Origin of the sequence: Streptomyces sp. NPDC006309 (assembly GCF_040613095.1) — a bacterium.
GTDB lineage: Bacteria > Actinomycetota > Actinomycetes > Streptomycetales > Streptomycetaceae > Streptomyces.
The window spans coordinates 1-114689 of the sequence record NZ_JBEXRO010000009.1 but is presented as its reverse complement, the minus strand read 5'-3'; the positions used below and the strand labels follow the sequence as shown (position 1 = coordinate 114689).

Here is a 114689-nt window from a genome sequence, read left to right as displayed (position 1 = left end):
CCCAATTCTCTCAGACCGGCGTCGGGAGTCGTCCGCGCGTATCAATGGCTGATACAGAACGCGGGCCAATGGCGGGCCAATGGCTGGTACATAGGCTGGCCGGAACCCGGAAGATCCCGTTCACCTGCTGTGTTCCGAGGGTCACTCACCGGGCATGAACGGCTGTACGAAACCACTGGACCGGACTGGACCGGGACTGGACCGGGAGAGGACAACGGTGACCGAGGGGACCGGCATCCGCGCCGGGGACCTGCCGGACGACCTGACGGCGGCCGAGGCCGGCATGTGGCAGGCCTTCCGCAACGGCAGCGTCTACGACCTGAGCAGCGGAGACGCCAGCGTGGACGATCCGCACGGCGGTCATCCGTGGGGTCCCGAGCGCACCGTGCGGGCCCGCATCGTGTGCTGGCTGCTGCTGGACGGCCCGCCGGCGCTCGCGGGCCGGGTGTCCGCGCTGAAGCTCGCCGGCGTGCGGATCACCGGCACGCTGGACCTGGCGGGCGGCCAGGTCACGCCGTACCTGGAACTGAAAGGCTGCCGGTTCGACGAGGAGGTCCGGCTGCCGGAGGCCCGGTTCACGACCGTGCGCCTGGTGGACTGCTCGGTGCCGCGGCTGGAGGCGGCCCGCGTGCACACCGAGGGCGACCTGCACCTGCCGCGCTGCCGCTTCCAGAACGGGGTCCGGCTGACCGACGCCCACATCGGCACCGACCTGATGCTCAACCAGGCGATCGTGTACCGGGACCGCAGCGGCCGCTCGATCGCGGCGGACGGCATGACCGTCGGCCAGGATCTCCAGGCCGAGCTGCTGGAGTCGCACGGCGAGCTGAGCCTGCGCGGCGCCAAGGTCGGCGTGTCGCTCAGCCTGCGCGGCGCGAAACTGGCCAATCCGTACGCGCGGCTGGCCCTGAACGCTCCCCAGCTGACGGTCGAGCGCACCCTGTACCTGACCCCGGCCGGCGTCGGCAGCCCGCTGCTGAGCGGCACGACCCCCGCGCGCGGGACGCGCATCCAGCGGTTCGAGTGCCGGGGCGGGGTGCGGCTGGACGACGGACGGTTCGGGGACGCCGTCGACCTGGAGCGGGCCCGGTTCACCTTCACCGACGACCAGGAGCTGTCGCTGCGCCGGGTGCAGACGCCGGAGCTGCGCTTCCTCGGGGACCGGCCCGAGCGCGGCAAGGTGGTGCTGTCCGGCGCGCGGATCGTGAACCTGGTGGACCGGGCGAGCAGCTGGCCGGACGAGGGGAACCTGCACATGGGCGGGTTCGCCTACGAGAACCTGGTGCCGCAGGGCCCGTTCCCGCTGACCCGGCGCCTGGACTGGGTGTCGGCGGCCACCGCCGAGTACGCCCCGGAGCCGTACGAGCGGCTGGCCGCGGTGCTGCGCGCGGCCGGGGAGGACGAGGACGCGCGCGAGGTGCTGCTCGCCAAGCAGCGCCGGCGGCGCGAGACGCTGCCGCTGGCGGGCAAGCTGTGGGGCCACGTCCAGGACTGGACGGTCGCCTACGGCTACCGGCCCGGCCGGGCGGCGGTGTGGATGACGGTGCTGTGGGCGGCGGGCACACTGGCGTTCGCGCACGCGGCCCATCCGCCGGTGAACCCCGGCGGCCATCCGGCCTGGAGCCCGGCGCTGTTCACGCTGGACCTGCTGCTGCCGGTGATCGACCTCGGGCAGGCCGGCCAGTGGCAGCTGCGCGGCGGCTGGCAGTGGCTGGCGGCGGTGATGATCCTGCTCGGCTGGATCCTGGCGACGACGGTGGCGGCGGGCGCGACCCGGCTGCTGCGGCGCGGCTGAGGCCGCGACGCGACACGCCGGGCACCCGGGGCATCGGCACCCGTCCTTCACCTCCGGACCCGGACGCACACAATTTGAACATTCATCTTTTACGGGTCCTTGACCCGCTGACGTACAACTTTCGCCGACTTGCCCGGACCCCCTGGCGCCGCCGGGACCTGCGGACTTTCAATGGTCGGCACCATGGCTCTGCTGCCCTCGTTCATCCGCCCCACCCGGATGGCCAAACGCTTCGCGCGCCCGTCCGGCCGGCCGCCGGCCGGGGACGAGACGGTGCTCGACGCGCCCGACGACCGTCTCTCGCCCGCGCTGGTCGCCGCCGGGCGGGGCGAGTACGCCGTCGCGGCCGGCCTGCTGGCCGCCACCCGCGCCGCCGCCGAGTGGGAGAACCGGGACCGGTACGCGCGCCGCCTCGCCGCCTTCGCCCGCTCACGCCCCGAGTGGTACGAGGAGTGGCGCGCCGCCGCCCCCGAGGACCCCGGCGCGCTGCTGGTCGGCGCCCAGCTGGCGGTGGACCGCGCCTGGCCCTCGCCGGCCCGCGCCGAACTGCTGCGCGAGGTCAGCCCGCACATCACCGCCGCCGCCCGCGCCGACGACCGCGACCCGGTGCCCTGGCGGATCGCGCTGGACCACGCGCGCGGCTCACGGGCCGGGCACCGCTACTTCGAGGAGCTGTGGGAGGCCGCGGTCCGCCGCGCCCCGCACCACTACGGCTGTCACGTGGCCGCCCTGCGCTACCTCGCCGCCTCCTGGCACGGCTCGCACCACGCGTGCTTCGACTTCGCCGACCGGGCCGCGCAGGACGCCCCCGCCGGCTCGCTCGTGCAGGCCCTGCCCGCCCGCGCGGCCTTCGGCTACCTGACCGACGGCTGCGGTCCCGAGGTCCCGCGTGCCCGGCTGGACGCGGCGGCCGACCGGGCGATCGGACTCTCCGGGCACTTCCCCGAGGCCGATCCGTGGCCCGCCGAGGTCCGCAACAAGCTGCTGTACGTCCTGCTGCGCCTGGACCGCCGGGAGGACGCCCGCACCCAGCTGCGGCTGATCGGCCCGTACGCCACGTCCTTCCCCTGGGACCGGTTCTCCGACGACCCGCTCGGCCACTTCCTGCGCCTGCGCGAGCACCTGCTGACGCAGGGGCCGCGGCCCCTGCCGGCCGGGCTGATCACCGCACCCGAGGACCCCCTCGGCGAACACGGCGGACACGACCGCGCCGACGACCACTAGGCTGGGGCGCCGTGACCACCGCCCGTCTCCCGCTCTTTCCGCTGAACTCGGTGCTGTTCCCCGGGCTCGTGCTGCCGCTGAACGTTTTCGAGGAGCGGTATCGCGCCATGATGCGCGAGCTGCTGAAGACTCCCGAGGACGAAGCGCGCCGGTTCGCCGTCGTGGCCGTCCGTGACGGCCACGAGGTCGCGCCCAGCGCCCCCGGCATGCCCGATCCCACGGCCGAGCCCGAACGCGGCCCGTCCGCCGGCTTCGGTCCCGACCTGGTCCGGGCCTTCCACAGCGTCGGCTGCATCGCGGACGCGGCGACCGTCCGGGAGCGGTCCGACGGCACGTTCGAGGTGCTGGCGACGGGCACGACCCGCGTCCGCCTGCTGTCCGTGGACGCCTCGGGCCCGTTCCTCGTCGCGGAGCTCCAGGAGCTGCCGGAGGAGCCGGGTGACGAGGCCGGGGCGCTGGCGGAGGGCGTCCTGCGGTCCTTCCGCCAGTACCAGAAGCGCCTGGCGGGCGCCCGCGAGCGCTCCCTGTCCTCGGGGGCGGAGCTGCCGGACGACCCGAGCGTGGTGTCGTACCTGGTGGCGGCGGCGATGGTGCACGACACGCCGACCAAGCAGCGACTGCTCCAGGCGCCGGACACCGCGTCCCGGCTCCGGGACGAGCTGAAACTCCTTCGCGCGGAGACGGCCATCATCCGTAGCCTGCCGTCGTTGCCGGCGTTCGAGCTGACGCGGGCACCGACCAGTCTGAACTGAGGAGGACCGGCACTCCCGATGGCGAAGAAGCAGAAGCAGCAGTCCGGGGGCACGCCCGCGACGGTGGCCCTGACGGCGGCGGGCGTGGACTTCACGGTCCATGCCTACGCGCACGACCCGTCCCACCCCTCCTACGGCGAGGAGGCGGCCGAGGCGATGGGCATCTCCCCCGACCGGGTCTTCAAGACCCTCGTCGCCGACGTGGACGGCTCCCTGGTGGTCGGCGTGGTCCCGGTGGCGGGCTCCCTGGACCTGAAGGCCCTCGCGGCGGCGGTCGGCGGCAAACGCGCCACGATGGCCGACCCCGCCCTCGCCGAACGCACCACCGGCTACGTCCGCGGCGGCATCTCCCCCCTCGGCCAGCGCAAGAGGCTCCGGACGGTCCTCGACGACTCGGCCGGGTCCCATCCCACGATCTGCGTCTCGGCGGGCCGCCGCGGCCTGGAGGTGGAACTGGCCCCGCAGGACCTGGCCCACCTGACGGACGCGGTCCTGGCTCCCATCGGCAGGGGCTGAGGTCCCGGCCCGGCCACGGCGGCCGGGGCGCGGGGGCGTACCGGGCGGAGCGTCGCGGTCAGGCGTGCGGGTGCGGCGGTTCGGGGTCCTGCGGGCCGAAGAGTTCCGGCTCGGGGTCCCGAGGCCCGAAGAGCGCCGTGAGCCCGAGATGCACCAGCGCTCCGCCCAGCGGCCAGGCCAGCAGCGCGCCCTTCGCCCCGAGCTTCAGCGGCGCCGGGAACGTCACCCCCTTGCCCACGGCCTGCGCGCGGGCGAGCACGTCGGACCCGGGGCCCAGCCACACGCCCAGCCGCCAGGCCAGCAGTGAGCCGAGCAGGCCGCCCACGCCCAGCGCCACCACGACCGGCACGCCTCCGCGCCGCCGCAGCAGGAAGACGACCACCGCGCTGACCAGCCCGAAGGCCAGTCCCAGCAGCGCGAACGTGCCGTCCACACCGATGGCCTGCTCGCCCTCGGTGTCCTTGAGGTAGACGACCCAGTTCTTGTCGATCACATCCCCGACCAGCGGCACGCGCGGCGCCAGCCACCACCACAGCAGCCCCAGCAGCACCCCGCCGAGCGCCACCGCCACCGTGATCACGGCGGCCTCCCGCACTTCCGTCCTCATCCCGGGGCCGTCCTGTTCGTACGGACCCACACCCGGCGCCCCGGCGGACGGCGGGGCCTGCCGTACCTGGTGCGGGGAGTCGTCGTGCGGGGGCGGAGGCGGAGTCAGCGGTGCGGTCACCCTGACATCGTGCCAGGTCGCCCCGCGCGGCGCGTCACCGGACGGCGGCCCTGCGGTACGCCCGGGCCGCCACGGCCAGCGAGATCACTCCGACACCCGCGCACACCCCCAGGTCAGCGAGGACGACCGCCCAGTCCGGGTGCGCCCCGAACGTCCGGGCGTACGCCTCCACGCCGTAGGTCGAGGGCAGCAGATCACGGGCCAGCCGTACGATCTGGGGCATCCGGTCGGCCGGCAGCACGCCCAGCAGCAGCGCCGCCGACATGCCCAGCTGGCCCAGCAGCGTGGCCAGTTCCGGCCGGGGCGCGAGGAGTCCGCAGGCGGCGCCGAGCCCGGACAGCGCGGCCCCGGCGAGCGGGATGACGGCCAGCAGGATCCACAGGTTGGACAGCGGCAGCCCGAACAGCACGCACCCGAAGACGGCGGTCACCACCGTGCCCGGCACGGTGAAGGAGGCGTACGCCGCCGCGACGCCCAGCACCACGGCGGCCGGCGGCACCGGCAGCGTGGCGTAGTGGTCGAGTCCGCCGCTGGCCCGCAGCTGCCCGAAGTACTGGGACAGCAGGTTCAGCGCGACGAACGCGACGACCAGCACCGACGACCCGGCCACCACGGACTGGGCCTCGCTGCCGCTGTCGACGACCCCCCGCATCATCACGGCGATCCCGACGGACTGGAAGGTGGCCACGAACAGCAGAGGCATCCGCGCCACCCGGGCCCGGGACAGCTGCGCCCGGTAGACGGCCGCCAGCGACGGCCACAGCCGCGCGGGCGGCCCCAGCTCGGCCGGGCCGGGCGCCGTCTCGGGCACGACCCGGGCGTCACCCGGCGCCACCTCGGCGGATACGACACTCACGGCGAGCTGCTCCCCTTCCCCACGGCGGTCGTGCAGGCCCGTACGCACGGCGCGGCCGGTGCCGCTCATGCCCTCACCAGCCCCTGCCGGGCCGCGCCGCCCAGCGCCAGGTAGACGTCCTCCAGGCTGGGCGTGGCGAGCGTGAAGTCGTCCAGGGCGGCGAAGGCGGCTCCGCCGGTCACCGTGGCGACGACGGCGCGGGCCTCCTCGGGCACGAGCCGGAGCGTCCAGCGCCGGCCGGCCTCCACGGCCCGCTCGCGCAGGACGGCGACCTCGGGCACCTCCAGCGGCGCCCGCTCCCGCCACACCAGCTCGACCCGGACCTCACCGGCGACCCGTGCCTTGAGTCCGGCGGGGCTGTCGCAGGCGATGACCCGTCCCTGGTCGAGCACGGCGACCCGGTCGAGCACGGTCTCGGCCTCGATGACGTTGTGGGTGACCAGCAGCACGGTCGTGCCGCGCTCGGCCCGGCGCCGGTCCACGGCCGCCCACACCGCGCGCCGGGCCACCGGGTCCATGCCGGTGGTCGGCTCGTCCAGCACGAGCAGCGGCCGTTCCCCGACGAGGGCGGCGGCGAGGCAGGCGAGCCGCCGCTGGCCGCCGGACAGCTTCTTCAGCGCCCGCCCGGCGATGGGGGCGAGCCCGAGTTCGTCCAGTACCGCGTCCCGTTCGGCCCGCGCCCGCCGGACGTCCAGACCGCGCAGGCGTCCGGTGGTCTCGGCGGCGAGGGAGACGGTCAGCTCGTCCAGGGCGGACGACTCCTGGCCCAGGTACGCGAGGAGCCGCGCGGCCCGCTCGGGATGGCGCACGATGTCGTGCCCGAGGATCTCCACGCTCCCGCTGTCCGGCCGCAGCAGCCCGGTCAGCTGCCGTACGAGGGTGGACTTGCCGGCGCCGTTCGGTCCGAGCAGCCCGAAGATCTCCCCGCCCCGCACGTCCAGCTCGACCCCGTCGGTGGCGCGCAGCTCGGGTGTGCCGGGTGCGCCCCGCCGCCCCTTCACGGCCGGATAGGTCTTGCTGAGCCCGCGCACGCGTACGACCTCGTCGTACCGAAGTGCCTGTGCCGCGCGCGTACTCACAAGGGACGAGGGTACGGGGTCGGGGGCCTTTACTCGCCTTTGGGGCCGCTTCTCCCGGTCACCGCGGCACGACCGCGCCGCCTTCGGCGGGACGGCCGCGGTCCTCGGCGGGGCGCGTCGTGTCAGTCGGCCGCGGGCGTGCTCTCCGTCGCCGCCGGAACGCCGGCCTCCCGCCAGAAACCTGCCCGGATGGCGTAACGGTCGTGCTCGTCGATCTGGTCGTCCTTGTGGGCCAGCAGCCCGAACCGCGCCGCGTAGCGCAGCAGCTCCCCGTCGATCCGGTGCGGGATCCGCGGGTACATCTGCGACAGCCGCTGAACATGGCTCTGCTCGCCGCCGAGCCGGGACATCCAGCGGCGGGCGAAGACCTGCCCCACCTCGTACGGGTCGCCCCCGACGGTGGTGATGTCCTCCTCCCGGTCGGCCCAGCGCTGCTCGGCCGTGGTGAGCTGGGCGAGCGTCGGCATGGCGGCGGCCTCGGGCGGCTCCGTGACCGCGCCGGGCCGGTCGACCCACCCCTTGTCGGAGGACCAGCGCAGGGTCGCGGTCGGCGGCTGCTGCGCGGGCTGGGCGCCGGGCGCGCGCAGCGCGGCGAGGTCCTTGGGGGTCGGTACGGTCCTGGCGGCGGACGTGCGCTCCTGGGCGCCGTTCTCCGTCCCGCCGGTGGCCGGCGGGCGGTCGGCCCGCTCGGCGGAGCGCTCGCCGGCCGCGGACGGCGCCGACTCGGGCAGCGGCGCCGAGAGGATCGCGGCGATCTCCGGGCGGGGCACGGGCGGCGGCGCGCAGACCCCGGTCAGCTCCTTGGCGCGGACGGCCTGGGTGATCCAGGCGCGGTCCAGCACGCGCCGCTCGTCGGCCTCGGCGACCAGGTCCTCGGACTGGTTGTAGTCGCCGTCGGCGGCCTGGACGGCCCACAGGTGGACGGCGACGCCGTGCTCCTTGGCGGCCATCATGCCGGGCAGCAGATCGCCGTCGCCGGTGACGAGGACGACGTCGGAGCAGGCGCGGTTCCGGGCCAGCTCGGTCAGCTCGGCGTGCATCGCCGCGTCGACGCCCTTCTGCGCCCAGCGTCCGTCGCTGCGGGTGAGGGCGCCCAGCCGGACGGTGACCCGGGGCATCACGCGCAGCCGGCGGTGCTCCGGCTGGGGTACGCGGTCGGGGGCGCCGTCGAACCAGTAGATCCGCAGCAGCGGACGTTCGGTGTCGAACTCCGCGCGGTCGCGCAGCGCCTGGATCAGGGCGGCGTGGTCGACGGTGATCCGGGACCGCGAGGGCTCACCGGCGAGGAGGCTGGCGGCGGCGCCCAGCAGATACCCGGCGTCCACCAGGACGATGCAGCGGTCCACGCGACTCACCCTCTTCCCGGGAGGTTTTGCTCCGGACTTCCCTCGAGTCTGCCCGACCGCGCGGGGGTTAACGGCCGGAACTCGATCTTCGGCGTGGCGTTTGCGGATCCCGCGCGCCCACCCACCCTGTCACACACGGTAATTATCCGACATGCGCCTGATGTCAGCGTATGTGAATCTGGTCCCGTCCCTGGCCCCCAGACCCCTCGCAGGAGGCAGATCAGCATGGCCAAGAACAAGAACCGCAAGCAGTCCGGCCCGCAGAACCGCGGCCCGCAGACCGAGCAGACCCCCGAGCGCACGCACCGTCCGCCGGCGGAGGAGCCCGAGTCCTCGATGGCGGGCATACCGGGCAGCCCGGCGGACGTCGCCCGTAAGCAGCAGAAGCGCTTCGGCCACAACTGACGGGCAGTTGAAGCCCGGGTAGACGAAAGGGGCGCACCCGTCACGGGTGCGCCCCTTGACGCTGGGGGACCTCAGCCGGCCAGGCAGGACGGGCCGAGGAGCACCTTCAGATCGCCGAAGAGCGCCGGGTCGGGCTTGACCCGGTGGCGGTCCAGACGCAGGACGGTGGTCTTGCGCGGGCCCTGGAGCTTGATGCGGACCTCGCTGTCGCCCTTGTGGTGGCTGAGGATCTCGCCGAGCCGGCTGACCATCGGCGGGGTCACCTTCACCGAGGGGATGGTGAGGATCACGGGCGCGTTGGTGCCGGCATTGGACAGGTCCGGGACCATCAGCTCCATGGCGACGAGGCGGGGCACGTCCTCGCGCTTGTCGAGCCGGCCCTTGACGAACACGACCGCGTCCTCGACGAGTTGGGTCGACACCAGCTGGTAGGAGGCGGGGAAGAACATGCACTCGATGGAGCCGGCGAGGTCCTCCACGGTGGCGATGGCCCAGGCGTTGCCCTGCTTGGTCATCTTGCGCTGGAGGCCGGAGATGATCCCGCCGATCGTCACGACCGCGCCGTCCGCGTGCTCACCGCCGGTGAGCTGGGCGATCCCGGCGTCGGCCTTGTCGGCCAGCACGTGCTCCAGGCCGAACAGCGGGTGGTCGGAGACGTACAGACCGAGCATCTCCCGCTCCTGGGCGAGCAGATAGGTCTTGTCCCACTCGTCGGTGGAGAACTCCACGTCCAGCCCGAAGCCGGGCTCGCTGCTGCTCTCCTCCCCCATGCCGCCGAAGAGGTCGAACTGTCCCTCGGCCTCCTTGCGCTTGACCGCGACCACGTTGTCGATCATCGGTTCGTACTGCGCCGTGAGGCCCTTGCGGGTGTGCCCCATGGAGTCGAAGGCGCCGGCCTTGATCAGCGACTCCGTGGTCCGCTTGTTGCAGACCACCGCGTCCACCTTGTCCAGGTAGTCCGGGAAGGAGGAGTACTTCCCCTTCGCCTTGCGGGACTTGATGATCGACTCGACGACGTTGGTGCCGACGTTGCGGACGGCGGAGAGGCCGAAGAGGATCACGTCGTCGCCCTGGGCGGCGAAGTTGGACTCGGACTCGTTGACGTTCGGCGGGAGCACCTTGATGCCCATGCGGCGGCACTCGTTGAGGTAGACCGCCGACTTGTCCTTGTCGTCCTTGACGGAGGTCAGCAGGGCGGCCATGTACTCGGCGGGGTAGTTGGCCTTGAGGTAGGCGGTCCAGTACGAGACCAGGCCGTACGCGGCGGAGTGCGCCTTGTTGAACGCGTAGCCGGCGAAGGGGACCAGCACGTCCCACAGGGCCTGGATGGCCTCGTCGCTGTAGCCGTTCCGCTTCGCGCCGGCCTGGAAGATGGTGAAGTTCTTCGCCAGCTCGTCGGGCTTCTTCTTGCCCATCACGCGGCGCAGGATGTCGGCCTCGCCGAGCGAGTAGCCGGCGATGATCTGGGCGGCCTTCTGGACCTGCTCCTGGTAGACGATCAGGCCGTAGGTGACGGCCAGGACCTCTTCGAGGGGCTCCTCCAGCTCCTTGTGGATCGGGGTGATCTCCTGGAGCTTGTTCTTGCGCAGCGCGTAGTTGGTGTGCGAGTCCATGCCCATCGGGCCGGGACGGTAGAGCGCCGAGACGGCGGAGATGTCTTCGAAGTTGTCGGGCTTCATCAGGCGCAGCAGCGAGCGCATGGGGCCGCCGTCGAACTGGAAGACGCCGAGGGTGTCGCCGCGCTGGAGCAGTTCGAAGGTCGTCGGATCGTCGAGCGGGAGGCTCAGGAGATCGATGTCGATCCCCTTGTTGGCCTTCACCATCTTGACGGCGTCGTCCATGATCGTGAGGTTGCGCAGGCCGAGGAAGTCCATCTTCAGCAGGCCGAGCGACTCACAGCTCGGGTAGTCCCACTGCGTGATGGTGACGTTGTCGGTGTGCCGCACCCAGACCGGGACGTGCTCGGTGATGGTCTCGCTGGACATGATCACGCCGGCGGCGTGCACGCCCATCTGCCGGACCAGTCCCTCGACGCCCTTGGCGGTGTCGATGACCTTCTTCACGTCCGGCTCGTTCTCGTACATCGCGCGGACCTCGCCCGCCTCCGAGTACCGGGGGTGGCTGGGGTCCGTGATGCCGTTCAGGTCGATGCCCTTGCCGAGCACGTCGGCGGGCATGGCCTTGGTGATCCGGTCGCCCATCGCGTACGGGTAGCCCAGCACGCGCGCGGAGTCCTTGATCGCGTTCTTGGCCTTGATCTTGCCGTACGTGCCGATCATGGCGACCTTGTCGGCGCCGTACTTCTCCGTCACGTACCTGATCACCTCGACGCGCCTGCGCTCGTCGAAGTCGATGTCGACGTCGGGCATGGAGACGCGCTCGGGGTTGAGGAACCGCTCGAAGATCAGGCCGTGCGGGATCGGGTCGAGGTCGGTGATGCCCATGGCGTACGCGACGATCGAGCCGGCCGCGGAGCCTCGGCCGGGGCCGACCGCGATGCCGTTGTTCTTCGCCCACATGATGAAGTCGGCGACGACGAGGAAGTAGCCCGGGAACCCCATCTGGATGATGACGTCCATCTCGTACTCGACCTGCTTCTGGCGGTCCTCGGGGATGCCGCCGGGGAAGCGGCGCTCCATGCCGCGGCGGACCTCCTCCTTGAACCAGGTGACCTCGGTGTAGCCCTCCGGGATGTCGAACTTCGGCATCAGGTCGCGCTTCTCGAACATGCCGGCGGTGTCGACCATCTCGGCGACGAGGAGCGTGTTGGCGCAGCCCTCCTGCCAGGCGTCCGAGGAGTCGATGGCGTACATCTCGTCCGTGGACTTCAGGTAGTAGCCGGTGCCGTCGAACTTGAAGCGGTCGGGGTCGGAGAGGTTCTTGCCGGTCTGGATGCACAGCAGGGCGTCGTGGGCGCCCGCCTCGTGCGCGTACGTGTAGTGCGAGTCGTTCGTCACCAGCGGCGGGATGCCGAGCTTCCGGCCGATCTCCAGCAGGCCGTCGCGGACCCGGCGCTCGATCTCGATGCCGTGGTCCATCAGCTCCAGGAAGTACCGGTCCTTGCCGAAGATGTCCTGGTAGTCGGCGGCGGCCTTGAGGGCCTCGTCGAAGTGGCCGAGGCGCAGCCGGGTCTGCACCTCGCCGGAGGGGCAGCCGGTGGAGGCGACGATGCCCTCGGACCACCGGGCGATGGTCTCCTTGTCCATCCGGGGCCACTTCGTCAGCCAGCCCTCGGCGTACGCGTCGGAGGACAGGCGGAAGAGGTTGTGCAGACCGGTCCGGTTCACCGCCCACATCGTCTTGTGGGTGTAACCGCCGGAGCCGGAGACGTCGTCCCGCTTCTGGTGCGGCTGGCCCCACTGGATCTTGCGCTTGTTGCGCCGGGACTCGGGGGCGACATACGCCTCGATCCCGATGATCGGGGTGATTCCGGCCTTCTTCGCGGAGTGGAAGAAGTCGTACGCCCCGTGCAAGTTGCCGTGGTCCGACATGGCGATATGGGTCATGCCCATCTCGTTGCAGGCCTGGAACATGTCCTTGAGCCGCGCGGCACCGTCCAGCAGCGAGTACTGGGTGTGGACGTGCAGGTGCGTGAAGGGCGGCTTTGACACGGTTCGAGCCTCCAGGGCAAACGTGCGTCGACGGGTGTCCCACGGGCTGTGGACAGTCAGGGGGACAGCGTCGAAGTCTATGCCCCCGCACTGACACGCGCGGGCCCCGTCCGCGTACCTTCGTGCGGGAACCGGGCACTCCCGCGTGGCGTCGCCCGTTGAAGACGGCGGAAGCGCCGTCGTACGCGTTCCCTTCCCTACACGCACCACCCGTCCCGCACCAGGAGGCACCCCGCGATGTCGGTCCCCCAGCTCAACGACGAGCAGCGCGGCGAGGAGATCCTCGCCGTCTTCGACACCGCCTTCGGCCGGCTCCTGGCCGCCGACCCGGCCGCGTTCCGGGTGAAGTTCCGCAAGATGGCCGCCTCGGCCTTCGCCTTCTACCGCGGCACGGCGGCCCTCTTCTACCATGACCTCGACGCCGAGAAGCGCGGCGGTCCGTACCTGGACGACCGCACCTCGCGCGTGTGGATCCACGGCGACCTGCACGCGGAGAACTTCGGCACGTACATGGACTCCAACGGCCGCCTGGTCTTCAACGTCAACGACTTCGACGAGGCCTACGTCGGCCCCTTCACCTGGGACCTGAAGCGCTTCTCGGCCTCCATCGCGCTCATCGGGTACGCGAAGGCGCTCGGCGACGAGCAGATCACCGAGCTGGTGACGGTCTACGCCGACGCCTACCGCGAGCGCGTCCACGCCCTGGCCACGGGCGCCAAGCGGGACGAGGTGCCGCCGTTCACGCTGGACACCGCGCAGGGCCCGCTCCTCGACGCGCTGCGTGTCGCCCGCTCGCTGACCCGGTTCGGCCTGCTGGACTCGATGACCGAGATCCGGGACTTCGAGCGCCGCTTCACCCCGGGCGGCGGCTCCATCGAGCTGGACGCGGCCACCCGCTACAAGGTCCTGGCGGCCTTCGACGGCTATCTGGAGACGCTGCCGGACTCCTCCCTGGCGCGCCCGGACTCCTACCGGGTGAAGGATGTCGTGGGCCGGCGCGGCATCGGCATCGGCTCGGCCGGTCTGCCGTCGTACAACATCCTCCTGGAGGGCCACAGCGACGCCCTGGAGAACGATGTGGTGATCTACATCAAGCAGGCGCAGACCCCGGCCGTCTCCCGGCACATCACGGATCCGGCCATCGCGGAGTACTTCCAGCACGAGGGCCACCGCACGGTGATCTCCCAGCGGGCCCTCCAGGCGCACGCCGACCCGTGGCTGGGCTGGACCGAGCTGGACGGCGCGGGCCAGCTGGTCGCCGAGGTCTCGCCGTACGCGGTGGACCTGGACTGGGGCGACATCGACGACTTCGAGGAGATCGCGGCCGTCGTCGCCGACCTGGGCCGGGCCACCGCCACCATGCACGCGGCGGCGGACGACCAGTCCGGCGAATCCCTGGTGCCGTTCTCCACCGAGCGGGCCATCGACGCGGCGCTCGCGGCCGACGAGGAGGGCTTCGCGCCCCTGCTGGTGGACTTCGCGCACAGCTACGGCGCACGCGCGCGTGCCGATCACCAGATCTTCGTGGACCTGTTCCGCAACGGCCGGATCCCGGGGCTGTGACCCCGCGGATTCACAGGCATCCTTTAGGGGTCTCTTACCCGCGTACGTGACAGACTCTGCTCTCGCTATGGACATATCCGGGACCCAGCTCAGAGCCGTGCGCGCGGCGCTGTTCACGGCCTTCGTCGTGACGCTCGGCACCGCGTCGCACGTGCTGCTGTCCCGTGCCCCGCTGCCGTCGGCCGCCGTGGCCGCCGTCGCCGCGGGGGTGTTCGGCACCGCCTACGCGCTGGCGGGCCGTGAGCGCGGCTTCGGCCGGATCGCGGCCCTGCTGGTCCCGCTGGAGCTTGCCGCCGACACGGTGTTCACCACCGGCCAGCACGCCTGCTACGGCCGGGCGGGCGGCCCGGTCGCCGGCCCGCTGCGCGCGGTCGGCCTGGACGTGCTGTGCGAGGGCCGGATGGGCACCCCGCTGGTCCGGGTGACCGGCGGTGACCGTGCCGGCGCCCTGCTCGCCCATGTCGGCCCGGCCGCCGCCTGGCTGCTGCTCGCCGCGCACGTCGGCGTGGGCCTGCTGGCCGCCGCCTGGCTGCGCCGGGGCGAGCGGGCCCTGGCCCAGCTGCTGTACGCGGTGGCCGGCACCACGTTCCGGCCGCTGCTGCTGGCGGTGGCCGCGGTCACCGTACGGGCGCTGCCGGTGCGGCGGGCGCCCCGCCCGGCGCCGCGCCGCAGCGCGGCCCGTGACCGGCTCCTCACGCACTCCCTGGGACGGCGTGGACCGCCGTGCTCCCCCGCCGCGGCCCTCGCCTGAGCCACCCCGGCTCCCGCGCGGCCGACGGCGTCCGGACACCGACCGGTCCCCCACCCGCGTCCCGCGTACGACGGGTGCGCGTCCCCCATGGAGATCACCAGCATGAGCAAGCGGAACAGCCAGACGGCGAAGACGGCGGCCCGGGAGCGGCTGCGCCAGGAGCGCGAGCGGCAGGCCAAGCGTGACAAGGCCAGGCGGCAGACCATCGTGGCCGCCTCGGTCGTGGCCGTCCTGGCCGCGGCCGGCGGCATCGGCTACGCCGTCGTCCAGAACAACAAGCCCGGGTACTGGGAGGGCATGAAGGATGCCAGCGTCACCGCCCCGGCCAACACCACGGGAACGGACGGCACCACGGTCGTCATGGGCAAGGACAGCGCCAAGAAGACCCTGAAGATCTACGAGGACCCGCGCTGCCCCGTCTGCGCCCAGTTCGAGCAGACCGTCGGCACGACCGTGAGGAAGGGTCTCGATGTCGGGAAGTACAGGATCCAGTTCATCGGTGGCACGTTCCTCGACGGCGACGCGCTGGGCAAGGGCAAGATCGGCAGCAACGGCGAGGGTTCCAAGAACGCGATGAGCGCCATGGGCGCCGCACTCAACGTGAGCTCTGAGGCATTCCTGGACTACAAGTCCGCGCTCTACTCCGCCAAGTACCACCCGCAGGAGACAGAAGACAAGTTCAAGAGCGACGACTATCTCATCAAGGTGGCCGACACCGTACCGGCTCTCAAGAACAACGCCAAGTTCCGGAGCGCGGTGAAGAAGGGCACCTACGACGCCTGGGCGCTGGCCATGTCGAAGACCTTTGACACAAACAAGGACGGGGTGACCGGCACCCCCAGTTTTGTCATGGATGGCAAGAAGCTCACCTCCGGCAACCAGGGCAACCCGCCTATGACGGTGGCCGACTTCAATCGTGTGGTGGGGGCAGCGCTCAAGGCGTGAACCAGCCCCGCCGGGGTCGGAGTCACGGAACCGCTGGTCGATGAGAGGGCTGTCACCTACCCCCTCTCATCGACCCGACTGGCCTTTCGGTGCAACAGCCCCTCCTTCCGCAGATTGCATGTGCCGGCCGTCTCGGCCGCCAGGGCGTACTACCCGACCCCCTCGACTGCAATACCGATTAAGGCCTTCATGCCTCCTCCGACGGGAGCGCCGTCAGATATAACTCCCTTGCCGGCGCAAGCATCTCGAAATTAAGATCTTCACATCGCAACGGAAAGCCGCCACTGCCTTCGTTGCGTACATCAGATCAGACACGAGGGGCAAGCATGAATTTCGACACAGGCGTGAAGCGTGCGTTAACGGGGACGGCCGTAATCGCGGCGGCTCTTGCCTTCAGCGCAGCTCCAGCCTTCGCCGGCAGCAACGCGCACGGTTACTCCTACTTCGAGGACTGCTCATCGCTCAGCTGCTCGGAGGTCCGCTTGGCCGAAGGGTGGTTCATCGCAGACGGAGACAACTGGAAGGTCTGCGACCTAGAACCAGACGGCGACCGCGCCATGATCTCGATCTACTGGGAAGACTCGGGCGGGAATCACTACCACCGCCTTGCCGCCGCACGCGGCGCGGGCACCTGCGAGTCGGGCGGACAGGGCGTGGACATACCGGAGAACAAGAAGGTAACTCTCACCGTCTGGCACCAAAAGGGAGCGGATGGCTCGCCGAAGGACGAAAAGAGGTACTTCGGTACCGCGTGACAGGGTCCTCCGGGCGAACGGGGTAACGCCGCGACGGATGTAACGACCCGTGGGACAGTGGGCGAACTTTCGCGAGTTCGCCCACTCTCGCGCGTACTGATCAGTAGCCTGATCATCCGTGACCAGTCGATACAGATCATCCGAGGCCGCTCAGAGCCTCGGCACGCCGTTCCCCCGCCGCCGTACGGTCGTCAAGGCCGCGGCGGCGACCGCTGTCCTGGCCGGACCGCTCGCCGCCGCCCTCCCGGCCCGCGCCGCCACGGACGCCCCCGCCTTCCTGCACGGCGTCGCCTCCGGTGACCCGCTGCCCGACGGCGTACTGCTGTGGACCCGCATCACCCCGGTCCCGGAGGCGATACCGGGCTCCGGGACCGGCCCGGACACCGAGGTCGGCTGGGTCGTCGCCAGGGACAGGGCGCTGACGGACATCGTCGCCAAGGGCTCCGTCACCGCGACCGCCGGTTCCGACCACACCGTGAAGGCCGACATCCGCGGCCTGGCACCGGCCACCGACTACTGGTTCCGGTTCTCGGCCGGCGGCACCGACTCCCCGGTGGCGCGCACCCGTACCGCGCCGGCGGCCGACGCCGACGTGCCCGGGCTGCGCTTCGGCGTGGTCTCCTGCGCCAACTGGGAGGCGGGCTACTTCGCCGCCTACCGCCATCTCGCCGCCCGCAACGACCTGGACGCCTGGCTGCACCTCGGCGACTACATCTACGAGTACAAGTCCGGCGAGTACGCCGCCCGCGGCAAAGTGGTCCGCCCCCACGCCCCGGCCGACGAGATCCTCACCCTCGCCGACTACCGCACCCGGCACGCCAGGTACAAGACCGACCCCGACCTCCAGGCCCTGCACCTGAAGGCGCCCGTCATCGCGATCTGGGACGACCACGAGTTCGCCGACAACGCCTGGTCGGGCGGCGCGGTCAACCACACCGAGGGCGCCGAGGGCACCTGGGTGGCCCGTCAGGCCGCCGCCAAGCAGGCCTACTTCGAGTGGATGCCGGTCCGCCCGGCCGTCGCCGGCACCACCTACCGGCGGCTGCGCTTCGGCAGGCTCGCCGACCTGTCCCTGCTGGACCTGCGCTCCTTCCGCTCCCAGCAGGCGTCCACGGCCAGCGGCTCGGTGGACGACCCGGACCGCACGCTCACCGGACGCGCCCAGCTCGACTGGCTGAAGGCCGGACTGAAGGCCTCCGACACCCGGTGGCGGCTGGTCGGCAACTCGGTGATGATCTCGCCGTTCTCCTTCGGCTCCCTCAGCGCCGACCTGCTCAAGCCGCTCGCCAAGCTGCTCGGGCTGCCGCAGGAGGGCATCGCCGCCAACACCGACCAGTGGGACGGCTACACCGACGACCGCCGCGAACTCCTGGCCCACCTGCGCTCCAACGCCATCGGCAACACCGTCTTCCTGACCGGTGACATCCACATGGCCTGGGCCAACGACGTGCCGGTGGACGCGGGCACCTATCCGCTGTCGGCGTCGGCGGCCACCGAGTTCGTGGTGACCTCGGTGACCTCCGACAACCTGGACGACATCGTGAAGGTGCCCGAGGGCACGGTCTCCGCGGTCGCCTCACCGCTCATCAAGGCCGCCAACCGGCACGTCCACTGGGTGGACACCGACCGCCACGGCTACGGCGTGCTGGACATCACCGCCGACCGCGCGCAGATGGACTACTACGTCCTGTCCGACCGCACCGACGCGGGGGCGACGTCGGGCTGGGCGCGTTCCTACCGCACCCGCAGCGGCACGCAGAGGATCGAGCGGACCTACGACCCGGTGTGACCCCTCGCTCAGCGAAGCGTCTCCAGGAAGCCGAGCGCCACCCGCCAGGTGGCCTCGGCGGCCTGCGCGTCGTGGTCCGGCAGGCCGGGGTCGGTGTAGAGGTGCCCGGCCCCGGCGTACCGGTACACCTCCACGTCGGCACCCGCCCGGCCCATCTGGAGATACCAGGCGCTCAGCCAGTCGTCCGTCTCGAACGGGTCCGGCTCCGCCACGTGCAGCTGCACCGGCAACTCGTCCACCTGCGCGTTCGGCGCGATGTCGGAGGTGCCGTGCAGGAGCAGCAGCCCGCGCGCCTTGCCGTCGCCCAGGGCGAGGGTCTGCGCGATGGACGCGCCCAGCGAGAACCCGGCGTACACCAGCCCCCGGTCCGAGTACGGCGCCGCCGCCAGCACGGCCCGCTTCAGCAGCTCCTCCTTGCCGGTGCGCTCCTGGAACTCCATGCCGTCCTCGACGGTGTCGAACGTGTGTCCCTCGAAGAGGTCCGGCGTCCACACCTCGTGTCCCGCCGCGCGCAGCCGGTCCGCGGCCTCGCGCACCGCGGGCCGGAGTCCGTAGGCCGAGTGAAAGAGCATGATGTCCATGAGGCCATGGTGCCAGCCGCCGTCCTCGCGGCCGTATCAGGCGGCCCTACCCGCACACGCTCGGAACACACATGTTCATCACCCGCCGAGCCCGGTTACGTTCGGAGGCATGGAGAACGTGCTCCGCCCCCTGATCGTGGTGGGCAGCTCGGTGCTGCTCACCCTTGCCCTCGGCTGGGTCACCGACCGGCTGCTGCGCAAGGCCGACGAACGCAACCCGGACTCGCCGCTGTGGGAACTGCTGCGGCGCGGCCGCATCCCGTACCAGCTGGTGCTGTGCGCCGCCCTGCTCAGAGGCTCCTACGACCAGGCGCAACTGTCCGCGCAGCACCACACCGGCATCGGCCGCGCGCTGACGCTGGTGCTGATCGGATCCGCCGCCTGGCTGGTGATCCGGATAGCCGCGGCCGTCGTCGAGACCAGCTACAGCCGCTACGCGCGCGTCCACCGGGACGCGGCCCGGGTGCGCCGGGTCCGCACCCAGGTCGAACTGATCATGCGGGTGGTGTCCGCGATCGTCATCGTGATGGCGATCGCCTCGATGCTGCTGACGTTCCCCGCGATGCGCGCGGCCGGCGCCTCGCTGCTGGCCTCCGCCGGCATCCTCGGCATCGTCGCCGGTGTCGCCGCCCAGTCCACCCTGGCCAACCTGTTCGCCGGGCTCCAGATCGCCTTCGGCGACATGGTCCGCATAGGCGACACGGTCGTCGTGGACGGCGAGTGGGGCACGGTCGACGAGATCACCCTGACCTTCCTGACCGTACGGACCTGGGACGAGCGCCGGATCACCATGCCGGTGTCGTACTTCACCTCCAAGCCCTTCGAGAACTGGTCCCGCGGCACCCCGCAGATGACCGGGACCGTCTACTGGCACCTCGACCACAGCGCGCCCATCGAGGCGATGCGCGAGAAGCTGCGGGACATCCTGCGCGCGTGCCCGGCCTGGGACGGCCGCGCCTACAGCCTCCAGGTGACCGACACCACACCGAACACCGTCCAGGTGCGCGCCCTGGTGACGGCGAAGGACGCGGACGACATCTGGACGGTGCGGGTCGCGGTCCGCGAACAGATGATCACCTGGCTGTCCGAGAAGCACGCCTACGCGCTGCCCCGGGTGAACACCTCCGAGGCCGTGCTCCCGCCCTACCGCGTCCCGTCCCCCGACGGCGCCTCGCTGCGCCGGGCCTACGAGTTCCCGCGCACCGGCCGGGGCTGACCGGCCGGTGCGGCTACGGCGCCGGTCCTCCGGCGGCTACGGCGGCGCGGCCACGGGAACAGATCACCGCAGGCTGCGCACGTCGAGGTGGCGCAGCACCCGGTCCACGATCTCCGGATCCGCCCCGGGCTCGCTGCGCGCCGCCAGCACCTCGTGCCGCGCCGCGCTGAGCATCTCGCCCTGGATGCGCCGCACCCGCTTGAGCCGCCTGACCCGCTGGTGCTGCGCCTCCCGGCGCTCCTCCTCCCCCATGTCCGGACTGATCCGGATGCCGATCTCGAAGGCCCGCCGCAGCATCTGCTCGGAGAGGTCGTCGGGCAGGTCCTCCACCTGCTCGATCTCCCGGAGCCTGCGCTTCGCCGCCTTCGCGGCCCGCACCGCGAGTTCCTTCTCGAACTCCTTCTCCCGCTCGGAGTCGGCCCGCACATCCAGCCGCCGCACCAGCCACGGCAGCGTCATCCCCTGCACCACCAGCGTCGCGATGATCACCCCGAAGGCGATGAACACGAGCACGTCCCGCTGCGGGAAGGGCGAGCCGTCGTCGGTCTTCAGCGGGATCGCGAGGACCAGCGCCACGGAGGCCACCCCGCGCATCCCGGACCACCACATGACGACGGTCTCCCGCCAGCTGACCGGGATGTCCTCGTCGTAGTCCCGGCGGGCGTGCAGCCGCTTGGTCAGCCAGGTGGCCGGCAGCAGCCACAGCAGCCGTACGACGACCACCACGCCCACCACCGCGGCCGACCAGCCCAGCAGCTCGCCCCAGCGCCCGCGGCCCGTGTGGATGGCGTTGTGCAGCTCCAGGCCGATCAGCCCGAAGGCGACGCCCGTGACGAGGGTGTCGATGATGTCCCAGAACGTGTGCCCGGCCAGCCGGGTCATCACGTCGTCGGCGTCGGTGGCGTACTCGGCGAGGAACAGTGCCGTGGTGAGCACGGCGAGCACCCCGGAGCCGTGCAGCTTCTCCGCGAGCACGTAGGAGGCGTACGGCACCAGCAGGGTCATGCCGATCTGGAGGGTCGGCTCGTCCAGCAGGTCCATCAGCCTGTTCGCGCCCCAGCCCAGCACCAGCCCCACGGCCACCGCGACGACGGCGGACAGCACGAGGTCGAGCCCGGCCCGCCAGGGCGAGAAGGAGCCGCTCAGGGCGGCGGCGATCGCCACGTGGTACAGCACGATGGCCGTGACGTCGTTGAAGAGGCCCTCGCCCTCCAGGATGGACACCAGGCGCCGCGGCAGGCCCAGCTGTCCGGCGACACTGGTCGCGGCGACCGGGTCGGGCGGTGCGATCAGGGCGCCCAGCGCGACGGCGGCGGCGATCGGCAGCCCGGGCACGATCGCGTTGGCGACCAGCGCCACGCACACCGTGGTCACGAACACCAGGGCGACGGCCAGCAGGAAGATCGGACGGACGTTGGCCGCGAACTGCCGCCAGGAGGTCCGGCGCACGGCGGCGTAGAGCAGCGGCGGGAGCAGCGCGGGCAGGATCAGGTCGGGCGGGATGTTCACGTCGGGCACGAAGTCGGCGACCGCCAGGACCCCGCCGAACAGGGTCATCAGCACGGGCGCCGGCATCCCGAGCCGGTCCCCGAGCGGGACGCTCACCAGGGCCCCGAGCAGCAGGGCGAACAACAGGGCCAACTGATCCACGGACGGCGCTCCGGGCTCGACGATCACACGGCAGACCTCTAGCCTGCCACGACGCCCGCGCCCCGGCCGTACCGACGTCTCCCGGACGAAGCCGCGGGCGGGAGCCACCGAGCGCGGCAGGCTGGAGCCGGAGGGCGCTGCGGGCCGGGGTCGGAGGGCGGTGCGGGCGGGGGCCGGCGGGCGCTGCGGGCCGGGGCCGGCGGGCGGTGCGGGCCGGGGTCGGAGGGCGGTGCGGGCGGGAGCAGAAACGGGCGGCGGGCGGCAGCCCGAAGGCTGCGGGCCGGAGCCCGACGGCGCTCCGCAGGGGAGCCGGAAGGTGCGGCGGGCCGGAGGGCGCGGCGGGCCGGAGCAGAAACGGGCGGCGGGCGGCAGCCCGAAGGCTGCGGGCCGGAGCCCGACGGCGCTCCGCAGGGGAGCCGGAAGGTGCGGCGGGCGGGAGCTACCGAGCGCGGCAGACGGGGGCCGGAGGGCGCGGCGGGCCGGAGGGCGCGGCGGGCCGGGGGGCGCGGCGGGCCGGAGGGCGCGGCGGGCCGGGGGGCGCGGCGGGCCGGAGCAGAGACGGGCGGCGGGCCGGAGCCCGAAGGCTGCGGGCCGGAGCCCGAAGGCGCTGCGGGCCGGAGCTAGAGGGTGCGGCGCATCGCCCGGTGCGGTATGCCGGCGTCCGGGAACTCCGGGCCGTACGCCACGTAGCCGAGCCGTTCGTAGAAGCCCTGGGCGTGGGTCTGCGCGTGCAGGTCGAGCGCGGTGAGGCCCGCCGCGCGGGCGGTGTCCTCGATGGCGCGCACCAGGGCCGCGCCGACGCCGAGCCCGCGTGCCTCCCGGGAGACGGCGAGCCGCCCCAGGGAGCCGACCGCGGGGTCGCCGGTCCTCGCCGCCGCCGCCTCGCCGTGCAGCAGCCGCCCGGTGCCCAGCGGCACACCGTCCTCGCGGACCGCCAGGACATGCACGGCCACGGCGTCCCAGGCGTCGTACTCGATGTCCTCGGCGACGCCCTGCTCGGCGACGAAGACCTCTTTGCGGACCGCGAAGCAGGCCTCGCGGTCGGTGAGGTCCGTCGCGACCCGGACGGTGTGACGCGGGCTCACGCCCACGTCTCCTCGCGGACCTGGTCGAGGGCCTGCCGCAGGTCCTCGGGGTAGTCGCTCCCGAACTCCACCCACTGTCCGTCGCCGGGGTGCTCGAAGCCGAGCCGGACCGCGTGCAGCCACTGGCGGGTCAGGCCCAGCCGCTTGGCGAGGGTCGGGTCGGCGCCGTAGGTGAGGTCGCCGACGCACGGGTGGCGGTGCGCGGCCATGTGGACGCGGATCTGATGGGTGCGGCCGGTCTCCAGCTTCACGTCGAGCAGGGAGGCGGCGCGGAAGGCCTCGACGAGGTCGTAGTGCGTCACCGACGGCTTGCCTTCCGCGGTGACCGCCCACTTGTAGTCGTGGTTGGGGTGACGGCCGATCGGGGCGTCGATCGTGCCGCTCGTGGGGTCCGGGTGGCCCTGGACCAGGGTGTGGTAGCGCTTGTCGACCGTGCGCTCCTTGAACTGGCGCTTGAGCGACGTGTAGGCGCGCTCCGACTTCGCGACCACCATCAGGCCGGAGGTGCCGACGTCCAGGCGGTGCACGATGCCCTGGCGCTCGGCGGCGCCGGAGGTGGAGATCCGGTACCCGGCGGCGGCGAGACCGCCGATGACGGTCGGCCCGGACCAGCCCGGCGACGGATGCGCGGCCACGCCGACCGGCTTGACGATCACGATCACGTCATCGTCGTCGTGCACGATCTCCATGCCCTCGACCGGCTCGGCGAGCACCTGCACCGGCGCCGCGGCCTGCGGCATCTCGACCTCGAGCCAGGCGCCGCCGTGCACCCGCTCGGACTTGCCGACCACCGACCCGTCGACCTGGACCTTGCCGGCCGCGGCCAGCTCCGCCGCCTTCGTGCGGGAGAAGCCGAACATGCGGGAGATGGCGGCGTCGACGCGCTCGCCCTCCAGACCGTCTGGCACGGGCAGGGTACGAATTTCGGGAACGGTGCTCACCCGTCGAGTATGCCGGACGGGTGCCCGGCCACCGAACGGCCCTGTGGAAAACCGCCCGGCCGCGGGCCCCGCGGGCGGGCCGGACCGGCAGGACCGGCGGAACCGGCCTCAGTCCTCAGTCCTTGTGGACCGTGCCGTCCGGGTCCAGGCCGCGGAAGGACAGCAGCACGATCAGGATGCCGCCGCACACGATCGCCGAGTCGGCGAGGTTGAACACCGCGAAGCCCTGGGGCGCGATGAAGTCCACGACCTCGCCCTCGAAGATCCCCGGTGCCCGGAAGATGCGGTCGGTGAGGTTGCCGAGCGCGCCGCCCAGCAGCAGGCCGAGCGCGATCGCCCAGGGGAAGCTGTAGAGCTTGCGGGCGAGACGGATGATCACCAGGATCACGGCGGCGGCGATGAGGGTGAAGATGATCGTGAAGGCCGCGCCGAACCCGAAGGCCGCGCCCGGGTTGCGGATGGCGTGCAGCTCCAGCCAGTCCCCGACGACCCGGATCGGCGCGTGGCCCTCCAGGCGGGCGACGACAAGCATCTTGCTGATCAGGTCGAGGGCGTACGCGAACGCGGCCACCGCGAACAGCACGGCGATCCGGCGTCCGCGGCCGGTCCGCCGTCCCACCGGGGCGGACACCTCGCCGGCACCGGCCGGGCCGGACGCTCCCGGGCCGGCGGGCGCTCCGGCCGCCGCAGTCCGCTCGCCGCCGTCGTCCGGGGTGTCCGGCGTACCGATGATGCGCTCCGCCTCTGCCACGTGAGTCCCTCAACCTAGGTGCCTGACTGAGGAACGAGACTACGGCACGCCCCCACGGCCCCCGGCGTTCAGGAGCGGCGTTCCTGCTTCTGCTTGCACTCCACGCACAGCGTGGCCCGCGGGAAGGCCTGCATGCGCGCTTTGCCGATGGGATTGCCGCAGTTCTCGCACAGGCCGTAGGTGCCCGCGTCGAGCCGTTCCAGGGCGCGCTCGGTCTGGTCCAGCATCTCGCGCGCGTTGGCGGCCAGCGCCATCTCGTGCTCGCGGGTGATGTTCTTGGTGCCGGTGTCGGCCTCGTCGTCGCCCGCGCCGTCCCCGGAGTCCCGCATCAGACCGGCGACGGACGCCTCCGAGGAGCTGATCTCCGCCCGCAGCCGCCCCGCCTCGGAGTCCAGCTCCGCGCGGGCCTCCGCGACCTCCTCCGGGGTCCAGGGGTCCTCCCCGGTGCGCACCGCCAGCTCGCCGGGCTCCGCCGCGGCGGCCCGCGCCTTGGGAAGCGGGGTCTGTTCCGCCGTGACCGTGCCTGGAGTCTTCTTCGCAACCACTGTCGTGGCTCCCGTCTGCTTCGCGGCCCGCGCCGCACCCGCCTTCTTGGCCGTGCTCTTGTGAGCCGTCTCCGTGGAGCCGGCCTCGTGGACCGCCCGCCTGCCGCCGGCCTTCCTCGCCGCCGGCTCCCGGGGGGCCGCCTTGTCCGCAGCCGCCTTGCCGGTGGCCGCCTTGTCCGTAGCCGCCTTGCCGGTGGCCGTCCTCGTAGCCGGCTTCTCCGTCACCGCGACCTCCCCGGCCGCCGCGTCCTGCACCGAGCCGTCGGCCCCCGCACGGCCGTGCGCCGCCGTCCCGGCCGCCGCCTTCCTCGCCACCACCTTCCTCGCCGGGGCCTTCCCGGCGGCCGTCTTCCGCACCGGCGCCCGCTTGACCGCCGCCCGCTGCGCCGTCGTCTCCGCCCCCCGCTCCGTCGGGCCCGCGTCCTTGACGGCCGCGTCCGTCACAGCCGCCTTCTTCACGACCGCCTCCCCCGGGACCGCCTCCCGCGCGACCGCCTGCTTCACGGGCGTCTTCCGCACGGCCGCCTTCTTCGTGACCGTCTTCCGCACGGCGGCGCTCCTCGCCACCCGTTCCTCCGCCTTCGCCCCCTCTTCCTGCTCCTGGCGCACGGCCGCGTGGCCGGCTGCCGGCTTCCCCGCGGCCGTCCTCCTGGTGGCAGGTCCTGCGCCCGTCTTCCCGGTCGCCGGCTGCTGTACGGCGGTCTTCTTCGCCACCATGGCCGCGGCCCCTTCACATATTGTGATCTTGCTCGCGAATCGTGCTGGGACGATAAATCGACTCGAGTCCCGCGGCAACGGGGCACACCGCCCGATTCGCCCGCCCGCACCCCCCGAGCCACGGGCCTGCATCCGTTGTGCCCAGCTCCCCGCCGGGTAATCCGTCCGGTCCGGCCCGCGCGGACACGTACGCCCGCCCCCTCGCCATTCGGGTCACGCGGCCCGGCTCCGGGCCTGCCTCCGCGCCTGCCTCCGCACCGCGCGAAAACCGGTCCGCCGTTGTCCGCGGGGCGCCGTACACTGGGCGGAGCGAAAAGCGTGGATGGGGACGAGTAGCGGCGTACGCAGCCCAGAGCGACCCGGGGACGGTGTGAGCCCGGGGGCGAGCGCGACGTGAAGATCACCCCGGAGCCGCCGGAAGAAAGCCGCAGCCGCAGGGCGACGGCGAGTAGACCCGGCCTCGCGACCCCAATGAGGGGGCTCACCGGCGTGTACGGCACGGCGGAGGGCCAAGGAGGGTGGTACCGCGGGAGCGCGCCGCACACGGCGTGGATCAGGATCTGAGGCTCTCGTCCCTCCGACGGAAGGCAGCAAGTCCGTTGGAGGATGCTCGCAGATGACAGCGCCGACGTACCGCCAGGTGCCCGCACAGGTCGACCTGCCCGCTCTTGAACACGCCGTGCTCGACTTCTGGCACGAGCAGAAGATCTTCGCCAAGAGCCTGGAGCAGTCCGAGGGCCGTCCCGAATGGGTGTTCTACGAGGGCCCGCCCACCGCCAACGGCATGCCCGGCGCCCACCACATCGAGGCCCGCGTCTTCAAGGACGTCTTCCCCCGCTTCCGCACCATGCGCGGCTACCACGTGGGCCGCAAGGCCGGCTGGGACTGCCACGGCCTGCCGGTCGAGCTGGCCGTCGAGAAGGAGCTGGGCTTCGCCGGCAAGCAGGACATCGAGGCGTACGGCATCGCCGAGTTCAACGCCAGGTGCCGCGAGTCGGTGACCCGGCACACCGACGCCTTCGCCGAGCTGACGACCCGCATGGGCTACTGGGTCGACCTGGACGACGCCTACCGGACCATGGACCCCGAGTACGTGGAATCCGTGTGGTGGTCGCTGAAGGAGATCTTCGGCAAGGGACTGCTGGTCCAGGACCACCGTGTCGCCCCCTGGTGCCCGCGCTGCGGCACCGGCCTGTCCGACCACGAGCTGGCGCAGGGCTACGAGACGGTCGTCGACCCCTCCGTGTACGTCCGCTTCCCGCTCACCTCCGGCCCGCTCGCCGGCGAGGCCGCCCTGCTGGTGTGGACGACGACCCCCTGGACCCTGGTGTCCAACACGGCGGTCGCCGCGCACCCGGAGGTCACCTACGTCGTCGCGACGGACGGCGAGGAGAAGCTCGTCGTCGCCGAGCCACTGCTCGCCAAGGCGCTCGGCGAGGGCTGGGAGACCACCGGGCAGACCTTCACCGGTGCCGAGATGGAACGCTGGACGTACCAGCGCCCCTTCGAGCTGGTGGAGTTCCCCGAACCTGCGCACTACGTGGTCAACGCCGAGTACGTGACGACCGAGGACGGCACGGGCCTGGTGCACCAGTCCCCCGCCTTCGGTGAGGACGACCTCAAGGTCTGCCGCGCCTACGGCCTGCCGGTCGTGAACCCCGTCCGCCCCGACGGCACCTTCGAGGAGGACGTCCCGCTCGTCGGCGGCGTCTTCTTCAAGAAGGCGGACGAGAAGCTCACCGAGGACCTGGCGCAGCGCGGCCTCCTCTTCCGGCACCTGCCGTACGAGCACAGCTACCCGCACTGCTGGCGCTGCCACACCGCGCTCCTGTACTACGCGCAGCCCTCCTGGTACATCCGCACGACGGCGATCAAGGACCGCCTCATCCAGGAGAACGAGAAGACCAACTGGTTCCCGGACACGGTCAAGCACGGCCGCTTCGGCGACTGGCTGAACAACAACATCGACTGGGCGCTGTCCCGCAACCGCTACTGGGGCACGCCGCTGCCGATCTGGCGCTGCGAGGACGACCACCTCACCTGCGTCGGCTCCCGCGCGGAGCTGACCGAGCTGACCGGCACCGACCAGTCGGGCCTGGACCCGCACCGGCCGTACATCGACGACGTCACCTTCGCCTGCCGTCACGACGGCTGCGGGAAGACGGCCACGCGCGTGCCGGAGGTCATCGACGCCTGGTACGACTCGGGTTCCATGCCGTTCGCGCAGTGGGGCTACCCGTACAAGAACAAGGAGCTGTTCGAGAGCCGGTATCCGGCGCAGTTCATCTCCGAGGCGATCGACCAGACCCGCGGCTGGTTCTACACGCTGATGGCCGTCGGCACCCTCGTCTTCGACAGGTCGTCGTACGAGAACGTCGTCTGCCTGGGCCACATCCTCGCCGAGGACGGCCGCAAGATGTCCAAGCACCTGGGCAACATCCTCCAGCCGATCCCGCTCATGGACCAGCACGGCGCGGACGCGGTGCGCTGGTTCATGGCGGCCGGCGGTTCCCCGTGGGCGGCCCGCCGGGTCGGCCACAACACCATCCAGGAAGTCGTCCGCAAGACCCTGCTGACGTACTGGAACACGGTCGCCTTCCAGGCGCTGTACGCCCGCACGTCCGGCTGGGCGCCCTCCGCGGCGGACCCGGCGCCGGCCGGGCGCCCGGTGCTGGACCGCTGGCTGCTGTCCGAACTCCACGCCCTGACCGACCAGGTGACCCAGGCGCTGGAGGCGTACGACACCCAGCGCGCCGGCAAGCTGCTGTCCGCGTTCGTGGACGACCTGTCCAACTGGTACGTCCGCCGTTCGCGCCGCCGCTTCTGGCAGGGCGACAAGGCCGCGCTGCGCACCCTGCACGAGGTGCTGGAGACGGTCACGAAACTGATGGCGCCGATCACGCCGTTCATCACCGAACGGGTGTGGCAGGACCTGGTCGCGCCGGTCACGCCGGACGCGCCCGAATCGGTGCACCTGGCCGCGTGGCCCGAGGCGGACCTGTCCGCGATCGACCCGGAGCTGTCGCGTCAGATGGTCCTGGTCCGCCGGCTGGTGGAACTGGGCCGCGCCACGCGCGCGGAGTCGGGCGTCAAGACGCGTCAGCCGCTGTCCCGTGCGCTGATCGCGGCCACCGGCTTCGAGTCCCTCGACCCGGAGCTGCACGCGCAGATCACGGAGGAGCTGAACGTCGAGGCGCTGGCATCGCTCAGCGAGGTCGGCGGCAGCCTGGTCGACACGACCGCCAAGGCCAACTTCCGGGCGCTGGGCAAGCGGTTCGGCAAGCGGGTGCAGGACGTGGCCCGGGCGGTCGCCGGTGCCGACGCCGCCGCGCTGTCCCTCGCGCTGCGGGAGGGCACCGCGTCCGTGGAGGTCGACGGGGAGACGGTCACCCTCGCGCCCGACGAGGTCATCATCACGGAGACCCCGCGCGAAGGCTGGTCGGTGGCCGCCGACTCCGGCGCCACGGTCGCCCTCGACCTGGAGATCACCGAGGAGCTGCGGCAGGCCGGTCTGGCCCGTGACGCGATCCGCATGATCCAGGAGGCCCGCAAGAACAGCGGCCTGGACGTGGCCGACCGCATCGCCCTGCGGTGGACCTCGACCGATCCCGCGGTCATCGCCGCGCTGTCCGAGCACAGCGCCCTGATCGCCGAGGAGGTCCTCGCGACGGACTTCGCCCAGGGCGAGGCGGACGGCACCTATGGCGACACCTTCACCGACGAGGGCCTGTCCCTCACGTTCCGGCTGCGCCGGGCGTAACCGCAGGCGTGCGCAGGGGCCCGGTCTCCGGCAAGGAGACCGGGCCCCTGCGCGTGGATCACCGGCCCAGACGTTCCCGCCCGCACGCCGGACCGGGAGTTCCACCGGGTACCGGGCCGCAGGCTCCCGCCCGGACGCCGAACCATAAGCTCCGCCGCGTACCGGGCCGCGGGCTCCCACCCCGACGCCCGACCGTAGGCTCGCCGGAAACCGGACCGCAGGCTCCCACCCCGACGCCGAACCATAAGCTCCGCCGCGTACCGGGCCGCGGGCTCCCACCCCGACGCCCGACCGTAGGCTCCACCGGAAACCGGGCCGCAGGCTCCCACCCCGACGCCGAACCGCAGGCTCCACCGAAACCGGGCCGCGGCCTCCCGCCCGGATGCCGGCCGGTCCCGTCACCGTCGCGCGGTGTCCCGCGCCCCGACGGCGGGCGCGCGCAACCCGCGTAAAAGGGGCGGGCCCCCGGACCGAAGTCCGGGGGCCCGCCCCTTGGGCGCTGCCGACGCCGTTGTCGTACTAGTACCCGGTGCTCAGTTGTCGTCCTCGTCGATCAGGAACCCGCGCATCGGCGAGGGCGCCTGGCCCATCGAGGACGGACCCTGCGGGCGGACCGGGGCCATGGGCTGGGTCATGGCCGGGGTCATCTGCTGCTGGCCGCCGTAGGACGGGCCGGGGTTGCCGGAGTTGCCGCCCATCCCCTGGTTGCCGCCGTAGGACGGGGCGCTCGCGCCGGCCGGGGCCATGGAGGGCGCCGGGGACGGCGGCAGGGACGCGGTGGCCGGAGTGCGCGGCGGGGCCAGGGAGTCGTCGGCCTGGGTCTCCAGCTGACGCAGCTGCGACTCCAGGTACGACTTCAGCCGCGTGCGGTACTCGCGTTCGAAGCCGCGCAGGTCCTCGACCTTGCGCTCCAGCGTGGCGCGCGCGGACTCCAGGGAGCCCATGGCGACGCGGTGCTTCTCCTGCGCGTCCCGCTCCAGGGCGTCGGCCTTGGCACGGGCGTCACGCTCCAGACCCTCGGCGCGGCTGCGGGCCTCGCCGACGATCTTGTTGGCCTCGGAACGGGCCTCGGCGATCGCCTGGTCGGCGGTCTGCTGGGCCAGCGAGAGGACACGGGCGGCACTGTCGCCACCGGGGCCCTGGCCGTGGCCGCCCATGGGACCGCCCATCGGGCCGCCCATCTGCTGCTGCATGGGCGGCTGACCGCCCATGTGGCCCTGCCCCATCTGGCCCTGGCCCATCTGGCCCTGGCCCATGGAGCCCTGCCCCATCTGGCCCTGCCCCATCTGACCCTGGCCCATGGAGCCCTGCCCCATCTGGCCCTGCCCCATCTGACCCTGGCCCATCTGGCCCTGGCCCATGGGGCCGGGACCCTGCGGGCCACCCTGACCGCCGGGGCCGGCGGGCAGCTGCGGGGCACCGCTCGGCAGCTGGGGCGGACCACCCATGGGGCCGCCCATCTGCTGCTGCGGCGGGCCCGATATGCCGGCGGGCACCGGTGCGCCGGGACCTCGCATCCCCTGCTGGGGCATGCCCTGCTGAGGCATTCCCTGCTGGGGCATCCCCTGCTGCTGGTCCTGCTCCGGGGGCTTGCGCATGTTCTGCTGGTTCTGGGCGGCCGCGCGCGTGGCCGCGGCCAGTTTGGCGCGCAGGTCCTCGTTCTCGCGGAGCAGCCGGGTCAGTTCGGCTTCGACCTCGTCGAGGAAGGCATCGACCTCGTCCTCGTCATAGCCTTCTCGGAGGCGGACGGTCGTGAACTGCTTGTTCCGCACGTCCTCGGGGGTCAACGGCATCTCTTCACCTCAACGTAGTCATCGGCAGTCGGCAAGACCGTATCGTCCACCCTCATCTCACGAAGTGCTGCGCAATGGAGATGAGGACGTAAACGATGATCATCAGTACGAAGAAGGACAGGTCGAGCGCCACGCCCCCGAGACGCAGCGGCGGGATGAACCGCCGCAGAAGCTTCAACGGTGGATCGGTGACAGTGTAGGTGGCCTCCAGTACGACCACCATCGCCTTGCCGGGTTGCCACGAGCGGGCGAACTGGAACACGTAATCCATGACCAGCCGGAAGATGAGCACGACGAGGAACACCATCAGCGCGATGTAGATCACCTGCGCGAACACGCTCATGGCCTGCGGTTCCCTCTCCCCTGCTCCGTGCTTTCCGTACTGCGGTCCGGTCGTGCGTCTCAGCTCTGGTTGAAGAACCCGCCCTCTGCGATGCGGGCCTTGTCCTCCGCCGTGACATCGACGTTAGCAGGAGACAACAGGAACACCTTCTGCGTCACCCGCTCGATGCTGCCGTGAAGACCAAACACCAAACCGGCCGCAAAGTCGACAAGTCGCTTGGCGTCTGTGTCATCCATCTCAGTCAGATTCATGATCACCGGGGTGCCCTCACGGAAGTGTTCCCCGATGGTACGGGCCTCGTTGTAGGTCCGCGGGTGAAGGGTGGTGATCCGGTAAGGCTCTCGTTCCGACACGACCTTGGGCATGATCACCGGTGCGTTCTTCTCCAGGGACTGACGTTCTTGTGTGATGGATGCCACGGGCGCGATCCGCGCCGGACGTCCCGATTCCGCGGCGAGCGAAGTCGAACGGGCCACCGGCTCGCGCGGCGCGGGCGGTTGCACGATTCGCACCTCTTCGTCCCTTTGGGACTGGTGTGCACCATGCGACTGATGTGACGGTTCGTGCCGTCGGTGGTCCCGCTCGGGCTCCGGGTCCAGCTCGGGCTCGAAGTCGTCGTCGGGGTCGAATCCGCGGCCGTCGTACCCATCGTCCTCCACGAGGCCGAGGTAGACCGCCATCTTGCGCATCGCGCCGGCCATGCTCTGAGTCCTCCGCTCTGTGGTGGATCGACTGACGACTGCCAAATGCCCGCGATCCACGTGGTCGTTGTGCCCGCCTTGGCGGGCACTGACCATATTTTCTGCTGTGGTCCGACTTCCTGGCGACGTTACCCGAGCCTGGGGCGGACTCCGAGTACCGCACTGCCGACGCGTACATGTGTCGCCCCGGCGGCCACGGCCTGTTCGAGGTCCGCACTCATCCCTGCCGACACCATGGTTGCAGCCGGATGGGTCCGGCGCAGGTCGGTCGACAAATCCATGAGCCGTCCGAACGCCGCCTGTTCGCGTCCCGCGTATTCCCCGGTGAGCGGAGCGACGGTCATCAGGCCGTCGAGCCGCAGCCCGGGCGCCGCGGCCACGAGGTCGGCCAACTCTTCGATTCCGTCCGGCGCCACGCCACCGCGTTCGCCCCGGCCGCTCGCCCCCGCGTCGAGCGCGACCTGGAGCAGGCAGCCCACCTCGCGCTCCACCCGTACCGCTTCCTTCGACAGCGCGGCGACGAGCCGGGCACGGTCGACGGACTGCACGACATCGGCATAACCGACCACGGAACGGACTTTGTTGGTCTGCAACTGACCGACGAAGTGCCATGTCAGAGGCAGATCGGTGCACGCGGCGGCCTTCGGGGCCGCGTCCTGGTCGCGGTTCTCGGCGACTTGGCGCACGCCGAGCCCGGACAGGATCCGCACATCGCTCGCCGGGTAGGTCTTGGTGACCACGATGAGGGTCACCTCCTCCCGCCCGCGCCCGGCCGCCGCACACGCGGTCGCGATGCGCTCCTCCACCTTCGCCAGTTTCGCGGCGAGTTCCGTCTTACGGTCCGTCATGCCCCATCAATCCAGCCACACATAGCCGGCGAGCCGCCCCGTGGCGCGGTCGCGGCGGTACGAGAAGTGGTCCCCCGACTCCAGTGTGCACACCGGCGACTGCGCCCGGTCGCGCACCCCGAGCCGGTCGAGCTGCGCGTGCACGCCGGCGGCCACGTCGACCGCGGGCGTGCCCCAGCTCGTCTCGGCGTGCGCCGCCGGTTCGACGGCGGCCACCTCGGCGCGCATCGCCTCCGGCACCTCGTAGCACCGGCCGCAGACGGCCGGTCCGGTGCGGGCGACGATCCGGTCCGGTACGGCGCCGAGTTCGACCATGGCCCGTACGGCGGCGGGGACGACCCCCCGGACCATGCCGGGCCGGCCCGCGTGGGCCGCGGCGGCGATCCCGGCGACGGGGTCGGCCAGCAGGACCGGCACGCAGTCGGCGGTGAGGACGGCGAGGGCGAGCCCGCGCCGGGCGGTGACGACCGCGTCGGCCTCGGGTACCGGACGCCCGCCCCAAGGCGCGTCCACCACGACGACGTCGGCGCCGTGCACCTGCCGCATCCAGACCACCGAGACGGGGTCCAGACCGAGCGACTCGGCCGCCAGCTTGCGGTTGGTCCCCACGGACTCCGGGGCGTCGCCGACCGCGCCGCCGAGGTTCAGCTCCTCATACGGAGCGGCGCTCACCCCGCCCCACCGGTCGGTGAAGGCGAAGTGCGCGCCGCTCACGCTCTCGCGCCGTCCTATCACTTGAGGAAGTCCGGGACGTCCAGTTCCTCGGCGGTGCTGTCCACATAGGCGGGCCGCGGCGCCGGCGTGACCGGCGGCGGGACCGGGATGTCGGCCACCGGCTCGGGCGCCGGCTCCGGCTCCTCCTTCGGCTTCACGCTGCCCAGCGAACCGAAGGACGGACGGCTGGGCTCGCTCGACCGCGCGGGCGCGGGCTCCTCGCGGCGCGCGGGCGCGGATGCGGAGGTCGAGCCGAGCACGTTGTCCCGGCGGGCGGGCGGCTGGCCGCCGTCGAAGCCGGCCGCGATGACGGTGACCCGGACCTCGTCGCCCAGGGCGTCGTCGATGACCGCGCCGAAGATGATGTTGGCCTCGGGGTGCGCGGCCTCGCTGACCAGCTGGGCGGCCTCGTTGATCTCGAACAGGCCGAGGTCGGAGCCGCCGGAGATGGAGAGCAGCACGCCGCGGGCGCCGTCGATGGACGCCTCCAGCAGCGGGGAGGAGATCGCCATCTCGGCCGCGGCCACCGCGCGGTCGTCGCCGCGGGCCGAGCCGATGCCCATGAGGGCCGAACCGGCCTCGGACATGACCGACTTGACATCGGCGAAGTCCAGGTTGATCAGGCCGGGGGTGGTGATGAGGTCGGTGATGCCCTGCACACCGGAGAGCAGGACCTGGTCCGCGGACTTGAAGGCGTCCAGGACCGAGACCTGGCGGTCCGAGATGGACAGCAGCCGGTCGTTGGGGATGACGATGAGGGTGTCGACCTCTTCGCGGAGTTCCGCGATGCCGTCCTCGGCCTGGTTCGCACGGCGCCGTCCCTCGAAGGTGAACGGGCGCGTGACCACGCCGATGGTCAGGGCGCCCAGATTGCGCGCGATGTTGGCCACGACGGGTGCGCCGCCGGTGCCGGTGCCGCCGCCCTCGCCGGCCGTCACGAAGACCATGTCGGCCCCCTTGAGGACCTCCTCGATCTCCTCGCGGTGATCCTCGGCGGCCTTGCGGCCGACGGCCGGGTTGGCTCCGGCGCCGAGTCCGCGGGTGAGTTCGCGGCCGACGTCGAGCTTGACGTCGGCGTCGCTCATCAACAGCGCCTGTGCGTCGGTGTTGATGGCGATGAACTCGACGCCCTTGAGACCGACCTCGATCATCCGGTTGATGGCATTGACACCACCGCCGCCGACACCGATGACCTTGATGACTGCGAGGTAGTTCTGCGGTGCTGCCACGTCGAAGGCCTCTCGCCTCGAATTACGTTGTCGCCGCCGTGCGGTTGCCCCGCGCCGGGACGACGGATGCCGAATGGGACGGTCCGTAGCGCCGACCCGAACCCTAACCTTGAAGTTTAGGGTTACCAGTGTGTCTGTTCCCTGGAGTCTTCTGAACAGGACACTAAGTCGACAAGTGGCGCCCGTTCAACGAACACGCCGAACCTCCCGTTTTTCTTTTCACCCTATGTGATCAGGCATAGCAGTGCCCAACCAGGGTGCTGGCCTGCGCTGATGTGCGTCAACTCCCCGATGACGCAGGGGCGGTGGGAACGGTGACATCAAAGTGCCGTGCGCCGGGAACTGCTTTCATGAGAGCCGTGAGGGCCCGTGCCTTGGCGCTGCCGTTCTCGCCGCTGCCCCATGCCACCGTGCGCCCGTCGCCCCACTCCAGCGAGATCGCGTCGTAGGAGCGGACTTGGACGGCGCGGGTGACCCTCAGCACGGGCTCCGGCAGGTCACCGGCGACCCGGACGGCCTCGCGCACCAGCCGGTCCACACCGAAGCGCCGGAAGCTCGCGGCGCCGGGCCCCTTGCGGGAGGCGGACACCTCCAGTGCGGGAACACCTTTCGGCGCCTGCGGAACCGTGGCGAACCGGACACCTTCGTCATCGATTTCGACGAAGTTCCCGTTCTTTCGGGCCAGCAGAACCGGAGTGCGCTCAATCACTTTCAGGCCGATTCCATGCGGCCAGGAACGAACCACGTCTACGGTGTCAATTCGGGGCAATTTCCGGCGAAGCCGGGCTTCGACGGCATCCGTGTCGGCGGAAATCATCGGCTCCCCGACGGGTACGGCCGCCGCCTCGCGCACCTGGGCGGGGGTCAGCACCCGCGTCCCGGACACCGAGACGTGGTCCACCCGCAGCCAGGCGGAGCCGTACAACACCCAGACGGCACCGGCCCCGAGCAGCACCAGGAGGGCCGCGGCGGCGGCGAGCACCAGGAGGCGCCGCCTCCTGGTCCGGGAAGCGGACGGCGGGCCGGACGACTCCTGCTGGCGTTCACCGCGCTCGGCGGTCGTCGGTCCGGCCACGCTCACTCCTTTTCCTGGCCCGGTTCGTCTCCGGGGCGCCCCGTCCGGTGCGCGCCCCTTCGGCTCACCCGCCCATGCCTTACTGCGGACGGCGCGAGGCGATCGCCTCGTACACCAGGCCGACGAGCAGGTCGTCGGCGTCCCGGCGGCCGAACTCGCTTGCCGAGCGGGACATCTCGTACAGCCGGTGGGGGTCGGCGAGCACGGGCAGGACGTTGTGCTGCACCCACTCCGGCGTCAGTTCCGCGTCGTCGACGAGGAGTCCGCCACCGGCCTTGACCACCGGCTGGGCGTTCAGCCGCTGTTCGCCGTTGCCGATGGGCAGCGGGACGTAGGCGGCCGGCAGTCCGACGGCGGAGAGTTCGGCGACGGTCATCGCGCCCGCGCGGCAGAGCATCATGTCGGCCGCCGCGTACGCGAGGTCCATCCGGTCCAGGTAACTTACCGGGATATAGGGGGGCATCCCCGGCATCTGGTGCACTTGCGGCAGTTCGTTCTTCGGGCCGACCGCGTGCAGGATCTGGATGCCGGCCTGCTGGAGCCAGGGAGCGACCTGCTGGACCACCTCGTTGAGGCGCCGGGCGCCCTGGGAACCGCCGGAGACGAGCAGCGTGGGCAGGTTCGGGTCGAGCCCGAAGCGGGCGCGCGCCTCCGGGCGGACGGCGGCGCGGTCCAGGGTGGCGATGGAGCGGCGCAGCGGGATGCCGATGTAGTGGGCGTCACGCAGCTTGCTGTCCGGGGTCGAGACGGCGACCCGGGCCGCGTACCGCGAGCCGATCTTGTTGGCCAGGCCCGGGCGGGCGTTGGCCTCATGGATCACGATGGGCACACCGAGGCGCTTGGCGGCCAGGTAGGCGGGCAGGGCGACGTAGCCGCCGAAACCGACCACGGCGTCCGCCTTGGTGCGCTCCAGGATCTGCTCGGCCGCCTTGATCGTGCCGCGCAGCCGGCCCGGGACGGTGATCAGCTCCGGCGTGGGCTTGCGGGGCAGCGGCACCGCCGGGATCAGCGCCAGCTCGTAGCCGCGCTCCGGAACGAGCCGGGTCTCCAGGCCGCGCTCCGTGCCCAGGGCCGTGATCCCCACGGTCGGGTCCTGCCTGCGCAGGGCGTCCGCGAGGGCGAGCGCGGGCTCGATGTGGCCGGCGGTCCCCCCACCGGCGAGTACGACATGCACCGAAATTCACCGCTCTCCGGACGTACGCGCCGCCGAGGCACGCCGTCGCATCGTGTTCCATCTCCGTGGTCCCCGGCCGGATACCCGCCCGGCACCGGAGCCTCCCGCCCGCTTTCTACCAAAGCGAGGTTGCCGCGTCGCGAGCGCCGCCCGCGCAGCGGGCTCGTCGCGCGCGAAGGCGATCAGCAGCCCGATGGCGAACATGGTCGGCAGCAGGGCGGACCCTCCGTAGGAGAACAGCGGGAGCGGGACACCGGCGATCGGCAGCAGACCGAGCACCGCACCGATGTTGATCACCGCTTGGGCGGTGATCCAGGTGGTCACGCCTCCCGCGGCATACCTCACGAAGGGGTCCTCCGTGCGTCCGGCCACGCGGATACCCGCATAGCCTAGAGCCGCGAACAGGGCGAGCACCGACAGCGTCCCCGCGAGACCCAGTTCCTCGCCGGTCACGGCGAAGATGAAGTCCGTGTGGGCTTCCGGGAGTTGGCCCCATTTTTCCACACTCGCGCCGAGTCCGGAGCCGAAGAAACCGCCGGAGGCGAGGGCGTAGATGCCGTGCACGGCCTGCCAGCAGTCGGCGACCCCGGTCTTCGGCTCGGTGGCGCCGATGCAGGCGAGGCGGGCCATCCGGTTGGGGCTGGTCTTGATGAGGACCACACCGATCAGCGCGGCGACCGACAGCACGCCCGCGAACAGCCGGGTCGGCGCGCCCGCGAGCCACAGCAGGCCGAACAGGATCGCCGTGAGAATGATCGCGGTTCCCATGTCGCCGCCCAGCATGATCAGCCCGAGCAGCAGGAACGTGACCGGGACCAGCGGCACCAGCATGTGCTTCCACTGGGTCAGCAGCCTGCGCTCCTGCTTGCGGGCGATCAGGTCCGCGCCCCACAGCACCAGGGCCAGCTTGCCGAACTCACTGGGCTGGATCTGGAAGGAGCCGCCGAGCGAGATCCAGTTCTGGTTGCCGTTGACCGCCATCCCTATCCCGGGCACCTGCACCAGGGCCATCAGGAAGACGGCGCCGGCGAGGATCGGGTAGGCCAGCGCCCGGTGCAGTTTCACCGGCATGCGGGAAGCGGCGAACAGCAGTGCGCCGCCGATGAGTGCGGCGAGGAACTGCTTGCGGAAGAAGTACGACCCCGGCAGCGACAGCTGCAACGCGGTGATCTGGGAGGCCGAGTACACCATCACCAGACCGAGCACGGTGATCAGCACGCTGCCGCCGGCGATCAGGTAGTAGGCGGTCAGCGGCCGGTCCCAGGCCCTGCGCGCGCGGGTGCAGAACCGCTGGACGGGGTTCTCGCGCGGGGGCCTGGGAACGGCGGGGCGCGGGCGCCGGGGCGCCCGCTGCACGGGCGGCCGGCCGGTTCGGCTACTGGGCATCGGCGCCTCCACTGAACGTCGACCGTCCCACGCGTCCCTCCCAAGATCCGCCCGGCAGGCGGCCGGGGTCAGGCGCCGAGTTCGCGGACCGCCGCCGCGAACGCGTCGCCGCGCTGGTTGTAGTTGGTGAACATGTCCATGGAGGCGCAGGCCGGGGCCAGCAGCACCGTGTCGCCGGGCCGTGCCAGCCGCTTCGCCTGAGTCACCGCCTGGAGCATCGCCCCAGTGTCGGTCCGGTCGAGGTCGACGACGGGTACTTCCGGGGCGTGTCGCGCGAGGGCCTCACGGATCAGTGCCCGGTCGGCGCCGATCAGGACGGCTCCGCGCAGTCGCTTCGCCGACCTGGCGACCAGTTCGTCGAACGTCGCGCCCTTCGCCAGACCTCCCGCGATCCATACGATCGGTTCATATGCCGCCAACGAGGCTTCCGCGGCGTGGGTATTGGTCGCCTTGGAGTCGTCGACGTACGCCACTCCGTCGATGTCGGCCACGTGCGCGATGCGGTGGGCGTCGGGCCGGAAGGCCCGCAGGCCGTCGCGTACGGCCGTGGCGGGCACGCCGAAGGCGCGCGCGAGGGCCGCCGCGGCAAGGGCGTTGGCGATGTTGTGCGGGGCCGGCGGGTTCACGTCGGAGACCTGGGCCAGCTCCTGCGCGTTCTTCTGCCGGTTCTCGACGAAGGCCCGGTCGACCAGGATGCCGTCCACCACGCCGAGTTGGGAGGGGCCGGGCGTGCCCAGGGTGAACCCCACGGCCCGGCAGCCCTCTTCGACGTCGGCCTCGCGCACGAGGTCCTCGGTGGCCCGGTCGGCGGCGTTGTAGACGCAGGCGACCCGGTTCCCCTCGTAGATACGGCCCTTGTCGCGCGCGTACGCCTCCATGGAGCCGTGCCAGTCCAGGTGGTCCGGCGCGAGGTTGAGGACCACCGCCGAGTGGGCGCGCACGGAGGGCGCCCAGTGCAGCTGGTAGCTGGAGAGTTCCACGGCGAGGACGTCGTGGCGCTCCTCGCCGAGGACCGCGTCCAGCAAGGAGACGCCGATGTTGCCGACGGCGGCCGTGCGCAGACCGGCCGCCGTCAGGATGGAGGCGAGCATCTGGACGGTCGTGGTCTTGCCGTTGGTGCCCGTCACGGCCAGCCAGGGGGCCGCGTCGGGGCCTCGCAGACGCCAGGCCAGCTCCACGTCGCCCCAGACGGGCACGCCCGCCTCACCGGCCGCCAGGAACAGCGGCTTGTCCGGCTTCCAGCCGGGCGCGGTGACGATCAGCTCGGTGCCCTCGGGCAGGGTGGCCCCGTCGCCGAGGCGCACGGTGATGCCGAGCGCCTCCAGCTGAGCGGCCTGTTCGCGCGCGCGCGCGTCGTCGCCGTCGTTGACGACCGTGACGAGCGCCCCGCGCGCGTGCAGCGCCTTCGCCGCCGGGATCCCGGAGACGCCGAGCCCGGCGACGGTGACGTGCCTGCCCTGGAATGCGAAGGACTCTGAAGGCGCCGAGGAGGTCACTTGTCCGCTGCCCATCCCGCGTAGAAGAGGCCCAGTCCGACGATCACACAGATGCCCTGGATGATCCAGAAGCGGACCACCACAAGTACCTCGGACCAGCCCTTGAGTTCGAAGTGGTGCTGGAGCGGCGCCATCCGGAAGACGCGCTTGCCGGTGAGCCGGAAGGAGCCGACCTGGATGACGACCGACATGGTGATGAGGACGAACAGGCCGCCCATGATGGCCACCAGCAGCTCCGTGCGGGAGAGGATGGCCAGGCCGGTGAGGACACCGCCGAGCGCGAGCGAACCGGTGTCGCCCATGAAGATCTTCGCCGGCGAGGTGTTCCACCACAGGAAGCCCAGGCAGGCGCCCATCAGCGCGGAGGCGACCACGGCCAGGTCCAGCGGGTCGCGCACCTCGTAGCAGGCGCCCGGGTTGGTCAGGGTACCCGCGTTGGCGCAGGACTCCTGGAACTGCCAGACGCCGATGAAGGTGTAGGCGCCGAAGACGAGGACGGAGGCGCCGGTGGCGAGGCCGTCCAGACCGTCGGTCAGGTTCACGCCGTTCGACATCGCGAGGATCATGAACAGAGCCCAGACGACGAACAGCACCGGGCCGAGCGTCCAGCCGAAGTCGGTGATGAACGACAGCTTGGTGGAGGCCGGGGTGTTGCCGCGCGCGTCGGAGAACTGGAGCGACAGCACGGCGAAGGCGATGCCGACGATCAGCTGGCCGGCCATCTTGGCCTTGGCCCGCAGGCCCAGCGAGCGCCGCTTGACGATCTTGATGTAGTCGTCGAGGAAGCCGACCAGGCCCATGCCGGCCATCAGGCCGAGGACCAGCAGACCGGAGTAGGTCGGGGGGTAGCCGGTGATGAGCTTGCTCAGGAAGTACGCGGCGATCGTCGCCAGGATGAAGGCGATACCGCCCATGGTCGGCGTACCGCGCTTGCTGGCGTGCTCGCGCGGGCCGTCGTCACGGATGTACTGGCCGTAGCCCTTGCGGGCGAGGAGCTTGATCAGCAGCGGGGTGCCGACCAGGGTCAGGAACAGGCCGATGACTCCCGAGAACAGGATCTGCTTCATCATCGGGCATCGACCCCGCCCTCGGCACCGGCCTCGGTGAGCGCCTGGGCCACGCTCTCCAGCCCCACCGACCGGGACGCCTTCACGAGTACGACGTCCCCCGGGCGCAACTCGCTGCGCAACAGGTCGATCGCCGCCTGTGCGTCGGACACGTGCACCGACTCCTCACCCCACGAACCCTCGTTATATGCGCCCAGTTGCAGCCAGGAGGCCTCAATCCCCCCGACGGCGACGAGCTTGCTGACGTTGAGCCGGACGGCGAGCCGTCCGACGGCGTCGTGCTCGGCGAGCGCCTCGTCCCCCAGCTCGGCCATCTTGCCGAGCACCGCCCACGTGCGGCGCCCCGTGCCCATGGCCGCGAGCGCCCTGAGGGCGGCCCGCATGGACTCGGGGTTGGCGTTGTAGGCGTCGTTGACGATGGTCACGCCGTCCGGGCGCTCGGTGACCTCCATGCGCCAGCGGGAGAGGGAGCCCGCCTCGGAGAGCGCGGTGGCGATCTCCGCTGCGGACATGCCCAGCTCATGGGCGACGGCGGCCGCGGCGAGCGCGTTCGACACGTGATGCTCACCGTACAGGCGCATCGTCACATCGCTTGCACCGGAGGGTGTGTGAAGCCTGAAGGCGGGCTGTCCACTGTCCGTGAGTCGTACGTTCTCGGCGCGTACGTCCGCTTCGGCCGACTCTCCGAAAAGGACCACCTTCGCCTTGGTACGGGAGGCCATGGCCCGCACCAGCGGGTCGTCGGCGTTGAGGATCGCCGCGCCGTCCTCGGGAAGGGCCTCCACGAGTTCGCCCTTGGCCTGGGCGATCTGCTCGCGCCCGCCGAACTCGCCGATGTGGGCGGTGCCGACGTTGAGCACCAGGCCGATCTTCGGGGGGGTCAGATCCGCGAGGTAACGGATGTGCCCGATGCCGCGGGCGCCCATCTCCAGCACGAGGAACCGGGTCTCCTCGGTGGCGGTCAGGGCGGTCAGCGGCAGTCCGATCTCGTTGTTGAGCGAACCGGGGGTGAACACCGTCGGCGCCTTGCGCCGCAGGACCTGCGCGATGAGGTCCTTGGTGCTCGTCTTGCCGGCCGAGCCGGTCAGGGCGACGAGGGTCGCGCCGAGGCGCTGTACGACGTGCCGGGCGAGGGCGCCGAGGGCCGTCTGGACGTCGTCGACGACGATCGCGGGGACGCCGACCGGCCGGGACGCCAGCACGGCGACCGCGCCGGCCTGGACGACCCGGGCCGCGTAGTCGTGGCCGTCCACGCGCTCGCCGACGAAGGCGGCGAACAGGCTGCCGGGCACCACCTCGCGGGAGTCCCGGACGACCGGTCCCGTGACCTGCGCGGACGGATCCGGTATGTCGTGCGTCTGCCCGCCGACGACTGCTGCGATCTCGGCGAGGGAGAGGGCGATCACAAGTTCATCCCTGGGTCTGCTGGATAGCTTCGCGGAGCACCTGGCGGTCGTCGAAGGGACGGATCACGCCGGCGATGTCCTGGCCCTGCTCGTGGCCCTTGCCCGCGACCAGTACCGTGTCGCCGGCCTGGGCGCGGCCCACGGCGGCGGCGACGGCGGCGGCCCGGTCCTCGAACAGGAGTACCTCGCCGCGCTCGTGCGCGGGCACGGAGGCCGCGCCCTGGAGCATGGTCGCGAGGATCGCGAGGGGATCCTCGGAGCGGGGGTTGTCGGAGGTCAGTACGGCCGTGTCGGCGAGCCGGGCCACGGCGGCGCCCATCGGGGCGCGCTTGCTCCGGTCGCGGTCGCCGCCACAGCCGAGGACGACGTGCAGCCGGCCCTTGGTGACCTTGCGCAGCGCCTTGAGCACGGACTCGACCGCGTCGGTCTTGTGGGCGTAGTCGACGACCGCGAGGTACGGCTGCCCGGCGTCGACGCGCTCCAGACGGCCGGGGACGCCCGGCACGGCCGCGATGCCGTCGGCGGCCGCCTGCGGGTCGAGGCCGGCCGCGGCGAGGGCGACGACGGCGGCGAGGGTGTTCGCCACGTTGAACGGCCCCGGCAGCGGCGACCTGGCCTGGACCCGCTCGCCGTTCGGGCCGAGGACGGTGAAGGTCGAGTCCATGGGGCCGACCTGGACGTCCTGGGCGCGCCAGTCGGCGTCGGGGTGGCCCTCGGCGGAGAAGGTGACGACCGGGACGCCCGCCTCGGCGGCGAGCCGGCGGCCGTACTCGTCGTCGGTGTTGACGACCCCGAGCCTGCTGCGGCGCGGCGTGAACAGCTGGGCCTTGGCCTGGAAGTAGTCCTCCATGCCGGAGTGGAACTCCATGTGCTCCGGGCTGAGGTTGGTGAAGACGGCGATGTCGAAGACGCAGCCGTCGACCCGGCCGAGGACCAGGGCGTGGCTGGAGACCTCCATGGCGACCGCCTCGACACCGCGTTCGCGCATGACGGCGAACAGGGCCTGGAGGTCGGTGGCCTCGGGGGTGGTGCGCTCGGACTTGATGCGCTCCTCGCCGATGCGCATCTCGACGGTGCCGATGAGACCGGTGCTGCGCGCGGTCTTCAGGCCGCCCTCGACCAGATAGGCCGTGGTGGTCTTGCCGGAGGTGCCGGTGATGCCGATCTGGAGCAGGTCGCGGCCCGGCCGGCCGTAGATGGTGGCCGCGAGTTCGCCCATCCGCGCGCGCGGGTCGTCCACGACCAGCACGGGCAGTCCGGTGGCGGCGGCGCGTTCGGCACCCGTCGGATCGGTGAGCACGGCGACCGCGCCGAGGCCGGCGGCCTGCATGGCGAAGTCGGCGCCGTGCAGCCGGGCACCCGGCAGGGCGGCGTACAGGTCGCCGGGGCGGACGGCACGGGAGTCGTGGGTGATGCCCGTGACCTCGGCGGAGCCGGCCGGAGCGGCGGCACCCAGCTGATCGGCGAGTTCCGCGAGGGGTGTGGCGGAGACCTCGACCGGTCGCGGCGGTCCCGGATATGTCACGGAAGCGCCCTTCTGGGTGGTTTGGGACTGATCAGCGTGTGGCACGGCGGTGAGCGTACCGGGCGCACCCGCTCCGGAGCGAAGCGAGGGGTTCGCGGCCCCGTGGTTCCCGTCGTCGGGGGTGATCGTTGTCACGAGCTGGTTCCTGGTGTTTCCGGGGGTGCGGATCAGGGCTTGTAGTCGACGGGCAGGTTGGCGGCCCTGGCTCCGGTCGGCGGGATCTGGAGGGTCTTGAGGGCGAACTCCATCACCTGCTTGTAGATGGGACCGCAGATCTGACCGCCGAAGTAGCTGCCGGCGGTGGCGTTCTGGATGGCGCAGTACACGGTGACGCGCGGGTTGTCCGCGGGCGCGAAGCCGGCGAAGGACGAGGTGTAGCCGCGGTAGCGGCCGGTGGCCGGATCCACGCGGTTGGCCGTGCCGGTCTTGCCCGCGACCCGGTACCCGGGGATGCGGGCCTTGATGCCGGTGCCCTGCTCGTCGTCCACGACCGACTCCAGCATCTGGGCGACCGCCTTGGCGGTCTTCGCGCTGACCACCCGCGTCTTCGCGGGCTTGTGGGCGGGTGTGAAGCGCCCGTCGGCACCCTTCGTGCCGCGCACGAGGCTCGGCTCGACGCGGACTCCGCCGTTGGCGATGGTCGAGTACACGGATGCCGCCTGCATCGCGTTGATGGAGAAGCCCTGGCCGAAAGGGATCGTGTACTGCTGCGAGGTGGACCACTTCTGCGGCGGCGCGAGGATGCCGCGGGTCTCGCCGGGGAAGTCCAGCCCGGTGTAGTCGCCGATGCCGAACCGGTGCAGATAGGAGTGGAGGATCCGGTTGGCCTCGGGCTGGGACCTGCCGAGTTCGCCGGTGGCCAGGATGGTGCCGATGTTGCTGGACTTGGCGAGCACGCCGTTGAGCGTGAGGTACCAGGTGGCGTGGTCGATGTCGTCCTGGAAGAGGCGGTCGCCGCGGTGCAGCCGGTTGGGTACGACGACGTGGGTGAGCGGGGTCGCCACGTTCTGCTCCAGCACGGCCGCCATGGACATCACCTTGGCGGTGGAGCCGGGCTCGTAGGCGTCCTGGAGGGCCGCGTTGCCCATGGCGTCGCCGTCGGCCTTCGCCAGGTCGTTCGGATCGAAGCCGGGCGAGTTGGCCATGGCCAGGATCTGGCCGGTTCGGGTGTCCTGGACGATGACGTACCCGCGGTCCGCCCGGGACTTCCTCACCTGCTCGGTGATGGCGTTCTGCGCGGCCCACTGGATGTCCCGGTCGATCGTCAGCTCGACGTCGGCCCCGGGCACGGCCGGTGTCTGCGTCGACCCCACGGTCGGCACCTGGCGCCCGCCCGACTGGGCGTACCGGACCTTGCCGTCCTTGCCGGTGAGCTGCTTGTCCAGTTCCTGTTCGATGCCGCCGCCGCCCCGGCCGTCGGCGTTGACCCAGCCCAGTATCCCGGCGGCCAGGTCTCCGTTGGGGTACACGCGCTGACTGCTGGGGTCCGCGAAGACGCCGGCCAGCACGTTGGCGGTGTGCCGGTCCGTCCCCGCCTTCTTGGCGAGCGCGGCCTTCAGGTCCTTGATCTGCTTCCAGACCTGCGGCGTCTGCCGCGCGGCGAGCCGGGTGTAGCGGGAGTTCCTGTTGGCGGGCCGCAGCTTCTTGACCAGCGTCGCCTGGTCCTGGCCGAGGATCGGCGCGAGGAGCGCGGCTGCCTGCTCGGGGCCGTCGCCGGTCTTCAGCTGCTTGGCGGTGAACATCGTCGGGTCGGCCGTGATGTCGTACGCGTCCTCGCTGATGGCGAGGGCGACGCCGTTGCGGTCGGTGATCCCGCCGCGCGCGGCGGCCAGGGTGTGCACCACGTAGCGGTTCTGCTCGGCCCGGGCCGCGTAGGCGCTCGCGTCGACGGCCTGGACCTGGAGCAGCCGTACGACGAAGGCGAGCAGGACCAGGGTCAGGCCGAGGCTGACCAGGCGCAGCCGGGGCCGGGGGCTGCCGAGCCGGAGGGGGCGCGGGGGCATGGGCCGGGCGCCGCCGGGGCGGCGGGCCGGGCGGGCGCCGGGCCCGGGCTGCCGCCGGACGGTGCCCCGTGGCCGGGGCGGCTTGGCGGGTCCGGGCACGCGGCGGCGGGGCGGTTGCCTGTCGGACACTTCCGTCACCTGCCGGGGGTCGGGGTGGGGGCGGTCTGGGGGGTGAAGGGCGGCGCGGCTGCCGGGGCGGGGGCCAGGGGGTCGCCCACCGGCGGCTGGGCCGGCGGGGCGGGGGGCGCCGCGGTGGGCGGCTGGGGCGGGACGGCGGGGAGGCCGGCGGCCGGGGTCACCGCCCCGGGGCCGAGGGGGTCGGAGAAGACGGCGGACTCCGGGGCGGGGCTGGGGACGCCGCGCACCGTGCCGCCGGGGCCGAGGAAGGCCGGGTCGCCGCCGGGGACCATGCCGAGCTCCCGGGCGCGGCGCTGGAGGGCGTCGGGGGACGAGTAGGCGTCGATGTCCCGCTGGAGGGACTGCTCCTCGTCGGTGAGGTTCTTGGTCTGTTTCTGGAGGTCGGCCAGTTTGAACGAGCCTTCGCTGAGGGCTGAGTTGAGGACCAGCAGCCCGATGAGGCCGCCGCCCAGGAGCAGGACGACGAGGAGCACGAACGGGGTGCGGGCCGCCCGGGCGCGGCCGGCCGGGAAGAGCCGGGCGAGCCGGGCCGCCCTCCCCTTGAGCTGGGGTTTCCTGCTCACCGCTCCCCCCGTGCCCGGGGGTGACCGGTCCCCGGGTGCGTGGCGGGAACCGGTTCCCGGTGCGTGGGGGGAACCCACCGACCCGTCTGGCTCACTCGACGTCCTCCCTGATGCGCTCGGCGCCCCGCAGTCTCGCCGGGGCGGCGCGGCGGTTCTCGGTGATCTCGTCCTCGGTGGGAAGTTCGGCACCACGGGTGAGCAGCTTGAGCCGCGGCTGGTAACGCTCGGGCACGACCGGCAGTCCGGGCGGCGCGGTGGACGCCGCTCCGGCCGCGAAGACGTGCTTGACGAGCCGGTCCTCGAGCGAGTGGTACGACAGCACGGCGATCCGCCCGCCCAGGTCCAGGGCCTTCACGGCGGCCGGGACCGCCCGCTCCAGGACGGCCAGTTCGCCGTTCACCTCGATGCGCAGCGCCTGGAAGGTGCGCTTGGCCGGGTTGCCGCCGGTGCGCTTGGCGGCCTGCGGCAGGGCGTCGCGGATCAGCGTCACGAGCCGGGCGCTGTTCGTGAACGGCTCCTTGTCCCGCTCGCGGACGATCGCGGAGACGATCCGCTTGGCCTGCTTCTCCTCGCCGTACGCGCGCAGGATGCGCACGAGGTCGCCCGCCGGGTAGGTGTTGAGGACCTCGGCGGCGCTGATGCCGGCCGTCTGGTCCATGCGCATGTCCAGGGGCGCGTCCTGGGCGTAGGCGAAGCCGCGGTCGGCCTCGTCGAGCTGCATGGAGGAGACCCCGAGGTCGAACAGCACGCCCTGGACGCGCGCGATGCGGAGCCGGTCCAGTACGTCGGGCAGTTCGTCGTACACGGCGTGCACGAGGGTGGCGCGGTCCCCGTACGGTGCGAGCCGCTCGCCGGACAGGCGCAGCGCCTCCTTGTCGCGGTCGAGGCCGATCAGCCGCGCCCCGGGGAACCGGGCCAGCAGCGCCTCGCTGTGGCCGCCGAGCCCGAGGGTGCAGTCGACGACCACCGCTCCCGGGTGTTCCAGGGCGGGCGCCAGCAGGTCCAGGCACCGCTGGAGCATCACCGGGACGTGTCGACTCTGGCTCAAGGGGGCCTCTCAGGATCCGGCGCGGCCGTACGCACCGCCGGGTCCCCGCCGGCTCGTGGAGGGGCGGCCTGCCGGCGCCGGAAGCGTCGGCCGGCCGGGAGCGGGAGGAGGCCGAGCCGTACGTACGCGCCCGCGCACGTGGGGGAGACGGTCCGGGCGTGTGCCGGGGTCTTCGGGTGTTTCACCAGCAGGGAGAGCCTCGCCTCCCGCTTCGCGCCACTTTAGTCCACCGTGTCTCACGGTCAACCAACCGGCCTGCGCGTCGTGCGCCGCGGCGGGGCGGGGGCCGCTGTTCCGACCTTTTCATCCGTCCGGTACGGGTCCGTCCCCCTGTGGGTTGGCTCACAACAAGCCGCGATGGCGTTCTTTGTCCCCTCTCACAGCAGGCCGGGACGCCACGTGACCAGTAACGTCTTCCTCATGACGACTTCCGCAGCAGTGCCCACTGGATCCGAAGACGCCATAACCGAGGGCGCCGACGTGACCGACCGCCTGGTGGCGGCCAACCAGCGGTATGCCGAGGCCTTCACGGACCCCGGCATGGACGCCCGTCCCGTGCTCCGTGTCGCCGTGGTCGCCTGTATGGACGCCCGGCTCGACCTGCACAAGGCGCTCGGCCTCCAGCTCGGAGACTGTCACACGATCCGCAACGCGGGCGGTGTGGTCACCGACGACGTCATCCGGTCCCTGACCATCAGCCAGCGCAAGCTGGGCACCCGCAGTGTGGTGCTGATCCACCACACCGGCTGCGGACTGGAGGCCCTCACCGAGGACTTCCGCACCGAGCTGGAGATGGAGATCGGCCAGCGGCCGGCCTGGGCGGTGGAGTCCTTCCGGGACGTGGACCAGGACGTGCGCCAGTCCATGCAGCGCGTGCGCACCTCGCCCTTCCTGCTGCACACCGACGACGTGCGCGGCTTCGTCTTCGACGTGCGCACCGGCCGGCTGCGCGAGGTCGACCCGGCCTGACCCGGCCTCACCCGGACACCGGCCGGCCGCCCCGGAACACATCTCGCCGCGCACGTATCGAAAATGTGGTCGAAAAAGGCCCTAAGGCCGACATCGTGCGGGCAGTTGTCCACAGGCGAGTGACACGAATCCGTAACGGCAGCAAGAATGCGGGATGTGACGTCACGCGGAACCTTTCCCGCGTGGTGTCCGTGTTTCGGGGTGGGCCGGTCGCGCATCGAGAGCGTCGGCCCGGAAAGTACGGGCCGAGGAGGGCCGGGTGTCGACCTATGACGATCCAGCGAGCCATGGGGGCGCCCCCGCCCGGGCGTATGCGGGGGCGGGGGATGATCTGACCGCCACCGTGGAGCGGGTGCGCGCCTCGGTGGAGAGCGTGATCGAGGGCAAGCCCGAGGTCGTACGGCTCGCGCTGACGGTGCTGCTGGCCGAGGGCCATCTGCTGCTCGAGGACGTTCCCGGCGTGGGCAAGACGATGCTCGCCAAGGCGCTGGCGCGGTCCATCGACTGCTCGGTGCGGCGCATCCAGTTCACGCCGGACCTGCTGCCCTCGGACATCACCGGAGTGTCCATCTGGGACCAGCAGCGCCGGGACTTCGAGTTCAAGCCGGGTGCCATCTTCGCGCAGATCGTGATCGGCGACGAGATCAACCGCGCCTCGCCCAAGACCCAGTCGGCGCTGCTGGAGTCCATGGAGGAGCGGCAGGTCACCATCGACGGGCAGACGTACGAACTGCCCAGCCCCTTCATGGTGGTGGCCACCCAGAACCCGGTCGAGATGGAGGGCACCTACCCGCTGCCCGAGGCGCAGCGCGACCGCTTCATGGCCCGTGTCTCCGTCGGCTACCCGAGCGTGGAGGCCGAGCTGCGGATGCTCGACGTGCACGGCGGGGTCAGCCCGCTGGAGGACCTGCGGCCGGTGGCGCACGCGCACGAGATCGTGAAGCTGACCGAGGCCGTGCGCGAGGTGCACGTCTCCGAGGCGGTCCGGCGGTACGCGGTCGAGCTGGTCGCCGCCACCCGCAACCACCCCGATCTCAGACTCGGGGCCTCCCCGCGCGCGACGCTGCACCTGCTGCGGGCCGCGAAGGCCTCCGCGGCCCTCGCCGGCCGGGAGTACGCGCTGCCGGACGACGTCCAGGCACTCGCCGTCGCCGTCCTCGCCCACCGCCTGCTGCCCACCGCCCAGGCCCAGCTGAACCGGCGTACGGCCGAGCAGGTGGTGCTGGAGATCCTCCAGCACACCTCGGTGCCCGCGGTGCCCGGTCAGCAGAGCGGCTTCGCCGGCCTGGGCCGGACCATCCCGGCCTATCCCCAGCAGCCGCCGCGGAGGCTCTGATGAACGCCGGGGGGGCTGTACCGGTCGACACCGGCAGCGGGGACGCGGGCGGGGTCCGTACGGCCCTGGCGGGGCTCACCACCCGCGGCCGCTCCTTCCTCGCGGCCGGGATGGCCGCCGCGGTCTGCGCCTACGTGCTGGGCCAGAGCGATCTGCTGCGGGTCGGGCTGCTGCTCGCCGTGCTCCCGCTGGTCTGCGCCACCGTGCTCCACCGCACGCGCCACCGGGTGGCCGCCGCCCGCCGGCTCTCCCCCGGGCGGGTGCCGGCCGGCACCGAGGCCCGGGTGCACCTGCGCATGGACAACGTCTCCCGGCTGCCCACCGGTCTCCTCATGCTCCAGGACCGGGTGCCGTACGTCCTCGGACCGCGGCCCCGGTTCGTGCTGGACCGGGTCGAGCCGGGCGGACGGCGCGAGGTGTCCTACCGGGTCCGCTCCGACCTGCGGGGCCGCTATCCGCTGGGCCCGCTCCAGCTGCGGCTCACCGACCCCTTCGGCATGTGCGAGCTGACCCGCTCCTTCTCCGCGTACGACACCCTGACGGTCGTCCCGCACGTGGACCCGCTGCCCCCGGTCCGCTTCAGCGGCGAGGCGCAGGGGTACGGCGACGGGCGGCAGCGCTCGCTGGCCCTGGCGGGCGAGGACGACGTGATCCCGCGCGGCTACCGCTACGGCGACGACCTGCGCCGGGTGCACTGGCGGTCCACCGCCCGCTACGGCGAGCTGATGGTGCGCCGCGAGGAGCAGCCCCGGCGCGCCCGGTGCACCGTGCTCCTGGACACCCGGGGCGGCGCCTACGAGGGCGCCGGACCGGACTCGGCCTTCGAATGGGCGGTCTCCGGTGCCGCCTCGGTGCTGGCGCACATGCTCGAACGCGGCTTCTCCGTGCGGCTGCTGACCGACAGCGGCAGCGCGGTGCCCGACCAGGGCGCCGACGGCTTCGCGGGCACGGGCCAGGAGACGGCGGACGCGGCCGGGCTGATGATGGACACCCTCGCCGTGCTCGACCACTCCGACGGCACCGGTCTGTCCCGGGCGTACGACGCGCTGCGCGGCGGCGACGACGGGCTGCTGGTCGCCTTCCTCGGCGACCTGGACGAGGAACAGGCCGCGACGGTCGCCCGGATGAGCCGGCGCAGCGGCGCCGTCGCCTTCGTACTGGACCCCGACACCTGGACCCGCGAGACGACCGACGTGCCCCGCCCGGGCGCGGCGCACGGGGAGCGGCTGCGGATGCTGCGCGAGGCGGGCTGGACGGCACTGAGCGTGCCACGCGGCGCCTCGCTGGACGGACTGTGGCGGCAGGCCGACCGGGAACGCTCGGGCCTGGCCGCCGTGAGCGGGGAGGCACGGGGATGAGCGGACGGGCACGGCTGGCGCTGAGCGCGGCGGCGGCCACGCTGCTGACCTCGTGCGCGCTGCTCCCCCTCGTCGACCAGCCGACCTGGCTGCTCGAACTGGTGCCGCTGCTGGCGGTGCAGACCGGGGTGGGCGCGGCGGCCCGGCGCGTGCCACTGGGCCGGCCGCTGACGGTGGTGGCGCAGGCGCTGGCCACCGTGCTGCTGCTCACCCTCGTGTTCGCCCGGCAGCACGCGTTCGCGGGGCTGGTCCCGGGCCCGGACACCTTCCGGTACTTCGCCGGCCTGTTCCGGCAGGGCTCGGACGACGTCAGCCGGTACGCGATACCGGCGCCGCTGCACGACGGCATCCGGCTGATGCTGATCGGCGGTGTGCTGCTGATCGGGCTGCTGGTGGACATGCTGGCGGTGACCTTCCGCAGCGCCGCGCCGGCCGGTCTGCCGCTGCTCGCGCTGTACTCGGTGGCCGCGGGCCTGTCCGAGGGCGGTGCCGACTGGCTGTGGTTCCTCGCGGCGGCGGCCGGCTATCTGATGCTGCTGCTCGCGGAGGGCCGGGACCGGCTCGCGCAGTGGGGCCGGGTCTTCGGCGGCCCGCCCCGCGCCCCGGGCGTCTTCGAGGGCGGGGCCCTCGCACCGGCGCGCACCGGACGCCGGATCGGCGCGGTCGCGCTCGGTGTGGCCCTGACGGTGCCGCTGGCCCTGCCCGCGATGCACGGCGGGCTGCTGGAGCGCGCCGGCCCGGGCGTGGGGCTGGGCGACGGCCCGGGAGCCGGCGGCTCCGCGGTCAGCCTGCTGGTGTCGCTGCGCGACAACCTGAACACCGATGACGACCGCCGGCTGCTGTCCCTGCGCACCGACACCGACGACATCTCCGACCTGTATCTGCGGATCGTGTCGCTGGACGACTTCGACGGCACCACGTGGAAGCCGGCCCAGCGGCACGTCGTCGGCGTGCCGGGCACCCTCCCGACCCCCGTCGGGCTCGGCGGCGACGTCAGGCGCGGCACGGTGCGCACGACCGTCACGGCGGCGGACACGTACGCCCAGGACTGGCTGCCGATGCCCTACCCGCCGAGCGGGGTGAAGATCGCCGGGCGGTGGCGGTACGAGCCGGTCGGCATGGCCCTGGTCGGCGACCACGGCCAGACCACACGCGGCCAGACCTACCAGGTGACCAGCCTGGCCGTGCGGCCGACCGCGCGGCAGCTGGCCTCCGCGCCGCAGCCGCCGGCGGCCCTGCGGCGCGAGTACACCAGCGTGCCGTCCGCGCTGCCCAAGGTGGTCGCCCGTACCGCCCGGAAGATCACCGCCGGCGCCGGCAGCCACTACGAGGAAGCCGTCAAGCTCCAGGACTACTTCGCCGTCACCGGAGGCTTCCAGTACGACACCCAGGTGGCGGTCGGGCGCGGCCCCGGGGCCATAGCGAACTTCCTGAAGAAGAAGCAGGGCTTCTGTATCCACTTCTCCTTCACCATGGCGGCGATGGCCCGCACCCTCGGCATCCCGGCCCGGGTCGCGGTCGGCTTCGCGCCCGGCACGCCGCAGGCCGACGGCACGGTCGCGGTGAACCAGAAGGACGCGCACGCCTGGCCCGAGCTGTACTTCGAGGGTGTGGGCTGGACCCGCTTCGAGCCGACCCCGACCCGCGGCACCACGCCGTCGTACACCCAGCCGGACACGCCCGGCACCTCGCTGCCGCAGGAGTCGCTGCCCTCCGGGAAGGCCTCCTCCGCCCCCTCGGCGGCGGCCTCGCCGAGCGCGAGCTGCGCCGGCGAGCTGCGCCGGCCGGTGCCCTGCGCCGGCGCGTCCGCGGCGGCGGCCACACATCCCGGGGACGACGGTCCCGACCCGTGGTGGTGGCTGCCGGCCGGGCTGGGCGGGCTGCTGGTACTGGTGGCGGCCTTGTCGCCGCTGCTGTGGCGGAGGCGGATGCGCGCACTGCGGCTGCGCGGGCACTCCCGGACGCCGGAGGGCGCGGCGGCGCACACCCTGGCCGCCTGGCAGGAGCTGACGGACAGCGCCTGGGACCACGGCATCAGGCCCGACGAGTCGTTGACCCCGCGCGGGGCCGCCGCCCGGGTCGTCCGGCTGGGGCACCTCGATCCGACGGCCGGAGCCGCCGTGCACCGGCTGGCGGACGCGGTGGAGCAGGTGCTGTACGCGCCCCGGCCGCACCCGGCCCCGGGTGCGGCTGAGGACGTGCGCCGGGCGACGGAGGCACTGCGGGCCACGGTGAGCACCGGGACGCGGCTGCGGGCGCTGCTCCTCCCCCGCTCGGCCGTCCGCGTGCTGTGGAACCTGTCGGCCCGCTGGTCCGCCCTGCGAACCCGGTCGCCCCTCCGCCCGAGGCTGCGCCGACCGTCGGGACAACGGGGCTGAGGGCACGGCCCGTCCGGCGGCCGGGCCGAGAGTACGGCGGCCGCCGGGGCGACGGGGTGAGCCCACATGGTCCCGGGCGCCCCTCAGCCCGAGGCAGCGGGCCGGCGGGGCGGCAGGCTGGCGGGGCGGCAGGCTGACGGGGCGGCAGGGCGGCGGGGCTCACACACGCGAGCCCGGACGGCGATCCGGGCGAGACGGCAACGGTTGTCGGCACAGTAAGGGCTCAGTGGGTGCGGACGGCAGCCCGGCCCGGACAGCAACCACCGTCGGCGCAGCAGGGTGAGCCCCCATGAGCCCGGGCCCTTCGCCCCAGGGTGCGCCGACCGTCGGGGCGGGGCTGAGCCCAGGGGCCCGGACTGCGGCCCGGCTCAGGCAGCCGGGGCCGTCGGCACAGCAGGGCTCAGTGGGTGCGGACGGCAGCCCGGCCCGGACAGCAACCGCCAGCCGGGGCCGTCGGGGCGACGGGGCCGAGGGCGCCGTGGTGTGGCGGCCGCCCGGGGTGCGCGCGCCGAGGGCGGGTCTGAGCGCACAGGGAGAGGAGCGGCCACCCGGTGGTGACCGCCCCTCTACGTCCGTCTGCTGTGGCCCGCGCCGCTGCCCGGCGGTCAGTGGCCCTGTTCGTCCCGGCGGCGCTGCCAGCGCTGCTCGATCCGGTCCATCACGGAGCGCTTCGGCCGTACCTGGCGGACGCCCGGGGGCTGCTCGCCCGGCTTGGGGGCCTTGCGCCAGCCGGTGACGGCGAGCACGGCACAGCCGAGCATGACGAGGAAACCCACCACGCTGATCCAGATCAGCTGGGCGACCATTCCGGCCATGAGGAGCGCGATACCGACGAGGAAACCCGCGACCGCCTGGTAGACCCGCCGCCGGGTGTACGTCCGCAACCCGTTTCCCTCAAGCGCTGACGCGAACTTCGGATCTTCGGCGTACAGCGCTCGCTCCATCTGCTCGAGCATGCGCTGCTCGTGCTCCGAGAGCGGCACGGAGTCCTCCTCATCGTGCAGTCGCCGGGGCGACCCGGGGGGTCCCTTCAGGATAGGCAGGGAATCGCCCCCGTGAAACCCGCCCCTCTACGCCAATTGGCCAACCGGAGTCCGTCATGGCTGTCCCGGCCCACTGAGGCTTGCATTCCCCGGCGGCCGACCCGTCATGCCGGGCGGTGTACCTCGATCATACGGCGCAAACCCCTCGTTCGGGGGGCTTGTGGCGTACTCCATCCGCCGCCCAGGGCCTGATCAGCGGCCGGTCACGGCGGTGCCGCTCAAGCCTGAGCGGCACCCGCGGTCTCACCGAGTACGTGCAACTGGGTGGCGACGGAGTGGAACGCGGGCAGCTCGGCCGCCGCGGCCTCCAGCTTCAGCAGTGCGTCCAGCGCGCCGGGCTCGGTGTCCACGAGGACGCCGGGCACGAGGTCGGCGAAGACGCGCACGCCGTGCACCGCGCCGATGCGCAGACCGGCGCCCTCCACCAGCCCGGTGAGCTGCTCGGCGGTGAAGCGGCGGGGCATCGGGTCGCCGGAGCCCCAGCGGCCGTCGGGGTCCTGGAGGGCCTGCCGGGCCTCGGTGAAGTGGCCGGCGAGGGCGCGGGCGAGCACGGCGCCGCCGAGGCCGGCGGCGAGCAGGCTGAGGACGCCCTCGGCGCGCAGCGCGGCGACCGCGTTGCGGACGCCCTCGGCCGGGTCGTCCACGTACTCCAGGACGCCGTGGCACAGAACGGCGTCGTAGCCGCCGCGCTCGACCACGTCGAACAGGCCGTGCACGTCGCCCTGGACGCCCCTGACCCGGTCGGCGACCTCGGCCTCGGCGGCGCGGCGCTCCAGCGCGAACAGCGCGTTGGGGCTGGGGTCGACCACGGTGACGCGGTGGCCGAGGCGGGCGAGGGGCACGGCGAACTTGCCGCTGCCGCCTCCGGTGTCGAGGACGTCCAGCGCGTCCCGGCCGGTGGCCTTGACCCGGCGGTCGAGGGCCTCCTGGAGGACGTCCCAGACGACGGCGGTACGGGCGGAGGCGCGGGGACGAGGAGGGTCGGAGGGCAGCGACGCGGTGTGCGGGTGATGGGGGGAGACGGGCGGGCGCATCGGGTCCGACACGGCAGTTGACTCCTCGGCAGGGCGAACGCTTCAGGCGACCTCCACCCTATTGCCTCCGCACCACCCCTGGTCACCGCACGAACCTCCGCCCCCAGGCGCCCCGCTCCGGGAGCCGGCCGGCGGGCCGTCCGGAGGGTCGCAGGGGCGGCCGGCGTCCCGGCTTGAGGTCCGGGCCCGGTCCGGTGGGCACCGTGGGTCAGCCCGTCGGTCAGCCCGTGGGCGGGAGGCCGCCCGCTCTTCCGGGGGCGTCCGGACGGGCCGGGTCGCCGGGGCCGGTGCCGGCGTCTCCGCGTGGTGCGGGCAGGACCGGCTGGAGGACCAGCATCCGCTCCACTATGCGGAGGAACATCGCGACGTCCCGTACGAGGTCGTCGGCGTCCCGCTGGCCGGCTGCGCCCTGGATGCCCGCCTCGGCGCGGGCGCGGCGCGCGGCGCCGGAGGCGAACAGCGCGCTCCACTCGGTCAGCTCGGGCGCGACCTCGGGGAGCACTTCCCAGGCGGGGCGGATGCGGGCCCGGCGGCGCGAGGAGGTCTCGGGGCGGCCCCGGGCGGCGAGCACGGCCGCGGCGGTGCGCAGTGCGGCGAGGTGGGCCGTCGCGTACCGCTCGTTCGGTGTGTCGAGGACGGTGGCCTCGTCCAGTCCGGCACGGGCCTGGGCGAGCAGGTCTAAAGCGGCGGGCGGAGCCGTGGCCCGGCGGAGCACGGGGTGCACGTCGCTCGCCGGGCCGGTCAGTGAGGGGGCAGGGCCGGCGGCGCGGCGCCGGCGGGCGGCGGCTGCGGACGGGTGGGCCATGACGAACCTCCTGTCGTCTGGGTGACGGCACGTATGCCGTATGTACCCATCGTGAGGCTTGCCACTGACAATCCGTTCTGACCTGCGCTTTTGCCTCGACCGTAAGTTCGGGCGTATTTTTGCACTGACCAGTCAGTTCAATTTCATGGGGCAGGGGGGCGCGTGGAGGGCACGGACAGCACGGCCGGTGCTGACATCAGGGCCGGGGGCCTCGGGCTCAAGGGGCCGCGGGGGTGGGCCTTCCGCGACATCAGCGTCGACGCGGAGCCCGGCTCGCTGGTCGCGATCGAGGGACCGTCCGGCTCCGGCCGCACGTGTCTGCTCCTCGCACTCACGGGACGGATGAAGCCCACTGAAGGAGTGGCCGCCGTCGGCGGTCTCAAACTTCCCCGGCACATGGCGGCCCTGCGCCGCGTCAGCGCGGTGGCCAACGTGGCCGGTGTGACGGATCCGGAACCCGCCCTGACCGTCGGGGAGCATCTGCGGGAGCGGTCCCTGCTCCAGCGCCGCTTCGGCGACTCCCTGCGCGAGCTGCTGAACCCCCGGGCCCGCCGCGCGCACGAGGCGCGGCTGCGCGTGGACGCGGCCCTGGCCGCCGCCGGACTCGACCTGGAGAGCCTGCCCAAGGGTTCCCGCACGGCCGTCCGCGACCTGGAACGGCTGCAGGAGCTGCGCCTGTCCGTCGCCCTGGCCCTGATCGGCCGGCCCCGGCTGCTCGGCGTGGACGACGTGGACATGAAGCTCTCGGACGCCGAGCGCGCCGAGGTGTGGGACCTGCTGCGGTCGCTCACACGCGCGGGGACGACGGTCCTGGCGGTGTGCCGCACCGCTCCCGGGGACTGCGTGTCCGTCTCCACCCTGCGCGACGAAACCGGCGAGAAGACGACCGGCTCCACGGAGGGCGACGAGACCGGATCCGCGGAGAGCGACGCGACCGGCTCCACGGAGGGCGACGAGACCGGCTTCGCGGAGAGCGACGCGACCGGCACCGCGCAGAGCGACGCGACCGGCACCGCCACCGACAATGCGACCGGCTCCGGCACAGGCGACGACGACAGCGACGCCGGGACCGGCCGCGGCAGCGACCCGCAGGACGGACCTGAGGACGCGAAGGAGGAGAGCGATGCGCTCACCCAGGCTCGCCGCGCTTGAGCTGAGGCGGTTCGGGCGCGGGAAGCTGCCGCGCGCCGCCCTGGTCGCGCTGCTCGTGCTGCCCCTGCTCTACGGCGCGCTCTACCTGTGGTCCTTCTGGGATCCGTACGGCCGTCTGGACCGCATCCCGGTGGCCCTGGTGAACGACGACAAGGGCGCCACGGCGGGCGGGAAGAAGATCACCGCCGGTGACGACATCGTCGGCGGACTGCGCGACAGCCGGACCTTCGAGTGGCACGAGGTGAGCGCCGAGGAGGCCCACGCGGGTGTCGAGGACGGCACCTACTACCTGTCGCTGACCATGCCCGCCGACTTCAGCCGGCGCATCGCCTCCAGTTCGGGCGACTCCCCGGCGACCGGCGCCCTCCAGGTGCGCACCAACGACGCGAACAACTACATCGTCGGCCAGATCTCCCGCACGGTCTTCAACGAGGTGCGCTCGGCGGCGTCCAAGAAGGCCTCCCGGGGCTTCCTCGACAAGATCTTCGTCTCCTTCTCCGACATCCACGACAAGACCGTCACGGCCGCCAAGGGCGCCGACAGGCTGAACACCGGCCTCGGAAAGGCGGAGAAGGGCTCCAGGGAGCTCGCCGACGGGCTGGGGACCGCCAAGGACGGCAGCGGCAGGCTGGCCAAGGGCCTGAAGAAGCTCGACACGGGCTCCGGCGACCTTCAGGACGGGTCGCGGCAGGTCGCCGACGGCACCCGGCAGCTCGCCGACCGGGTCGACGGGGTCTATGCCGAGGCGGGACCGTTCCTGAAGAGCAACGAGAAGACCATCGGCGACACGGCTCGGCTGGTCTCCGACTCGGCCAGGACGGTCAAGGACAACCTCGACGTCCTGGTGAAGCTCGCGCCGGGCGCCGCCAGGACCGCCCACGCGTCCTCGGCCGTCATCGACGGGATCTACCGGGCGCGCTGCGAGAAGGCACCCGTCCCCGACCCGGCCTGCCCCGACCTGAAGCGGGCCGAGCGGGCCGCCGCCGAGGTGGCCACCGTCGCCGACGACCTCAACACGCTCATCGCCGACCAGGACGGCGACCTGAAGACGATGCGGGCCAACCTCGGCACGCTCCAGAAGCAGGCCGACGCCCTCGCCGCGCGCGCTCCGCACCTCTCCGAGGACGTCGAGGACGCCGTCAAGAAGATCAACAAGCTGAACACCGGCGCGCAGCAGGTCGCCGCCGGGGCCGAGAAGCTGCACACCGCGCTCGGCACCGCGCACACCGGCGCCGACAAGCTCGACCAGGGCATCGGAACGGCGAAGTCCGGCGCCGAGACCCTGAACGCCGGCCTGTACAAGCTCTCCGACGGCTCCGGCAAGCTGGCCGGCGGGCTGCACTCCGGCGCGAAGAAGATCCCGGACTACGACAAGCGGGACCGCGACCGGCGCACCGGCGTGATGGCCGACCCGGTCCAGCTGGCCTCCCACGACCTGCACCAGGCGCCGAACTACGGCACCGGGTTCGCCCCGTACTTCATTCCGCTGTCCCTGTGGGTCGGCGCGATGGTGGCCTACATGCTGATCGCGCCGCTCAACCGGCGGGCCCTCGCGGCGGGCTCGTCCCCCTGGCGGATCGCGCTCGCGGGCTGGCTGCCCGTGGTCGCCGTAGGGGTGCTCCAGGTGGCCGCGCTGATGGCCGTGCTGCACTGGGCGATCGGTCTCCAGATGCTCCGGGCCGTCGGCACGATCGGTTTCCTGTGCCTGGTCACGGCCTGCTTCGCGGCGATCGTGCAGTGGCTGAACGCCCAGTTCGGCGCGGCGGGCCGGATCCTGGTCCTCGCGCTGCTGATGCTCCAGCTGACCTCGGCGGGCGGCACCTATCCGGTGCAGACCAGCCCGGGCTTCTTCAACGCGATCCACCCGTTCCTGCCGATGAGCTACATCGTGGAGGCGCTGCGCCGGCTGATCACGGGCGGCGGGCTGGGGCCGGTGTGGCAGGCGTGCGCCGTGCTGACCGCGTTCACCGCGGGCGCCCTCGCGCTGACCGCCCTCGCGGCCCGGCGCCGCCAGGTGTGGACGCTGGACCGGCTGCACCCGGAGCTGAGCCTGTGATCCCCGGGAAGTGCCCGCACGCGCGCGTACCTGTGAGAATCGGGGCCATGGAAAGCAGCAGCGCCAGGTCCGGCGGCAGCCCGCGCCGCGAGGCCACCCGCCAGAAGCTCTACGAGGCGGCCGTCACCCTCATCGCCGAGCAGGGGTTCTCCGCGACCACGGTGGACGAGATCGCCGAGCGGGCCGGGGTCGCGAAGGGCACGGTCTACTACAACTTCGCGAGCAAGTCCGTCCTCTTCGAGGAGCTGCTGAGGCACGGCGTGGGCCTGCTCACCGCCTCGCTGAAGGAGGCGGCCGAGCGGACCGCGGCCGAGGGCGGCGGCAAGGTGGACGCGCTGGACGCGATGATCCGCGCGGGCCTGGTCTTCATCGACCGCTACCCGGCCTTCACCCAGCTGTACGTCGCCGAGCTGTGGCGCACCAACCGGGCCTGGCAGTCCACCCTGATGGTGGTGCGGCAGGAGGCCGTCGCGGTGGTGGAGGGCGTGCTGCGCGACGGCGTGGCGGCCGGGGAGTTCAGCGAGGAGATCGACGTGCAGCTGACCGCGGCGGCGCTCGTCGGCATGGTGCTGGTGGCCGCGCTGGACTGGCAGTCCTTCCAGCCGGAGCGTTCCCTGGACGACGTCCACGCGGCCCTGTCCCGGCTGCTCCAGGGCCGGGTCAGCGGCAGGGTCTGAGCCCTGCGGCAGCACATCCGGGCGCACGAGGAAGGCGCCGGTCCGTCTGCGGACCGGCGCCTTCCCCTTCCCCCGTGCTCCCCCGTGTCTCCCCCGTACTTCCTTTCCGGACCCCCCGTACGGTGCCCCGTACGGTGCCCCGTACGGTTCCCCGTGCGGACCCCCCGTGGTGGTCTTTCCCCGGGACCCCGTGTCTCGCTCCCGCCGACGGATCGGCGGAAGGAGCGGCGGCGGGCGTGCACCGTTCCGCCGCCCCGTGCCGGCGGTGCCGGGTCACGCCCCCTGCCGTGGGCACCACTCTCCCTTCTCCGGGGCCGGCATCCCATCCGCGCGCATACTCATCCGCAAGTCTGAGTACATGTTCTCAGCCGTCCGTGCACGGGCCCACGACACCCGCCCGCCGCCTGGCTACGATCGCCTCCGTGTCCGTACTCCCTCTGGTCTTCACGAGCGGCTGGGCCAGCGGCATCAACGCCTACGCGGTGGTGCTGCTGCTCGGCCTGTTCGGCGCGACGGGACTGAGCGACGACGTCCCGCAGACCCTTCAGAGCCCCCAGGTGCTGGTCCTCGCGGGCGTGCTGTTCCTGTGCGAGGCCGTCGCGGACAAGATCCCGTACGTCGACTCGGTGTGGGACTCCGTGCACACGGTGATCAGGCCGGCCGCCGGCGCGTGGGTCGGGGCGCTGCTCGCCGGCCACAGCGGTTCGCTCCCGGACGTGGCGGCCGGCCTGATCGGCGGGTCGACGGCGCTGGCCAGCCACGCCGTCAAGGCCGGGACGAGGATGGCGGTCAACACCTCACCCGAGCCGTTCAGCAACGTCGTGCTGAGCCTCGCCGAGGACCTCGGGGTCGGCGGCGTCGTCGCGTTCGCGATGTTCCACCCCGAGGCGGCGGCGGTCGTCGCCGCCGTCCTGCTGGCCGGCGGGCTGCTGCTCCTGGTGTTCCTCGTCTCCCGCATCCGGAGCTTCCTGCGCCGCCGGACCCGGCGGCGCGAGGAGCGGCGGCCGGCGACGCGGGCCCCCTGACCGGTGCCGCGGCCGCCCGCCGGACGGATTGTCGGTGGCCCTCGGTACAGTCGCAGGCATGGCACGGATTGCGGTGATCGGCGCCGGGATGGGCGCGATGGCGGCTGCCGCCCGGCTGGCCGTCGCGGGCCACCGGGTGACGGTGTACGAACGGACGGAGACGTACGGCGGCGCGGTGCGCCGGTTCGAGCGGGACGGATTCCGCTTCGACACGGGCCCGGGACTGCTGACGCTGCCCGCCGTGTACCGCGATCTGTTCGTCAAGACCGGCAAGGAGCCGCTGGAGGACTGCGTCGAGCTGGTCCAGGTGGACCCGTCGGCCCGGCATGTCTTCGCGGACGGCACCGCGGTGTCCCTGCCGAACGCCTCGCGCGCGGGTGTCGTCGCCGCGCTGGACGAGGCGCTGGGCGAAGGGGCGGGCCGGCGCTGGGGCGACTTCCTGGTGCGGGCCCGCGAGGCCTGGGACCGCACGCGCCGGCCGCTGCTGGAGGAGCCGCTGTGGCCCGACTGGCAGGTGCTGGCCGGGAAGGAGCCTTATCCGGCGGTGCCGCACAAGCGGCTGCTGCGCACCCGGACGGCACGCACGGCGGCCGACATCGGCCGGTGGGAGCTGCGCGACGAGCGCCTGGCGGACCTCCTGGACAGTGAGGTGCTCGCGTACGGCCTGGACCCCCGCACCGTCCCGGCGAGCGCGGCCGTGCTGCCGTACATGGAGCACGCCTTCGGCACCTGGTACGTGCGCGGCGGCATCCGGGAGCTGGCCCGCGCGGTGTACGAGCGGTGTGTGCGGCGGCGGGTGGAGTTCGCCTTCGGCGCCGAGGTGACCCGGATCGTGGAGAAGGACGGCCGGGCCGCGGGGGTGGAGCTGGCGGACGGCACGGTGGCCGACGCCGGCCATGTCGTGGCGGACGTGGACCCGGCGCGGCTGCGGGCCCTGACGGAGCGTGAGCTGGACACCGCCGGTGACGTGGGGGCCGAGCCCCTCGCCGCCCCGTTCGCCCGGTTCACCCTGCTGCTCGCCCTGCGCGGCGCGCCGGAGCCCGAGGCCGTGCACCGCACGGTCGTCCACCCGGTGGCCCCCGAGTCGGAGCTGGACTTCCTGGTCTCGCCGGGCGGTGACGTGCCCCCGCCGCCCACGGTGACCGTGCTGCGCCCCGACGACCCCGCGCTCCGGCCCGACGACGGGCACGAGTCGGTGGTGCTGTCCGCCGTGGTGTCGCCCGAGGCCCTCTGGGCGGAGGAGGCCACGGTGCGGCGGTACACCGAGCTGCTCCTCGAAGCCGCCGGGCGCGTGATACCCGGCCTGCGGGAGCGCCTGCTGTGGCACGAGGTCCGCGTGCCCGGACACGTCGAGGACGAGACGGGCGCCCCCTCCGGTGCCGTGCCCGCGCCCGCGCTCGCCGCCGGCCAGGGGCGTTTCCTGCGCCCGGGGAACACCACGCGCCTGCCCGGCCTCTACCGGGTCGGCGGCTGGTCCCACCCGGGCGGCGGCCTCCCGCACGCCGGCATGTCGGGCGCGCTGGTGGCCGGGCTGATCGTGGAGGGCCCGGGGTTCCGCGGCTCGCAGTGACCGGCCCGCCGCCGAACGGGCCCGCCGCCGCTCCCGGCCCCGTCCCTCAGAAGCGGTACTGCTCGTCGTACCCGGCGCCGGGCTGCGGCTGCTGGGCGCCCGCCTGGTGCGGGTAGGGCTGCTCCTGCGGGAGTTCGCCGCCGTACGTGTCGTCGGTGCGCTGCTGCGGCACCCACACCCCGTTGGCCGGGGGCTCGCCGTAGCCGCCGCCGGCGTACGGGTCCTGGGCGTAGTCCTGCTGGCCGTACTGCTGGGAGTAGTCGGTGCCGTAGGAGGTGTCGCCGTAGGGCTGGCTGCCGATGTACGGGTCGGAGTAGTTGGCGTAGGCCTGCTGGCCCGCGCCGTCGTAGCCGTAGCCCTGCTGGCCGTAGCCGGAGTAGTCGTAGGCGTAGTCCTGCTGCGCCGCGCCCTGGGGCTGGGCGGTCTCGGCGTAGGCGGGGCCGCCGTAGACGCCGTAGTTGCCGGTGTCGTCGGGGAGGGGCTGCGGCGCGTACACGTCGCCGGTCCCGGCGGCGGTGGGCTCGGCCGGCCGGGAGGCGGGCGGGGTGAAGACGTCGTCACGGTCGTAGTCGTCGTAGTCACCGGACGCCTGGGCCTGGCTGCCATAACCGTCATGGGCACCGTGGTCGGCGTCCCGGTCGTCGGCGGTGCCGGCGAACCGCGTGCCGGTGTCGTGCGTGTCCGGTTCACGCCGGTCCGCCCGGCCGCGGCGGCGCTTGCTGCCGCCGTCGGTCTCCGGGCCGGGGCGCTTGACCGCCCAGCCGGCGGCGAAGCCGCGGCGGAACGACAGCGTGACGTAAGTCTGGCCGACCGCGAAGGCGATCGCGCCCAGTCCGATCACGACGACGGAGGGGATCAGCACACCGAGCACGACACCGACGAAGCCGGCGAAGGCGAGCAGCCGCCAGCGCAGGCGCGCCTTGTACTGCAGCAGTACCTCACCGAGCAGCCACAGCGCGACGCCGCCGAACGCGATGTAGAGGACCGTCCAGCCCATGTACGCCCCTCTCCCAGTGGCTCCGCAGTGTGTCGTATCGCGGTGCGGCCGGTCTAGGCCTGCGGGGGGTGGTGCAGGCCCAGGTTCTCGTAGATTTCCAGGGTCGCCGTGGAGTTGTTGAGCGTGATGAAGTGCAGTCCGGGCACTCCCTCGGCCAGCAGCCGAGCGCAGAACTCCGTGGCGAACTCGATACCGATGGAGCGTACCGCCGCCGGATCGTCCTTCGCTGTGAGGATCCGCTCTTTCAGGGCATCCGGGAAGCGGGCGTTGCTGAGCTTCGGCAACCGTTCCAGCATCTTCACACTGGTGACCGGCAGGATCTCGGGGATGACGGGGGTGTCGCAGGCCGCCGCCGCCACCCGGTCACGCAGCCGCAGATAGGACTCCGGCCGGAAGAACATCTGTGTGATGGCGTAGTCGGCACCCGCGCGGCACTTGTCAACGAAGTGCGCGACGTCGGTGTCCCAGTCCGCGGAGCGCGGATGCATCTCCGGGAACGCGGCGACGCCCACGCAGAAGTCGCCCGACTCCTTGATGAGCCGGACGAGTTCGGCGGCGTAGGTCAGGCCCCGGGGGTGCGGCACCCACTCGCCCATGGGATCGCCGGGCGGGTCGCCGCGCACGGCGAGCATGTTGCGGATGCCGGCGTCCGCGTACTGGCCGATGATGTTGCGCAGTTCGGCGATGGAGTGGTCGACCGCGGTGAGGTGGGCGACCGGGGTCAGCGTCGTGTCGGCGACGATCTGCTGGGTCTCCTTGACCGTGCCCGCGCGGGTGGAGCCGCCGGCGCCGTAGGTCACGGAGACGAAGTCGGGAGCGACCGCCTCGACCCGCCGCAGCGCGCTCCACAGGTTCCGCTCGCCCTTGGGGGTTTTCGGCGCCGAGAACTCGAACGAGTAGACCGTCTTGCCGGTGGCGAGCATGTCACGCACGGTACGTGCGCGATCAGTCCTGGTGGACGCGGTTCCGAGGGCCATACCCGCAGGTTAACCAGGGGTGGGCGGTCCCCCAACCGGTCAGGGGATATTCGCCTGAATTATCTGCTTTCTGTCCAGCAGGTGGACAGCGGACGCCGGCCGGGACCGGCCGGCCGCCACCGGACCCCGCGCCACCGGACCCCGCGCCACCGGGTCTCGCCCTACCGGGTCTCGCGCAGCCGCTTCGCGAACTCGGCCGCCGCGGCGCCCGGGTCGCCGGCCTCGGTGAGGGCCCGGACCACGACGACCCGGCGGGCGCCCGCGTCCAGCACCTCGTCCAGGTTGCCGAGGTCGATGCCGCCGATGGCGAACCAGGGGCGGTCGGTGCCGAGGGCCGCCGTGTGGCGGACCAGGTCGAGGCCGGGGGCGTGCCGGCCGGGCTTGGTGGGGGTGGGCCAGCAGGGGCCGGTGCAGAAGTAGTCCACGCCCTGCTGGGCGGCGGCAGCGGTGGCCTCGGCCCCGGAGTGCGTGGAGCGGCCGATCAGCACGTCGTCGCCGAGGATGGCGCGGGCGGCCGGGACCGGCAGGTCGCCCTGCCCGAGGTGCAGCACGTCGGCGCGGGCGGCGTGGGCGACGTCCGCGCGGTCGTTGACCGCGAGGAGCTTGCCGTGCCGGGCGCAGGCGTCGGCGAGCACCCGGAGGTGTTCCAGCTCCTCGGCCGCCTCCATGCCCTTGTCGCGCAGCTGCACGATGTCGACACCGCCGGCCAGCACCGCGTCCAGGAACTCCGGCAGGTCGCCCTGGCGCTTACGGGCGTCCGTGCACAGGTACAGCCGGGCGTCGGCGAGCGCGGCGCGGGCGGTGTCGGACATGCGTGGGTCCCCCCGTGGTCGGTGTGTCTGACGGTGCGGGTGGCGTGCGGGCGCGGGGCCCGCACGCCGGCCCCTGGTGCGGGCCGCCTCAGACGGCGAGCGCCTGGGCGCGGCGCTTCACCTCCGTGCCGCGATTCTCGCTCAGGGCCTGCGCGGGGGTGCCGGGCAGGGTCGGGTCGGGGGTGAAGAGCCACTCGATCATCTCTTCATCGGTGAAGCCGTCGTCCCGCAGGAGCGTCAGGGTCCCGGTCAGGCCCTTGACGATCTTGTCCTCGTCGATGAAGGCGGCGGGGACGTACAGCGCCCTGTTCTCACCTCGGCGTACGGCGATGAGCTGGCCGTCCTTGACCAGCTGCCGCACACGCGTCACCTCGATACCGAACATCTCGGCGATATCGGGCAGGGTGAGCCAGGCGGGGACGAGAGCTTCGATCTTTGCGTCAATCTCGGTCACAGGACAAGCCTGCCATCCCCCACTGACAGTCGGAAGCCAGGTGGGTCCACCTGGGACGATGTGCCGGGGCCGGCCGGCCGCCGCCGACGTGCCCCGAAGGGCGCGGCCGGCTAGTCGGTGCCGGCGTCCTTCAGGGGGCGGCTCGGGTCGGCCAGTGCCCGGACGTCCATGCGCCGGCCCGCCTCGATCAGCCGTCGTCCCTGCGCCAGGTCCCGGGGGCGGCCGACCGCCAGCAGGGCCACCAGCCGGTCCTCGCGCAGCCAGCACACCGTCCAGGCCGGTCCCGCCGGGTCGCCGCGCCAGACCAGGCGGTCGGCGGCGGCGTGGTGGCCGGCGTGCTGCACGAACCGGCCGAACTGCTCGGACCAGAAGTACGGCACCGGGTCGTAGGTCTGCGGGGTGTCGCCGAGGTGGTCGGCGGCGAGGATGTTCGCGGCGACCGTGCGCGGGCCCTGGAGGGCGTTGTCCCAGTGGTGGACGAGCAGCCGTTCGCCGTAGCGGGCCGACGGGAACGAGGCGCAGTCGCCGACGGCGTACACATCCGGCAGGGAGGTGCGCAGGCGGGCGTCGGCGATGATCTCGCCGTGCGCGCCCAGCTCGATGCCGGAGCCGGCCAGCCAGGCGGTGGCGGGGCGGGCGCCGATGCCGACGACGACGGCGCCGGCGGGCAGCCGTGTGCCGTCGGCGAGCAGCACCGCGCCGGGCTCGACGCGCTCCACGCGCGCGTGCGTGCGCAGTTCCACGCCGGCGTCGGCGTACCAGGCGGCCATGGGGGCGGCGACCTCGGCGGGCAGGGCGCCGGCGAGCGGCCGGTCCGCGGCCTCGACGACGGTCACCCCGCAGCCCGCCTCGCGGGCGGCGGTGGCGAACTCGGCGCCGATCCAGCCGGCGCCGACGACCACGACGTCGTGCTGCCGGGCGAGGACGGGCCGCAGCCGTTCGGCGTCGTCCAGGGTGCGCAGCAGGTGTACGCCGGGCAGGTCCTCGGTGCCGGGCAGGGTGACCGGTTCGGCGCCGGTGGCGAGGACCAGGACGTCGTAGGGCACCGGGCCGGTCCCGGTGTCCAGTTCGTGGTCGGCGGGGCGCAGGCCGCGCACCTCGCAGCCGAGGCGCAGCTCGACGCCGAGGGCCTCGAAGTCCACGTCGAAGGCGGATCCCTCGGCCTTGCCGAGCAGGACGGCCTTCGACAGCGGCGGCCGGTCGTAGGGCTGGTGGGCCTCGGCCCCGATGACGGTCACCGTCCCCCGGAAGCCCTGTTCCCGCAGGGCGACCGCGGTCTGGACCCCGGCCATGCCCGCGCCGACGACGACCACGCGGGGTCCTTGCGACGTGCCCTCTTGCGCTGTCTGCTCGCTCACCCGATCACCTTAGTCAGGTGACGTTCCGTCAGTCAGGGGGCGTGCTCGGTGACCTGTTCCACAACGCTGGTGCCGGAGCCCGGCCGGGACTCCCACTCCCAGGCCTCCTCCAGCCGCAGCCGCCCGTCGGGCAGTTCCACGACCGTGGACACGCAGTGCCCGGAGGCGGTCGTCCCGTCGGTCCTCAGCTGCACGTAGCGGAAGTCCAGCCGGTCGCCCTCGCGGGTGCCGACCAGGTGGCCCCGTACGACGTCGCCGCCCGCGTACCCGGCCCAGATCGCGCCGTCGTCCTCGTGGTAGGCGAACCGGGTGCGGGTGCCCACCTGACCTGGGGCCTGGTCCGCCACGGGGGCGAAATGCAGTCCGTCGAGCGAGCGGGACATGGCGGAGGACTCCCTTACGCGTGGTGAGCGGGGCGGGCTAGGGTGGCCACCGTACAAGCACTCGCGGGAGCCCGGACGCACCGGGCTGAGAGGGAGGCTGGCGGCCTCCGACCGTACGAACCTGATCCGGGTCATGCCGGCGAAGGGAGGGGCTGGACGCCCATGTCGTCACGTACGTCCGACGTCCTCGTCATCGGGGGCGGGATCATCGGCCTGGTCACGGCCTGGCGGGCCGCGCAACGCGGTCTGGCCACGGCCGTGGTGGACCCCGAGCCGGGTGGCGGGGCCGCCCGGGTCGCGGCCGGGATGCTGGCCGCGGTCACCGAACTGCACTACGGCGAGGAGACGCTGCTCGCCCTCAACCTGGAGTCGGCCCGCCGCTACCCCGAGTTCGTGGCCGAGCTGTCCGAGCTGACCGGCCACGACCCCGGTTACCGCCGCTGCGGCACCCTCGCCGTCGCGCTCAACGCCGACGACCGCGCGCACCTGCGGGACCTGCACTCCTTGCAGCAGCGATCGGGGCTCGCCTCCGAGTGGCTGTCCGGGCGGGAGTGCCGCCGCCTGGAGCCGATGCTGGCGCCCGGGGTGCGCGGCGGCCTGCGGGTCGACGGCGACCACCAGGTCGACCCGCGGCGGCTGTCGGCGGCCCTGATGGCGGCGTGCGAGCGGGCCGGCGTGGTGTTCCACCGCGCGTGGACCGAGCGGCTGGACGTCGCGGGGGGCCGGGCCACCGGGGTCACCACGGCCGACGGGACCGGGCTGAGCGCAGGTCAGGTGGTGCTCGCGGCCGGGAGCCTGAGCGGGCGGCTCGCGGGCCTGCCGGAGGAGCTGCGTCCCCCGGTCCGGCCGGTCAAGGGGCAGGTGCTGCGGCTGACCGTGCCGCGCCGGTTCGCGCCGTTCCTGAGCCGTACGGTGCGGGCGGTGGTCCGCGGCAGCCAGGTCTACCTGGTGCCCCGGGAGAACGGCGAGCTGGTCGTCGGCGCCACCAGCGAGGAGCAGGGCTGGGACACGACGGTCACGGCCGGCGGCGTGTACGAGCTGCTGCGCGACGCCCACGAGCTGGTGCCCGGCATCACCGAGCTGCCGCTCACCGAGACCCGGGCCGGGCTGCGGCCCGCCTCCCCCGACAACGCGCCGCTGCTCGGCCCGTCCGGCCTGGACGGGCTGCTGCTGGCCACCGGGCACCACCGCAACGGGGTGCTGCTCACGCCGGTCACCGGGGACGTGCTGGCGCACACCCTGGTCACCGGGACCCTTCCTCCGGAGGCACGTCCGTTCACCCCGCGGCGGTTCGGCGCCGCACCCGTGGAACAGCTGGAGCAGCCCGCATGAACGTTTCCGTCACCATCTCCGTCAACGGCGAACCCCGCCGCATCGTCGCGGGCACCGCGCTGGACGCCCTGGTGGGGTCCCTCACCGCGGCGCCGCGCGGGGTGGCCGCCGCCGTCAACGAGACCGTCGTCCCGCGCGCACGGTGGGCGGCGACCGCCCTCGCCGAGGGCGACCGCGTCGAGGTCCTCACCGCCGTGCAGGGAGGCTGAGTCATGGCCGACGATCCCCTGGTCCTCGGTGGGCTGACCCTCTCCTCCCGGCTGATCATGGGCACGGGAGGGGCGCCCAGTCTGGACGTGCTGGAGCGCTCGCTCATCGCCTCCGGCACGGAGCTGACCACGGTCGCGATGCGCCGGGTGGACCTCGGCGTGCACGGCTCGGTGCTGTCCGTGCTGGAGCGGCTCGGCATCCGGGTGCTGCCGAACACGGCGGGCTGTTTCACCGCCGGCGAGGCCGTGCTGACCGCCCGGCTGGCCCGGGAGGCGCTGGGCACGGACCTGATCAAGCTGGAGGTCATCGCCGACGAGCGGACGCTGCTGCCGGACCCGGTGGAGACGCTGGACGCCGCGGAGACGCTGGTCGACGAGGGGTTCACGGTGCTGCCGTACACCAACGACGACCCCGTCCTCGCGCGGAAGCTGGAGGACGCCGGCTGTGCGGCGGTGATGCCGCTGGGCTCGCCGATCGGGTCCGGTCTCGGTATCCGCAACCCGCACAACTTCCAGCTGATCGTGGAGCACGCGCGCGTGCCGGTGATCCTGGACGCGGGGGCCGGTACGGCGTCCGACGCGGCCCTCGCGATGGAGCTGGGCTGTGCCGGGGTGATGCTGGCGTCCGCGGTGACGCGGGCGCAGGAGCCGGAGCTGATGGCCGCGGCCATGAGGCACGCCGTGGAGGCGGGGCGGCTGGCCCGGCGGGCCGGGCGGATCCCGCGGCGCCACTTCGCGCAGGCCTCCTCCCCGGCCGCGGGCCTCGCCCGCCTGGACCCGGAACGGCCCGCCTTCTAGGCGCGCCCTCCAGGCCCTTGCGCACGGAGCGGGGGCCGGCTCCGGCCGGCCCTCGCCTCCCGCCGGGCTCCGCGTCCGTGACGGTCACAGCTCTGCTGCATTCCGCCGCCTGGGGCACCGTGGCCGGCGGTGGTGTCGGTGGGTCCTCGTAGACTCCCCTGCGTGGATACGACCCTTCAGGACCCCCTCGTCGGTCAGCTGCTCGACGGCCGCTACCGCGTCGACGCGCGGGTCGCGGCCGGCGGTATGGCCACGGTCTACCGGGCCCTGGACACCCGCCTGGACCGCGTCCTCGCGCTGAAGGTGATGCACCCGGCGCTCGCGGCCGACGGGTCCTTCGTCGAGCGGTTCATCCGGGAGGCGAAGTCCGTCGCCCGGCTCGACCACCCCAACGTGGTGCAGGTCTTCGACCAGGGCACCGACGGGTCGTACGTGTACCTGGCGATGGAGTACGTCGCCGGGTGCACCCTGCGGGACGTGCTGCGCGAGCGGGGCGCCGTGCAGCCGCGGGCCGCCCTGGACGTCCTGGAGCCGGTGCTGGCCGCGCTGGGCGCCGCCCACCGGGCCGGGTTCGTGCACCGGGACATGAAGCCGGAGAACGTGCTCATAGGGGACGACGGCCGGGTCAAGGTGGCCGACTTCGGGCTGGTGCGCTCCGTGGACACGGTGACCAGCACGACGGGCGCCGTCCTCGGGACCGTCTCCTATCTCGCCCCCGAGCAGATCGAGCAGGGCACCGCGGACCCGCGCGTCGACGTGTACGCGTGCGGTGTGGTCCTGTACGAGATGCTGACCGGCGGCAAGCCGCACGCCGGTGAATCCCCGGCCCAGGTGCTCTACCGGCACATCCACGAGGACGTACCGCCGCCCTCGGCGCTCGTGCCCGGGCTGCCGTACCAGCTGGACGAGCTGGTGGCGTCGGCCACCGCGCGCACCCCGGACCTCCGGCCGCACGACGCCGTGGCGCTGCTCCTCCAGGTGCGCGGGGCCCGCGAGGGGCTGACCGACGAGCAGCTGGACGCGCTGCCGCCGCAGGCGCTGACCGCGGAGCACGACAACGCCGGTGACCGCACGAGCGTGATCCCGCGCTCGCTGACCGTGCCCCGGCCGCGGCCCGTCGACGGCGACGCCCCCGCGGACGTCACCGACCGCACCGCCCGCTTCGCGAGCCCGCCGCCGCCTCCTGAGCGGCGGCGCCCGGCGCGGCCCAGGCGCACGGTGCTGGCGGTCGTCGCGGCGGTACTGGTGGTGTTCGGCGTGGGCGCCGGGGTCTGGTACATCAACTCCGGCCAGTTCACCGAGGTCCCGCCGCTGCTGGCGAAGACGGAGGCGCAGGCGAGGGCGCGGCTGAAGGAGGCCGGGCTCGACGTCGGGCAGGTCAAACACGCCTACAGCGACACGATCAGGCGCGGCACGGTCATCAGCAGCGACCCCGCGGTCGGCGGCCGGATCCGGGACCACGACGCGGTGACCCTGACCGTGTCGCTGGGCCCGAAGACGGTGAAGGTGCCCGACGTGGCGGGCCGGCCGCTGGCGAAGGCGCAGGCGCGGCTGAAGGCGGACGGCCTGGAGCCGGGCATGGTCACGCGCGCGTTCAGCGACGACGTGCCCAAGGGCTCGGTGATCGGTACGACCCCGGACGCGGGCACCGAGCGGCACGCCGGGTCGGCGATCGCGCTGACCGTCAGCAAGGGCAGCCCCATCGACGTGCCGGACGTCACCGGCGAGGACGTGGACAGCGCGAAGCAGGAGCTGACGGACGCGGGGCTGACCGTGCGGATCGCCACCGGGCGGGTCAACTCCTCGTACGACAAGGGCGAGGTGGCCGCCCAGAGCCCCCGGGACGGCAGGAAGGCCGCCGAGGGCGACACGGTCACGCTGACGCTGTCCAGGGGCCCGGAGATGGTCAAGGTCCCGGACGTGGTCGGGGACAGTGTGGACGACGCGCACCGGCGGCTGGAGGCGGCCGGCTTCGAGGTCGACGACGACCGCGGGCTGCTCGGACTGTTCGGCGACACCGTGAAGAAGCAGTCGGTGGCCGGCGGCGACAGGGCGCCCAAGGGAGCGACGATCACGATCACCATCCGGTGAGCGGTGTCACCGCGGACCGCGGTCCGGGCGCCGGGCCGGGCATGACACCCTGAACGGGTGAGTCCCGATCCGTCGCCCCTCCGCCCCCGCAACCCGGTCGGCAGCCATGTGCCCGTGGCCGGCGGCCTGCACTCCGTGGGCCTGTCGTACGCCCGTGAGCTGAAGGCCGAGACCGTGCAGGTCTTCGTCGCCAACCCGCGCGGCTGGGCCACGCCCGCCGGGAACCCGCGGCAGGACGAGGCGTTCCGCGCGGCGTGCGCCGAGGAGTCGGTACCGGCGTACGTCCACGCCCCCTACCTGATCAACTTCGGCTCGCACACCGAGGCGACCGTGGAGGGGTCGGTACGGTCGCTGCGGCACTCGCTGCGGCGCGGGCGGGAGATCGGCGCGCTGGGCGTGGTCGTGCACACCGGGAGCGCGACCGGCGGACGGGCGCGGGAGGTGGCCCTGAAGCAGGTGCGGGAGCATCTGCTGCCGCTGCTGGACGAGCTGACCCACGACGACGACCCGTTCCTGCTGCTGGAGTCGACCGCCGGGCAGGGCGCCTCGCTGTGCTCGCGGACCTGGGACTTCGGGCCGTACTTCGACGCGCTGGACGCGCATCCGAAGCTGGGCGTGTGCCTGGACACCTGCCACATCTTCGCCGCCGGGCACGACCTGGCCGGGCCGGACGGCATGCACCGCACCCTGGACCTGCTGGTGGACACGGTCGGTGAGGGCCGGCTGAAGCTGATCCACGCGAACGACTCCAAGGACGTGGCGGGCGCGCACAAGGACCGGCACGAGAACATCGGCGCCGGCCACATCGGCGAGGAGCCCTTCCGCGCCCTGATGACCCATCCGGCGACGGCGGGCGTCCCGCTGGTCATCGAGACGCCGGGCGGCCGGGAGGGCAACGCGGCGGACGTGGAGCGGCTGAAGAAGCTCCGGGATTCCTGACCCGTTCAGGAATACCCCCTAGGGGTATCTGGTTCTCACGGACGACAGGAACCGTCACTCGGCTCGGGGGAAACCATGGACCAGACCCACACCGGCCACGAACACCAGCACCACGGGCACACCGGCACCTCGGCCACCTGGTCGACGGCCGTGAGGGCCACGCTGCACTGCCTGACCGGCTGCGCGATCGGCGAGGTGCTCGGCATGGTCGTGGGCACCGCGTTCGGCTGGGGCAACCTGCCGACCACGCTGCTGGCGATCGTCCTGGCCTTCTTCTTCGGCTACTCGCTGACCCTGCGCGGGGTCCTGCGCGCCGGGGTGGACCTTCGTACGGCCGTCCGGGTGGCGCTGGCCGCCGACACCCTGTCCATCGCCGTGATGGAGCTGATCGACAACGGTGTGATCGTGGTCTGGCCGTCCGCGATGGACGCGACGCTCGGCGATCCGCTGTTCTGGATCTCCCTCGCGGTCTCGCTCACGCTCGCCTTCGTCGTGACCACGCCGGTCAACAGGTGGACGATCGGGCGGGGCAAGGGGCACGCGGTGGTGCACCAGTACCATCACTGACCCCTGGGGGGCCGGGGGTCACAGCTCGGGGCCGTCGCCGGGCTCCTCCTGGTAGGAGTAGCGCTGCTCCTTCCAGGGGTCCCCGATGTTGTGGTACCCGCGCTCCTCCCAGAAGCCGCGCCGGTCGGCCGTCATGTACTCAACGCCCCGGACCCACTTGGGCCCCTTCCAGGCGTACAGGTGCGGCACGATCAGGCGGACCGGGAAGCCGTGCTCGGCGGTGAGGAGCTCGCCGTCCTTGTGGGTGGCGAAGATCGCGCGGTCGGAGGCGAAGTCCGCGAGGCGCAGGTTCGAGCTGAAGCCGTACTCCGCCCAGACCATCACATGGGTGACGTCCGGGGCCGGCGGCGCGAGCTCCAGGATCGTGCGGGCGGGGACGCCGCCCCACTCCGCACCGGGCATGCTGAACTTCGTCACGCAGTGCAGGTCGGCGACCACGGTGGTGTACGGAAGCGCCGTGAACTCCTCGTGGTCCCAGGTGTGCTTGTCACCGTCGGCGGTGGCACCGAAGATCCGGAACTCCCAGCGCTCCGGCCGGAACTTGGGCACCGGACCGTAGTGCGTGACCGGCCAGCCGCGCTGGAGCCGCTGACCCGGCGGAAGCTCGGACCCCGCCGCCGCCCCAGACTCTCGCTCGACCGGATGACCCATGTATCCATCCTGACAGACCTCGGGCAATGCCCTTGACCACCCGCGCACGAGCCGGACAATTGCCGACAACTCAGTACGTACTCACTAAGTACGCACTTACTGGACGATCATCGCCGCCGGTGCAATCATGCCGCCGCACACCTCCCCCGTTCCCCGTGTGGAAGGAGCCGCTGCGATGCAGGGCGACCCCGAGGTCATCGAGTTCCTCAACGAGCAGCTCACCGGCGAGCTGACCGCCATCAACCAGTACTTCCTGCACGCGAAGATGCAGGAGAACTTCGGCTGGACCAAGCTCGCCAAGTACACGCGGCACGAGTCGTTCGACGAGATGAAGCACGCCGAGGTGCTCACCGACCGGATCCTGTTCCTGGAGGGGCTGCCCAACTACCAGCGGTTGTTCCACGTCCGGGTGGGGCAGACGGTCCGGGAGATGTTCGAGGCCGACCGGCAGGTAGAGGTGGAGGCGATCGACCGCCTCAGGCGGGGCATCCGGGTGATGCGCGAGAAGGGTGACATCACGTCCGCGAACATCTTCGAGGACATCCTCGCCGACGAGGAGCAGCACATCGACTACCTGGACACCCAGCTGGAACTGCTGGAGAAACTCGGCGAGGCCCTCTACATCGCCCAGGTGATCGAGCAGCCGGAGAGCTGAACCGCGTCGCGGCTACGCGGCGTCCGCGACCTCCGCCAGGGCGGGCAGGCCCCGGCCGGCCGGCTCGGTGCGCGGGGCGGCGCCCCGGCCGAGAAGGGCCTGGATGCGGCGGACACAGGAACCGCAGTCGGTGCCGGCCTTGCAGGCGGAGGCGACCTGACGCGGGGTGCAGGCGCCGTTCGCCGCGTGCCGCTCGACCTGGGCCTCGGTGATGCCGAAGCAACTGCACACGTACACGCGGTTCACCTCCCGACGGGGTCGCTGTCCTCCTGCCATCCCGTTCCCGGTGAGGCAAACCTAACCTTACCCACACCCGCGGGACTCGCAAAAGAGCGGGGGGCGCGGATCGCATGTGATCCGCGCCCCAGGAGGCCGGTGCTCCCCGGTCAGTGCTCCCCGGTCACTGGTCCCGGTACATCTCGGCCACCAGGAACGCCAGGTCCAGCGACTGGCTGCGGTTCAGCCGCGGGTCGCAGGCCGTCTCGTAGCGCTGGTGCAGGTCGTCGACGAAGATCTCGTCGCCGCCGCCCACGCACTCGGTGACGTCGTCGCCGGTCAGCTCCACATGGATGCCGCCCGGGTGGGTGCCGAGCGCCTTGTGGACCTCGAAGAAGCCCTTGACCTCGTCGAGCACGTCGTCGAAGCGGCGGGTCTTGTGCCCGGAGGCCGCCTCGAAGGTGTTGCCGTGCATCGGGTCGGTCACCCAGGCCACCGTCGCACCGGACGCCGTGACCTTCTCCACCAGCTCGGGGAGCCGGTCGCGGATCTTGTCGGCGCCCATACGGACGATGAAGGTCAGCCGGCCCGGCTCCCGCTCGGGGTCGAGGCGGTCGATGTACCGCAGCGCCTCCTCGGCCGTGGTGGTGGGGCCGAGCTTGATGCCGATCGGGTTGCGGATCTGCGAGGCGAACTCGATATGCGCGCCGTCCAGCTGCCGGGTGCGCTCACCGATCCACACCATGTGCGCGGAGACGTCGTACAGCTTGCCGGTGCGGGAGTCGATGCGGGTCAGGGCGGACTCGTAGTCCAGCAGCAGGGCCTCGTGCGAGGAGAAGAACTCGACGGTCTTGAACTCCTCCGGGTCCGTACCGCAGGCCCGCATGAAGTTCAGCGCGTTGTCGATCTCCCGCGCGAGCTGCTCGTAGCGCTGGCCCGACGGCGAGGTCCGCACGAAGTCCTGGTTCCAGGCGTGCACCTGGCGCAGGTCGGCGTAACCGCCGGTGGTGAAGGCGCGGACCAGGTTCAGCGTGGAGGCCGAGGCGTTGTACATGCGCTTCAGCCGCTCGGGGTCCGGGATACGGGACTCGGGGGTGAAGTCGAAGCCGTTGACGGAGTCGCCCCGGTACACCGGCAGGGTGACGCCGTCGCGGGTCTCGGTGGGCTTCGAACGGGGCTTGGAGTACTGCCCCGCGATACGGCCGACCTTCACCACCGGCACGGAGGCCGCGTAGGTGAGGACGGCACCCATCTGGAGCAGCGTCTTCAGCTTGTTGCGGATGTGGTCGGCCGACACCCCGTCGAAGGCCTCGGCGCAGTCGCCGCCCTGGAGGAGGAACGCCTCTCCCTTGGCGACGGCCGCCATCCGGGCGCGCAGCTGGTCGCACTCGCCCGCGAAGACGAGCGGCGGATACGACTCGAGGTCCGCGATCGCTGCGCGCAGGGCCTCGGCGTCGGGGTACTCGGGCTGCTGCGCCGCGGGCAGGTCTCGCCAGGTGTTGCCAGCGCTCGGGCTGGTCTTAGCGTTCACGGTCACCCCATAAACACTACGGGGTCGTGTCGAATGATTTTGCTCCGGCTCGAAGAATGAGACGCAGAGATTACCCCCTGGACACCGTGGGGGTGAGGTAGGGTTTTTCGCATGTTCGCGCCGTCGATCCAGAACTGGTGGTGGACCGCTTCTCCGGCGGCCCGCTGATCGCGCGTACCCACACTTCGCGAAGGCCGCCCGAGGGGCGGCCTTCGGCGTTCCCGGGGCCGTTCCTCTCCGTCACACGATCGAGAAGGAAGCCGACCCGTGCGTCTGAAGGACCTGCTCCGCGACCCCCGCCCCTTCGCCCTGCTCCGCCGCCGCACCCCCGGCCGTGACGAGCGGACCGTGGAGGTGCTGCTCGGGCCGGTGACCCGCCGCGAGCGGCTCGCCGACCTGCCGGACGAGGGGCTCGCCCTCGTGCCCTTCGGGCAGATCCGCGAGCGCGGCTTCGACGTCCGCGACGACGGCACCCCGCTGCTCGTCCTCACCCCCGAGGAGACGCACACCCTGCCCCTGGACGAGGTCCTCGCGCAGCTGCCCGCGCACGACGTGCGGGTCGAGGACGGCGGATTCGACGTGCCCGACGAGGAGTACGCGCGGATCGTCGGCCGAGTGCTGCGCGAGGAGATCGGCCGGGGCGAGGGCGCGAACTTCGTGATCCGGCGCACGTACGAGGGCCGGATCCCCGGCTTCGGCCGCGCCGACGCGCTCGCGCTGTTCCGGCGGCTGCTCGCGGGCGAACGCGGCGCGTACTGGACGTTCGTCGTGCACACCGGGCCGGAGGCGGGCGGGCGGACGCTGGTCGGCGCCAGCCCGGAGGTGCACGTCCGGATGTCCGGGGGGACGGTCGTGATGAACCCGATCAGCGGGACGTACCGCTATCCCGCCGGGGGCCCCACGCCGGAGCACCTGCTCTCCTTCCTCGCCGACCGCAAGGAGACCGAGGAACTGTCGATGGTCGTCGACGAGGAACTGAAGATGATGTGCACCGTCGGCGACATGGGCGGGGTCGTCGTCGGCCCGCGGCTGAAGGAGATGGCCCACCTGGCGCACACCGAGTACGAGCTGCGCGGCAGGTCGTCCCTGGACGCGCGGGACGTGCTGCGGGAGACCATGTTCGCGGCGACCGTCACCGGCTCGCCGGTGCAGAACGCCTGCCGGGTGATCGAGCGGTACGAGCCCCTCGGGCCGGACGGCACGGGCCGCGGGTACTACGCCGGTGCGCTGGCGCTGCTCGGCCGGGACTCCGGGGGCGCCCAGACCCTCGACTCCCCCATCCTGATCCGCACCGCCGACATCGGCGCCGACGGCCGGGTGCGCGTCCCGGTCGGGGCCACGCTGGTGCGCGGCTCGGACCCGGCCGGCGAGGTCGCGGAGACCCACGCCAAGGCCGCGGGCGTGCTGGCCGCCCTCGGGGTCCGGCCGGCCCCGCCGCGTACGGAGCCCGGGCGGCCCCGGCTGGCCGACGACCCGCGGGTGCGGGCGGCGCTGGACGGGCGGCGGGCCGCGCTCGCCCCGTTCTGGCTGCGGATGCAGGACCGCGCCCCGGAGCCGACCGGGCACGCCCTCGTGGTCGACGGCGAGGACACGTTCACCGCGATGCTGGCGCACGTGCTGCGCTCGGGCGGCCTCGGGGTGAGTGTGCGGCGCTACGACGAGCCGGGGCTGCGGGCGGCCGTGCTCGCGCACGGGGGACCGGTGGTGCTCGGCCCCGGCCCCGGCGACCCCCGTGACGCGGCCGACCCGAAGATGCGGTTCCTGCGGACGCTCGCCGCCGACGTGCTGCGGACGCACCGGCACGGGGTGCTGGGCGTCTGCCTGGGCCATGAGCTGATCGCCGCCGAGCTGGGCCTGGAACTGGTCCGCAAGGAGGTGCCCCACCAGGGGGCGCAGACGGTGATCGATCTGTTCGGGCGGCCGGAGACCGCCGGTTTCTACAACAGTTTCGCCGCCCGCTGCGACGACGCGGCGGCCCGCGGGCTGGCCGCTCGCGGCGTCGAGGTGAGCCGGGCGGCGAACGGCGAGGTGCACGCGCTGCGGGGGCCCGGGTTCGCCGGGGTCCAGTTCCACCCGGAGTCGGTCCTCACCCTGAACGGCGCGGCGGTCGTCCATGAGCTGCTCGACGGGCTCCGCGGGGCGCGCGTGACGCCGTAACGCGCGCGGGACGGCGTGGGCCCGGCGGGTCCGGGGACCGTACGGGGTTCCCGGGCCCGCCCGTGCCTCAGCCGAAGAACACGCCGACCTCCCGGTACAGCTCCGGGTCCACCGTCTTCAGCCTGGCCGTCGCCTCGGCGAGGGGGACGCGGACGATGTCGGTGGCGCGCAGAGCGACCATCGTGCCGAAGTCGCCGTCGTGGACGCAGTCGACGGCGTGCAGCCCGAAGCGGGTGGCGAGCCAGCGGTCGTAGGCGCTGGGGGTGCCGCCGCGCTGGACGTGCCCGAGGACCGTGGTGCGGGCCTCCTTGCCGGTACGGCGCTCGATCTCCTTGGCCAGCCACTCGCCCACCCCGGACAGCCGGACGTGCCCGAAGGAGTCCAGCGACCCGTCCTTGAGCACCATGGCGCCGTCCTTGGGCATGGCGCCCTCGGCGACGACGACGATCGGCGCGTACGACGCCCGGAAGCGGGAGGTCACCCAGCCGCAGACCTGCTCGATGTCGAAGCGCTGCTCGGGGATGAGGATGACGTTGGCACCGCCGGCCAGGCCCGAGTGCAGGGCGATCCAGCCGGCGTGCCGGCCCATCACCTCCACCACCAGGACCCGCATGTGGGACTCGGCGGTGGTGTGCAGCCGGTCGATGGCCTCGGTGGCGATGTTGACGGCGGTGTCGAAACCGAAGGTGTAGTCGGTGGCGGACAGGTCGTTGTCTATCGTCTTGGGCACTCCGACGCAGGGCACCCCGTACCCGTCGGACAGTTGCGCGGCGACGCCCAGGGTGTCCTCGCCGCCGATCACGACGAGGGCCTGGACGTCCAGTGCGGCCAGGTTGTCCTTGATCCGGCGGATGCCGTTCTCCTCCTTGAGGGGGTTGGTCCGCGACGAGCCGAGGATGGTGCCGCCGCGGGGCAGGATGCCGCGCACCGCGGGGATGCCGAGGGGCACGGTGGAGCCTTCGAGGGGGCCGCGCCAGCCGTCCCGGAAGCCGACGAAGTCATAGCCGTACTCCTGCACGCCCTTGCGGACGATGCCCCGGATGACGGCGTTGAGCCCGGGGCAGTCGCCGCCTCCGGTCAGTACTCCGACCCGCATGGGGAAGTCCCTTCTCCGCGGTTGCCTGACGACCGGTCACGCTAATGGTGAGTCAGGTCACACGGGAGGGGCGGGGACGAGTCATTCCGGCGCACGGCCCGGCGCGCGCTACGCGTCGTCGAGCCCGCGCTCGATCGCGTACCGCACCAGCTCCACCCGGTTGTGCAGCTGGAGCTTGGCCAGGGTGTTCTGGACGTGGTTCTGCACCGTGCGGTGGGAGATGACGAGGCGTTCGGCGATCTGCTTGTAGCTCAGGCCCTTCGCCACCAGCCGCAGCACCTCCGTCTCCCGGTCCGTCAGCCGCGGCGCGCCCGGCTCACCGGCGTCCGGGGCGGGCGCGGGCTCGGCGGCCAGCCGCCGGTACTCCCCGAGGACCAGACCGGCGAGGCCCGGCGTGAACACCGGGTCGCCGGCGGCGGTACGGCGCACCGCGTCCAGCAGTTCCTCGGTGGAGGCGGACTTCAGCAGGTAGCCGGTCGCACCGGACTTCACGGCCTCCAGCACGTCCGCGTGCTCGCCGCTCGCGGAGAGCACGAGGACCCGCAACGCCGGGTCGTGGGCGACCAGTTCCCTGCACACCTGGACACCGGGCTTGGCGGGCAGGTTGAGGTCCAGTACCAGGACGTCGGGAGCGGTGGCCCTGGCACGGCGGACCGCCTGCTCGCCGTCGCCGGCGGTGGCGACCACCTCCAGGCCGGACTCGGCCAGATCCCGGGCGACCGCGTCCCGCCACATCGGATGGTCGTCCACCACCATGACCCTGACCGGATCCCGCTGCTCCGTCATCGCTGCTCCGCCTTCTTCCCCCGCGCCCGCACGGCGCCCTTCGGTACCTTCAGTTCCACTTCCGTGCCCTGTCCCGGGACGGAGACGACCTCGGCGCTGCCGCCGAGGTCGCGCAGCCGGCCCCGGATCGACAGGGCCACCCCGAGCCGCCCCTCGCCCTCGGCCTGGGCGAGCCGGCCCGCGGGGATACCGGGGCCGTCGTCCCGGACGGTGACGACGACCTCGCCCGGCTCGTCCTCCACCAGGATCCAGGCCCGCGCCTCCTGCCCGGCGTGCCGGCGCACGTTGTCCAGGGCGGCCCCGACGGCGGCGGCCACCTCCCGGGCCACGGCCGGCGGCAGCGGCACCGGGGCGCCGGGCTCGGCGAGGGCGACCCGGGCGCAGGCGTACTGGGCGAGCAGGCAGCGCAGGTCGACCGGGCCGGCCGGGCCGGCCGGGCCGGCCGGGCCGTCCTCGTCCGCCACCTCGACGGCACGGACGACGGCTCCGGCCGCCGCGTCCCGCGACACCCGCGACACGGGCACCAGACCGCCCGACACCAACGTGCGCAGCGCCACCTCCTGCTCCCCGGCCAGCCGGCCCAGCTCGGCCGCCTCACCTCCCAGGGCGGTGCCGCGCCGCTTCACCATCGCCAGCACCTGGAGCACGCCGTCGTGGATGTCCCGGGCCAGCCGTTCCCGCTCCCGGGTCGCGGCCTCGATCTCCAGGGCGCGGGCGAGGGTGCGTTCGGAGGCGCGGGCCACCTCCACCACGTAGCCGATCGCGATGGAGGCGACCCAGACGAGGATCACGTTGTGCACGGTGTCCCGGGCGGGGTGGCCGCGCTCGGCCAGGTTGGCGGCGGCCACGGCCGTGGACGCGACGGCCGCCCAGCGCCAGCCGCCCTTGATGGCGAAGGCCAGCACCGCGCCGGCCGTCCATATCGACGGCAGGGTGGGGCCGCCGCCCACGATCCGCTCGTGGCTGTCGGCGAGCGGGGTGAGCAGGATGCCGGCGAGGGCGACGGCCAGGTCGGCGGCCAGGAAGCCCCGGGTGCAGCTCGCCGCGTTCGCCACCCTGGGCAGGGTGGCGAGGGTCCACACCACCAGGACGGCGTAGTAGCCGACGGCGATCCAGGGCCGGACGAAGTGGCCGTACGCGGTGGCGCACAGGCCGATGGCGTACAGCGTGGTCAGGACGCGGTAGCCGGCGAGCGCGCGCCACAGCGGCAGCTCGACCGACATCCGTACGACGCGCTCACGCTTGGGCATGTCCCCCGGTCCCCCCGATGTCCCCCCGGCTCCCGGACCCCCCGCCCAGGAACCGCCCGGCTACTTCTCGGCCGTCTCGGCCCTCTCGGCCGTCTCCGTCTTCTCCGCCTTCTCCCTGGCCGCCTTCGCCGCCTTCGCCGCCTCCGCGATCTGCCGTTTGGCGGCGGTGGCGTACATGTCGACGTACTCCTGGCCGGAGAGCTTCATGATCTCGTACATGACCTCGTCGGTCAGCGCGCGCAGCACGAACCGGTCGTGTTCCATGCCCTGGTAGCGGCTGAAGTTCATGGGCTTGCCGATGCGGATGCCTGGCCGCATCAGCTTCGGCACGACCTTGCCGGGCGGCTGGATCTTCTCGGTGTCGATCATGGCGACCGGGATGACCGGCGCACCCGTGGCGAGCGCCACGCGCGCGAGGCCGCCGGGCTTGCCCCGGTACAGCCGCCCGTCGGGCGAACGGGTGCCCTCGGGGTAGATGCCGAACAGCTCGCCGCGCTCCAGGACCTCTATGCCGCTCCTGATCGCCGCCTCGCCGGCACCGCGCGACCCGGAGCGGTCCACCGGGAGCTGGCCCACGCCCTTGAAGAAGGCCGCGGTGAGACGGCCCTTCACGCCCGGGGTGGTGAAGTACTCGGCCTTGGCGATGAAGGTGACCTTGCGGTCCAGCACGGCCGGCAGGAAGAACGAGTCCGAGAAGGACAGGTGGTTGCTGGCCAGGATGGCGGGACCCTCGGCCGGAATGTTCTCCATGCCTTCCACCCAGGGCCTGAAGGCGACCTTCAGCGGGCCTCCGATGGCGACCTTCATCGTGCCGTACAACACCCGTGTGCCTCCCGTTTCCGTCGAACAGACCATAACCCGGGGGACCGTCAATGGGCCCGACGACCCTGGTCGGTGTCAGTGCGGTCGCGTACGGTGAAGCACATGCCAGTTCTCCCCGGAGCCGAGCCGTACCGCCACCAGGGCGGGGAGGTGGGGGTTCTCCTCTGCCACGGCTTCACCGGCTCACCCCAGTCGCTGCGCCCGTGGGCGGAGCACCACGCGGCCCATGGCCTGACCGTTTCCCTTCCGCTGCTGCCCGGCCATGGCACCCGCTGGGAGGACATGCAGCTCACGGGCTGGCAGGACTGGTACGCGGAGGTGGACCGCGAACTGCGCGTCCTCACCGAACGCTGCTCCCGGGTGTTCGTCGCCGGCCTCTCGATGGGCGGTGCGCTGGCCCTCCGGCTCGCCGCGCGGCACGGCGAGCGGGTCACGGGCGTGGTGGTCGTCAACCCCGCGAACAAGGTGCACGGCCTGTCCGCGTACGCCCTTCCGGTGGCCCGGCACCTCGTGCGGACGACGAAGGGCATCGCCAGCGACATCGCGAAGGAGGGCGCGGCCGAGCTGGGGTACGACCGGGTGCCGCTGCACGCGGCGCACTCGCTGCGGGGCTTCCTGCGCCGGCTGGACGGCGAGCTGCCACAGGTCACCCAGCCGTTGCTGCTGCTGCGCAGCGCCCGGGACCATGTCGTGCCGGCGGCGGACCCGGCCCGGGTGCTGAGCCGGGTGTCGTCCACGGACGTGACGGAGAGCGTGCTGGAACACAGCTACCACGTCGCGACGTTGGACCTGGACGCGGACCGGATCTTCGAGGAGAGCCTCGCTTTCATCGGCCGGCTCGCACCCGGTGTCGGCAAGGAAGGGACGGCCGCAGTTGGCTGAGCACGACTCCGGCCGGGAGGACCGGGAGCCGGACGAGCAGGGCGTGCCCTTCGACGAGGACGCCGCCTGGCGGGCCATCGTCGCCGGGTACGGCCAGGAGCCGCCGGATCCGCCCGGCGCGCGCCCTTTCAAGGCTGTGGAGGACCTCGCGTTGCTGGAGAAGAACAGCGGACCGGACACCGCGGGGAACGCCGGGACGGACGCGGGCCCGAACACCGGAACGGACACCGGTACGGACACCGCCGAGGACGGCGACGACGCGGGCCGGCGGCCCGCCCGGCCGCTGGGCGGCTCGGTCTCCTTCGCGGTCGGGGTCGGCCCGCGGGACCACACACACGCCGAGCCGTCCGACGACGACTTCGACGAGGACGACGAGGGCCACTTCGTGCCGCCGGAGCCGCCGCCGCTGCCGGCCGCCGACACCACCTCCCGGTTCGCCTGGCTGGGTGTCGTCGGCGGCCCGGTACTGCTCCTGCTGGCGGTGCTGCTCGGCTGGGACATGACGTGGTGGCTGGCGACCCTCGGCATCGGCGGCTTCCTCGGCGGCTTCGCGACGCTGGTGACGCGGATGCGGACGGACGACGACGAGGAGGACGGCCCCGGGCGCGGGGCCGTGGTCTGACACCGGCGCGGGTCCCGCCTCAGGCGGCCGGGACCCGCAGCGCGGCCAGCACCGGGAGATGATCGGTGGCCGCGGTGAGGTCGGCGTGCGTGACGCCCGGCTGGTCCAGCGGGACGCCGCAGCCGAGCACCTCGATGCCTCCGGTCGCGAAGACCGCGTCGATGCGCTGCCGGGGATCGGTTGGGGTGGAGGTGAACTCGCCGCCCCAGGGCGCCGCGGCACGGCAGTCCTGGAGGCGGGCGGCGAGACGGCGGAAGGTGTCGCCGTCGGGGCGCTCGTTGAGGTCACCGCCCGCGACGGCGTGTTCCACACCGAGCCCGTCGAGACGTTCCAGCAGCTGGGCGCCCTGGTCGCGGCGCTCCTTCCGGTTCAGGCTGAGGTGGCAGCTGATCACGCCGAGACGGACGCCGCCGAACCGGACCACCGCCGTGGCGAGACCGCGGCGGTGCAGGCCGGGGGTGAGCGGGAGCAGGACGTCCTCCGTGCGCTCCACCGTGGCCCGCAGCGTGCACAGGACCGCCGGCCCCGCGGCCGTGGCACCACCGGTCAGGACGACCTGGCCGGAGGCCGCGGCGAGCCGGGCGAGCTTCTTGCGCCAGCGGAAGAAGCGGGGGGCCTCCTGCACCAGGACCAGGTCGGGGGCGCAGGCGGTGATGACACGGGCGAGCGCGTCCGTGTCGTCGCGCATCGACCGGATGTTGTAGCTCAGGACCCGGATGACCGCGGAACCATCGGGCTCCGTGCGCGAGTTGGGAAGCAGCGGAGTTGCCATGCCGTCAATTTACGCCGCATGGGGGGCGTGGGCCGCCTGTGGCTCGGGGCGCCGCGCGCCGCATGCGCGCGAAGCGCGCGGATCGGCTCTGAGTTCCGGGGCCGGACTCCGGGACGGGTCCGAGCGCGAGCCCTCGGGCGAGGCTGAGGTGCCGGGCCGGGAGCGGACCCAAACCCGGGACCGAGCGCTGAACTCCGGTGCAGGCCGAGCGCGAGACTCGGGTGAGGGCCAGGCGCCAGGCCGGGGCGGGGCCAAACACAAGGCCCGGACGCCAACGCAGGTGCCAGAACCGGGCGCGAACCCTGGGCGAGTTCCAGGCGCCAGGCCGGGGCGGGGCCAAAACACAAGGCCGCGCCAACGCAGGTGCCGGAACCGGACGCGAACCCCTGGCAAGCCCCAGGCGCCAGGCCGGGAGCGGGTCCGGGCGGGAAACCCGGGCGCCGCGCCGGGAGCAGGTCCGGACGCAAGGCCCGGGCGCCAACACAGGTGTCTCAGGCCCGAGCGCGAACCCCTGGCGAGCCCCAGGCGCCGACGCAGGTGCCCTGCCCTGCGCCAGGCCTGCGAGCGGGGCCAAACACAAGGCCCGGGCGGCAACACAGGTGCCGGAACCGGGTGCGACCCCTGGGCGAGGCCCAGCGCCACGCCGGGAGCGGGTCCGGACGCGAGACCCGGCGGGAGACCCGGGCGCGAGACCCGGGCGCCAGGCCGGGAAAGGAGGCCGGGTGTGAGGCCCCGGTGCCCAACACCGGCGGCAGGGGCCCGCGGGCCCCGGGGCCCCGGCTGGGGTCGGGCGGTGTTCGGCCGGGTCGGCGCCCGCGCTCCCAGGTTGGGCGCGCGGGCGCCGTGGCTCGTGCGGAGGGGGTGTTACATGATCGGGTCGGGCTCGCGGGCCAGGTCGGCCGCGCCGACCATGCCGGCCTTGTTGCCGAGCTGAGCCGCGATCACGTCGGCCACCGGGCGCCAGTTGCCGCCGACCAGCCAGCGCTTGTACGACTTGCGGATCGGGTCGAGGACCAGGTCACCCTCGTCGGAGAGGCCGCCGCCGACGATGAAGGCGGAGGGGTCGAAGAGGGAGGCCAGGTCGGCGAGGCCGGCGCCGGCCCAGCGGGCCAGCTCGCGGTAGGAGTCCACGGCCACCGGGCAGCCCTGCCGGGCGGCCATGGAGATGTGCTTGCCCTCGATGCCGTCGGGGGTGCCGTCGCCGAGCGACAGCAGCACCTCGGCACGCTCGGGAGTGGCGTTGGCGCGCTGCTTGGCGTAGCGGACCAGGGCGCGGCCGGAGGCGTACTGCTCCCAGCAGCCCTGCGAGCCGCAGCCGCACAGCAGGCCGTCCGGGACCATCCGGATGTGGCCGAACTCGGCGGCCACGCCGAAGTGGCCGCGGCGCAGCTTGTTGCCGATGATGATGCCGCCGCCGAGGCCGGTGCCGAGCGTGATGCAGATGACGTTGCGGTGGCCCTTGCCGGCCCCGAACCTGTACTCGCCCCAGGCGGCGGCGTTGGCGTCGTTCTCGACCACGACGGGCAGGCCGGTGCGGGCCTCGACCTTCTCCTTGAGCGGCTCGTTGCGCCAGTCGATGTTGGGCGCGAAGTACACCGTGGAACGCTGCCGGTTGACGTATCCGGCCGCGCCGATGCCCACACCGACGATGTCGTGCCCGGCGCGCGCACCCTCCACCGCCGAGGCGATGGCGTCCACGATGGCCTCGGGCGTGGTGGGGGTCGGCACCTTGAAGGTCGAGAGGATGTTGCCTTCCTCGTCGACCACGCCGGCCGCGATCTTCGTGCCGCCGATGTCGACGCCGATGGTGAGTCCCATGAATCCCTCAGTTCCGGTCGAGCCCCGCTACGGCCAACCGTACCCGAGGCCCTGCCGTGGCAGGGCTTCAGTCCAGGTCGATGCGTTCTCCCGGACCGGTGCCCTCGTCCCCGTCGGACCGGCCCGGCCGGCCGGGCCCGTCGGGCCCGTCGGGCCCGTCGTCGGCCCGGCCGGCCGAGCGGGCGGTCCAGCGGCGCTCCTGGGCCTGGACGGCCGAGCGGTAGGCGGCGAGCAGCTCACCGCCGGCCGCGGCGAGATGGTCGAACACGTCCGGGTTGCGCTCCACGACGGGTTCGACGGCGGCCTTCGCCTGCTCGACGACCTGCCGCACGACCTGCTGCGCGGCGGGTCCGGCGAGGGGGCCGAGTAGGGGTGAACGCATCCCGGACAGCTTGTCGGCGACCGTGTCCACGAGCTTCCTCAGCTCCTCGGCCGCGGAGCCCGGCGGCGGGCCGTGTCCGGTGTGGCGGCGGGCCTTCTCGGCGGCGAGGTCCTCGGCACAGGCCGTGGCCCACGCGTCGGCGTCGGTCGCCCGCGGCTCGTCCGGTTCGGGTGCGGGGCGCTCTTCGCTCATGGCGGACTCCTGACGACGGTTCGCCCTTACGACGTTACCCGAACGGACGTGCCCCGTTCACCGTCCGGCGGCGGGCCACAGGCCGGGATCGGGGGCGAACCGGATGCGCAGCTCGCCCTCGCGGAGCGCGGCCCCGGCGACGGTGCAGCGGCGCAGGGCGGACGGCAGCGCCACGATCCGGCGGAACGGGCCCGCGGTGATCAGCAGTTCGTCGCCGCGCCGGACCAGGTCCAGTTCCTCCCGTATCGCGCCGGGCAGCGGGAGGTGCCAGACCAGTACGCCGTCCTCGGCGGTCCGGTCGGTGACGGGCCACTCGACCGGGGTGGGCGCCGGGTTGACGCCGGGTACGGCGAGGGCCTCCAGGTCGTCGGTGCCGTGCGGGTCGCGTCCGAGGTGGGGCACGGGGTGGACGTCGTACGGCTCCTCCCGCCAGCCGTCGAGGGTCTTGCGCTGCTGGGCGAGGAGCCCGGCGAGCCAGTCGCCGCCGGCCTCGGGCAGGACCCGGTTGGCGATCAGGGCCTCGGTGCGCAGGCCGCGCAGCGCGAGGCCGAGGCATGCGGCGCGGACGGCGTCGGCGCCGGCCGGGCCGGGTTCGGCGACCAGGCGTACGGCGGTGTTCCGGTCGGCGAGCACGGCCTGCACGGCGGCGAGTTCGACGTCCCAGCGCGCCGCCGTCTCGTACAGCCACTCGGCGGGCATGGGGATGCCGGCCAGCCGGCCGAGGACCGGGCGCAGGGCGCGGGCGGCCTGCCGCTCGGGCGGCAGCAGGCGGCGCAGGTAGCGGCGCAGTTCCTCGGGCAGGGCGAGCAGGGCGAGGGCCTGCGGGAGGGGCGGGAGGTCGACGACGAGGAGGTCGTAGCGCTCGGAGAGGGCCGCGTCCCGCAGGGCGCGCAGGAAGGACAGTTCCTCGGCGCCCGGCAGCGGGGTGACCTCCTCGGCGTCCAGGCGGGCGGCGCCGAGGAGGTCGAGCACGTTCGCGGCGCGGGTCTGGAAGGCGGTGAGGTCCTCGCGGAAGCGGGCGGACGCGTCGGGACGCCAGGCGGTGAGGCGCTCGGCGGCCCCGGCGGGGACCGGTCCTGTCGCGGCGCCCAGTGCCGTGCCCGGGGTGTCGGTGCGGTCGGCACTCAGCAGGAGGGTGCGGTGCCCCTCGCGGGCGGCGGTGAGCGCGGTGGCGGCGGCGATCGTCGTACGGCCGCTGCCGCCGGGGCCCGTGATCAGGAGGGTGCGCATGGAGGTGAACGCTACCGTCGTGCGCGCGGCGGGCGCCGGGGTGTCTACGCGTCCCCGGACTCGACGCGCTTCTTCAGTCCCGCGAGCGCGCGGTCGATGATGACCTTCTCGGCCTTGCGCTTGATCATGCCCAGCATGGGGATCTTCACGTCGACCGTCAGCCGGTAGGTGACCTCGGTGGCGCCCGCGCCGGCCGGCTTCAGCAGGTAGGAGCCGTCCAGGGAGCGGAGCATCTGGGACTTGACGAGGGTCCAGGAGACCTCGTGGTCACCCGTCCAGGTGTAGGCGAGGGTCTGGTCGTCCTTGATGGCGCCGGCGTCCATGACGAGGCGGACCCGCTCGGCGCGGCCCTGCCCGTCGGTCGCGAGGACCTCCGCCTCCTTCACCTCGCCGGTCCAGTCCGGGTAGCGCCCGAAGTCGGCGATCACCGCCATGACGTCGGCCGGGGCCGCCTCGATCGTGATGCTCGAACTGGTGTGTTCCGCCATCGTCGTGGCTCCTTGCGGATGCGGGCCGTGTGGAGAGGTGTACGTGCGCCTGACTGCGCACGTGTGTGCAGCGTGAAGGCTACCGCGCCACCGCCCCGCCGCCGTCACCCCGCCTGCGTGGCCTCACCATTCGAGCGCCCAGGGCGTGCCGGTGCCGGCGAAGTGCCCCACGTTGACGCACTCGGTGGCGCCGATCCGCATGCGGGGGGCCAGCGGCTGGTGCACGTGTCCGAACAGCGCGTACCGCGGCCGGGTGCGGCGGATGGCGTCCAGCAGGGCGCGGCTGCCCCGCTCGAAGCGGCGCGCGACGGTGTCGTAGACCAGCTCGGGCACCTCCGGCGGGATGTGGGTGCACAGGACATCGACCTCGCCGACCGCCTCGATCTTGGCGGCGTACTCCTCGTCGCCGATCTCGTAGGGCGTGCGCATCGGGGTACGCAGGCCGCCGCCGACGAAGCCGAAGGTCCGGCCGCCGATCTCGACGCGTTCCCCGTCGAGGACCGTGGTGCCGGGCCGGGCGTACTCCGGCCACAGGGCCGGCATGTCGACGTTGCCGTAGGTGGCGTAGGTCGGGGTGGGGAACGCGGCGAACAGTTCCGCGTACTGCTTGCGCACCGCGCGCTCGATGGCGGCGGCCCGGTCGGTGCCGATGCCGCTCCACAGCCGGGCGCCGAAGGCGCGGGCCTCCTCGAAGCGGCGGGCGGTGCGCAGCTCGACGATGCGGTCGGCGTTCTCCGTGCCGAACAGGTCGGGGAAGATGCCGCGGGAGTGGTCGGCGTAGTCGAGGAAGAGGACGAGGTCGCCCAGGCAGATCAGGGCGTCGGCACCCTCGCCGGCCCGGGCAAGGTCACGGGCGTTGCCGTGGACGTCGCTGACCACGTGGACGCGGGTCCGCCGGCTGCCGGTGCGTGTGGATGCCATGGCGATCAAGCGTAGGCGGAGCGCCGCACTTGTGAACAGTGCCGGTCAGGGGCTCGGTTACTCGCCGGTCGGATCGGCCGTCGACTAATGTGCGCGAAGGAACGCCCCCGTGTGTGACGCAGCGAACATCTGCCCTGGCCCCCCTGTCCTAGACGGCATACCGGCGGGTAACGTCCGGGCAGTCCAGTCGTGCTCAGGATTTCAACATGTGAATTCCGTGAGCACTTGCCCGAGCCTTGGACCGCACCGTCGCATCGCACAACGTCGTGGCGCCGGCGCCCTATGAGGAGCAGCAGTCTTGCGCGAGTTCAGCCTTCCGGCTTTGTACGAGGTCCCCGCGGACGGGAATCTGACCGACATCGTCCGCAGAAACGCCGCGCAGCATCCCGACGTCGCCGTGATCGCCCGCAAGACGGGAGGCGTCTGGCAGGACGTGACCGCCCGGACGTTCCTCGCCGAGGTGCACGCCGCCGCCAAGGGGCTCATCGCCGCCGGGGTGCAGCCGGGCGACCGGGTGGCCCTGATGTCCCGCACGCGCTACGAGTGGACGCTGCTGGACTTCGCGATCTGGAGCGCGGGCGCGGTCACCGTGCCGGTGTACGAGACCAGCTCGCCGGAGCAGGTGCGGTGGATCCTGTCCGACTCGGGCGCCACCGCCTGTGTCGTGGAGCTGGACGGCCACGCGGCGGCCGTCGAGTCGGTGCGCGAGTCCCTGCCCGCGCTGAAGCACGTCTGGCAGATCGAGGCCGGCGGCGTGGAGGAGCTGGGGCGGCTCGGCCAGGACGTGTCGGAGCAGACGGTCGAGGAGCGCGGCTCGCTGGCCCGGGCCGACGACCCGGCGACCATCGTGTACACGAGCGGTACGACCGGGCGGCCCAAGGGCTGTGTCCTCACCCACCGCAGCTTCTTCGCCGAGTGCGGGAACGTCGTGGAGCGGCTGCGTCCGCTGTTCCGCACCGGCGAGTGCTCCGTCCTCCTCTTCCTGCCCCTCGCGCACGTCTTCGGGCGGCTCGTGCAGATCGCACCCATGATGGCGCCGATCAAGCTGGGCTGCGTCCCGGACATCAAGAACCTCACGGACGAGCTGGCCGCGTTCCGGCCGACGCTGATCCTCGGTGTCCCGCGGGTCTTCGAGAAGGTCTACAACTCGGCGCGGGCCAAGGCGCAGGCGGACGGCAAGGGCGCCGTCTTCGACAAGGCCGCCGACACCGCGATCGCCTACAGCAAGGCGCTGGACAGCCCCTCGGGTCCGCCGCTGGGCCTGAAGATCAAGCACAAGGTGTTCGACAAGCTGGTCTACGGCAAGCTGCGCGCGGTCCTGGGCGGCCGGGGCGAGTACGCCATCTCCGGCGGCGCCCCGCTGGGCGAGCGGCTCGGACACTTCTTCCGGGGCATCGGCTTCACCGTGCTGGAGGGCTACGGCCTGACCGAGTCCTGCGCGGCGACCGCGTTCAACCCGTGGGACCGGCAGAAGATCGGCACGGTCGGGCAGCCGCTGCCCGGCTCGGTGGTGCGGATCGCGGACGACGGCGAGGTGCTGCTGCACGGCGAGCACCTGTTCAAGGAGTACTGGAACAACCCGGACGCGACCGCGGTGGCGCTGGCGGACGGCTGGTTCCACACCGGTGACATCGGCACCCTCGACGAGGACGGCTATCTGCGGATCACCGGCCGGAAGAAGGAGATCATCGTCACGGCGGGCGGCAAGAACGTGGCCCCGGCCGTGATCGAGGACCGGATCCGGGCGCACGCGCTGGTCGCGGAGTGCATGGTGGTGGGTGACGGGCGGCCGTTCGTGGGCGCGCTGGTCACCCTCGACGAGGAGTTCCTGGACCGCTGGTGCGCCGAGCACGGCAAGCCGGCGGGCTCGACCGCGGCGTCGCTGCGCGCGGACGCGGATCTGATCGCCGCGGTCCAGGCGGCCGTGGACGACGGCAACGCCGCGGTGTCGAAGGCGGAGTCGGTGCGCAAGTTCCGCATCCTGCCGTACCAGTTCACGGAGGAGTCTGGCCATCTCACCCCGTCGCTGAAGCTCAAGCGGAACGTGGTGGCGAAGGACTACGCGGACGAGATCGAGGCCATCTACGCCAAGTGAGCCCGCTCGACGGCGCGGTGTCCTCGGTGAGGACCCGCGCCGTCACGCTGTCCGGCTGACGGGGCGTCAACTTGCGTGTGTGCGTGGCACGCGCGTCGGCGGCGGGTCCCCGGTCACGGCCTCAGCGGTCCGGGCGGGCGGGGACCCGGGGACCACGACCCTCCGGGCGGGCAGGACCAAGGGATCACGGCCGTCCGGGCGGGCGGGCCGGGGATCACAGGCAGCCGGACGAGCGGGCCGGGGATCACAGGCAGCCGGACGAGCGGGCCGGGACCGGGAGGTCACGGCCGGCGGACGGGCGGCACCGGAGGGTCACACCCAGCCGGGCGAGCAGGACCCGGGGGATCACACCGGGCCGGACGGGAGGGACCGGGGGATCACCCGGCCGGACGAGCGGGCCGGGACCGGGGGATCACAGCCGGCCGGACGCGCAGGACCGCAGGATCACAGCCGGCCGGACGCGCAGGACCGGAGGATCAAACCCGGCCGGACGGGCAGGACCCGGGGGATCACACCCGGCCGGACGCGCAGGACCGGAGGATCACACCCGGCCGGACAGGCGGTTCACAGCAGATCCTTCAGCTTCTCCGCCAGCAGGTCCCAGCGCCACTTCTCCTCCACCCACCGCCGGCCGCGCTCACCCATGCGGCGGCGCAGCTCGGGGTCCTGGAGCAGGACGACGATCCGCTCCGCGGTCTGCTCGGCCGAGCCGCCCCGGACGACCCAGCCCGTCTCCCCCTCCAGTACCGCGTCCGGCGCGCCGCCCGAGTCGCCCGCGACGACCGGCAGGCCCGTGGCGGACGCCTCCAGGTAGACGATGCCGAGGCCCTCCACGTCCAGGCCGCCGCGGCGGGTGCGGCACGGCATCGCGAACACGTCCCCGGCGCCGTAGTGCGCGGGCAGCTCGGCCCAGGGCACGGCCCCGGTGAAGCGGACCGAGGCGGCGACCCCCGTCTCCTGGGCGAGGCGGCGCAGGTCCTGCTCGTAGGGGCCGCCGCCGACGACGAGCAGCACGGTGTCCGGCTCGGCGGCGAGGATGCGGGGCATGGCCCGGATGAGGGTGTCCTGGCCCTTGCGCGGCACCAGCCGGGAGACGCAGACCACGACCGGCCGGTCGGTGAGGCCCAGCCGCGCGCGGACCTCGCCGCCGCCGGAGCCCGGGTGGAAGGTCTTCTCGTCGACCCCGGGCGGCAGCTGCGCCATCCGCCGGGCCGCCGCCGGGGTGAGCGCGGTGGCGATCCGGGAGCGGGTGTACTCGCCGAGGTAGGTGACCGTGTCGGTGCTCTCCCCGATCCGGCGCAGCAGCTGCCGGGCGGCGGGCAGCTGGGCCCAGCCGGCCTCGTGCCCGTGGGTGGTGGCCACCAGCCGTTCGGCGCCGGCCCCGCGCAGCGCGGGCGCCATGAGGCCGAGCGGCGCCGCGGCCCCGAACCACACCGAGGTGCAGCCGTGCTCCCGCAGCAGCCCGGCCGCCCGCCGGGTCACCCGCGGGGTGGGCAGCAGCATCGTCGTACGGTCGCGGACGACGGTGAAGGGCTGCTCGGCGTCGAACGCGGCGGTGGCCTCGGCGCCCTCCGGGCCGCGCTTCCAGGTGGAGGCGTACACGACGAGCCGGTCGGGTTCCAGGCGCAGCGCCATGTTGTGCAGGAAGGCCTGGATCCCGCCCGGGCGGGGCGGGAAGTCGTTGGTGACGATCAGGGTCTTGCGCATCGCCGCCGACCCTACCGAATCGCCCGTCCGGCGCCGGGCGCGGCCGGGTGTGTGGCATGGCACAGGCACGCAGGACATCATGGTCGTCCGAGGCGAATCGAACGGCGCGCCCGGGTGCCGGGGACGGACGACAGGGGTTCACGTGGAGACGAAGGCCGTCCGGCGGTCCCCGACCCGGCCGCTGGCGGCCTGGGGCGTCACCCGCGCGGTGCTGCTGCTGTTCGTCTTCGGGGTGTACGTCTTCCCGGGCCCGGACGTCACGTCGGACGTGTCGGTGATCTACCGCGGCTGGTACGAGGTGCTGCGCCACGGAACGTTTCCGCTGGACGACGTGACCTGGCAGTACCCGCCCGCCGCCGCCCTCGCCGTCCTCTCCCCCGCCGTCCTGCCGTTCCTGTCCTACCCGCACGCCTTCTTCCTGCTGGCGTTCCTCGCCGACGCCGCCGTGCTGGCCGCGCTGCTCCTCGCGGGCCGGCGCCCCGGCCGGTCGCCGCGCGGGGCCTGGGTGTGGGTGGCGGGCCTGCCGCTGCTCGGGCCGACGGTGTACGCCCGCTACGACGTGATGGTGACCGCGGTGGCCGTGGCGGCGCTGCTGGCCGGGACCCGGCACCCCCGCGTGCTGGGCGCGCTGGCCGCGTTCGGCGCGCTGCTGAAGGTGTGGCCCGTGCTGCTGCTGGCCGGGGCCGTGCGGCGGGCCTGGCGGACGGCGGCGGTGACCGCGGCGGGCCTCGCGGCGCTGTTCGCGGTGTTCATGCCGGGCGCCTTCGCGTTCCTGGCCTTCCAGCGGGAGCGGGGCACCGAGGTGGAGTCGCTGGGCGCGCTGGTCTTCCATGTGGCCCGCCACTTCGGCTGGGAGGGGCAGGTGCTGCTGAACTACGGCTCGATCGAGTTCCTCGGCCCGTACGTGGACCGGGTCAGCACGGCCGCGCTGGCGCTGAGCGTGGCCGCGTTCGGCTGGCTGCTGCTGTGGCGGCTGCGCGCGGGCCGGTTGTCCGCGCACGTCGTCGCCGAGGCGGCCTTCACCGCGGTGCTGCTGTCCACGGTGACCAGCCGGGTGATCAGCCCGCAGTACCTGGTGTGGCTGGTCGGCCTGGCCGCCGTGTGCCTGTCGCACCGGGCCGGCCGCATGACGGCGCCCGCGCTGCTGGTCGTCCTCGCGTCCTTCGTGACGGTCCTGGAGTTCCCGCTCGGCTTCTCGCACGTGGTGGCCAGCGACTGGTACGGCGTCGCGCTGCTGGCGGTCCGCGACGGCCTGCTGCTCGCGGCCGCCCTGACGGCGGCCCGCCGCCTGTGGTCCTCGACCGTCCCCCACACCAAGCCCACCGCCCCCTTCCCCTCTCAGACCCCCCGCACAAAGGAAACCCCGGTCTCCCCCTGACGCCCGGCGCGCCACATAAGCACCCCCACGACCACGCACTGCACGGCCATCGCGAGCGCCAGCGCCAGGCAGATGCCGGGCAGCCCGAGTCCGGAGAGGGCGTATGCGAGCGGCAGCTGGACGGCGGTGCCGAGCAGGGTGACCCGCAGCAGCGCGGACGCCGACCCGCTGCCCTCGAAGACCCCGCCGAGCGCGATGAAACAGGCCATCAGCAGCAGGTAGGGGCCGATGCAGCGGAGGAACAGCACGGCCTGGTGGGTGACCTCGGGACCGGCGCCGAACACGGCCGCCACCCAGGGGGCCGTGACGGCGAACAGGGCGGTGGCCGTGAGGCCCAGGGCGCCGGAGACGAGGACCGCCTGGCGGCCGATGTCCCGGCGGGCGTCGTCGCCCGCGCCCCGGGTGTGCGCGGTGTGGATGGCGGCGGCCTGCCGTACGGCGTAGAAGGCCATGGTGGCGACGTAGAGGACCTTGTAGGCGATGGAGTAGGCGGCCACCGCGGTGACGCCGAGCCGGGCGACGATCGCCACCAGTACCAGGGCGCCGCCCTGCCGCACCGTGAAGTCGGCGGACATGGGCAGCCCGGTCGTGAACGTGCGGCGCGGGGCGGCCCCGGCCGGTCCGGCGGGGCGGACCCGGGCGGCCGTGCGCAGCAGGGCGGTGCGGCGCGCGGCGAGGAGACCGGCCGCGAGGGCCACGGCCCGGCACAGCACGGTGGAGGCGGCGGCGCCTCGGACGCCGTAGCGGTGGATCAGCACCGGGTCGCACAGCAGGATCAGCCCGTTGGCCAGCAGGGCGAGCCGCAGGGGCGTGCGGGTGTCACCGGCGCCCTTGAGGATGCCGTCGACCAGCTGCTGGGCGAAGAAGACGGTCATGCCGGGCAGGGAGATGGCGAAGTAGGCGGTGGCGAGGCGCAAGGCCGCGTCGCCGCCCGAGCCGAGCACCAGGCGGGCCAGTGGGGCGCGCAGCAGGAAGCCGCCGGCCGCGACCACGGGGGTGACCACCGCGCACAGCGCCCAGCCCCCGCGCACGGCGGCCCGAACGGCGGCCGGGTCCCGGGCTCCGCGGGCGTGGGCGACCAGCACGGTGGTGCCGGAGGCGAAGACCAGCGCCACGCCGAGCAGCACGTTCTCGGTGTTGGTGGCGACGGCCACGGCCGCGACGGCGGCCCCGCCGAGCCGGGAGACCCAGAGGGTGTTGATGACCCCGGAGGCGACCGGAGCGAGCAGCGAGAGGTAGACGGGGCGGGCGAGGGCGACGAGCTGCTCGCGGTGGGTGCTCACTGAGACTCCTCGAAACGAGCTACCTCGTTTCGAGGTAGCTCGATAAGAGGTAACATAGCCGTCCGGTCCACGGCAAGCAGGAGGAACGCGCGTGCTGGAGCTGTCGATCCTCGGCTTCCTCGCCGAGGAACCACTGCACGGGTACGAGCTGAAGGAGCGCATCAAGGCGCTCAGCGGCCATGTCCGCCCCGTCAGCGACGGCGCCCTCTACCCCGCCATCAACCGGCTCCTCGCCGCCGGGCTGCTCGACCAGCACAGCGAGGAGGGTGCGGGCGCAGCCCCGCGCCGGGTCCTATCCCTCACCGCACAGGGCCGCGCCGAGCTGCTGCGGCGGCTACGCAACCCCAAGCAGACCGAGATCACCGACCACGTCCGCTTCAACACGGTCCTGGCGTTCCTGCGGCACCTGGACGACCCCGCCGGACAGGCCGCGGTGCTGCGCCGCCGGCTGGCGTTCCTGGAGACCCCGGCCAGTTTCTTCTACCGGGAGGGGAAGCCGGTGCGGGCCGAGGAGGCCGGGGATCTGTTCCGGGAGGGCATGCTGCGGGTGGCCCGGGCCGGTGGCAACGCCGAGCGGGAGTGGTTGCGGGAGGTTGTGGGGCGGCTCAGTCGAGTTGGGACGTGACGTATCGCCGCCAGCGTGCGGTGAAGTCCCGCGGGGTCGTGCCGAGTACCTCCCGCAGTGCGTCCTCGACCGCGCCCGGCCGTTTCCCGTGGGCGCCGACGGCCCGGTAGAAGGCGCCGAGCCGGGCCGTGCCCCACTGCCCGGCGATCATCCGGCAGGCCAGCCAGCCGCCCTCGTAGGCGCGCGCCAGGTCGGTGGGGTCGCTGGTGAAGCCGAAGTCACGGTCCGCGGGGAGGGTGGCCGGCAGCTCGTCCTGCCGGACGGCACGGGCGAGTTCCGGGGCGGCCTCGGCGGGGGTGCGCCCGGTGTGCAGGTAGCCGATCCAGTCGGCGTAGCCCTCGGAGAGCCACAGCGGGGTGGCGGCGGTGGTCTGCGCCCGGGTGGCGACATGGGCGGTCTCGTGGGTGAGCACGACCTGCTTGCCGAGGTCACCGAGGACCGCGTACGCCTCCGGGTTGACCACCACCCGGTCGGCGGGGGCCGCGCCGGCGGGCCCGGCCGGGGTCGCGCTCACCTCACCGGTGGTGACGGCGGCGATGCCCCGGTAGGTGGCGGCCGGCGAGCCCAGCAGGGCCGCCATCCCCGCCAGGGACCGCGGGACGAGGACGACGACCCGGCGGCTCCAGCCGGCGCCCCAGGCCCCGGAGACGGCCGGGACCGCGCGGTCGGCCAGCCGGGCGTACGTCCGCAGGCCGGCGGCGGACCCGCCGGCGCCGAGCACCAGGCTGTGCGCGCCCCGCACCGCGGTCACCGTGCCCTGGTCCCACAGCTGCTGCCCGGTCCTGCCGGCGGGCCTGTCGGCGGTGACGTACCAGCGGCCGCCGGCGGTGCGGGCGAGGGTGAGGGTACGGCGGGCGCCGACGGGGGCCCGGTCGTAGCCGGCGACGCGGTAACGCAGGTCGGCGTCGGCTGTGGCACCGGTGCCGGTGCGGCGCAGGCCGGTGACCCGGTAGCTCCAGGAGGCCAGCGGAAGGGCGCGCAGCCGGGTGTACTCGGTGCGGGCGCCCGTCGCGCCGTACGCCGTCTCGTCGTGCCCCAGCAGGGCCGCCGCGCGCCGGTCGAGCACCCGCTGCACCTCGGCCCGGGCCGGGTCGGCCGCCGGCCCGCCGCGGCACCCGGCAAGGGGCAGCAGCAGAGCCAGTCCCACCGCTCCGACACCCCACGCCCGCCTGCGACCAGCCACTTCCCGATCGTACGGCGAGCGGGCGGTCAGGGTCTGGTGACCGAGGACACGGGCATCATCCCGACCGGGTCGTAGCGCACCGGGGCGCCGGGGTAGGGCGCGTGGATGACCTGGCCGTTGCCGACGTACATCGCCACGTGGCTGGCGTCGGAGCGGTACACGACCAGGTCGCCGGGGCGGGCCTGGGAGAGCGGGACCTGCCGGCCTGCGAAGCGCTGCGCCTGCGAGGTGCGCGGCAGATGGATGCCCGCGTGCGCGTACGACCACTGCATCAGGCCCGAACAGTCGAAGCCGGAGGGGCCGTTGGCACCCCACACGTAGGGCCGGCCGAGGGCGGAGCGGGCGGCGGCCAGGGCAGCGGCGGCGCGGCCGTCGGCGGCGACGGCACCGGCCGGGTCGGGCAGGCCCGCACGGCTGCCCCGGGAGGCACGGTCGTAGGCGGCGCGCGCGGCGGCGGGCAGGGCGTTGATGAGCTGCCGGGCCCGGGCGAGCTTCTGCTCCACGGTCCGCTTGTGGGCGGCCACCGCCCTGCGGCTGCGCTCCAGTTCGGCGAGCTTGTCGGTCGCCTCCGCGCGTTCCTGGGCCAGATCGCGCAGCGCGGACCGCAACTGCTGGAGCTGGCCCGCCTGCCGGCTGCCGATGCGGTCGAGGGTGGAGGCCTTGTCGAGGTAGTCGTCGGGGTCGTCGGAGAAGAGCAGGGCGACGGCCGGGTCGATGCCGCCGGCGCGGTACTGGGCGCCGGCCAGCGAACCCAGCCGCTCCCGCAGGCTGTTGATGCGCTGCTGCTGGCGGGCGATGTGGTCCTGCGCGTCACGGACCTCCCGGCGCAGCACCCCGGCCCGCTCCCCGGCCCGGTCGTAGGCCTGGGTGGCCTTCTCGGCGGCCTCGTACAGACGGTCCACCTCGGCGCGGGTGTCGGCGTCCGGTGTCGCGTGCGCCGGTACGGCGCCGAGCGCGGCTGCCGCGGCCGACACCACGCACAGGGCGACGGAGCCCCGGTCGAAGCCGGGCTGGGCGAGACGACGATGAGAGCCCACGAGAAGCCGTGTTCCTTCCGCTGGCCTACAGGACGCGTCCGCCCGGCGCCGGGGACGGGGAGACCCCGGCGCCGGGGAAACGCGGCAGACAGTAGCCGTGCGGAGGGGTCCGGGCCAAAGACCGCGGAGTCAACACAGAGTGACGCCCCGCCGCTGACGCAGGTCATGGGCGGGGCGTGACGTCAGTTCCGGTCACCGGGATTCGCCCGTTCGGGCGCCCCCCGTGTCCGTGTCGTACGGGGTCAGACCCGGACGCCGAACTGGAAGGGCATGTTGCCGATGGCCTCGTAGCGGACCACGGCACCGGTGTGCGGGGCGTGCAGGACCTGGCCGTTGCCGGCGTACAGGCCCACGTGGTGCAGGTCGCCGTAGAAGAAGACCAGATCGCCGACCTTCAGGTCACCGACCGAGCCGATCCGGGTGCCGATGTTCGCCTGCGCCTCGGAGGTGCGCGGTATGGACACGCCGGCCTGGGCGTAGGCCCAGGAGGTCAGGCCCGAGCAGTCGAAGGAGGAGGGGCCGGTGGCGCCGTAGACGTACGGCTTGCCGATCTGGCTCTGGGCGGCGGAGAAGGCCGCCGAGGCGCGCCCGGAGGCGGGCGGGGTCTTGTCGCCGAGGTCCACGCGCTCGGTGGAGGAGCGGTTGGCGCGCTGCTGCTCCTGCGCGAGCTGCGCCTTCTCCTTGGCGGTCAGGGTGTTCAGGAGCTTCTGCGCGGCGGCGAGCTTGCCCTGGACCTCCTGCTTCTTGTTGCCCAGCTCGGTGCGGGTGGCGGCGAGGTCCTTGAGCTTCTCGGTGGCCTCGGCCCGCTCCTGGGCGAGTTCGCGCTGTTTGTCCTGGATCTTCTTCAGCGCGTCGACCTGCTGGCTGCTCAACTGGTCGAGGGTGGACGCCTTGTCGAGGTAGTCGTCCGGGTTGGAGGACAGGAAGAGCTGCACGGAGGCGTCGATGCCGCCGGAGCGGTACTGGGCGGTGGCCAGCGAACCCAGGCCGTCGCGCAGCTTGTTGAGCTCCTCCTGGCCACGGGCGACATCGTCCTGGATGGTGGAGATGTCCTTCTGGAGCTTCTGCTGCTTCTCCTTGGCGCCGTTGTACTTCTCGGTCGCCTGCTCCGCCTGCTCGTAGAGCTTGTCGACCTTGGCCTTCACCTCGTCCTTGCTCAGCTTCTCGCTGGGGGCGGCGTTGGCGGCGTTCGCGCTGAGCGCGACGGCAGCGGCGGCTGCGGTGGTCAGCACGGTCACGCGGGTGCGACTGGGCTGCTTGGGTCGACGGTGGGACGCCACGGAGGACGAACTCCTTCTTGTGAGTGATCACCCGTTCGGAGGTTCGAGCCCAGACCCTAGTGACACAGTTGTGATCAGTTCAAATCCTCACAGGAAAAAACCCTGTCACGCCATGCATTCTTTGCACATAACTCACCTGTAGTGAGACCCGATTGACGCTACGTTGCGTCACGCAACGCCCAATTCGGGCAAGAGTGACGTCCGTTGGACCTTCAGGACAGTCGCTTCAGAAGCACCGCAGAAGCCACGGGACGGGCACCCGCCCTGGCGACCCCGTCGGCCACCTCGCGGTCCGTGGAGGCGACGATGACCGGACGCCCCGGCGGCTCCGCGCGCACCAGCTGGCGGATCAGCTCGTCGGCCGTGACGCCCGGCTTGGAGAACAGCACCCGCACCCCGCGCGGCGGCGCGAGCAGCACCGGCGCGGCCAGTTCCGCGCCGTCGAAGACGCACGTCACCTCGGCCCCGGTCTGCGCGGCGAGCGCAGAGAGCTGGCCCAGCAGCCGGAGCCGCTGCTTCTCCAGCGGCATCTGCGGATAGCCGGTCTTGGTCACGTTGTAGCCGTCGACGACCAGATGTGCCTGCGGGAGCGCGAGGAGCTGGTCCAGGATGGCCGGATCGTGCTCGGACAGGGCGCGTGCCGCGATGTCCTTCGGGGTCATCCGGCCCGGTTCCACGGCGTCGACCGTCTCGGCCGGCCGCACGGACACGGGGGGCAGGGCGAGTTCCCGCCGCAGGCCCTGGGTCGCCTCCAGCAGGGTGTCGAGCAGCAGCCGTACCCGCATGTCCTCCACGCTGCGGCCCTCCCGGGCCGCCCGCCGGGTGGCCTCCAGCGCGGCCTCGGCCTCGCTCAGCCGGGCCTTGAGCCGCCGCGACTCGCTGTCCGCGGCCGACACCCGCGCGTGCGCCTCCGCGCGCGCGGCGTCGAACTCGCCGCGCGCCTTGCGCAGCGCGGCCTCGCCCCGCTTGACGTCGCTGAGCGCGGCCCGCAGCTTGCGGTGCAGCGAGTCGGCTTCCTTCTTCGCCGACTCCAGCTCCGCACGCAGCCGTTCGGTCTCGGCGCGGGTGTGGTCGCGGGCCTGCGCCAGCTCCGCGCGCAGCCGCTCCAGCTCGGCGCGGCTCTCCTCGCCGGCCCGCTCGGCGTCCGCGCGCTGGGCCTCCTCGCCGGCCGCGGTGACCAGCTTCACCCAGCCCGCCGGGCGCAGTACGTAGGCCGCGGCCGCCACGTCGAGCGGGTCCGCGGCCGGGGGCGGCGAGCCGGAGTCGAGGGCGCCGGCGAGTTCCGGCTGCGCCTCTTTGAACTTCTCCCCGATCCGCTGCCGGAACAGCGGATCGGTCTCCAGCGCCGCCGCCATCGCGTTGCCGGCGAACTTGGCCCGGCGGTTCGGGGCGAACCGGGCGTACTGCCGCAACTGGGCGGGGAGTTCGGCCACGGTCAGCCCGCCGAAGGCGTCCGAGACGATCTGCACGACCCGCCGGCGCACGCCGTCGGGCAGCGGACGGTCAAGCACCTCAGCGGTGCCGTCGCCCGGCCCCCCGCCTGCGGTCTCCACCATCCGTCACACCCCAATACCGAAAAAGCCGCCCGGGACCGCTCCGCTCAGGAGCCGTTGCCCGGCCTGTCCACGAGTTCCACCTGGTCCACCGCGTTGCACCAGCGGCAGCGCACCGATTCGATGGTCTCACTGACCACCTCGCGCTCCTCCACCGTGGGCTCACCGGCCAGGTCGAGGTGGACGTACTCGACGACCTTGGACGAGCGGGTCACGTCGAAGCGGGTGAGGTTGCCGCACAGGGTGCAGCGCCATCGTGTCGTGGCCGTCGGCAGGGGAACCGTCATCGTGACCGTCCGCTTCCTTCTCGTGTCGTTACGCGCCGTTCCCCGGCGCGTGTGGCTCGTAACCCTACGGCCTGCCGGGTCCTCGCCGCCCGCCCGTCCGCGGCGGCGAGGCGGTCTGTCAGCTTGCGTCCCGTTACGTCATGCTCTGTAGTCATGATCAGCACCTGGAGCACGGCGGCCGGCAGGACCCTCCGAGCGGTCCGGGGCACCCCGGCACCGATCACGTACGGCCTCATCGTCCTGTGCTGCCTGATCTTCGTCCTGGGCCCCGCCTCCGGGCTCACCCCCGGGTACGGCACCGGGGACGCGCTGCTCGCCGCGCAGCGCACGTACTTCCGGCGCTGGGGCGTGGTGCCGGCGGTGCTGTTCGGCAGACCGGCCCGGGAGGCGCTCACCCCGGCCACCGCGCTGTTCGTGCACGGCGGCTGGGTCCACCTGCTCGGCAACATGCTGTTCCTCTTCGTCTTCGGGGCGATGACCGAGGAACGCATGGGCCGGGTGCAGTTCACCCTGTTCTACGTCGGCTGCGGATACCTCGCCCTGCTGGGCTACGCGGCCGCCAACGCCGCCTCCGAACAGTCGCTGGTCGGCGCCTCCGGGGCGATCTCGGCGGTCCTCGGAGCGTTCCTCTACCTGTTCCCCCGCGCCCGGGTGACCAGTCTTCTGCCGTTCCTGTTCTTCCTGCCGCTGCGCTTCCCGGCCTGGGTGGTGCTGCCGTTCTGGGCGGCACTCCAGTGGTTCGCGGCGGGGCGGGCCTCCGACGGGCCCGGGGTGGCCTACCTCGCGCACCTGGTCGGGTTCGGCCTGGGGTTCGGCTACGCGTGGGTGCGCTACGGACGCGGGCGCAACCGCGCGGGCGGGCCCGGCGGCGCGGTGGTGGGAGACGGGCGGGCGACTAGAGTGAGGGCCGCACCAGCTCCGGTCACCGAGGGAGAGACACAGCCGTGATCACCGCGATCGTCCTGATCAAGACCAGCGTGGACCGGATCCCCGAGATCGCGGAGCGCATCGCCGCGCTGGAGAGCGTCAGCGAGGTCTTCTCGGTCACCGGCACCTACGACCTGATCGCCATGGTCCGGGTCGGGCAGCACGAGGACCTCGCCGAGATCATCCCCGGCCGGATCAGCAAGATCCCCGGCGTGGAGGCCACCGACACGCACGTCGCGTTCCGCACCTACTCCCAGCACGACCTGGAAGCGGCGTTCGCGATCGGCCTCGACAACTAGCCCGGCGACCGGGACCCGCCCCCGGCAGGAGCCGGAAGGCGGGCCGGGTGGTCTCAGACCGCCGGGACGCAGCGGCCGTCCTCCGTGCGGTACTGCCAGCGGGCGCCGTCCCGGACCAGTTCCCGTACGGCGTTCACGAAGCGCTCGACGTGCTCGTCGGGGGTGCCGGCGCCGAAGCTGACCCGGACGGCGTTCAGGGACTTCTCGCCCGGGGCCGCCTCCGGGGCGCCGCACTCCCCCTGGGTCTGCGGGTCGGTGCCCAGCAGGGTGCGGACCAGGGGGTGGGCGCAGAAGAGGCCGTCGCGGACGCCGATGCCGTACTCGGCGGAGAGGGCGGCGGCGAAGTGCGAGCTGTTCCAGCCCTCGACGACGAAGGAGAGGACACCCACGCGCGGGGCGTCGTCGCCGAAGAGGGAGAGGATCCTGACCTCCGGGACCTCGGCGAGGCCCTCGCGGACCGTGCGGATCAGCTGCTCCTCGCGGGCCACGAGGGTGTCCCAGCCGGCCTCGGTGAGGGCCTTGCAGGCGGCGGCGATGGAGTAGGCGCCGATCACGTTCGGGGAGCCGGCCTCGTGGCGGGCCGCGCTGTCGTGCCACTCCACGTCCACCCCGCCGTCCTGCCGCCGGGTGACCTTGCGGCTGGCGCCGCCGCCCGCGAGGTACGGCTCGGCCGCCCGGAGCCAGTCGGCGCGGCCGGCCAGGACCCCGGAGCCGAAGGGGGCGTACAGCTTGTGGCCGGAGAAGGCGACCCAGTCGACGTCCAGGTCCCGGATGTCCACCGGGTGGTGGGGGGCCAGCTGGGCGGCGTCCAAGACGATGCGGGCGCCGTGGGCGTGCGCGGCGGCGGCCAGCTCACGCACCGGCCACAGCTCGCCGGTGACGTTCGAGGCGCCGGTGACGCAGACCAGGGCCGGCCCGTGGGGGTCGCGGCCGGCGAGAGCCCGCTCCAGGGTGCGGACCGCCTGCCGCGGGGTGCGCGGGGCGTCGAGGTAGGTCACCCGGGCGTCCTGCCAGGGCAGCAGGGAGGCGTGGTGCTCGGTCTCGAAGACGAAGACCTGGCAGCCGGCCGGGAGGGCGCGCGCCAGGAGGTTGAGGGAGTCGGTGGTCGAGCGGGTGAAGACGACCTGGTCGTCCGGGCGGCAGCCGAGGAACTCGGCGACGGTCCCGCGGGCGTTCTCGAACAGGTCGGTGGAGAGCTGGGAGAGGTAGCCGGCGCCGCGGTGGACGCTGCCGTAGTACGGGGCGTAGGCGGCGACGTCGTCCCAGACCCGCTGGAGGGCGGGGGCGCTGGCCGCGTAGTCGAGCGCGGCGTAGGCGACCTCGCCGCCCGTGACGAGCGGGACGGTGACGTCGCGGCCCAGGACGGGCAGCGGGGCGCAGAGGGACCGGTCGGCGGCAGCGGTGGAGACGGACATGGCTGAACTCCCGTGAAGGCAGGTGGAATCCGCCGGGCGAGCGGGTGTGCTCGAGCGCCGGTGGGGTGAAAGGGGGATGCGGAGGCGGGGCTCTGCGGCCCTAGCGCATTCGCTTGCTCACGGGAGGCTCCTCGACGACCAGGATCCCTGGTCCCACACCCTGAGAAGTGTGCGAGGGATCCGCGCTTGCCGTGGACCTTGCTGTCCACGGCCTGGTCTTCACCCGGGGCACCCCGCCACGGACGGAGGGTTGCCGGACAGTCGGCCGGGGCCTCATGACTGTCACTCATGACCTGGTGGAAGAACGTACGCGAACTGATCGTCGTCCCGCAACCCGTGTCCGGATCGCGGGATGACGTGCGGTGCGGTCAGGCGTTGCTGGCCGCCACCCACCGCTCCAGCGTCCGCCGGGCCGCGCCGGAGTCGATCGACTCCGCGGCCTTCGCCATGCCCGCGCGGAGCTGCTCGGTGAGCGACGCGCCGGTCGGCTCCAGGGCCACCAGGGCCGCCGCCGAGTTCAGCAGGACGGCGTCCCGTACGGGTCCCTGCTCGCCGTCGAGCAGACGGCGGGCGACGTCGGCGTTGTGGGCCGGGTCGCCGCCGCGCAGCGCCTCCACCGGGACCAGGGGGAGACCGGCGTCACGGGGGTCGAAGGACTCCTCGCGGACCCGGCCGTCGCGGACCACCCACACCCGGGAGGTGGCCGTCGTCGTCAGCTCGTCCAGGCCGTCGTCGCCGCGGAAGACCAGGGAGGAGTTGCCCCGTTCCGCGAGCACGCCCGCGACGATGGGCGCCTCGTGCGCGACGGCGACGCCGACCGCCTGGGCCCGCACCCGCGCCGGGTTGGTCAGCGGGCCGAGCAGGTTGAACACGGTCCGGATGCCCAGCTGTCCGCGGGCGGCGCCCACATGGCGCAGCGCGGGATGGAACTTCACGGCGAAGCAGAAGGTGATGCCGGCCTCCTCCGCGACCTCCACGACCCGGCGGGGGGTCAGGTCGAGGTTGACGCCGAGCTTCTCCAGGACGTCGGAGGAGCCGGACGCCGAGGAGGCGGCCCGGTTGCCGTGCTTGACGACCTTGGCGCCCGTACCGGCCACGACCAGCGAGGACATGGTGGAGATGTTCACCGTTCTGGCCCCGTCGCCGCCGGTGCCGACGATGTCGACGGTGCGGCCGGGCACCTCGATCACGTTCGCGTGCTCGTACATCGTGCGGACCAGGCCGGTGATCTCCTGGACCGTCTGCCCCTTCGCCCGCAGGGCCACCGCGAACCCGGCGATCTGGGCGTCGGTCGCCTCACCGCGCATGATGCGGTCCATCGCCCACGCGGTGTCGTCGGCCGCCAGGTCACGGCCCTCCAGGAGACCGTTCAGCAGGACGGGCCAGGAGCGGCCCGCCGTGGTGTCGCCTCCAGCGGGGGTCACAGCGCTCATCAGCCGCTCCTCGTACACGGTCCTGCTCGGTCGTACCCCACCCTATCCAGCCGGAGGCACCGCGAAGGGCCCCGTCCGCGAGGCGGACGGGGCCCTTCTGCGTGGTGTGGCGACGCGGGGATCAGTGGTGGCCGTGGCCGCTCGTGATCTCCTTGAACTCCTCGACGGTCGGCTTCGGGATCTGGCTGTCCTCGCCGTAGTAGGCGTTGGAGAGCTTGACCCGCAGCTTCTGCGAGGTGCCCACCTTGCGCTCGACGCCGTTCTCGTCGGTCGTCGGACCGATCTCGGCAGGCCGGTACTGCTCGTGCGCGGTGAGCGTGTGCAGCTGCTCCTGGCTGAGCGGCTCGTGCACCTCGATGAACTCGCCGTGCGGCAGCCGCTTGATGATGCCGGTCTCGCGGCCGTGCAGCACCTTGTCGCGGTCACGGCGCTGGAGGCCGAGGCAGATCCGCCGGGTGGCGATGAACGTGAGGACCGGTCCGGCGAAGAACGCGATCCGGACGAACCAGGTGACCGCGTTGATCGACAGATGGAAGTGCGTGGCGATGATGTCGTTGCCACCACCGATCAGCATGATCACGTAGCCGGCGACCCACGCGGCGCCGAAGGCGGTGCGGGTCGGGGCGTTGCGCGGCCGGTCCAGGATGTGGTGCTCGCGCTTGTCGCCGGTGATCCAGGACTCGATGAACGGGTACAGCGCGATCATCGCGAGGAACAGCCCGAACAGGGCCAGCGGGATGAACACGCCCAGGACCAGCGTGTGGCCCCAGAAGTTGATCTCCCAGCCCGGCATGGCGCGGACGAGACCCTCGGCGAAGCCCATGTACCAGTCGGGCTGGGCGCCCGTGGAGACCTGGTCCGGACGGTAGGGGCCCATCGCCCAGATCGGGTTGATGGACGCGATGCCGGCGATGAGGGCGATGAAGCCGAACACCAGGAAGAAGAACCCGCCGGCCTTGGCCATGTAGACCGGCAGCAGCGGCATGCCGACGACGTTCGTGTTGTTCCGGCCGGGGCCCGCGAACTGCGTGTGCTTGTGGAAGAACACCAGGATGAGGTGCGCCACCATCAGGCCGAGCATGATGCCCGGCAGCAGCAGGATGTGGATCGAGTAGAACCGGGCCACGAAGTCGTGGCCGGGGAACTCGCCGCCGAACAGGAACATCGAGATGTACGTGCCGACGACCGGCACGGACAGGATCGCGCCCTGGGTGAAGCGGACACCCGTGCCCGAGAGCAGGTCGTCCGGCAGGGAGTAACCGGTGAAGCCGGTGAACATGCCGAGGACGAACAGCAGGAAGCCGAACAGCCAGTTGATCTCACGCGGCTTGCGGAACGCGCCGGTGAAGAACACGCGCATCATGTGCACGAACATGCCGGCGAGGAAGACGACCGCCGCCCAGTGGTGGATCTGCCGCATGAGCAGACCACCGCGCACATCGAACGAGATGTGCATGGTCGAGTTGAACGCCTCGGACATCAGCTGTCCCTGGAGCGGGACGTAGCTGCCGTGGTACACGACCTCGTTCATCGACGGGTGGAAGAACAGCGTCAGATAGACACCCGTCAGGATGATGATGAGGAAGCTGTACATGCAGATCTCGCCGAGCATGAAGGACCAGTGGTCCGGGAAGATCTTGCGCATGTTGGCCTTGGCCAGGGAGTAGATCCCGAGCCGGCCGTCGGCCCAGTCGGCGATGCGCTCGCCGGCCGGGGCCTTCCCGCGAGAGCGGCCCGCCGCGGCAGCGGCGGATGAATTCGTGTCGTTCGATGCAGTACTCATCCGCGCTCCCAGAAAGCAGGACCGACGGGCTCCTCGAAGTCGCCGAGCGCCTGGAGGTAACCCTCACTGTCCACGCCGATGCGCAGCTGCGGCAGGGCGTGGCCGGCGGGGCCGAAGATGACCCGGGCGCCGTCGGAGAGGTCGAAGGTGGACTGGTGGCACGGGCAGAGCACGTGGTGCGTCTGCTGCTCGTACAGCGAGATCGGGCAGCCCACGTGGGTGCAGATCTTCGAGAAGGCGACGATGCCCTGGTGCGACCAGTCGAGTTCGCGCTTGTCCTTGATGTTGCCCGGCTGGAGCCGGACGATCATCAGGGCCGCCTTGGCCATCTGGTCCTGGAAGTCCTCGGCGCGCTCCTCCAGCCCGTCGGGCTTGGCGAAGGTGAGCGAGCCGACCTCGATGTCCTCGGGACGCAGCGGCTGGTTCGTGTTCATGTTGACCAGGCGCTTGTTCTTGGCCCACAGGGTGTGCCGGAGCTTGGTCCCGGGGGCCGGGCCCAGACCGCCGAGCAGCATCACGCCGGAGAGCGGCACCAGGGCCAGCGCGCCGAACATGGTGGTGCGGATCAGCTTGCGGCGGCCGAGCGCCGACTCCTTGGCACCCAGGCGGAAGTCGTCGTGGACCTTCGCGCGGACCTCGGGGGAGGCCTCGATCGGGTGACGGTCGTCGGCGACCTCGACGTCGGACATCAGGGTGCGGGCCCAGTGGACCGCGCCCGCGCCGATGCAGAACAGGGCGATGCCGAGGGTCAGTCCCAGCGCGAAGTTCATCGCGCTGATGTGCCCGAGCGGGAAGACGAAGATCGACCTGTCGTTGGGGATCGCCAGGTAGGCGGCGATGAAGCCGATCGTCGCCAGCATCGACACCGTGAACAGCAGGGCGACGACGCGCTCGGACCGCTTGGCGGCCCGCTCGTCGATGTCCTGGATCCGGTGCTCGTGCGGCGGCAGTCCGGGGTTCGCGAACGGGTTCTCGTGGTCCGCGACGTCTACCGCGCCGTGCGCGTGGTCCCGCCCGGCGGGCAGGTTCTCTTCTGGAATGTCTTGGCTACTCATGACTTCTTGGCCTTTGCGGTCCGGGCGGCAACCCACACGGCGACGGCGATCAGTCCGCCGAGACCGAAGATCCAGCCGAAGAGACCCTCACTGACCGGCCCGACGCCGCCCAGCTCCAGACCACCCGGGTTCTCCGTCTCATCGCCGTTGACCGCGTTCAGGTACGCGATGATGTCCTTCTTGTTCTTCTCCGACATCGTGGTGTCGGGGAAGGACGGCATGTTCTGCGGGCCGGTCTGCATGGCCTCGTAGATGTGCTTGGGAGCGACACCCTCCAGGCTCGGCGCGTACTTGCCCTTGGTGAGGGCACCGCCCTTGCCGGTGAAGTTGTGGCACTGCGCGCAGTTGGTCCGGAACAGTTCGCCGCCCTGGGCGATGTCCGCGCCGGCCGGGCCGTACTGGTCCTTGGTCGGCACGCTCGGGCCGGCGCCCAGCGACGCCACGTACGCGGCGAGCTGGTCGATCTCGGCCTGCGTGTAGCTGACCTTCTTGCGCGGGAGCTGGGCCATCTGGGAGGTGGAGGCCGGCATGCGGCCGGTGCCCACCTGGAAGTCGACCGCGGCCGCACCCACGCCGACCAGGCTGGGGCCGTCGGAGGAGCCCTGGCCACCGGTGCCGTGGCAGCTGGCGCAGCCGACCTCGTAGAGCTTCTTGCCCTCCTTGATGGTGAGGGACTGGGAGGAGTCGTCGGCCTGCGCCTTGCCCGCGGGCGCGAACGCGGCGTACAGCCCCCCAGTGGCCGCCAGCGCGAGGAGTAGGACGACGACCGCCGCCAGCGGATGGCGTCGTCGTGCGGAGAGCTTTTTCACGGATTACCCCGGTGTCAGGATCTTCAGCGTCGGTGCTTCTGGATTGCGGGAGCGGTCCCCGCTACTTGATCAGGTAGATCGTGGCGAAGAGGCCGATCCAGACGACATCGACGAAGTGCCAGTAGTAGGACACGACGATGGCGGCGGTCGCCTGCTCGTGCGTGAACCTCTTGGCCGCGTAGGTGCGGCCGAGGACCAGCAGGAAGGCGATGAGACCGCCCGTCACGTGCAGGCCGTGGAAGCCGGTGGTCAGGTAGAACACCGAGCCGTACGGGTCCGAGGACAGCGAGATGCCGTCCTTCTTCACCAGCTCCGTGTACTCGTAGATCTGACCGCCGATGAAGATCGCACCCATGATGAAGGTGAGAGTGAACCAGCCGCGGAGCTTCTTCACGTCGCCGCGTTCGGCAGCGAAGACACCGAGCTGGCAGGTGAGGGAGGAGAGCACCAGGATCGTGGTGTTCGTCGCGGAGAAGGGCACGTTGAGCGCGTGCGCCATCTCCTTCCAATGGGCCGGTCCGGTCACCGACCGGAGGGTGAAGTACATCGCGAAGAGGGCCGCGAAGAACATCAGCTCGGAACTCAGCCAGATGATGGTTCCGACGCTGGTGAGGTTCGGCCGGTTGACCGACGGGTGCGCGTGCCCGGTTTCTACTGTCGTTGCTGTCGCCACGACCGACATTATGTCGGTCGCTTATCCCGCCCTCACTCCGGGGGGTGCCGTTCGGAGTGTTGCCGCCCGCCGAACCGGTGCTGACGTGGTGTTCATGGGAGTAGCATCCGGCCGAACGGCCCTGTCCGTCCTGTCCGTACGACGCTGACGTCCCGGAGGAACAATGCAGCCGACCGCCACGGTGCTGGTCTACAGCGACGACTCCAACACCCGCGAACAAGTACGGCTGGCCGCCGGGCACAGGCCGGCCCCGGACGTCCCCCTGGTGGAGTTCCTGGAGTGCGCGACTCCCGAGGCGGTGCTGCGCGAGCTCGACAAGGGCGGCATCGACGTCTGCGTCCTCGACGGCGAGGCGGTGCCGATGGGGGGCATGGGGATGTGCCGGCAGATCAAGGACGAGGTGTTCGACTGCCCGCCGGTGCTGCTGCTGATGGGCCGCCCCCAGGACGCCTGGCTGGCCACCTGGAGCCGCGCCGACGCCGCCGTGACGCTGCCGGTGGACCCGGTGGAGTTCGCCTCCTCGCTGGCCTCCCTGCTGCGCCGCAAGAGGCTGCTGAGCGCCTAGGGACCCGGGGCGCGGGGCCGTGGGCACGCACGGCCCCGCGGGCGCTCCTCGCGCCCGCACGGGCGGACCGCACTCGGGTACGGCCCCGCGCCCCCGGGTGACGCTCACACGGCCGTCGGCCGGAGGCGCAGCGCGTCTCCCGGTGCCGGGCCGTCCGGTGTGCCGTTGAAGAGGGCGCTGCCCTGGCGCCACTTCGCCCAGTCGACGTTCCAGTCGCCGAAGCCGTTGCCGAAGGGCTCCATCGGGTCGCCGTCGGAGTTGACGACCCGCACGATGTCGCCCTCGCGGACGGTGTCGAAGAACCACTCGGCGTTGGACGTGTTCATGCCGGTGCAGCCGTGGCTGACGTTGGCGGAGCCCTGGGAGCCCACGGACCAGGGGGCGGCGTGGACGTACTCGCCGGACCAGGTCACCCGGGTGGCGTAGTAGACCGGCAGGTCGTAGGAGTCGGAGCTGCCCTCGGCGATGCCGACCGTGGTGCTGCGCATGCGTACGAAGTACTGCTTGCCGAGCACGACCTTGACGCCGTTGCGGGTCTCGTAGCCGGGCTTGCCGGTGGTGACGGGGATCTGGTTGATCTCCGCACCGTTCTTGTAGACCGTCATCTGGTGCGACGAGGCGTCCGTGACGGCCTCGACCCGGTCGCCCGTGGTGATCTTCAGCGGCTTGGAGGCACCGCCCCACAGCCGGTCGCTGATCCGGATGCCGTCCAGGTTGCTGTGGACCCGGACGGTGGCGTGGGTGGGCCAGTACTCCTTGGGGCGGTAGTGGAGTTCCTTGGCGTCCACCCAGTACCAGGCGCCCTGCACGGCCGGCGTGGACTCCACCCGCAGGGCGCGTTCCACGACGGCGCGCTGCGCCTTGTCCTTGATCTCGTGGTCGAGCTGGGCCGTGATGGGCTGCCCGACGCCGTAGGTGCCCGCCTGCGGCCCGAAGGTGACGTTCAGGCGCTTCTTGCTGGTGGGCTTGCTGGTGTCGAACGTGAGGATCTTGCGGCCGGGTGCCCCGTCCTCGTCCTCGGTGCTCACCGAGACCGTGTAGTGGGCGTTGGCGGCCAGGGGGGAGGTGCTGTGCCAGCGGCTGCCGTCGGCGGCGAGTTCGCCCGCGACGTAGCGCCCTGTGGAGTCCTGGGCGGTGACGTCGGTGATGCGCCCCTCGTCACCGTTGGCGGTGACCTCCAGGGGCTTGTCCGGATCGGCCCGCTTCTCTGCACCGGTGGGGCCGTTGAAGGAGATCAGGCCCGCTGCGTCGTACGGCTTGGCCGACAGGGGGTTGCCGTCCGAACCGCAGGCGGTGACGCCCGCGCCGAGGGCGGTCACCAGCAGGGTGCAGCTGACGACGGTGCGGGTCCGCGGAGAGTGGTTCATATGATCACGCTATGAGGCGGAGACCTCACCGGCGCGGCAGGTAATCCGTACGAGCGAACGACACTCCGGCAAAGGACGGACCCGCCCCGCCGCGCGAACGACGGGAGCCCGGGCCCTCGTGGTGGAGGGTCCGGGCTCCCGGTGCGCTCGGCGGGTGCTACTGGGTGCGGTTCTCACCGCGGTAGTACTCGAACACCCAGCCGAACAGGCCGATCATGATGATCGGGGCGGCGAAGTAGAGCAGCCACCAGCCGACGGCGACACCGAGGAAGGCGAACGCGCCGCCGACGCCCAGCATGAGCGGCTGCCAGCTGTGCGGGCTGAAGAAGCCCAGCTCGCCCGCGTCGTCCGCGACGTCCGCTTCCTTGTCGTCCTGGGCGCCCGCGTCGACCCGCCGGGCGGTGAAGCCCAGGTAGAAGCCGATCATGACGGTCAGGCCGAAGGCCAGGAAGAGCGCGGTGGTACCGGCAGGCTCCTTCGACCACACGCCGTACACGCTGGCCATGATCAGGATGAAGACGCTCAGCCAGATGAACAACCAGCCCTGGATCTTCACTTGCCGGCCTCCTTGCTGCCCGTGACAGCGCTGGTGCCGTGGCCGGCGTGCTCAAGCTGCTCGAGGGCGGCGATCTCGGGGTGGTGCAGGTCGAACGCCGGGGACTCGCTGCGGATCCGCGGCAGGGTGAGGAAGTTGTGCCGCGGGGGCGGGCAGGAGGTCGCCCACTCCAGCGAGCGGCCGTAGCCCCACGGGTCGTCCACGTTGACCGGCTTGCCGTACTTGGCCGTCTTCCACACGTTGTAGAGGAACGGCAGGATCGACAGGCCCAGCAGGAACGAGCTGATCGTCGAGACCGTGTTCAGGGCGGTGAAGCCGTCGGCCGCCAGGTAGTCGGCGTACCGGCGCGGCATGCCCTCGGCGCCCAGCCAGTGCTGGACCAGGAAGGTGCCGTGGAAGCCGATGAACAGCGTCCAGAAGGTGATCTTGCCCAGGCGCTCGTCCAGCATCTTGCCGGTCCACTTCGGCCACCAGAAGTGGAAGCCGGAGAACATGGCGAAGACGACCGTACCGAAGACCACGTAGTGGAAGTGCGCCACCACGAAGTACGAGTCGGAGACGTGGAAGTCCATCGGCGGCGAGGCCAGGATGACACCGGTCAGACCACCGAACGTGAAGGTGATCAGGAAGCCGGTGGCCCAGAGCATCGGTGTCTCGAAGGACAGTGAGCCCTTCCACATCGTGCCGATCCAGTTGAAGAACTTCACACCGGTCGGGAC

Annotated in this window: 103 protein-coding genes and 2 riboswitches; of the genes, 38 read left to right on the top strand and 65 right to left on the bottom strand. The window is 72.5% G+C overall.

Annotated features, from left to right (window positions below):
* Nucleotides 1-217: 217 nt before the first annotated feature.
* The 4 genes from ABZ117_RS14960 (at nucleotide 218) to ybaK (ending at nucleotide 4287) form a co-directional block, all read left to right on the top strand.
* Nucleotides 218-1795 (top strand): oxidoreductase, encoded by a 1578-nt coding sequence (locus tag ABZ117_RS14960; RefSeq protein ID WP_356820794.1) that lies wholly within the window; start codon nucleotides 218-220, stop codon nucleotides 1793-1795.
* Nucleotides 1796-1966: 171 nt separating this feature from the next.
* Nucleotides 1967-3019, top strand: a complete 1053-nt coding sequence (locus ABZ117_RS14955) for a hypothetical protein (protein WP_356820792.1) — start codon at nucleotides 1967-1969, stop codon at nucleotides 3017-3019.
* A gap of 11 nt (nucleotides 3020-3030) precedes the next feature.
* A complete protein-coding gene (locus ABZ117_RS14950; protein WP_356820790.1) occupies nucleotides 3031-3771 on the top strand; it encodes an LON peptidase substrate-binding domain-containing protein in 741 nt (246 codons plus the stop codon).
* A gap of 18 nt (nucleotides 3772-3789) precedes the next feature.
* Entirely contained in the window at nucleotides 3790-4287 is a 498-nt protein-coding gene (gene ybaK / locus ABZ117_RS14945) for a Cys-tRNA(Pro) deacylase (protein WP_356820788.1), read from the top strand.
* Nucleotides 4288-4345: 58 nt separating this feature from the next.
* Here ybaK and ABZ117_RS14940 read toward each other — a convergent pair whose 3' ends face one another.
* The 4 genes from ABZ117_RS14940 to ABZ117_RS14925 form a co-directional block, all read right to left on the bottom strand.
* Nucleotides 4346-5014: an AAA family ATPase gene (locus tag ABZ117_RS14940; RefSeq protein ID WP_356820787.1), complete on the bottom strand. Its 669-nt coding sequence runs from the start codon at nucleotides 5012-5014 to the stop codon at nucleotides 4346-4348.
* A gap of 34 nt (nucleotides 5015-5048) precedes the next feature.
* Nucleotides 5049-5870, bottom strand: coding sequence for an ABC transporter permease (locus ABZ117_RS14935; RefSeq protein WP_356820785.1), 822 nt, complete (start codon nucleotides 5868-5870; stop codon nucleotides 5049-5051).
* Nucleotides 5871-5935: 65 nt separating this feature from the next.
* The gene (locus ABZ117_RS14930; RefSeq protein ID WP_356820783.1) at nucleotides 5936-6949 is read right to left on the bottom strand and encodes an ABC transporter ATP-binding protein; all 1014 of its coding nucleotides are present in this window, start codon (nucleotides 6947-6949) and stop codon (nucleotides 5936-5938) included.
* A 122-nt stretch (nucleotides 6950-7071) separates the two neighbouring features.
* The gene (locus ABZ117_RS14925) at nucleotides 7072-8295 is read right to left on the bottom strand and encodes an NYN domain-containing protein (protein WP_356820781.1); all 1224 of its coding nucleotides are present in this window, start codon (nucleotides 8293-8295) and stop codon (nucleotides 7072-7074) included.
* Nucleotides 8296-8520: 225 nt separating this feature from the next.
* Between ABZ117_RS14925 and ABZ117_RS14920 the strand changes: the two genes are divergently transcribed.
* Complete coding sequence (locus tag ABZ117_RS14920) at nucleotides 8521-8700, top strand: hypothetical protein (RefSeq protein ID WP_356820779.1); 180 nt, start codon at nucleotides 8521-8523, stop codon at nucleotides 8698-8700.
* A gap of 71 nt (nucleotides 8701-8771) precedes the next feature.
* On the opposite strand, the gene dnaE is transcribed toward ABZ117_RS14920, so the two are convergent.
* Nucleotides 8772-12311, bottom strand: coding sequence for a DNA polymerase III subunit alpha (dnaE, locus tag ABZ117_RS14915; RefSeq protein ID WP_356820777.1), 3540 nt, complete (start codon nucleotides 12309-12311; stop codon nucleotides 8772-8774).
* Between the two features lie 237 nt (nucleotides 12312-12548).
* Between dnaE and ABZ117_RS14910 the strand changes: the two genes are divergently transcribed.
* The 5 genes from ABZ117_RS14910 to ABZ117_RS14890 all read left to right on the top strand — a co-directional run bounded on the left by ABZ117_RS14910 (nucleotide 12549) and on the right by ABZ117_RS14890 (nucleotide 18114).
* Complete coding sequence (locus tag ABZ117_RS14910; RefSeq protein WP_356820775.1) at nucleotides 12549-13874, top strand: DUF2252 domain-containing protein; 1326 nt, start codon at nucleotides 12549-12551, stop codon at nucleotides 13872-13874.
* A gap of 67 nt (nucleotides 13875-13941) precedes the next feature.
* The gene (locus ABZ117_RS14905; protein ID WP_356820773.1) at nucleotides 13942-14625 is read left to right on the top strand and encodes a hypothetical protein; all 684 of its coding nucleotides are present in this window, start codon (nucleotides 13942-13944) and stop codon (nucleotides 14623-14625) included.
* Between the two features lie 102 nt (nucleotides 14626-14727).
* On the top strand, nucleotides 14728-15570 hold the full coding sequence (locus ABZ117_RS14900; RefSeq protein ID WP_356820772.1) for a thioredoxin domain-containing protein: 843 nt from the start codon (nucleotides 14728-14730) through the stop codon (nucleotides 15568-15570).
* 326 nt (nucleotides 15571-15896) lie between these two features.
* Nucleotides 15897-16325 (top strand): hypothetical protein, encoded by a 429-nt coding sequence (locus tag ABZ117_RS14895; RefSeq protein ID WP_356820770.1) that lies wholly within the window; start codon nucleotides 15897-15899, stop codon nucleotides 16323-16325.
* A gap of 118 nt (nucleotides 16326-16443) precedes the next feature.
* Entirely contained in the window at nucleotides 16444-18114 is a 1671-nt protein-coding gene (locus ABZ117_RS14890) for an alkaline phosphatase D family protein (protein ID WP_356820768.1), read from the top strand.
* A gap of 8 nt (nucleotides 18115-18122) precedes the next feature.
* Here the strand turns inward: ABZ117_RS14890 and ABZ117_RS14885 are convergent, their stop codons facing one another.
* Nucleotides 18123-18695: a dienelactone hydrolase family protein gene (locus ABZ117_RS14885; protein WP_356820766.1), complete on the bottom strand. Its 573-nt coding sequence runs from the start codon at nucleotides 18693-18695 to the stop codon at nucleotides 18123-18125.
* A gap of 109 nt (nucleotides 18696-18804) precedes the next feature.
* Here ABZ117_RS14885 and ABZ117_RS14880 point away from each other — a divergent pair, with 109 nt between their 5' ends.
* Nucleotides 18805-19911 (top strand): mechanosensitive ion channel domain-containing protein, encoded by a 1107-nt coding sequence (locus ABZ117_RS14880; RefSeq protein WP_356820764.1) that lies wholly within the window; start codon nucleotides 18805-18807, stop codon nucleotides 19909-19911.
* A 63-nt stretch (nucleotides 19912-19974) separates the two neighbouring features.
* On the opposite strand, the gene ABZ117_RS14875 is transcribed toward ABZ117_RS14880, so the two are convergent.
* From ABZ117_RS14875 to ABZ117_RS14855, 5 genes are all read right to left on the bottom strand, one after another.
* Nucleotides 19975-21561: a Na+/H+ antiporter gene (locus tag ABZ117_RS14875; protein ID WP_356820762.1), complete on the bottom strand. Its 1587-nt coding sequence runs from the start codon at nucleotides 21559-21561 to the stop codon at nucleotides 19975-19977.
* Between the two features lie 620 nt (nucleotides 21562-22181).
* Entirely contained in the window at nucleotides 22182-22646 is a 465-nt protein-coding gene (locus ABZ117_RS14870) for a GNAT family N-acetyltransferase (RefSeq protein ID WP_356820760.1), read from the bottom strand.
* A complete protein-coding gene (locus ABZ117_RS14865) occupies nucleotides 22643-23587 on the bottom strand; it encodes an RluA family pseudouridine synthase (protein WP_356820758.1) in 945 nt (314 codons plus the stop codon). Before ABZ117_RS14865 ends, ABZ117_RS14870 begins: the two co-directional genes overlap by 4 nt.
* A gap of 115 nt (nucleotides 23588-23702) precedes the next feature.
* Nucleotides 23703-24338: a signal peptidase II gene (lspA, locus tag ABZ117_RS14860; protein WP_356820756.1), complete on the bottom strand. Its 636-nt coding sequence runs from the start codon at nucleotides 24336-24338 to the stop codon at nucleotides 23703-23705.
* Between the two features lie 68 nt (nucleotides 24339-24406).
* Nucleotides 24407-25600: a TraR/DksA C4-type zinc finger protein gene (locus ABZ117_RS14855; RefSeq protein ID WP_356820754.1), complete on the bottom strand. Its 1194-nt coding sequence runs from the start codon at nucleotides 25598-25600 to the stop codon at nucleotides 24407-24409.
* A 616-nt stretch (nucleotides 25601-26216) separates the two neighbouring features.
* Here ABZ117_RS14855 and ileS point away from each other — a divergent pair.
* Entirely contained in the window at nucleotides 26217-29360 is a 3144-nt protein-coding gene (gene ileS / locus ABZ117_RS14850; RefSeq protein ID WP_356820752.1) for an isoleucine--tRNA ligase, read from the top strand.
* Between the two features lie 533 nt (nucleotides 29361-29893).
* Here ileS and ABZ117_RS14845 read toward each other — a convergent pair.
* The 16 genes from ABZ117_RS14845 to rsmH all read right to left on the bottom strand — a co-directional run bounded on the left by ABZ117_RS14845 (nucleotide 29894) and on the right by rsmH (nucleotide 47869).
* Nucleotides 29894-31153: a DivIVA domain-containing protein gene (locus ABZ117_RS14845; RefSeq protein ID WP_356820750.1), complete on the bottom strand. Its 1260-nt coding sequence runs from the start codon at nucleotides 31151-31153 to the stop codon at nucleotides 29894-29896.
* A 52-nt stretch (nucleotides 31154-31205) separates the two neighbouring features.
* Nucleotides 31206-31496 carry a YggT family protein gene (locus tag ABZ117_RS14840; RefSeq protein ID WP_121789244.1) on the bottom strand — a complete coding sequence of 97 codons (291 nt, stop codon included), beginning with the start codon at nucleotides 31494-31496 and terminating at the stop codon, nucleotides 31206-31208.
* Between the two features lie 59 nt (nucleotides 31497-31555).
* Entirely contained in the window at nucleotides 31556-32197 is a 642-nt protein-coding gene (gene sepF / locus ABZ117_RS14835) for a cell division protein SepF (RefSeq protein WP_030642042.1), read from the bottom strand.
* Nucleotides 32198-32325: 128 nt separating this feature from the next.
* Nucleotides 32326-33045, bottom strand: a complete 720-nt coding sequence (locus ABZ117_RS14830) for a YggS family pyridoxal phosphate-dependent enzyme (RefSeq protein ID WP_356820748.1) — start codon at nucleotides 33043-33045, stop codon at nucleotides 32326-32328.
* Between the two features lie 6 nt (nucleotides 33046-33051).
* Nucleotides 33052-33780 (bottom strand): peptidoglycan editing factor PgeF, encoded by a 729-nt coding sequence (gene pgeF, locus ABZ117_RS14825; protein ID WP_356820746.1) that lies wholly within the window; start codon nucleotides 33778-33780, stop codon nucleotides 33052-33054.
* Complete coding sequence (gene ftsZ / locus ABZ117_RS14820) at nucleotides 33777-34988, bottom strand: cell division protein FtsZ (RefSeq protein ID WP_356820744.1); 1212 nt, start codon at nucleotides 34986-34988, stop codon at nucleotides 33777-33779. Before ftsZ ends, pgeF begins: the two co-directional genes overlap by 4 nt.
* A gap of 280 nt (nucleotides 34989-35268) precedes the next feature.
* Nucleotides 35269-36063 (bottom strand): FtsQ-type POTRA domain-containing protein, encoded by a 795-nt coding sequence (locus tag ABZ117_RS14815; protein WP_356820742.1) that lies wholly within the window; start codon nucleotides 36061-36063, stop codon nucleotides 35269-35271.
* Between the two features lie 79 nt (nucleotides 36064-36142).
* Nucleotides 36143-37237 carry an undecaprenyldiphospho-muramoylpentapeptide beta-N-acetylglucosaminyltransferase gene (gene murG, locus ABZ117_RS14810; protein ID WP_356820740.1) on the bottom strand — a complete coding sequence of 365 codons (1095 nt, stop codon included), beginning with the start codon at nucleotides 37235-37237 and terminating at the stop codon, nucleotides 36143-36145.
* A gap of 6 nt (nucleotides 37238-37243) precedes the next feature.
* Nucleotides 37244-38623, bottom strand: coding sequence for a putative lipid II flippase FtsW (ftsW, locus tag ABZ117_RS14805; RefSeq protein ID WP_356820738.1), 1380 nt, complete (start codon nucleotides 38621-38623; stop codon nucleotides 37244-37246).
* Between the two features lie 68 nt (nucleotides 38624-38691).
* Nucleotides 38692-40134 carry a UDP-N-acetylmuramoyl-L-alanine--D-glutamate ligase gene (murD, locus tag ABZ117_RS14800; RefSeq protein WP_356820736.1) on the bottom strand — a complete coding sequence of 481 codons (1443 nt, stop codon included), beginning with the start codon at nucleotides 40132-40134 and terminating at the stop codon, nucleotides 38692-38694.
* Nucleotides 40116-41186, bottom strand: a complete 1071-nt coding sequence (mraY, locus tag ABZ117_RS14795; RefSeq protein ID WP_356820983.1) for a phospho-N-acetylmuramoyl-pentapeptide-transferase — start codon at nucleotides 41184-41186, stop codon at nucleotides 40116-40118. The genes murD and mraY overlap by 19 nt, the downstream gene beginning before the upstream one ends.
* Nucleotides 41186-42592 carry a UDP-N-acetylmuramoyl-tripeptide--D-alanyl-D-alanine ligase gene (murF, locus tag ABZ117_RS14790; protein WP_356820734.1) on the bottom strand — a complete coding sequence of 469 codons (1407 nt, stop codon included), beginning with the start codon at nucleotides 42590-42592 and terminating at the stop codon, nucleotides 41186-41188. The genes mraY and murF overlap by 1 nt, the downstream gene beginning before the upstream one ends.
* 4 nt (nucleotides 42593-42596) lie before the next feature.
* Nucleotides 42597-44117: a UDP-N-acetylmuramoyl-L-alanyl-D-glutamate--2,6-diaminopimelate ligase gene (locus ABZ117_RS14785; protein WP_356820732.1), complete on the bottom strand. Its 1521-nt coding sequence runs from the start codon at nucleotides 44115-44117 to the stop codon at nucleotides 42597-42599.
* A gap of 167 nt (nucleotides 44118-44284) precedes the next feature.
* Nucleotides 44285-46249, bottom strand: a complete 1965-nt coding sequence (locus ABZ117_RS14780; RefSeq protein ID WP_356820730.1) for a penicillin-binding transpeptidase domain-containing protein — start codon at nucleotides 46247-46249, stop codon at nucleotides 44285-44287.
* A gap of 5 nt (nucleotides 46250-46254) precedes the next feature.
* Nucleotides 46255-46821, bottom strand: coding sequence for a septum formation initiator family protein (locus ABZ117_RS14775; protein WP_356820728.1), 567 nt, complete (start codon nucleotides 46819-46821; stop codon nucleotides 46255-46257).
* 91 nt (nucleotides 46822-46912) lie between these two features.
* A complete protein-coding gene (gene rsmH / locus ABZ117_RS14770) occupies nucleotides 46913-47869 on the bottom strand; it encodes a 16S rRNA (cytosine(1402)-N(4))-methyltransferase RsmH (protein WP_356820726.1) in 957 nt (318 codons plus the stop codon).
* 420 nt (nucleotides 47870-48289) lie between these two features.
* Between rsmH and ABZ117_RS14765 the strand changes: the two genes are divergently transcribed.
* The 4 genes from ABZ117_RS14765 (at nucleotide 48290) to ABZ117_RS14750 (ending at nucleotide 53910) form a co-directional block, all read left to right on the top strand.
* Nucleotides 48290-48838 (top strand): carbonic anhydrase, encoded by a 549-nt coding sequence (locus ABZ117_RS14765; RefSeq protein WP_356820724.1) that lies wholly within the window; start codon nucleotides 48290-48292, stop codon nucleotides 48836-48838.
* Nucleotides 48839-49169: 331 nt separating this feature from the next.
* Nucleotides 49170-50174, top strand: a complete 1005-nt coding sequence (locus ABZ117_RS14760) for an AAA family ATPase (RefSeq protein WP_356820982.1) — start codon at nucleotides 49170-49172, stop codon at nucleotides 50172-50174.
* Nucleotides 50174-51532: a DUF58 domain-containing protein gene (locus ABZ117_RS14755; RefSeq protein ID WP_356820722.1), complete on the top strand. Its 1359-nt coding sequence runs from the start codon at nucleotides 50174-50176 to the stop codon at nucleotides 51530-51532. Before ABZ117_RS14760 ends, ABZ117_RS14755 begins: the two co-directional genes overlap by 1 nt.
* A complete protein-coding gene (locus ABZ117_RS14750; RefSeq protein WP_356820720.1) occupies nucleotides 51529-53910 on the top strand; it encodes a DUF3488 and transglutaminase-like domain-containing protein in 2382 nt (793 codons plus the stop codon). The genes ABZ117_RS14755 and ABZ117_RS14750 overlap by 4 nt, the downstream gene beginning before the upstream one ends.
* Nucleotides 53911-54515: 605 nt before the next feature.
* On the opposite strand, the gene ABZ117_RS14745 is transcribed toward ABZ117_RS14750, so the two are convergent.
* The 3 genes from ABZ117_RS14745 to ABZ117_RS14735 form a co-directional block, all read right to left on the bottom strand.
* A complete protein-coding gene (locus ABZ117_RS14745; protein WP_356820718.1) occupies nucleotides 54516-54893 on the bottom strand; it encodes a DUF3040 domain-containing protein in 378 nt (125 codons plus the stop codon).
* 278 nt (nucleotides 54894-55171) lie between these two features.
* Nucleotides 55172-55999: a methyltransferase gene (locus ABZ117_RS14740; RefSeq protein WP_356820716.1), complete on the bottom strand. Its 828-nt coding sequence runs from the start codon at nucleotides 55997-55999 to the stop codon at nucleotides 55172-55174.
* 208 nt (nucleotides 56000-56207) lie between these two features.
* Entirely contained in the window at nucleotides 56208-56792 is a 585-nt protein-coding gene (locus ABZ117_RS14735; protein ID WP_356820714.1) for an SAV_6107 family HEPN domain-containing protein, read from the bottom strand.
* 162 nt (nucleotides 56793-56954) lie between these two features.
* Here ABZ117_RS14735 and ABZ117_RS14730 point away from each other — a divergent pair, with 162 nt between their 5' ends.
* The 5 genes from ABZ117_RS14730 to ABZ117_RS14710 all read left to right on the top strand — a co-directional run bounded on the left by ABZ117_RS14730 (nucleotide 56955) and on the right by ABZ117_RS14710 (nucleotide 63272).
* Nucleotides 56955-57944 carry an ATP-binding cassette domain-containing protein gene (locus ABZ117_RS14730; protein WP_356820712.1) on the top strand — a complete coding sequence of 330 codons (990 nt, stop codon included), beginning with the start codon at nucleotides 56955-56957 and terminating at the stop codon, nucleotides 57942-57944.
* Nucleotides 57916-60000: a YhgE/Pip domain-containing protein gene (locus ABZ117_RS14725; RefSeq protein WP_356820710.1), complete on the top strand. Its 2085-nt coding sequence runs from the start codon at nucleotides 57916-57918 to the stop codon at nucleotides 59998-60000. The genes ABZ117_RS14730 and ABZ117_RS14725 overlap by 29 nt, the downstream gene beginning before the upstream one ends.
* Before the next feature lie 47 nt (nucleotides 60001-60047).
* Nucleotides 60048-60677: a TetR/AcrR family transcriptional regulator gene (locus tag ABZ117_RS14720; protein WP_356820709.1), complete on the top strand. Its 630-nt coding sequence runs from the start codon at nucleotides 60048-60050 to the stop codon at nucleotides 60675-60677.
* Between the two features lie 422 nt (nucleotides 60678-61099).
* On the top strand, nucleotides 61100-61702 hold the full coding sequence (locus ABZ117_RS14715; protein ID WP_356820707.1) for a DUF4126 domain-containing protein: 603 nt from the start codon (nucleotides 61100-61102) through the stop codon (nucleotides 61700-61702).
* Between the two features lie 58 nt (nucleotides 61703-61760).
* Entirely contained in the window at nucleotides 61761-63272 is a 1512-nt protein-coding gene (locus ABZ117_RS14710) for an NAD(P)/FAD-dependent oxidoreductase (protein WP_356820705.1), read from the top strand.
* Between the two features lie 46 nt (nucleotides 63273-63318).
* Here ABZ117_RS14710 and ABZ117_RS14705 read toward each other — a convergent pair whose 3' ends face one another.
* From ABZ117_RS14705 to ABZ117_RS14680, 6 genes are all read right to left on the bottom strand, one after another.
* A complete protein-coding gene (locus ABZ117_RS14705) occupies nucleotides 63319-64269 on the bottom strand; it encodes a hypothetical protein (protein ID WP_356820704.1) in 951 nt (316 codons plus the stop codon).
* Nucleotides 64270-64322: 53 nt separating this feature from the next.
* Nucleotides 64323-65246 carry a methylenetetrahydrofolate reductase [NAD(P)H] gene (metF, locus tag ABZ117_RS14700; protein ID WP_356820702.1) on the bottom strand — a complete coding sequence of 308 codons (924 nt, stop codon included), beginning with the start codon at nucleotides 65244-65246 and terminating at the stop codon, nucleotides 64323-64325.
* A gap of 161 nt (nucleotides 65247-65407) precedes the next feature.
* Entirely contained in the window at nucleotides 65408-66058 is a 651-nt protein-coding gene (gene thiE, locus ABZ117_RS14695) for a thiamine phosphate synthase (RefSeq protein ID WP_356820700.1), read from the bottom strand.
* 88 nt (nucleotides 66059-66146) lie between these two features.
* A complete protein-coding gene (locus tag ABZ117_RS14690) occupies nucleotides 66147-66512 on the bottom strand; it encodes an Rv2175c family DNA-binding protein (RefSeq protein ID WP_356820699.1) in 366 nt (121 codons plus the stop codon).
* A 110-nt stretch (nucleotides 66513-66622) separates the two neighbouring features.
* Entirely contained in the window at nucleotides 66623-67870 is a 1248-nt protein-coding gene (locus ABZ117_RS14685; RefSeq protein WP_356820697.1) for an FAD-dependent oxidoreductase, read from the bottom strand.
* 32 nt (nucleotides 67871-67902) lie between these two features.
* Nucleotides 67903-68253: a hypothetical protein gene (locus ABZ117_RS14680; protein WP_356820695.1), complete on the bottom strand. Its 351-nt coding sequence runs from the start codon at nucleotides 68251-68253 to the stop codon at nucleotides 67903-67905.
* Nucleotides 68254-68306: 53 nt separating this feature from the next.
* Nucleotides 68307-68418, top strand: a riboswitch (TPP riboswitch).
* Between ABZ117_RS14680 and thiO the strand changes: the two genes are divergently transcribed.
* The 6 genes from thiO (at nucleotide 68416) to ABZ117_RS14650 (ending at nucleotide 74189) form a co-directional block, all read left to right on the top strand.
* Complete coding sequence (gene thiO / locus ABZ117_RS14675; RefSeq protein ID WP_356820693.1) at nucleotides 68416-69585, top strand: glycine oxidase ThiO; 1170 nt, start codon at nucleotides 68416-68418, stop codon at nucleotides 69583-69585. It overlaps the preceding riboswitch by 3 nt.
* On the top strand, nucleotides 69582-69794 hold the full coding sequence (thiS, locus tag ABZ117_RS14670) for a sulfur carrier protein ThiS (RefSeq protein WP_356820691.1): 213 nt from the start codon (nucleotides 69582-69584) through the stop codon (nucleotides 69792-69794). The genes thiO and thiS overlap by 4 nt, the downstream gene beginning before the upstream one ends.
* A gap of 3 nt (nucleotides 69795-69797) precedes the next feature.
* Nucleotides 69798-70592 carry a thiazole synthase gene (locus tag ABZ117_RS14665; protein ID WP_356820690.1) on the top strand — a complete coding sequence of 265 codons (795 nt, stop codon included), beginning with the start codon at nucleotides 69798-69800 and terminating at the stop codon, nucleotides 70590-70592.
* A gap of 162 nt (nucleotides 70593-70754) precedes the next feature.
* Nucleotides 70755-72683 carry a Stk1 family PASTA domain-containing Ser/Thr kinase gene (gene pknB / locus ABZ117_RS14660; protein ID WP_356820688.1) on the top strand — a complete coding sequence of 643 codons (1929 nt, stop codon included), beginning with the start codon at nucleotides 70755-70757 and terminating at the stop codon, nucleotides 72681-72683.
* Between the two features lie 57 nt (nucleotides 72684-72740).
* Nucleotides 72741-73622: a deoxyribonuclease IV gene (locus tag ABZ117_RS14655; protein ID WP_356820686.1), complete on the top strand. Its 882-nt coding sequence runs from the start codon at nucleotides 72741-72743 to the stop codon at nucleotides 73620-73622.
* A gap of 75 nt (nucleotides 73623-73697) precedes the next feature.
* Entirely contained in the window at nucleotides 73698-74189 is a 492-nt protein-coding gene (locus tag ABZ117_RS14650; RefSeq protein ID WP_356820684.1) for a DUF4396 domain-containing protein, read from the top strand.
* Between the two features lie 18 nt (nucleotides 74190-74207).
* Here the strand turns inward: ABZ117_RS14650 and ABZ117_RS14645 are convergent, their stop codons facing one another.
* Nucleotides 74208-74840, bottom strand: coding sequence for a sulfite oxidase-like oxidoreductase (locus ABZ117_RS14645; RefSeq protein WP_356820682.1), 633 nt, complete (start codon nucleotides 74838-74840; stop codon nucleotides 74208-74210).
* Between the two features lie 175 nt (nucleotides 74841-75015).
* Here ABZ117_RS14645 and bfr point away from each other — a divergent pair, with 175 nt between their 5' ends.
* Nucleotides 75016-75495, top strand: a complete 480-nt coding sequence (bfr, locus tag ABZ117_RS14640; protein WP_356820680.1) for a bacterioferritin — start codon at nucleotides 75016-75018, stop codon at nucleotides 75493-75495.
* 12 nt (nucleotides 75496-75507) lie between these two features.
* Here bfr and ABZ117_RS14635 read toward each other — a convergent pair whose 3' ends face one another.
* Together ABZ117_RS14635 and ABZ117_RS14630 are read right to left on the bottom strand one after the other, a co-directional pair.
* Nucleotides 75508-75741, bottom strand: a complete 234-nt coding sequence (locus ABZ117_RS14635; RefSeq protein WP_356820678.1) for a (2Fe-2S)-binding protein — start codon at nucleotides 75739-75741, stop codon at nucleotides 75508-75510.
* A 154-nt stretch (nucleotides 75742-75895) separates the two neighbouring features.
* Entirely contained in the window at nucleotides 75896-77248 is a 1353-nt protein-coding gene (locus tag ABZ117_RS14630; RefSeq protein WP_356820676.1) for a class II 3-deoxy-7-phosphoheptulonate synthase, read from the bottom strand.
* Nucleotides 77249-77353: 105 nt separating this feature from the next.
* Here ABZ117_RS14630 and ABZ117_RS14625 point away from each other — a divergent pair, with 105 nt between their 5' ends.
* Both ABZ117_RS14625 and ABZ117_RS14620 read left to right on the top strand, forming a co-directional pair.
* Complete coding sequence (locus ABZ117_RS14625) at nucleotides 77354-77410, top strand: trp operon leader peptide (RefSeq protein WP_121791294.1); 57 nt, start codon at nucleotides 77354-77356, stop codon at nucleotides 77408-77410.
* A gap of 99 nt (nucleotides 77411-77509) precedes the next feature.
* Nucleotides 77510-79399 carry an anthranilate synthase family protein gene (locus tag ABZ117_RS14620; RefSeq protein WP_356820674.1) on the top strand — a complete coding sequence of 630 codons (1890 nt, stop codon included), beginning with the start codon at nucleotides 77510-77512 and terminating at the stop codon, nucleotides 79397-79399.
* Between the two features lie 67 nt (nucleotides 79400-79466).
* On the opposite strand, the gene ABZ117_RS14615 is transcribed toward ABZ117_RS14620, so the two are convergent.
* The 4 genes from ABZ117_RS14615 to ABZ117_RS14600 form a co-directional block, all read right to left on the bottom strand.
* Complete coding sequence (locus tag ABZ117_RS14615; protein ID WP_356820672.1) at nucleotides 79467-80495, bottom strand: 6-phosphofructokinase; 1029 nt, start codon at nucleotides 80493-80495, stop codon at nucleotides 79467-79469.
* Between the two features lie 108 nt (nucleotides 80496-80603).
* The gene (locus tag ABZ117_RS14610; protein WP_356820670.1) at nucleotides 80604-81281 is read right to left on the bottom strand and encodes a response regulator transcription factor; all 678 of its coding nucleotides are present in this window, start codon (nucleotides 81279-81281) and stop codon (nucleotides 80604-80606) included.
* The gene (locus ABZ117_RS14605; RefSeq protein WP_356820668.1) at nucleotides 81278-82531 is read right to left on the bottom strand and encodes a DUF5931 domain-containing protein; all 1254 of its coding nucleotides are present in this window, start codon (nucleotides 82529-82531) and stop codon (nucleotides 81278-81280) included. The genes ABZ117_RS14610 and ABZ117_RS14605 overlap by 4 nt, the downstream gene beginning before the upstream one ends.
* Before the next feature lie 60 nt (nucleotides 82532-82591).
* Nucleotides 82592-83350 carry a lysophospholipid acyltransferase family protein gene (locus tag ABZ117_RS14600; protein WP_356820980.1) on the bottom strand — a complete coding sequence of 253 codons (759 nt, stop codon included), beginning with the start codon at nucleotides 83348-83350 and terminating at the stop codon, nucleotides 82592-82594.
* 105 nt (nucleotides 83351-83455) lie between these two features.
* Here ABZ117_RS14600 and ABZ117_RS14595 point away from each other — a divergent pair, with 105 nt between their 5' ends.
* Entirely contained in the window at nucleotides 83456-84235 is a 780-nt protein-coding gene (locus ABZ117_RS14595; RefSeq protein WP_356820667.1) for an alpha/beta fold hydrolase, read from the top strand.
* Nucleotides 84228-84857: a hypothetical protein gene (locus tag ABZ117_RS14590; RefSeq protein WP_356820665.1), complete on the top strand. Its 630-nt coding sequence runs from the start codon at nucleotides 84228-84230 to the stop codon at nucleotides 84855-84857. Before ABZ117_RS14595 ends, ABZ117_RS14590 begins: the two co-directional genes overlap by 8 nt.
* Nucleotides 84858-84876: 19 nt before the next feature.
* Here ABZ117_RS14590 and ABZ117_RS14585 read toward each other — a convergent pair whose 3' ends face one another.
* The 6 genes from ABZ117_RS14585 to ABZ117_RS14560 all read right to left on the bottom strand — a co-directional run bounded on the left by ABZ117_RS14585 (nucleotide 84877) and on the right by ABZ117_RS14560 (nucleotide 90618).
* Complete coding sequence (locus ABZ117_RS14585; protein WP_356820664.1) at nucleotides 84877-85629, bottom strand: endonuclease/exonuclease/phosphatase family protein; 753 nt, start codon at nucleotides 85627-85629, stop codon at nucleotides 84877-84879.
* A gap of 864 nt (nucleotides 85630-86493) precedes the next feature.
* A complete protein-coding gene (locus tag ABZ117_RS14580; protein ID WP_356820662.1) occupies nucleotides 86494-87447 on the bottom strand; it encodes an ROK family glucokinase in 954 nt (317 codons plus the stop codon).
* Nucleotides 87448-87514: 67 nt separating this feature from the next.
* Nucleotides 87515-88021 (bottom strand): DUF5304 domain-containing protein, encoded by a 507-nt coding sequence (locus tag ABZ117_RS14575; RefSeq protein ID WP_356820660.1) that lies wholly within the window; start codon nucleotides 88019-88021, stop codon nucleotides 87515-87517.
* 57 nt (nucleotides 88022-88078) lie between these two features.
* The gene (locus ABZ117_RS14570) at nucleotides 88079-89251 is read right to left on the bottom strand and encodes an ArsA-related P-loop ATPase (protein WP_356820658.1); all 1173 of its coding nucleotides are present in this window, start codon (nucleotides 89249-89251) and stop codon (nucleotides 88079-88081) included.
* Nucleotides 89252-89295: 44 nt separating this feature from the next.
* Nucleotides 89296-89739 carry an SRPBCC family protein gene (locus ABZ117_RS14565; RefSeq protein ID WP_356820656.1) on the bottom strand — a complete coding sequence of 148 codons (444 nt, stop codon included), beginning with the start codon at nucleotides 89737-89739 and terminating at the stop codon, nucleotides 89296-89298.
* Between the two features lie 123 nt (nucleotides 89740-89862).
* On the bottom strand, nucleotides 89863-90618 hold the full coding sequence (locus ABZ117_RS14560) for a metallophosphoesterase (RefSeq protein ID WP_356820978.1): 756 nt from the start codon (nucleotides 90616-90618) through the stop codon (nucleotides 89863-89865).
* A gap of 340 nt (nucleotides 90619-90958) precedes the next feature.
* Between ABZ117_RS14560 and ABZ117_RS14555 the strand changes: the two genes are divergently transcribed.
* On the top strand, nucleotides 90959-92755 hold the full coding sequence (locus ABZ117_RS14555; protein ID WP_356820654.1) for an AMP-dependent synthetase/ligase: 1797 nt from the start codon (nucleotides 90959-90961) through the stop codon (nucleotides 92753-92755).
* 564 nt (nucleotides 92756-93319) lie between these two features.
* Here ABZ117_RS14555 and ABZ117_RS14550 read toward each other — a convergent pair.
* Nucleotides 93320-94462 carry a glycosyltransferase family 4 protein gene (locus ABZ117_RS14550; protein WP_356820652.1) on the bottom strand — a complete coding sequence of 381 codons (1143 nt, stop codon included), beginning with the start codon at nucleotides 94460-94462 and terminating at the stop codon, nucleotides 93320-93322.
* Between the two features lie 142 nt (nucleotides 94463-94604).
* Between ABZ117_RS14550 and ABZ117_RS14545 the strand changes: the two genes are divergently transcribed.
* Entirely contained in the window at nucleotides 94605-95840 is a 1236-nt protein-coding gene (locus ABZ117_RS14545) for a glycosyltransferase 87 family protein (protein WP_356820650.1), read from the top strand.
* Here the strand turns inward: ABZ117_RS14545 and ABZ117_RS14540 are convergent.
* Nucleotides 95801-97123: an MATE family efflux transporter gene (locus tag ABZ117_RS14540; RefSeq protein WP_356820648.1), complete on the bottom strand. Its 1323-nt coding sequence runs from the start codon at nucleotides 97121-97123 to the stop codon at nucleotides 95801-95803. The genes ABZ117_RS14545 and ABZ117_RS14540 overlap by 40 nt on opposite strands.
* 91 nt (nucleotides 97124-97214) lie before the next feature.
* Here ABZ117_RS14540 and ABZ117_RS14535 point away from each other — a divergent pair, with 91 nt between their 5' ends.
* A complete protein-coding gene (locus tag ABZ117_RS14535; RefSeq protein ID WP_356820646.1) occupies nucleotides 97215-97748 on the top strand; it encodes a PadR family transcriptional regulator in 534 nt (177 codons plus the stop codon).
* On the opposite strand, the gene ABZ117_RS14530 is transcribed toward ABZ117_RS14535, so the two are convergent.
* The 5 genes from ABZ117_RS14530 to ABZ117_RS14510 form a co-directional block, all read right to left on the bottom strand.
* Nucleotides 97729-98931 carry a hypothetical protein gene (locus ABZ117_RS14530; RefSeq protein ID WP_356820644.1) on the bottom strand — a complete coding sequence of 401 codons (1203 nt, stop codon included), beginning with the start codon at nucleotides 98929-98931 and terminating at the stop codon, nucleotides 97729-97731. The two genes, ABZ117_RS14535 and ABZ117_RS14530, sit on opposite strands and share 20 nt — an antisense overlap.
* Nucleotides 98932-98957: 26 nt before the next feature.
* Nucleotides 98958-99968: an NlpC/P60 family protein gene (locus tag ABZ117_RS14525; RefSeq protein WP_356820642.1), complete on the bottom strand. Its 1011-nt coding sequence runs from the start codon at nucleotides 99966-99968 to the stop codon at nucleotides 98958-98960.
* Between the two features lie 242 nt (nucleotides 99969-100210).
* Nucleotides 100211-101248 (bottom strand): NlpC/P60 family protein, encoded by a 1038-nt coding sequence (locus ABZ117_RS14520; RefSeq protein ID WP_356820640.1) that lies wholly within the window; start codon nucleotides 101246-101248, stop codon nucleotides 100211-100213.
* 212 nt (nucleotides 101249-101460) lie between these two features.
* Entirely contained in the window at nucleotides 101461-102804 is a 1344-nt protein-coding gene (locus ABZ117_RS14515) for an NYN domain-containing protein (protein ID WP_356820638.1), read from the bottom strand.
* 44 nt (nucleotides 102805-102848) lie between these two features.
* Nucleotides 102849-103088, bottom strand: a complete 240-nt coding sequence (locus ABZ117_RS14510) for a hypothetical protein (protein WP_356820636.1) — start codon at nucleotides 103086-103088, stop codon at nucleotides 102849-102851.
* 153 nt (nucleotides 103089-103241) lie between these two features.
* Between ABZ117_RS14510 and ABZ117_RS14505 the strand changes: the two genes are divergently transcribed.
* Both ABZ117_RS14505 and ABZ117_RS14500 read left to right on the top strand, forming a co-directional pair.
* The gene (locus tag ABZ117_RS14505) at nucleotides 103242-104036 is read left to right on the top strand and encodes a rhomboid family intramembrane serine protease (RefSeq protein WP_356820635.1); all 795 of its coding nucleotides are present in this window, start codon (nucleotides 103242-103244) and stop codon (nucleotides 104034-104036) included.
* The gene (locus ABZ117_RS14500; RefSeq protein WP_121789193.1) at nucleotides 104033-104314 is read left to right on the top strand and encodes an Lrp/AsnC ligand binding domain-containing protein; all 282 of its coding nucleotides are present in this window, start codon (nucleotides 104033-104035) and stop codon (nucleotides 104312-104314) included. Before ABZ117_RS14505 ends, ABZ117_RS14500 begins: the two co-directional genes overlap by 4 nt.
* Nucleotides 104315-104367: 53 nt before the next feature.
* On the opposite strand, the gene ABZ117_RS14495 is transcribed toward ABZ117_RS14500, so the two are convergent.
* The 6 genes from ABZ117_RS14495 to ABZ117_RS14470 form a co-directional block, all read right to left on the bottom strand.
* Entirely contained in the window at nucleotides 104368-105729 is a 1362-nt protein-coding gene (locus tag ABZ117_RS14495) for an aminotransferase class V-fold PLP-dependent enzyme (protein ID WP_356820634.1), read from the bottom strand.
* Between the two features lie 177 nt (nucleotides 105730-105906).
* A riboswitch (SAM riboswitch) is annotated at nucleotides 105907-106023 on the bottom strand.
* 74 nt (nucleotides 106024-106097) lie between these two features.
* The gene (gene trpD / locus ABZ117_RS14490) at nucleotides 106098-107162 is read right to left on the bottom strand and encodes an anthranilate phosphoribosyltransferase (RefSeq protein ID WP_356820632.1); all 1065 of its coding nucleotides are present in this window, start codon (nucleotides 107160-107162) and stop codon (nucleotides 106098-106100) included.
* A gap of 121 nt (nucleotides 107163-107283) precedes the next feature.
* Complete coding sequence (locus ABZ117_RS14485; RefSeq protein ID WP_356820630.1) at nucleotides 107284-108945, bottom strand: cytochrome bc complex cytochrome b subunit; 1662 nt, start codon at nucleotides 108943-108945, stop codon at nucleotides 107284-107286.
* Nucleotides 108942-110000 (bottom strand): Rieske 2Fe-2S domain-containing protein, encoded by a 1059-nt coding sequence (locus ABZ117_RS14480; protein WP_356820628.1) that lies wholly within the window; start codon nucleotides 109998-110000, stop codon nucleotides 108942-108944. The genes ABZ117_RS14485 and ABZ117_RS14480 overlap by 4 nt, the downstream gene beginning before the upstream one ends.
* Nucleotides 109997-110809 (bottom strand): c-type cytochrome, encoded by an 813-nt coding sequence (locus ABZ117_RS14475; RefSeq protein ID WP_356820626.1) that lies wholly within the window; start codon nucleotides 110807-110809, stop codon nucleotides 109997-109999. The genes ABZ117_RS14480 and ABZ117_RS14475 overlap by 4 nt, the downstream gene beginning before the upstream one ends.
* A 61-nt stretch (nucleotides 110810-110870) precedes the next feature.
* Nucleotides 110871-111491 carry a heme-copper oxidase subunit III gene (locus ABZ117_RS14470; RefSeq protein ID WP_121789187.1) on the bottom strand — a complete coding sequence of 207 codons (621 nt, stop codon included), beginning with the start codon at nucleotides 111489-111491 and terminating at the stop codon, nucleotides 110871-110873.
* A gap of 154 nt (nucleotides 111492-111645) precedes the next feature.
* Between ABZ117_RS14470 and ABZ117_RS14465 the strand changes: the two genes are divergently transcribed.
* The gene (locus ABZ117_RS14465) at nucleotides 111646-112047 is read left to right on the top strand and encodes a hypothetical protein (RefSeq protein ID WP_356820624.1); all 402 of its coding nucleotides are present in this window, start codon (nucleotides 111646-111648) and stop codon (nucleotides 112045-112047) included.
* A 104-nt stretch (nucleotides 112048-112151) separates the two neighbouring features.
* Here ABZ117_RS14465 and ABZ117_RS14460 read toward each other — a convergent pair whose 3' ends face one another.
* The 3 genes from ABZ117_RS14460 to ABZ117_RS14450 form a co-directional block, all read right to left on the bottom strand.
* Nucleotides 112152-113414: an Ig-like domain-containing protein gene (locus ABZ117_RS14460; protein ID WP_356820622.1), complete on the bottom strand. Its 1263-nt coding sequence runs from the start codon at nucleotides 113412-113414 to the stop codon at nucleotides 112152-112154.
* Between the two features lie 157 nt (nucleotides 113415-113571).
* Nucleotides 113572-113970, bottom strand: a complete 399-nt coding sequence (locus tag ABZ117_RS14455) for a cytochrome c oxidase subunit 4 (RefSeq protein ID WP_356820620.1) — start codon at nucleotides 113968-113970, stop codon at nucleotides 113572-113574.
* The coding region (locus ABZ117_RS14450) for a cbb3-type cytochrome c oxidase subunit I (protein ID WP_356820618.1) at nucleotides 113967-114689 on the bottom strand (723 nt) is incomplete at its 5' end. The genes ABZ117_RS14450 and ABZ117_RS14455, both read right to left, overlap by 4 nt.

Excerpts from the sequence above, each read along its gene's own strand:
- ABZ117_RS14955 (WP_356820792.1), top strand. The coding sequence starts at position 1,967 with ATGGTCGGCACCATGGCTCTGCTGCCCTCGTTCATCCGCCCCACCCGG.
- ybaK (WP_356820788.1), top strand. The coding sequence starts at position 3,790 with ATGGCGAAGAAGCAGAAGCAGCAGTCCGGGGGCACGCCCGCGACGGTG.
- ABZ117_RS14920 (WP_356820779.1), top strand. The coding sequence starts at position 8,521 with ATGGCCAAGAACAAGAACCGCAAGCAGTCCGGCCCGCAGAACCGCGGC.
- ABZ117_RS14910 (WP_356820775.1), top strand. The coding sequence starts at position 12,549 with ATGTCGGTCCCCCAGCTCAACGACGAGCAGCGCGGCGAGGAGATCCTC.
- ABZ117_RS14905 (WP_356820773.1), top strand. The coding sequence starts at position 13,942 with ATGGACATATCCGGGACCCAGCTCAGAGCCGTGCGCGCGGCGCTGTTC.
- ABZ117_RS14900 (WP_356820772.1), top strand. The coding sequence starts at position 14,728 with ATGAGCAAGCGGAACAGCCAGACGGCGAAGACGGCGGCCCGGGAGCGG.
- ABZ117_RS14895 (WP_356820770.1), top strand. The coding sequence starts at position 15,897 with ATGAATTTCGACACAGGCGTGAAGCGTGCGTTAACGGGGACGGCCGTA.
- ABZ117_RS14885 (WP_356820766.1), bottom strand. The coding sequence starts at position 18,695 with ATGGACATCATGCTCTTTCACTCGGCCTACGGACTCCGGCCCGCGGTG.
- ABZ117_RS14880 (WP_356820764.1), top strand. The coding sequence starts at position 18,805 with ATGGAGAACGTGCTCCGCCCCCTGATCGTGGTGGGCAGCTCGGTGCTG.
- ABZ117_RS14855 (WP_356820754.1), bottom strand. The coding sequence starts at position 25,600 with ATGGTGGCGAAGAAGACCGCCGTACAGCAGCCGGCGACCGGGAAGACG.
- ileS (WP_356820752.1), top strand. The coding sequence starts at position 26,217 with ATGACAGCGCCGACGTACCGCCAGGTGCCCGCACAGGTCGACCTGCCC.
- ABZ117_RS14845 (WP_356820750.1), bottom strand. The coding sequence starts at position 31,153 with ATGCCGTTGACCCCCGAGGACGTGCGGAACAAGCAGTTCACGACCGTC.
- ABZ117_RS14840 (WP_121789244.1), bottom strand. The coding sequence starts at position 31,496 with ATGAGCGTGTTCGCGCAGGTGATCTACATCGCGCTGATGGTGTTCCTC.
- sepF (WP_030642042.1), bottom strand. The coding sequence starts at position 32,197 with ATGGCCGGCGCGATGCGCAAGATGGCGGTCTACCTCGGCCTCGTGGAG.
- ABZ117_RS14830 (WP_356820748.1), bottom strand. The coding sequence starts at position 33,045 with ATGACGGACCGTAAGACGGAACTCGCCGCGAAACTGGCGAAGGTGGAG.
- ftsW (WP_356820738.1), bottom strand. The coding sequence starts at position 38,623 with ATGCCCAGTAGCCGAACCGGCCGGCCGCCCGTGCAGCGGGCGCCCCGG.
- murD (WP_356820736.1), bottom strand. The coding sequence starts at position 40,134 with ATGGGCAGCGGACAAGTGACCTCCTCGGCGCCTTCAGAGTCCTTCGCA.
- mraY (WP_356820983.1), bottom strand. The coding sequence starts at position 41,186 with ATGAAGCAGATCCTGTTCTCGGGAGTCATCGGCCTGTTCCTGACCCTG.
- ABZ117_RS14765 (WP_356820724.1), top strand. The coding sequence starts at position 48,290 with ATGACGACTTCCGCAGCAGTGCCCACTGGATCCGAAGACGCCATAACC.
- ABZ117_RS14755 (WP_356820722.1), top strand. The coding sequence starts at position 50,174 with ATGAACGCCGGGGGGGCTGTACCGGTCGACACCGGCAGCGGGGACGCG.
- ABZ117_RS14750 (WP_356820720.1), top strand. The coding sequence starts at position 51,529 with ATGAGCGGACGGGCACGGCTGGCGCTGAGCGCGGCGGCGGCCACGCTG.
- ABZ117_RS14735 (WP_356820714.1), bottom strand. The coding sequence starts at position 56,792 with ATGGCCCACCCGTCCGCAGCCGCCGCCCGCCGGCGCCGCGCCGCCGGC.
- ABZ117_RS14725 (WP_356820710.1), top strand. The coding sequence starts at position 57,916 with ATGCGCTCACCCAGGCTCGCCGCGCTTGAGCTGAGGCGGTTCGGGCGC.
- ABZ117_RS14720 (WP_356820709.1), top strand. The coding sequence starts at position 60,048 with ATGGAAAGCAGCAGCGCCAGGTCCGGCGGCAGCCCGCGCCGCGAGGCC.
- ABZ117_RS14710 (WP_356820705.1), top strand. The coding sequence starts at position 61,761 with ATGGCACGGATTGCGGTGATCGGCGCCGGGATGGGCGCGATGGCGGCT.
- ABZ117_RS14705 (WP_356820704.1), bottom strand. The coding sequence starts at position 64,269 with ATGGGCTGGACGGTCCTCTACATCGCGTTCGGCGGCGTCGCGCTGTGG.
- metF (WP_356820702.1), bottom strand. The coding sequence starts at position 65,246 with ATGGCCCTCGGAACCGCGTCCACCAGGACTGATCGCGCACGTACCGTG.
- thiE (WP_356820700.1), bottom strand. The coding sequence starts at position 66,058 with ATGTCCGACACCGCCCGCGCCGCGCTCGCCGACGCCCGGCTGTACCTG.
- ABZ117_RS14680 (WP_356820695.1), bottom strand. The coding sequence starts at position 68,253 with ATGTCCCGCTCGCTCGACGGACTGCATTTCGCCCCCGTGGCGGACCAG.
- thiO (WP_356820693.1), top strand. The coding sequence starts at position 68,416 with ATGTCGTCACGTACGTCCGACGTCCTCGTCATCGGGGGCGGGATCATC.
- thiS (WP_356820691.1), top strand. The coding sequence starts at position 69,582 with ATGAACGTTTCCGTCACCATCTCCGTCAACGGCGAACCCCGCCGCATC.
- ABZ117_RS14665 (WP_356820690.1), top strand. The coding sequence starts at position 69,798 with ATGGCCGACGATCCCCTGGTCCTCGGTGGGCTGACCCTCTCCTCCCGG.
- ABZ117_RS14650 (WP_356820684.1), top strand. The coding sequence starts at position 73,698 with ATGGACCAGACCCACACCGGCCACGAACACCAGCACCACGGGCACACC.
- ABZ117_RS14645 (WP_356820682.1), bottom strand. The coding sequence starts at position 74,840 with ATGGGTCATCCGGTCGAGCGAGAGTCTGGGGCGGCGGCGGGGTCCGAG.
- bfr (WP_356820680.1), top strand. The coding sequence starts at position 75,016 with ATGCAGGGCGACCCCGAGGTCATCGAGTTCCTCAACGAGCAGCTCACC.
- ABZ117_RS14615 (WP_356820672.1), bottom strand. The coding sequence starts at position 80,495 with ATGCGGGTCGGAGTACTGACCGGAGGCGGCGACTGCCCCGGGCTCAAC.
- ABZ117_RS14610 (WP_356820670.1), bottom strand. The coding sequence starts at position 81,281 with ATGACGGAGCAGCGGGATCCGGTCAGGGTCATGGTGGTGGACGACCAT.
- ABZ117_RS14605 (WP_356820668.1), bottom strand. The coding sequence starts at position 82,531 with ATGCCCAAGCGTGAGCGCGTCGTACGGATGTCGGTCGAGCTGCCGCTG.
- ABZ117_RS14595 (WP_356820667.1), top strand. The coding sequence starts at position 83,456 with ATGCCAGTTCTCCCCGGAGCCGAGCCGTACCGCCACCAGGGCGGGGAG.
- ABZ117_RS14585 (WP_356820664.1), bottom strand. The coding sequence starts at position 85,629 with ATGGCAACTCCGCTGCTTCCCAACTCGCGCACGGAGCCCGATGGTTCC.
- ABZ117_RS14580 (WP_356820662.1), bottom strand. The coding sequence starts at position 87,447 with ATGGGACTCACCATCGGCGTCGACATCGGCGGCACGAAGATCGCGGCC.
- ABZ117_RS14575 (WP_356820660.1), bottom strand. The coding sequence starts at position 88,021 with ATGAGCGAAGAGCGCCCCGCACCCGAACCGGACGAGCCGCGGGCGACC.
- ABZ117_RS14570 (WP_356820658.1), bottom strand. The coding sequence starts at position 89,251 with ATGCGCACCCTCCTGATCACGGGCCCCGGCGGCAGCGGCCGTACGACG.
- ABZ117_RS14565 (WP_356820656.1), bottom strand. The coding sequence starts at position 89,739 with ATGGCGGAACACACCAGTTCGAGCATCACGATCGAGGCGGCCCCGGCC.
- ABZ117_RS14550 (WP_356820652.1), bottom strand. The coding sequence starts at position 94,462 with ATGCGCAAGACCCTGATCGTCACCAACGACTTCCCGCCCCGCCCGGGC.
- ABZ117_RS14515 (WP_356820638.1), bottom strand. The coding sequence starts at position 102,804 with ATGGTGGAGACCGCAGGCGGGGGGCCGGGCGACGGCACCGCTGAGGTG.
- ABZ117_RS14510 (WP_356820636.1), bottom strand. The coding sequence starts at position 103,088 with ATGACGGTTCCCCTGCCGACGGCCACGACACGATGGCGCTGCACCCTG.
- ABZ117_RS14505 (WP_356820635.1), top strand. The coding sequence starts at position 103,242 with ATGATCAGCACCTGGAGCACGGCGGCCGGCAGGACCCTCCGAGCGGTC.
- ABZ117_RS14495 (WP_356820634.1), bottom strand. The coding sequence starts at position 105,729 with ATGTCCGTCTCCACCGCTGCCGCCGACCGGTCCCTCTGCGCCCCGCTG.
- trpD (WP_356820632.1), bottom strand. The coding sequence starts at position 107,162 with ATGAGCGCTGTGACCCCCGCTGGAGGCGACACCACGGCGGGCCGCTCC.
- ABZ117_RS14485 (WP_356820630.1), bottom strand. The coding sequence starts at position 108,945 with ATGAGTACTGCATCGAACGACACGAATTCATCCGCCGCTGCCGCGGCG.
- ABZ117_RS14480 (WP_356820628.1), bottom strand. The coding sequence starts at position 110,000 with ATGAGTAGCCAAGACATTCCAGAAGAGAACCTGCCCGCCGGGCGGGAC.
- ABZ117_RS14470 (WP_121789187.1), bottom strand. The coding sequence starts at position 111,491 with ATGTCGGTCGTGGCGACAGCAACGACAGTAGAAACCGGGCACGCGCAC.
- ABZ117_RS14465 (WP_356820624.1), top strand. The coding sequence starts at position 111,646 with ATGCAGCCGACCGCCACGGTGCTGGTCTACAGCGACGACTCCAACACC.
- ABZ117_RS14460 (WP_356820622.1), bottom strand. The coding sequence starts at position 113,414 with ATGAACCACTCTCCGCGGACCCGCACCGTCGTCAGCTGCACCCTGCTG.